Annotated in this window: 115 protein-coding genes, 2 tRNA genes and 1 pseudogene (1 of these 118 cut by a window edge); 57 read left to right on the top strand and 61 right to left on the bottom strand. The window is 71.3% G+C overall.

Going from position 1 to position 105688, the window contains the following annotated elements; all coding sequences use genetic code 11:
- Positions 1 to 494: 494 nt before the first annotated feature.
- The 7 genes from ACIBK9_RS01510 (at position 495) to ACIBK9_RS01480 (ending at position 4910) form a co-directional block, all read left to right on the top strand.
- Positions 495 to 568, top strand: a tRNA-Met gene (locus ACIBK9_RS01510).
- 71 nt (positions 569 to 639) lie between these two features.
- Complete coding sequence (rpmG, locus tag ACIBK9_RS01505) at positions 640 to 804, top strand: 50S ribosomal protein L33 (protein WP_019632658.1); 165 nt, start codon at positions 640 to 642, stop codon at positions 802 to 804.
- A gap of 198 nt (positions 805 to 1002) precedes the next feature.
- Positions 1003 to 1452 (top strand): MaoC family dehydratase N-terminal domain-containing protein, encoded by a 450-nt coding sequence (locus ACIBK9_RS01500; RefSeq protein WP_352320994.1) that lies wholly within the window; start codon positions 1003 to 1005, stop codon positions 1450 to 1452.
- Between the two features lies 1 nt (position 1453).
- Positions 1454 to 1882 (top strand): MaoC family dehydratase, encoded by a 429-nt coding sequence (locus tag ACIBK9_RS01495; RefSeq protein WP_352355751.1) that lies wholly within the window; start codon positions 1454 to 1456, stop codon positions 1880 to 1882.
- 150 nt (positions 1883 to 2032) lie between these two features.
- A complete protein-coding gene (locus ACIBK9_RS01490; RefSeq protein ID WP_397154327.1) occupies positions 2033 to 2887 on the top strand; it encodes a hypothetical protein in 855 nt (284 codons plus the stop codon).
- A 154-nt stretch (positions 2888 to 3041) separates the two neighbouring features.
- Positions 3042 to 4118, top strand: a complete 1077-nt coding sequence (locus tag ACIBK9_RS01485; RefSeq protein WP_397154325.1) for a UDP-N-acetylmuramate dehydrogenase — start codon at positions 3042 to 3044, stop codon at positions 4116 to 4118.
- 225 nt (positions 4119 to 4343) lie between these two features.
- Positions 4344 to 4910, top strand: coding sequence for a TMEM165/GDT1 family protein (locus ACIBK9_RS01480; RefSeq protein WP_352355745.1), 567 nt, complete (start codon positions 4344 to 4346; stop codon positions 4908 to 4910).
- On the opposite strand, the gene ACIBK9_RS01475 is transcribed toward ACIBK9_RS01480, so the two are convergent.
- Together ACIBK9_RS01475 and deoC are read right to left on the bottom strand one after the other, a co-directional pair.
- On the bottom strand, positions 4907 to 5572 hold the full coding sequence (locus ACIBK9_RS01475) for a hypothetical protein (protein ID WP_397154323.1): 666 nt from the start codon (positions 5570 to 5572) through the stop codon (positions 4907 to 4909). The two genes, ACIBK9_RS01480 and ACIBK9_RS01475, sit on opposite strands and share 4 nt — an antisense overlap.
- Positions 5573 to 5601: 29 nt before the next feature.
- Entirely contained in the window at positions 5602 to 6531 is a 930-nt protein-coding gene (gene deoC / locus ACIBK9_RS01470) for a deoxyribose-phosphate aldolase (RefSeq protein ID WP_352355741.1), read from the bottom strand.
- Positions 6532 to 6740: 209 nt separating this feature from the next.
- Here deoC and ACIBK9_RS01465 point away from each other — a divergent pair, with 209 nt between their 5' ends.
- From ACIBK9_RS01465 to ACIBK9_RS01450, 4 genes are all read left to right on the top strand, one after another.
- Complete coding sequence (locus tag ACIBK9_RS01465) at positions 6741 to 6887, top strand: hypothetical protein (RefSeq protein ID WP_358289730.1); 147 nt, start codon at positions 6741 to 6743, stop codon at positions 6885 to 6887.
- Between the two features lie 106 nt (positions 6888 to 6993).
- Entirely contained in the window at positions 6994 to 9849 is a 2856-nt protein-coding gene (locus ACIBK9_RS01460; RefSeq protein WP_397154320.1) for an ATP-binding protein, read from the top strand.
- Positions 9850 to 9933: 84 nt separating this feature from the next.
- Positions 9934 to 11352 carry an aldehyde dehydrogenase family protein gene (locus ACIBK9_RS01455; RefSeq protein WP_397154318.1) on the top strand — a complete coding sequence of 473 codons (1419 nt, stop codon included), beginning with the start codon at positions 9934 to 9936 and terminating at the stop codon, positions 11350 to 11352.
- 179 nt (positions 11353 to 11531) lie between these two features.
- Positions 11532 to 12377 carry an aldehyde dehydrogenase family protein gene (locus ACIBK9_RS01450; RefSeq protein WP_352355733.1) on the top strand — a complete coding sequence of 282 codons (846 nt, stop codon included), beginning with the start codon at positions 11532 to 11534 and terminating at the stop codon, positions 12375 to 12377.
- Positions 12378 to 12391: 14 nt separating this feature from the next.
- On the opposite strand, the gene ACIBK9_RS01445 is transcribed toward ACIBK9_RS01450, so the two are convergent.
- Genes ACIBK9_RS01445 through ACIBK9_RS01435 form a run of 3 tightly spaced genes read right to left on the bottom strand, consistent with a single transcriptional unit; the run spans position 12392 to position 14844 of the window.
- Positions 12392 to 13831: an amidase gene (locus ACIBK9_RS01445; protein WP_397154316.1), complete on the bottom strand. Its 1440-nt coding sequence runs from the start codon at positions 13829 to 13831 to the stop codon at positions 12392 to 12394.
- Positions 13832 to 13850: 19 nt separating this feature from the next.
- Positions 13851 to 14024, bottom strand: a complete 174-nt coding sequence (locus tag ACIBK9_RS01440) for a hypothetical protein (protein ID WP_352321015.1) — start codon at positions 14022 to 14024, stop codon at positions 13851 to 13853.
- Entirely contained in the window at positions 14017 to 14844 is an 828-nt protein-coding gene (locus tag ACIBK9_RS01435; RefSeq protein WP_358289681.1) for an SPFH domain-containing protein, read from the bottom strand. The genes ACIBK9_RS01440 and ACIBK9_RS01435 overlap by 8 nt, the downstream gene beginning before the upstream one ends.
- Before the next feature lie 57 nt (positions 14845 to 14901).
- Between ACIBK9_RS01435 and ACIBK9_RS01430 the strand changes: the two genes are divergently transcribed.
- Positions 14902 to 16080 carry a pyridoxal-phosphate dependent enzyme gene (locus tag ACIBK9_RS01430; protein ID WP_397154314.1) on the top strand — a complete coding sequence of 393 codons (1179 nt, stop codon included), beginning with the start codon at positions 14902 to 14904 and terminating at the stop codon, positions 16078 to 16080.
- A gap of 14 nt (positions 16081 to 16094) precedes the next feature.
- Here ACIBK9_RS01430 and ACIBK9_RS01425 read toward each other — a convergent pair whose 3' ends face one another.
- From ACIBK9_RS01425 to ACIBK9_RS01415, 3 genes are read right to left on the bottom strand one after another with little or no spacing between them, the layout of a single operon-like run.
- A complete protein-coding gene (locus ACIBK9_RS01425) occupies positions 16095 to 16784 on the bottom strand; it encodes a hypothetical protein (RefSeq protein ID WP_397154312.1) in 690 nt (229 codons plus the stop codon).
- Positions 16781 to 19168 (bottom strand): ATP-dependent helicase HrpB, encoded by a 2388-nt coding sequence (hrpB, locus tag ACIBK9_RS01420; RefSeq protein WP_397154310.1) that lies wholly within the window; start codon positions 19166 to 19168, stop codon positions 16781 to 16783. The genes ACIBK9_RS01425 and hrpB overlap by 4 nt, the downstream gene beginning before the upstream one ends.
- The gene (locus tag ACIBK9_RS01415) at positions 19155 to 19472 is read right to left on the bottom strand and encodes a helix-turn-helix transcriptional regulator (RefSeq protein WP_352321025.1); all 318 of its coding nucleotides are present in this window, start codon (positions 19470 to 19472) and stop codon (positions 19155 to 19157) included. Before ACIBK9_RS01415 ends, hrpB begins: the two co-directional genes overlap by 14 nt.
- Before the next feature lie 89 nt (positions 19473 to 19561).
- Between ACIBK9_RS01415 and ACIBK9_RS01410 the strand changes: the two genes are divergently transcribed.
- Positions 19562 to 20713 (top strand): MFS transporter, encoded by a 1152-nt coding sequence (locus tag ACIBK9_RS01410; RefSeq protein ID WP_397154308.1) that lies wholly within the window; start codon positions 19562 to 19564, stop codon positions 20711 to 20713.
- On the opposite strand, the gene ACIBK9_RS01405 is transcribed toward ACIBK9_RS01410, so the two are convergent.
- Entirely contained in the window at positions 20662 to 20970 is a 309-nt protein-coding gene (locus ACIBK9_RS01405; protein WP_397154306.1) for a hypothetical protein, read from the bottom strand. The two genes, ACIBK9_RS01410 and ACIBK9_RS01405, sit on opposite strands and share 52 nt — an antisense overlap.
- Here ACIBK9_RS01405 and ACIBK9_RS01400 point away from each other — a divergent pair.
- Together ACIBK9_RS01400 and ACIBK9_RS01395 are read left to right on the top strand one after the other, a co-directional pair.
- Positions 20948 to 21781, top strand: coding sequence for a hypothetical protein (locus tag ACIBK9_RS01400; RefSeq protein ID WP_397154304.1), 834 nt, complete (start codon positions 20948 to 20950; stop codon positions 21779 to 21781). The two genes, ACIBK9_RS01405 and ACIBK9_RS01400, sit on opposite strands and share 23 nt — an antisense overlap.
- Positions 21782 to 21861: 80 nt before the next feature.
- The gene (locus tag ACIBK9_RS01395; RefSeq protein WP_397154302.1) at positions 21862 to 22548 is read left to right on the top strand and encodes a hypothetical protein; all 687 of its coding nucleotides are present in this window, start codon (positions 21862 to 21864) and stop codon (positions 22546 to 22548) included.
- Here ACIBK9_RS01395 and ACIBK9_RS01390 read toward each other — a convergent pair.
- Together ACIBK9_RS01390 and ACIBK9_RS01385 are read right to left on the bottom strand one after the other, a co-directional pair.
- Complete coding sequence (locus ACIBK9_RS01390; RefSeq protein WP_397154300.1) at positions 22545 to 23369, bottom strand: undecaprenyl-diphosphate phosphatase; 825 nt, start codon at positions 23367 to 23369, stop codon at positions 22545 to 22547. The genes ACIBK9_RS01395 and ACIBK9_RS01390 overlap by 4 nt on opposite strands.
- 109 nt (positions 23370 to 23478) lie before the next feature.
- Positions 23479 to 24291, bottom strand: a complete 813-nt coding sequence (locus ACIBK9_RS01385) for an NAD(P)H-binding protein (RefSeq protein WP_397154298.1) — start codon at positions 24289 to 24291, stop codon at positions 23479 to 23481.
- A gap of 75 nt (positions 24292 to 24366) precedes the next feature.
- Here ACIBK9_RS01385 and ACIBK9_RS01380 point away from each other — a divergent pair, with 75 nt between their 5' ends.
- The 3 genes from ACIBK9_RS01380 to ACIBK9_RS01370 all read left to right on the top strand — a co-directional run bounded on the left by ACIBK9_RS01380 (position 24367) and on the right by ACIBK9_RS01370 (position 26044).
- Positions 24367 to 25287, top strand: a complete 921-nt coding sequence (locus ACIBK9_RS01380) for an AraC family transcriptional regulator (RefSeq protein ID WP_397154297.1) — start codon at positions 24367 to 24369, stop codon at positions 25285 to 25287.
- Complete coding sequence (locus tag ACIBK9_RS01375) at positions 25284 to 25793, top strand: HAD domain-containing protein (RefSeq protein ID WP_397154295.1); 510 nt, start codon at positions 25284 to 25286, stop codon at positions 25791 to 25793. Before ACIBK9_RS01380 ends, ACIBK9_RS01375 begins: the two co-directional genes overlap by 4 nt.
- A 62-nt stretch (positions 25794 to 25855) precedes the next feature.
- The gene (locus ACIBK9_RS01370; RefSeq protein WP_352325923.1) at positions 25856 to 26044 is read left to right on the top strand and encodes a PspC domain-containing protein; all 189 of its coding nucleotides are present in this window, start codon (positions 25856 to 25858) and stop codon (positions 26042 to 26044) included.
- Between the two features lie 21 nt (positions 26045 to 26065).
- Here the strand turns inward: ACIBK9_RS01370 and ACIBK9_RS01365 are convergent.
- Positions 26066 to 27418 (bottom strand): annotated as a pseudogene (locus ACIBK9_RS01365) (FAD-dependent monooxygenase); the annotation flags it as partial.
- A 67-nt stretch (positions 27419 to 27485) separates the two neighbouring features.
- Here ACIBK9_RS01365 and ACIBK9_RS01360 point away from each other — a divergent pair.
- Complete coding sequence (locus ACIBK9_RS01360; protein WP_397154292.1) at positions 27486 to 28034, top strand: TetR family transcriptional regulator; 549 nt, start codon at positions 27486 to 27488, stop codon at positions 28032 to 28034.
- Positions 28031 to 28666 (top strand): lipoyl(octanoyl) transferase LipB, encoded by a 636-nt coding sequence (lipB, locus tag ACIBK9_RS01355; RefSeq protein WP_352355707.1) that lies wholly within the window; start codon positions 28031 to 28033, stop codon positions 28664 to 28666. Before ACIBK9_RS01360 ends, lipB begins: the two co-directional genes overlap by 4 nt.
- A 4-nt stretch (positions 28667 to 28670) precedes the next feature.
- On the opposite strand, the gene ACIBK9_RS01350 is transcribed toward lipB, so the two are convergent.
- The 4 genes from ACIBK9_RS01350 to ACIBK9_RS01335 form a co-directional block, all read right to left on the bottom strand.
- Complete coding sequence (locus ACIBK9_RS01350; RefSeq protein ID WP_397154290.1) at positions 28671 to 29225, bottom strand: TetR/AcrR family transcriptional regulator; 555 nt, start codon at positions 29223 to 29225, stop codon at positions 28671 to 28673.
- Positions 29218 to 30054 (bottom strand): alpha/beta fold hydrolase, encoded by an 837-nt coding sequence (locus ACIBK9_RS01345; protein WP_397154288.1) that lies wholly within the window; start codon positions 30052 to 30054, stop codon positions 29218 to 29220. The genes ACIBK9_RS01350 and ACIBK9_RS01345 overlap by 8 nt, the downstream gene beginning before the upstream one ends.
- 117 nt (positions 30055 to 30171) lie before the next feature.
- Positions 30172 to 31701 (bottom strand): amino acid permease, encoded by a 1530-nt coding sequence (locus ACIBK9_RS01340; RefSeq protein ID WP_387679688.1) that lies wholly within the window; start codon positions 31699 to 31701, stop codon positions 30172 to 30174.
- A 97-nt stretch (positions 31702 to 31798) separates the two neighbouring features.
- Positions 31799 to 32713 carry a zinc-binding dehydrogenase gene (locus tag ACIBK9_RS01335; protein ID WP_397154285.1) on the bottom strand — a complete coding sequence of 305 codons (915 nt, stop codon included), beginning with the start codon at positions 32711 to 32713 and terminating at the stop codon, positions 31799 to 31801.
- A 92-nt stretch (positions 32714 to 32805) separates the two neighbouring features.
- Here ACIBK9_RS01335 and ACIBK9_RS01330 point away from each other — a divergent pair, with 92 nt between their 5' ends.
- Positions 32806 to 33360, top strand: coding sequence for a TetR/AcrR family transcriptional regulator (locus ACIBK9_RS01330; protein ID WP_387679880.1), 555 nt, complete (start codon positions 32806 to 32808; stop codon positions 33358 to 33360).
- Between the two features lie 86 nt (positions 33361 to 33446).
- On the opposite strand, the gene ACIBK9_RS01325 is transcribed toward ACIBK9_RS01330, so the two are convergent.
- Complete coding sequence (locus ACIBK9_RS01325; protein ID WP_397154283.1) at positions 33447 to 33992, bottom strand: type 1 glutamine amidotransferase domain-containing protein; 546 nt, start codon at positions 33990 to 33992, stop codon at positions 33447 to 33449.
- A 110-nt stretch (positions 33993 to 34102) separates the two neighbouring features.
- Between ACIBK9_RS01325 and ACIBK9_RS01320 the strand changes: the two genes are divergently transcribed.
- A complete protein-coding gene (locus ACIBK9_RS01320) occupies positions 34103 to 34363 on the top strand; it encodes a heavy-metal-associated domain-containing protein (protein WP_352325934.1) in 261 nt (86 codons plus the stop codon).
- Between the two features lie 4 nt (positions 34364 to 34367).
- On the opposite strand, the gene ACIBK9_RS01315 is transcribed toward ACIBK9_RS01320, so the two are convergent.
- Positions 34368 to 34718, bottom strand: coding sequence for a DUF2809 domain-containing protein (locus ACIBK9_RS01315; RefSeq protein WP_358289628.1), 351 nt, complete (start codon positions 34716 to 34718; stop codon positions 34368 to 34370).
- 146 nt (positions 34719 to 34864) lie between these two features.
- Here ACIBK9_RS01315 and ACIBK9_RS01310 point away from each other — a divergent pair, with 146 nt between their 5' ends.
- The 5 genes from ACIBK9_RS01310 to ACIBK9_RS01290 are packed head-to-tail and all read left to right on the top strand — an operon-like array spanning position 34865 to position 40593.
- Positions 34865 to 36685, top strand: coding sequence for an ABC transporter substrate-binding protein (locus ACIBK9_RS01310; protein WP_397154280.1), 1821 nt, complete (start codon positions 34865 to 34867; stop codon positions 36683 to 36685).
- Positions 36682 to 37737 (top strand): ABC transporter permease, encoded by a 1056-nt coding sequence (locus ACIBK9_RS01305; RefSeq protein ID WP_397154278.1) that lies wholly within the window; start codon positions 36682 to 36684, stop codon positions 37735 to 37737. The genes ACIBK9_RS01310 and ACIBK9_RS01305 overlap by 4 nt, the downstream gene beginning before the upstream one ends.
- Positions 37734 to 38615, top strand: a complete 882-nt coding sequence (locus tag ACIBK9_RS01300; RefSeq protein ID WP_397154276.1) for an ABC transporter permease — start codon at positions 37734 to 37736, stop codon at positions 38613 to 38615. Before ACIBK9_RS01305 ends, ACIBK9_RS01300 begins: the two co-directional genes overlap by 4 nt.
- On the top strand, positions 38612 to 39592 hold the full coding sequence (locus ACIBK9_RS01295; RefSeq protein ID WP_387679670.1) for an ABC transporter ATP-binding protein: 981 nt from the start codon (positions 38612 to 38614) through the stop codon (positions 39590 to 39592). Before ACIBK9_RS01300 ends, ACIBK9_RS01295 begins: the two co-directional genes overlap by 4 nt.
- Positions 39589 to 40593: an ABC transporter ATP-binding protein gene (locus ACIBK9_RS01290; protein ID WP_358289613.1), complete on the top strand. Its 1005-nt coding sequence runs from the start codon at positions 39589 to 39591 to the stop codon at positions 40591 to 40593. Before ACIBK9_RS01295 ends, ACIBK9_RS01290 begins: the two co-directional genes overlap by 4 nt.
- A gap of 1 nt (position 40594) precedes the next feature.
- Here the strand turns inward: ACIBK9_RS01290 and ACIBK9_RS01285 are convergent, their stop codons facing one another.
- Both ACIBK9_RS01285 and ACIBK9_RS01280 read right to left on the bottom strand, forming a co-directional pair.
- The gene (locus ACIBK9_RS01285; RefSeq protein WP_397154273.1) at positions 40595 to 41419 is read right to left on the bottom strand and encodes an NAD(P)H-binding protein; all 825 of its coding nucleotides are present in this window, start codon (positions 41417 to 41419) and stop codon (positions 40595 to 40597) included.
- A gap of 60 nt (positions 41420 to 41479) precedes the next feature.
- The gene (locus tag ACIBK9_RS01280; protein WP_397154271.1) at positions 41480 to 42655 is read right to left on the bottom strand and encodes an FAD-dependent monooxygenase; all 1176 of its coding nucleotides are present in this window, start codon (positions 42653 to 42655) and stop codon (positions 41480 to 41482) included.
- A 73-nt stretch (positions 42656 to 42728) separates the two neighbouring features.
- Here ACIBK9_RS01280 and ACIBK9_RS01275 point away from each other — a divergent pair, with 73 nt between their 5' ends.
- Positions 42729 to 43298, top strand: a complete 570-nt coding sequence (locus tag ACIBK9_RS01275; RefSeq protein ID WP_397154269.1) for a TetR/AcrR family transcriptional regulator — start codon at positions 42729 to 42731, stop codon at positions 43296 to 43298.
- A 13-nt stretch (positions 43299 to 43311) separates the two neighbouring features.
- On the opposite strand, the gene ACIBK9_RS01270 is transcribed toward ACIBK9_RS01275, so the two are convergent.
- From ACIBK9_RS01270 to ACIBK9_RS01250, 5 genes are all read right to left on the bottom strand, one after another.
- Positions 43312 to 43950 carry a maleylpyruvate isomerase N-terminal domain-containing protein gene (locus ACIBK9_RS01270; RefSeq protein ID WP_397154267.1) on the bottom strand — a complete coding sequence of 213 codons (639 nt, stop codon included), beginning with the start codon at positions 43948 to 43950 and terminating at the stop codon, positions 43312 to 43314.
- Between the two features lie 100 nt (positions 43951 to 44050).
- The gene (locus ACIBK9_RS01265) at positions 44051 to 44797 is read right to left on the bottom strand and encodes a nucleotidyltransferase domain-containing protein (RefSeq protein WP_397154265.1); all 747 of its coding nucleotides are present in this window, start codon (positions 44795 to 44797) and stop codon (positions 44051 to 44053) included.
- 54 nt (positions 44798 to 44851) lie between these two features.
- Positions 44852 to 45790 (bottom strand): ribose-phosphate diphosphokinase, encoded by a 939-nt coding sequence (locus tag ACIBK9_RS01260; RefSeq protein ID WP_387679652.1) that lies wholly within the window; start codon positions 45788 to 45790, stop codon positions 44852 to 44854.
- An 18-nt stretch (positions 45791 to 45808) separates the two neighbouring features.
- Entirely contained in the window at positions 45809 to 46267 is a 459-nt protein-coding gene (locus ACIBK9_RS01255; RefSeq protein ID WP_397154263.1) for a GNAT family N-acetyltransferase, read from the bottom strand.
- Positions 46264 to 46890, bottom strand: coding sequence for an HAD family hydrolase (locus ACIBK9_RS01250; protein WP_397154261.1), 627 nt, complete (start codon positions 46888 to 46890; stop codon positions 46264 to 46266). The genes ACIBK9_RS01255 and ACIBK9_RS01250 overlap by 4 nt, the downstream gene beginning before the upstream one ends.
- A 160-nt stretch (positions 46891 to 47050) precedes the next feature.
- On the opposite strand from ACIBK9_RS01250, the gene ACIBK9_RS01245 reads away from it, so the two are divergent.
- The gene (locus tag ACIBK9_RS01245) at positions 47051 to 48850 is read left to right on the top strand and encodes an alkyl sulfatase dimerization domain-containing protein (RefSeq protein ID WP_352355665.1); all 1800 of its coding nucleotides are present in this window, start codon (positions 47051 to 47053) and stop codon (positions 48848 to 48850) included.
- A 156-nt stretch (positions 48851 to 49006) separates the two neighbouring features.
- On the opposite strand, the gene ACIBK9_RS01240 is transcribed toward ACIBK9_RS01245, so the two are convergent.
- Positions 49007 to 49234 carry a hypothetical protein gene (locus ACIBK9_RS01240; protein WP_352327393.1) on the bottom strand — a complete coding sequence of 76 codons (228 nt, stop codon included), beginning with the start codon at positions 49232 to 49234 and terminating at the stop codon, positions 49007 to 49009.
- Between the two features lie 41 nt (positions 49235 to 49275).
- Positions 49276 to 50163 (bottom strand): maleylpyruvate isomerase N-terminal domain-containing protein, encoded by an 888-nt coding sequence (locus ACIBK9_RS01235; RefSeq protein WP_397154259.1) that lies wholly within the window; start codon positions 50161 to 50163, stop codon positions 49276 to 49278.
- 166 nt (positions 50164 to 50329) lie between these two features.
- Here ACIBK9_RS01235 and ACIBK9_RS01230 point away from each other — a divergent pair, with 166 nt between their 5' ends.
- The 4 genes from ACIBK9_RS01230 (at position 50330) to ACIBK9_RS01215 (ending at position 53523) form a co-directional block, all read left to right on the top strand.
- Positions 50330 to 51088 carry an NAD(P)H-binding protein gene (locus ACIBK9_RS01230; protein ID WP_397154257.1) on the top strand — a complete coding sequence of 253 codons (759 nt, stop codon included), beginning with the start codon at positions 50330 to 50332 and terminating at the stop codon, positions 51086 to 51088.
- A 132-nt stretch (positions 51089 to 51220) separates the two neighbouring features.
- A complete protein-coding gene (locus tag ACIBK9_RS01225) occupies positions 51221 to 52267 on the top strand; it encodes a trypsin-like serine peptidase (RefSeq protein ID WP_397154256.1) in 1047 nt (348 codons plus the stop codon).
- 70 nt (positions 52268 to 52337) lie between these two features.
- A complete protein-coding gene (locus tag ACIBK9_RS01220; protein ID WP_397154254.1) occupies positions 52338 to 52949 on the top strand; it encodes a hypothetical protein in 612 nt (203 codons plus the stop codon).
- A gap of 130 nt (positions 52950 to 53079) precedes the next feature.
- Positions 53080 to 53523, top strand: coding sequence for a diadenosine tetraphosphate hydrolase (locus ACIBK9_RS01215; RefSeq protein WP_397154252.1), 444 nt, complete (start codon positions 53080 to 53082; stop codon positions 53521 to 53523).
- A gap of 25 nt (positions 53524 to 53548) precedes the next feature.
- On the opposite strand, the gene ACIBK9_RS01210 is transcribed toward ACIBK9_RS01215, so the two are convergent.
- The 3 genes from ACIBK9_RS01210 to ACIBK9_RS01200 all read right to left on the bottom strand — a co-directional run bounded on the left by ACIBK9_RS01210 (position 53549) and on the right by ACIBK9_RS01200 (position 55377).
- Complete coding sequence (locus tag ACIBK9_RS01210) at positions 53549 to 54355, bottom strand: inositol monophosphatase family protein (RefSeq protein WP_397154250.1); 807 nt, start codon at positions 54353 to 54355, stop codon at positions 53549 to 53551.
- A gap of 10 nt (positions 54356 to 54365) precedes the next feature.
- Positions 54366 to 54701 carry a hypothetical protein gene (locus ACIBK9_RS01205; protein WP_397154249.1) on the bottom strand — a complete coding sequence of 112 codons (336 nt, stop codon included), beginning with the start codon at positions 54699 to 54701 and terminating at the stop codon, positions 54366 to 54368.
- Positions 54702 to 54873: 172 nt separating this feature from the next.
- A complete protein-coding gene (locus ACIBK9_RS01200; protein ID WP_397154247.1) occupies positions 54874 to 55377 on the bottom strand; it encodes a hypothetical protein in 504 nt (167 codons plus the stop codon).
- A 138-nt stretch (positions 55378 to 55515) separates the two neighbouring features.
- Between ACIBK9_RS01200 and ACIBK9_RS01195 the strand changes: the two genes are divergently transcribed.
- The 4 genes from ACIBK9_RS01195 (at position 55516) to ACIBK9_RS01180 (ending at position 58528) form a co-directional block, all read left to right on the top strand.
- Positions 55516 to 56190, top strand: coding sequence for a response regulator (locus ACIBK9_RS01195; RefSeq protein ID WP_397154246.1), 675 nt, complete (start codon positions 55516 to 55518; stop codon positions 56188 to 56190).
- Positions 56187 to 57569, top strand: coding sequence for an ATP-binding protein (locus tag ACIBK9_RS01190; protein ID WP_397154244.1), 1383 nt, complete (start codon positions 56187 to 56189; stop codon positions 57567 to 57569). Before ACIBK9_RS01195 ends, ACIBK9_RS01190 begins: the two co-directional genes overlap by 4 nt.
- A complete protein-coding gene (locus ACIBK9_RS01185; RefSeq protein ID WP_397154242.1) occupies positions 57566 to 58012 on the top strand; it encodes a hypothetical protein in 447 nt (148 codons plus the stop codon). The genes ACIBK9_RS01190 and ACIBK9_RS01185 overlap by 4 nt, the downstream gene beginning before the upstream one ends.
- 96 nt (positions 58013 to 58108) lie before the next feature.
- Positions 58109 to 58528 (top strand): EF-hand domain-containing protein, encoded by a 420-nt coding sequence (locus ACIBK9_RS01180; protein WP_397154241.1) that lies wholly within the window; start codon positions 58109 to 58111, stop codon positions 58526 to 58528.
- 2 nt (positions 58529 to 58530) lie between these two features.
- Here the strand turns inward: ACIBK9_RS01180 and alc are convergent, their stop codons facing one another.
- Genes alc through ACIBK9_RS01125 form a run of 11 tightly spaced genes read right to left on the bottom strand, consistent with a single transcriptional unit; the run spans position 58531 to position 70716 of the window.
- Positions 58531 to 59685: an allantoicase gene (alc, locus tag ACIBK9_RS01175; protein WP_397154239.1), complete on the bottom strand. Its 1155-nt coding sequence runs from the start codon at positions 59683 to 59685 to the stop codon at positions 58531 to 58533.
- A complete protein-coding gene (gene allB, locus ACIBK9_RS01170; RefSeq protein ID WP_397154237.1) occupies positions 59682 to 61022 on the bottom strand; it encodes an allantoinase AllB in 1341 nt (446 codons plus the stop codon). Before allB ends, alc begins: the two co-directional genes overlap by 4 nt.
- Positions 61022 to 61804, bottom strand: coding sequence for an aspartate/glutamate racemase family protein (locus ACIBK9_RS01165; RefSeq protein WP_397154236.1), 783 nt, complete (start codon positions 61802 to 61804; stop codon positions 61022 to 61024). Before ACIBK9_RS01165 ends, allB begins: the two co-directional genes overlap by 1 nt.
- A gap of 1 nt (position 61805) precedes the next feature.
- Positions 61806 to 63059, bottom strand: coding sequence for a DUF6986 family protein (locus ACIBK9_RS01160; RefSeq protein WP_397154234.1), 1254 nt, complete (start codon positions 63057 to 63059; stop codon positions 61806 to 61808).
- Positions 63056 to 64510: an amidohydrolase family protein gene (locus ACIBK9_RS01155; protein WP_397154232.1), complete on the bottom strand. Its 1455-nt coding sequence runs from the start codon at positions 64508 to 64510 to the stop codon at positions 63056 to 63058. Before ACIBK9_RS01155 ends, ACIBK9_RS01160 begins: the two co-directional genes overlap by 4 nt.
- Positions 64507 to 65292, bottom strand: a complete 786-nt coding sequence (locus ACIBK9_RS01150) for an ABC transporter ATP-binding protein (RefSeq protein ID WP_397154231.1) — start codon at positions 65290 to 65292, stop codon at positions 64507 to 64509. Before ACIBK9_RS01150 ends, ACIBK9_RS01155 begins: the two co-directional genes overlap by 4 nt.
- Before the next feature lie 16 nt (positions 65293 to 65308).
- The gene (locus ACIBK9_RS01145) at positions 65309 to 66238 is read right to left on the bottom strand and encodes an ABC transporter ATP-binding protein (protein ID WP_397154229.1); all 930 of its coding nucleotides are present in this window, start codon (positions 66236 to 66238) and stop codon (positions 65309 to 65311) included.
- The gene (locus ACIBK9_RS01140; RefSeq protein ID WP_387679601.1) at positions 66235 to 67035 is read right to left on the bottom strand and encodes an ABC transporter permease; all 801 of its coding nucleotides are present in this window, start codon (positions 67033 to 67035) and stop codon (positions 66235 to 66237) included. The genes ACIBK9_RS01145 and ACIBK9_RS01140 overlap by 4 nt, the downstream gene beginning before the upstream one ends.
- Positions 67032 to 67964, bottom strand: coding sequence for an ABC transporter permease (locus ACIBK9_RS01135; RefSeq protein ID WP_397154227.1), 933 nt, complete (start codon positions 67962 to 67964; stop codon positions 67032 to 67034). The genes ACIBK9_RS01140 and ACIBK9_RS01135 overlap by 4 nt, the downstream gene beginning before the upstream one ends.
- Positions 67961 to 69586 carry an ABC transporter substrate-binding protein gene (locus ACIBK9_RS01130; RefSeq protein WP_397154225.1) on the bottom strand — a complete coding sequence of 542 codons (1626 nt, stop codon included), beginning with the start codon at positions 69584 to 69586 and terminating at the stop codon, positions 67961 to 67963. The genes ACIBK9_RS01135 and ACIBK9_RS01130 overlap by 4 nt, the downstream gene beginning before the upstream one ends.
- Complete coding sequence (locus ACIBK9_RS01125) at positions 69586 to 70716, bottom strand: amidohydrolase family protein (RefSeq protein WP_397154224.1); 1131 nt, start codon at positions 70714 to 70716, stop codon at positions 69586 to 69588. The genes ACIBK9_RS01130 and ACIBK9_RS01125 overlap by 1 nt, the downstream gene beginning before the upstream one ends.
- A 76-nt stretch (positions 70717 to 70792) precedes the next feature.
- Here ACIBK9_RS01125 and ACIBK9_RS01120 point away from each other — a divergent pair, with 76 nt between their 5' ends.
- The 3 genes from ACIBK9_RS01120 (at position 70793) to ACIBK9_RS01110 (ending at position 72641) form a co-directional block, all read left to right on the top strand.
- Positions 70793 to 71461 (top strand): FadR/GntR family transcriptional regulator, encoded by a 669-nt coding sequence (locus ACIBK9_RS01120; RefSeq protein WP_397154222.1) that lies wholly within the window; start codon positions 70793 to 70795, stop codon positions 71459 to 71461.
- A gap of 209 nt (positions 71462 to 71670) precedes the next feature.
- The gene (locus tag ACIBK9_RS01115; protein ID WP_397154220.1) at positions 71671 to 72132 is read left to right on the top strand and encodes an NUDIX hydrolase; all 462 of its coding nucleotides are present in this window, start codon (positions 71671 to 71673) and stop codon (positions 72130 to 72132) included.
- 29 nt (positions 72133 to 72161) lie between these two features.
- On the top strand, positions 72162 to 72641 hold the full coding sequence (locus tag ACIBK9_RS01110) for a GNAT family N-acetyltransferase (protein WP_397154219.1): 480 nt from the start codon (positions 72162 to 72164) through the stop codon (positions 72639 to 72641).
- Positions 72642 to 72688: 47 nt separating this feature from the next.
- Here ACIBK9_RS01110 and ACIBK9_RS01105 read toward each other — a convergent pair whose 3' ends face one another.
- Positions 72689 to 73339, bottom strand: coding sequence for a histidine phosphatase family protein (locus tag ACIBK9_RS01105; protein ID WP_397154217.1), 651 nt, complete (start codon positions 73337 to 73339; stop codon positions 72689 to 72691).
- A 140-nt stretch (positions 73340 to 73479) separates the two neighbouring features.
- Between ACIBK9_RS01105 and pyrH the strand changes: the two genes are divergently transcribed.
- From pyrH to ACIBK9_RS01085, 4 genes are all read left to right on the top strand, one after another.
- A complete protein-coding gene (pyrH, locus tag ACIBK9_RS01100) occupies positions 73480 to 74193 on the top strand; it encodes a UMP kinase (RefSeq protein ID WP_358289523.1) in 714 nt (237 codons plus the stop codon).
- 85 nt (positions 74194 to 74278) lie between these two features.
- The gene (locus ACIBK9_RS01095) at positions 74279 to 74818 is read left to right on the top strand and encodes an SMI1/KNR4 family protein (protein ID WP_397154215.1); all 540 of its coding nucleotides are present in this window, start codon (positions 74279 to 74281) and stop codon (positions 74816 to 74818) included.
- A 71-nt stretch (positions 74819 to 74889) separates the two neighbouring features.
- Positions 74890 to 75096, top strand: a complete 207-nt coding sequence (locus ACIBK9_RS01090; protein WP_397154213.1) for a hypothetical protein — start codon at positions 74890 to 74892, stop codon at positions 75094 to 75096.
- Entirely contained in the window at positions 75093 to 75347 is a 255-nt protein-coding gene (locus ACIBK9_RS01085) for a hypothetical protein (protein ID WP_352323926.1), read from the top strand. The genes ACIBK9_RS01090 and ACIBK9_RS01085 overlap by 4 nt, the downstream gene beginning before the upstream one ends.
- Positions 75348 to 75695: 348 nt before the next feature.
- Here the strand turns inward: ACIBK9_RS01085 and ACIBK9_RS01080 are convergent, their stop codons facing one another.
- Both ACIBK9_RS01080 and ACIBK9_RS01075 read right to left on the bottom strand, forming a co-directional pair.
- Positions 75696 to 76079, bottom strand: coding sequence for a DUF5655 domain-containing protein (locus tag ACIBK9_RS01080; RefSeq protein WP_397154211.1), 384 nt, complete (start codon positions 76077 to 76079; stop codon positions 75696 to 75698).
- 106 nt (positions 76080 to 76185) lie between these two features.
- A complete protein-coding gene (locus tag ACIBK9_RS01075; protein WP_397154209.1) occupies positions 76186 to 76341 on the bottom strand; it encodes a hypothetical protein in 156 nt (51 codons plus the stop codon).
- A 537-nt stretch (positions 76342 to 76878) separates the two neighbouring features.
- Here ACIBK9_RS01075 and ACIBK9_RS01070 point away from each other — a divergent pair.
- Both ACIBK9_RS01070 and ACIBK9_RS01065 read left to right on the top strand, forming a co-directional pair.
- Complete coding sequence (locus tag ACIBK9_RS01070; protein ID WP_397154207.1) at positions 76879 to 77058, top strand: hypothetical protein; 180 nt, start codon at positions 76879 to 76881, stop codon at positions 77056 to 77058.
- A 546-nt stretch (positions 77059 to 77604) separates the two neighbouring features.
- A complete protein-coding gene (locus ACIBK9_RS01065) occupies positions 77605 to 78912 on the top strand; it encodes an MFS transporter (protein ID WP_397154205.1) in 1308 nt (435 codons plus the stop codon).
- Between the two features lie 694 nt (positions 78913 to 79606).
- Here the strand turns inward: ACIBK9_RS01065 and ACIBK9_RS01060 are convergent.
- A complete protein-coding gene (locus tag ACIBK9_RS01060; RefSeq protein WP_397154203.1) occupies positions 79607 to 80587 on the bottom strand; it encodes a CU044_5270 family protein in 981 nt (326 codons plus the stop codon).
- The gene (locus tag ACIBK9_RS01055; protein WP_387651495.1) at positions 80580 to 81170 is read right to left on the bottom strand and encodes an RNA polymerase sigma factor; all 591 of its coding nucleotides are present in this window, start codon (positions 81168 to 81170) and stop codon (positions 80580 to 80582) included. Before ACIBK9_RS01055 ends, ACIBK9_RS01060 begins: the two co-directional genes overlap by 8 nt.
- A gap of 794 nt (positions 81171 to 81964) precedes the next feature.
- Between ACIBK9_RS01055 and ACIBK9_RS01050 the strand changes: the two genes are divergently transcribed.
- On the top strand, positions 81965 to 82591 hold the full coding sequence (locus ACIBK9_RS01050; RefSeq protein WP_397154201.1) for a DUF6518 family protein: 627 nt from the start codon (positions 81965 to 81967) through the stop codon (positions 82589 to 82591).
- A gap of 642 nt (positions 82592 to 83233) precedes the next feature.
- Here the strand turns inward: ACIBK9_RS01050 and ACIBK9_RS01045 are convergent.
- The 4 genes from ACIBK9_RS01045 to ACIBK9_RS01030 form a co-directional block, all read right to left on the bottom strand.
- Positions 83234 to 83683 (bottom strand): hypothetical protein, encoded by a 450-nt coding sequence (locus ACIBK9_RS01045; RefSeq protein WP_397154199.1) that lies wholly within the window; start codon positions 83681 to 83683, stop codon positions 83234 to 83236.
- Between the two features lie 75 nt (positions 83684 to 83758).
- The gene (locus tag ACIBK9_RS01040; RefSeq protein ID WP_397154197.1) at positions 83759 to 84037 is read right to left on the bottom strand and encodes a hypothetical protein; all 279 of its coding nucleotides are present in this window, start codon (positions 84035 to 84037) and stop codon (positions 83759 to 83761) included.
- Positions 84038 to 84120: 83 nt separating this feature from the next.
- Positions 84121 to 84546 carry a hypothetical protein gene (locus tag ACIBK9_RS01035; RefSeq protein WP_397154195.1) on the bottom strand — a complete coding sequence of 142 codons (426 nt, stop codon included), beginning with the start codon at positions 84544 to 84546 and terminating at the stop codon, positions 84121 to 84123.
- A gap of 776 nt (positions 84547 to 85322) precedes the next feature.
- A tRNA-Gly gene (locus tag ACIBK9_RS01030) sits at positions 85323 to 85396 on the bottom strand.
- A 99-nt stretch (positions 85397 to 85495) separates the two neighbouring features.
- Between ACIBK9_RS01030 and dcd the strand changes: the two genes are divergently transcribed.
- From dcd to ACIBK9_RS01015, 3 genes are all read left to right on the top strand, one after another.
- On the top strand, positions 85496 to 86071 hold the full coding sequence (gene dcd, locus ACIBK9_RS01025; protein WP_358289490.1) for a dCTP deaminase: 576 nt from the start codon (positions 85496 to 85498) through the stop codon (positions 86069 to 86071).
- A 236-nt stretch (positions 86072 to 86307) separates the two neighbouring features.
- Positions 86308 to 86925 (top strand): DUF47 domain-containing protein, encoded by a 618-nt coding sequence (locus ACIBK9_RS01020; protein ID WP_106243913.1) that lies wholly within the window; start codon positions 86308 to 86310, stop codon positions 86923 to 86925.
- A gap of 5 nt (positions 86926 to 86930) precedes the next feature.
- Positions 86931 to 87935, top strand: a complete 1005-nt coding sequence (locus ACIBK9_RS01015) for an inorganic phosphate transporter (protein WP_358289487.1) — start codon at positions 86931 to 86933, stop codon at positions 87933 to 87935.
- Between the two features lie 46 nt (positions 87936 to 87981).
- Here ACIBK9_RS01015 and mshD read toward each other — a convergent pair whose 3' ends face one another.
- Positions 87982 to 88890, bottom strand: coding sequence for a mycothiol synthase (gene mshD, locus ACIBK9_RS01010; RefSeq protein WP_397154193.1), 909 nt, complete (start codon positions 88888 to 88890; stop codon positions 87982 to 87984).
- A 107-nt stretch (positions 88891 to 88997) separates the two neighbouring features.
- Between mshD and ACIBK9_RS01005 the strand changes: the two genes are divergently transcribed.
- Positions 88998 to 90806, top strand: a complete 1809-nt coding sequence (locus ACIBK9_RS01005) for a bifunctional metallophosphatase/5'-nucleotidase (RefSeq protein WP_397154191.1) — start codon at positions 88998 to 89000, stop codon at positions 90804 to 90806.
- A 101-nt stretch (positions 90807 to 90907) separates the two neighbouring features.
- On the opposite strand, the gene ACIBK9_RS01000 is transcribed toward ACIBK9_RS01005, so the two are convergent.
- Positions 90908 to 92248, bottom strand: coding sequence for a sensor histidine kinase (locus ACIBK9_RS01000; RefSeq protein WP_397154189.1), 1341 nt, complete (start codon positions 92246 to 92248; stop codon positions 90908 to 90910).
- A gap of 256 nt (positions 92249 to 92504) precedes the next feature.
- On the opposite strand from ACIBK9_RS01000, the gene ACIBK9_RS00995 reads away from it, so the two are divergent.
- Positions 92505 to 93389 (top strand): cytochrome c oxidase assembly protein, encoded by an 885-nt coding sequence (locus ACIBK9_RS00995; protein ID WP_397154187.1) that lies wholly within the window; start codon positions 92505 to 92507, stop codon positions 93387 to 93389.
- Between the two features lie 19 nt (positions 93390 to 93408).
- Here ACIBK9_RS00995 and ACIBK9_RS00990 read toward each other — a convergent pair whose 3' ends face one another.
- Positions 93409 to 94812 carry an MFS transporter gene (locus ACIBK9_RS00990; protein WP_397154185.1) on the bottom strand — a complete coding sequence of 468 codons (1404 nt, stop codon included), beginning with the start codon at positions 94810 to 94812 and terminating at the stop codon, positions 93409 to 93411.
- Between the two features lie 113 nt (positions 94813 to 94925).
- On the opposite strand from ACIBK9_RS00990, the gene ACIBK9_RS00985 reads away from it, so the two are divergent.
- Together ACIBK9_RS00985 and ACIBK9_RS00980 are read left to right on the top strand one after the other, a co-directional pair.
- Positions 94926 to 96320, top strand: coding sequence for a purine-cytosine permease family protein (locus ACIBK9_RS00985; RefSeq protein WP_397154183.1), 1395 nt, complete (start codon positions 94926 to 94928; stop codon positions 96318 to 96320).
- A gap of 77 nt (positions 96321 to 96397) precedes the next feature.
- On the top strand, positions 96398 to 96862 hold the full coding sequence (locus ACIBK9_RS00980) for a hypothetical protein (RefSeq protein ID WP_397154181.1): 465 nt from the start codon (positions 96398 to 96400) through the stop codon (positions 96860 to 96862).
- Positions 96863 to 96864: 2 nt separating this feature from the next.
- Here ACIBK9_RS00980 and ACIBK9_RS00975 read toward each other — a convergent pair whose 3' ends face one another.
- From ACIBK9_RS00975 to ACIBK9_RS00965, 3 genes are all read right to left on the bottom strand, one after another.
- Complete coding sequence (locus ACIBK9_RS00975; protein WP_387679515.1) at positions 96865 to 97146, bottom strand: hypothetical protein; 282 nt, start codon at positions 97144 to 97146, stop codon at positions 96865 to 96867.
- A gap of 35 nt (positions 97147 to 97181) precedes the next feature.
- On the bottom strand, positions 97182 to 97574 hold the full coding sequence (locus ACIBK9_RS00970; protein ID WP_352319836.1) for a CoA-binding protein: 393 nt from the start codon (positions 97572 to 97574) through the stop codon (positions 97182 to 97184).
- A 65-nt stretch (positions 97575 to 97639) separates the two neighbouring features.
- Positions 97640 to 98404, bottom strand: coding sequence for an SDR family oxidoreductase (locus ACIBK9_RS00965; RefSeq protein WP_397154179.1), 765 nt, complete (start codon positions 98402 to 98404; stop codon positions 97640 to 97642).
- Between the two features lie 78 nt (positions 98405 to 98482).
- Here ACIBK9_RS00965 and ACIBK9_RS00960 point away from each other — a divergent pair, with 78 nt between their 5' ends.
- The 3 genes from ACIBK9_RS00960 to ACIBK9_RS00950 all read left to right on the top strand — a co-directional run bounded on the left by ACIBK9_RS00960 (position 98483) and on the right by ACIBK9_RS00950 (position 101927).
- Complete coding sequence (locus ACIBK9_RS00960) at positions 98483 to 99319, top strand: helix-turn-helix transcriptional regulator (protein WP_387679509.1); 837 nt, start codon at positions 98483 to 98485, stop codon at positions 99317 to 99319.
- A gap of 44 nt (positions 99320 to 99363) precedes the next feature.
- Entirely contained in the window at positions 99364 to 100305 is a 942-nt protein-coding gene (locus ACIBK9_RS00955) for a DNA polymerase domain-containing protein (RefSeq protein WP_397154176.1), read from the top strand.
- Positions 100306 to 100427: 122 nt separating this feature from the next.
- On the top strand, positions 100428 to 101927 hold the full coding sequence (locus ACIBK9_RS00950; RefSeq protein WP_397154174.1) for a M28 family metallopeptidase: 1500 nt from the start codon (positions 100428 to 100430) through the stop codon (positions 101925 to 101927).
- 40 nt (positions 101928 to 101967) lie between these two features.
- On the opposite strand, the gene ACIBK9_RS00945 is transcribed toward ACIBK9_RS00950, so the two are convergent.
- The 5 genes in view from ACIBK9_RS00945 to rsgA are tightly spaced (at most 33 nt apart) and all read right to left on the bottom strand, a layout consistent with a single transcriptional unit that may run on beyond the window.
- On the bottom strand, positions 101968 to 102573 hold the full coding sequence (locus ACIBK9_RS00945; protein WP_397154172.1) for a hypothetical protein: 606 nt from the start codon (positions 102571 to 102573) through the stop codon (positions 101968 to 101970).
- Positions 102570 to 103334, bottom strand: coding sequence for a MerR family transcriptional regulator (locus tag ACIBK9_RS00940; RefSeq protein ID WP_397154170.1), 765 nt, complete (start codon positions 103332 to 103334; stop codon positions 102570 to 102572). Before ACIBK9_RS00940 ends, ACIBK9_RS00945 begins: the two co-directional genes overlap by 4 nt.
- 33 nt (positions 103335 to 103367) lie before the next feature.
- The gene (locus ACIBK9_RS00935) at positions 103368 to 104039 is read right to left on the bottom strand and encodes a 2OG-Fe(II) oxygenase (RefSeq protein ID WP_397154168.1); all 672 of its coding nucleotides are present in this window, start codon (positions 104037 to 104039) and stop codon (positions 103368 to 103370) included.
- Complete coding sequence (locus ACIBK9_RS00930) at positions 104036 to 104788, bottom strand: JmjC domain-containing protein (RefSeq protein WP_397154166.1); 753 nt, start codon at positions 104786 to 104788, stop codon at positions 104036 to 104038. Before ACIBK9_RS00930 ends, ACIBK9_RS00935 begins: the two co-directional genes overlap by 4 nt.
- On the bottom strand, positions 104781 to 105688 hold the 3' portion of the coding sequence (gene rsgA / locus ACIBK9_RS00925; protein ID WP_397154163.1) for a ribosome small subunit-dependent GTPase A. The gene runs 130 nt beyond the window's last position; the window shows 908 of its 1038 coding nt (coding positions 131-1038); the start codon falls outside the window, past its right edge; the stop codon is at positions 104781 to 104783. Before rsgA ends, ACIBK9_RS00930 begins: the two co-directional genes overlap by 8 nt.

The following is a 105688-nucleotide window of genomic DNA, read 5'->3' as shown; positions in this document are numbered from 1 at the left end:
GGCTGTCCGCCTCTGTCCGCTTCGCCACTGCGCTGGCTTCGGCTGCGCGACACCTCCGGGTGAGCGCAGGCGTCCGCTGCGGGCCCTCTCCGCCGCTGCGTCGGCGTCCGCCGCGGACACCCCTCCGTCTCCCACGCGGGTCGTCCCCGCGTGGAGGCGCGCCGCCGGCGTTCGCCGGGGGCACGCCCGTTTGCCGTACGGACGGGCGTCGCCGGCGGCCGCCGGGAGAGCCCTTCCGACCACCGCGTGGACGGGCGTCGCCGGGGTGTGTTCGTTGCCGCGTGCCTGGTCCGGAGGTTCGCGTCGGTAAAGGGGGGCTGCTAGTGTGGCGATGGCCTCCGCGGGTGATTCCCCAGGCGAGACCCAGGTGGCATGATCGGATTTCGGTTGTCGGAGGTTCCTGGGGCATACTGGTAGCACCCCACCCGATCAGGTGAGTTACTAATGTGCTCCCAGCTTCGGGTATCCTCTACGGGCCGGGAGTTTCCGGCCAAGGCGGAGTAGCTCAGTCAGGCAGAGCAAACGGCTCATAATCGTTGTGTCGCCGGTTCAAGTCCGGCCTCCGCTACTACCCAATCCCAGGTCGGTCGGCCTGGGTACGGGTGTGTCCATGTCCCGAACGTAGAAAGGCACTCCCAAGTGGCTGCCACCGACGTTAGGCCGAAGATCACGCTGGCCTGCCAGGAGTGCAAGCACCGCAACTACATCACGCGGAAGAACCGGCGCAACGACCCGGATCGGCTTGAGCTGAAGAAGTACTGCCCGAACTGCCGCTGCCACCGCGCGCACCGCGAAACCCGCTAGCGGTACTTCTGCCTCCATATCGCACAACCGGCGTCCCGGACGGGGCGCCGGTTTGTCGTGTTTTCACTGCTTTGAGGCGCCTTCTTAGGCGCTGACCCGGGTCCCGGCAAAAAGCACGCCATGAGCGGCGACAGCCGAACCTTGTTCTGTTACCGTCTGCCTCAGCAGCGCTCGTTGAAGACATACGAGGGAGCACTGATGGCCTTGAACCGTGACTTCGTGGGCAGGACCTATCCATCCGCCGCCCCGTACGAGGTCAGCCGGGTGAAGATCAAGGAATTCGCGGCGGCGATCGGCGACAACAACCCGGTCTACCGCGACAGGGAGGCCGCCAGGGCCGCCGGATACCCCGACGTGATCGCGCCGCCCACGTTCCCCATCGTGTTCAGCCTGCAGGCGGGCGGCGAGGCGCTGGTCGACCCCGAGCTGGGCCTGAACCTGGCGATGGTGGTCCACGGCGAGCAGCGGTTCGAGTACGTCAGGCCCGTCTGCGCGGGCGACGAGCTGGTCACCACCGCGACGATCACCGACATCAGGAGCGCTGGACGCAACGAGCTGCTGACGATCAGGAGCGACGTGACGACGGTCGCCGGAGAGCCGGTCTGCACGACCTACAACACGATCGTCGAGCGCGGAGGGGCGGGCTGAGATGGCGGCCACGGTGAGGTACGACGAGGTCGAGGTCGGGCAGGAGCTCCCGGTCGTGGGCTACAACGTCCGGCGGCTGAACCTCGTCATGTACGCCGGCGCCTCCGGCGACTTCAACCAGATCCACTGGAACGAGCGCTTCGCCCGGACGGTCGGGCTGCCCGACGTGATCGCGCACGGCATGTTCACGATGGCGCAGGCGGGCCGGTTCGTCACGGACTGGGCGGGCGATCCGGGCGCCGTGCTGGATTTCGGCGTGCGGTTCTCGTCGATGGTGATCGTGCCCGACGACGACCAGGGCGCGACGATCTCGGTGAGCGGGGTCGTCGAGGAGAAGCTGGAGGACAAGCGGGTGGTCGTCGGGCTGACGGCCAAGGCGGGCGACGCGAGGGTCCTGTCGAAGGCGCGTGCGGTGGTACAGCTCTCCTGATCCCGTGATATGTCGGGCGGGTCGCGGGTAGCCCGTGTTGTTATGAGTGAAGTTCCGCGACAGGTCTGGCCCACCGTCCGTTCCATCCCCGTGTCGTCCGTGACCGATGCCAAGCCTCCTGCTCACCTGCGTCCCGCGTCCCCTGAACAGGTGGGGGGCAGCAGCGGCACCGGACGGGACACCACGGGCGGTTCGGCCACCGGCGTCGGCACGGGCCGCGCCCGGCCCAGGGGCGCGGGCGCGCACGGGAACCCCGCCGCCGCGCTGGGCTTCTCCGGCGACCCCGGCCAGCACGGCGACCCCGACGACACGATGCTGCACGCCCAGCGCGTCTGGGACGGCACCCTCGCCACGAACCGCATGGACGACCTGGGCGTCAACACCGAACGCCAGCGGGTCGAGACCAAGGACGTGACGGTCTCGGCCGGGCTGCTCGTGGACGGCCGGCCCGGGGACGTGCTGGAGTGCGTCCAGTCGGTGATCGAGCACACGCGCGCCCGGATCCTGGCCCTCGACCTGGGGAACGTCGACGGCGCGGGAGACGTCCTGGACGAGCTGGCCCAACGGCACCCGGAGCGGATCGTGGTGTGGCACGTCGCCGAGACCTCGCGGGCGGCCGGGGGCACGGCGGGGTGGGGAGAAGGTCGTACCAAGCTGCTGCGGCTGGACGAGTCCGAGGTGCACGTGCTGATGGAGACCTCGCTCGCGCTGACGGGGGACGCCTTGACGCCGCTGGTGGCGGCCATCGTGGAAGGGGCGGTGGCGGCGGGGTGGCAGGCGGCCGAGGCCGAGGAGCCCGGCAGGGTGGGGGCGTTGCGCTGCGACCTGATGGCGGTGCGCAGGTCGGCGGCGCTGGGGGCCTTCCCCGAGGGCGCGGAGCGCGGCGAGGCGGCCGACCTGGAGTTCTCCCGCGCGCTGGAGGGCGGCCTGGTGGTGCCCGAGGGCCCCCTCCCGGTCCACCGCCTCGGCTCCCCCCACCACCACGACCAGCCCCTCCACAGCTGACCCCCGCCTCTGCCCCGTGGAGCCGATCGGCAGCGTCGGCGCGGGCGCGTGCACGGGCGGGCGGGTGGCGGTCCGGGCCGGAGGAGGCTGCTGAGCGTGAGTGGTGGTTCGGGGCGGTGTTGTGGGGGCTGGGGGGCTCATAAGCTTGGGGGCCATGGAGATGCTCGCGTCGCACACCACCCTGGGCCTGGGCGGCCCCGCCCGCGACTTCGCCGAGGCGGTCACGGCGGAGCAGCTGGTGTCCCTCGTCGCCGAGGCCGACATGAACGGGGTGCCGACCCTGGTGCTCGGCGGCGGCAGCAACGTGGTGATCGGTGACGAAGGCTTCGACGGCCTGGTCGTCAAGGTGGCCACCGAGGGAGTGACGGTCTCCAGGGACGGCGAGCAGGTGCTGCTCACGGTCGAGGCCGGCCAGGACTGGGATCGGCTGGTCGAGCGGGCCGTGGCCGAGGGGTGGTCCGGCATCGAGTGCATGTCCGGCATCCCGGGCCTGGTGGGCTCGACGCCGATCCAGAACGTCGGCGCGTACGGCCAGGAGGTGGCGCAGACCATCAGGTGCGTGCGGGCCTACGACCGGCTCACCCGGCAGGTGGTCGACCTGGAGGCGCGCCAGTGCGGGTTCTCCTACCGCGACAGCGCGTTCAAGCGGGACCTGTCGCGGCACGTGGTGCTCGCCGTGACGTACGCACTGGACGTGTCGGACATGTCCGGCCCGGTGGCCTACCAGGAGCTGGCCGGGCGGCTCGGCGTGGAGCTCGGCGACCGCGTGCCCCTCGGGCCGGCCCGTGAGGCCGTCCTGGGGCTGCGGCGGGGCAAGGGCATGGTCTTCGATCCGGCGGCCGACCCCGACAGCCGCAGCGCGGGCTCGTTCTTCACCAACCCGATCCTGACCGCCGAGGAGGCCGCCGAGCTGGCCGGACGCGCTCCCGGCCACCCCCGCTGGGACATGCCCGACGGCCGCGTCAAGGTGCCGGCCGCCTGGCTGATCGAGCAGGCGGGCTTCCCCAAGGGCTACGAGCGCGGCCCGGTGCGCATCTCCACCAAGCACACGCTGGCCCTCACCAACCCCGCGGGCGCCGCCTGCACGGCCGACCTGCTGGGGCTGGCCGTGGAGGTCCGCGACGGGGTGCGGGAGAAGTTCGGCGTGACGCTGGTCAACGAGCCGGTGCTGGTCGGCTGCACACTGACGGCCGAGCCGATGTCCGAGGCGGGGGAACAGCCGGCGGAATGACGGCTCTACGTGGGCTGTTATGGTGTGTTGGTAATTCCGAAGGGGAGTAGTCCCAATCGTGTGATCGACATACTGGCGCGTGATCGCGCCCGGTCACACGGGCCTTGACGGGCGGACGAGACCTTCGGCCTGGCAGTCATGGACAAAGACGCTGCCGGGCCGAAAGTCGTGCCCGAAGATCCCCCGGGTGCCTGCTTCCGGTCTGGTCGCGGGAAAGAGGACCGGTTGGAAGCGTTCTGGATCAGTCTCGCGGTCATTTTCGTGGCCGAACTCGGTGACAAGAGCCAGCTCATGGCGATGACGTTCGCCACCCGTTTCAAGCCCTGGCCCGTGCTCGCGGGCATCACCATCGCCACCACCGTCGTGCACCTGCTGAGCGTGGCCGTGGGCGGGCTGGTCGGGAAGGCGCTGCCGACGACGGCCATCTCGATCGTGGCCGGCATCGCCTTCCTCGGGTTCGCCCTGTGGACGTTGCGGGGCGACGAGCTGACCAAGGAGGAAGAGGACAAGGCCCGCAAGACGACCAGGAACGTCCTGGTCGCGGTGACCGTGGCGTTCTTCCTGAGCGAGCTGGGCGACAAGACGATGCTCGCCACGATCACCCTGGCCACGCAGCACGGCTGGGTCGGCACGTGGATCGGCTCGACCGTGGGCATGGTCGCCGCCGACGCCCTGGCCATCCTGGTGGGCCGCCTGCTCGGCAAGCACCTCCCCGAGAAGGTCATCCGGTACGGCGCCGCCGCCGCGTTCGCGGTGTTCGGCGTCATCCTGCTGGTCGAGGCGCTGATCTAGCGGCGCGGCAGCCGTTCGTGGACGTCGGCGAGCAGGCCGAGCACGGACTCGCGGCGCTCCCGGGCGAAGGCGGCCTCCACCGCCCGGGCCGCGGGCCCGTCGCCGAGCCAGGCCAGGACCTGGGCGTGGGCGGGGGCGTCGCGATCCCAGAAGGCGTTGGTCAGCCGCCGCCCGGACAGGCCGTCGGTGACGAAGTCGCGCAGGTGGGCGATCGCCGCCTCGCTCTCCAGCCCGGCCCAGGCGTCGAGGAAGGGCGCCAGGTCGACGCCGGTGGCGGCGACGGCGCACAACACCGTGCCGGCCGGCGGACGGGACGGATGGCGGCGCAGCGTGCCGAGCCACCACTCGTGCAGGAACGCGGTGACGGCCGCGCGTTCGCCGCCCGGCCAGCCGTGCCAGCCGGCGACGGCCAGCTTGCCGAGGACGATCTCCGGGTCGGGGTAGGAGAACGCGTCGGCCGCCGCGCATTCGAGCAGGCGCGGCAGGAAGTAGCGGAAGGCGGGGACGTCCCCCCACGTGGTGAGCGCCTTGGCCGCGTAACGGGCCAGCGAGCCCGCCTCGATCGCCGAGACCGGGCCGGACAGCAGGCACGCCTGCTCGCCCGGCTCGACGCAGTGGGGGCAGCCGGGCACGCTCGCGGGCCTCGCGACGGCTCCGAACACCTCGTAGAGCCGCCCGAGGGTCGTCGCCGTCAGTCGAGGGTGAAGTAGTCGGGGCCCGCGTAACGGCCGGTGGCGAGCTTCTGGCGCTGCATGAGCAGGTCGTTGAGCAGCGAGGACGCGCCCAGCCTGAACCAGTCGGGGGAGAGCCAGTCGTCGCCCGCCGTCTCGTTGACCAGCACCAGGTTCTTGATGGCGTCCTTGGTCGTGCGGATGCCGCCGGCCGGCTTCACGCCCACCTGGCGGCCGGTGGTGTCGCGGAAGTCGCGCACCGCCTCCAGCATGATCAGGGTCACCGGCAGCGTGGCCGCGGGGGACACCTTGCCGGTGGAGGTCTTGATGAAGTCGGCGCCCGCGATCATGGCCAGCCAGGACGCCCGGCGCACGTTGTCATAGGTCGCCAGCTCGCCCGTCTCCAGGATCACCTTCAGGTGCGCGGCGCCGCAGGCGGCCTTCACCGCGACGATCTCGTCGTGGACCTTCATGTAGTCGCCGGACAGGAACGCGCCGCGGTCGATCACCATGTCGATCTCGTCGGCGCCCGCGGCCACGGCCAGCGCCGTGTCGCTCACCTTGACCTCCAGCGAGGAGCGCCCGCTGGGGAACGCGGTGGCGACCGAGGCCACCTTGACCCCCGACCCGGCCACCGCCCGGACGGCCACCTCCACCATGTCGGGATAGACGCACACCGCCGCCACCTTGGGGGCGCCGCCGCCCGGGTGCACGGCCTTGGTGCACATGGCCCGCACCTTGCCCGCCGTGTCGGCGCCTTCGAGCGTCGTCAGGTCGACCATGGAGATGGCCAGGTCGATGGCCTGGGCCTTGGCCGTGGTCTTGATGGAACGGGTGCCGAGCATGGCCGCCCGCTGGTCGGCGCCCACCCGGTCGACTCCGGGAAGGCCGTGCAGGAAGGCGCGCAGCGTCGCGTGGGACGAGGCGACGTCCGCGAGCGAGGTAGTCACAGTTGACACCTTCACAGCATCGCCGACCAGGGCCACTACCTCCAAACCGGACGGACGGGAACGCCGCCTAAGGCGTGGCGGGCCCCGTCCTAGGTATGTCCGGCCCCGCGTACGCCCGCAGATAGGTCATCCACCCGATGTGGCGGGCCGGGCCTTAGGCCGAACATTGAAGATGTCAGGGAAAAGCAGCAAATGTTCAGGAGAACACGATGAACCCCGAACTCGAGTACGAGCTCATGAAGTCCCACGCCAGCGAGCTCCGGCGGGCCGCCGCCGAGCACCGCCGAGTACGCGAGGCCATGAAGGGAAACAAGGCCGAGCGTCGCTCGGTCTTCGGCAAGCTCCGTTCGTCATGACCGCCCCCAGAGAGCCCGGCCGCGTCATCAGTTGTGGCGGCCGGGCCTCTGAACCCCCTTGAAACCCCGTCGAAACTGATTGATAGGGCATGGCATGCTGAACGACATGCTGGGACGTTCGGTGAGTCCCGTCTTCGTCGGGCGGGCGGAGGAGCTCGCCGCTCTCGCAGAGAGCTTCGACGAGGCACGTAAGGGCACGGTGACGGCCGTGCTCATGGGCGGGGAGGCTGGGGTCGGCAAGAGCCGGCTCGTGCAGCGCTTCGCCGAGTCCTGCATGGCCGACGGCGCGCAGGTGCTGGTCGGCGGTTGTGTGGAGCTGTCGGCCGAGGGCCTTGCCTACGCGCCCTTCACCGCCGCGCTCAGGCAGCTCGTCAGGGAGCAGGGCCCCGCCGCGGTGGCCGCGCTGCTGCCCGAAGGCGCCCAGCGAGACCTGGCCAGGCTGCTGCCGGAGTTCGGCGAGCCCAGCGGCGACGGGGAGACGGAAACGGGCCGTGCCCGGCTCTTCGAGCAGTTTCTCACCCTTCTCGAACGCCTCGCGGACAGCCGCCCCACGGTCCTCGTCATCGAGGACATCCACTGGGCCGATCGCTCCAGCCGCGACCTGATCGCGTTCCTCAGCCGTAACCTGCACGCCCCGCAGGTGCTCATCGTCATGACCTACCGCTCCGACGACCTCCACCGGCAACATCCGCTCCGCCCCGTGCTGGCCGAGCTCGGCCGGGTGAACGGCGTCCACCGTCTCGACCTGCCCCGCCTGTCGCGCGACGAGGTGGCCGCGCAGATGGCCGGCATCCTCGGCTCCGCGCCGGAATATGTGAAGGTCCAGAAAGTCTACGAACGCAGCGAGGGCATCCCGCTGTTCGTGGAGGCGCTGCTCGACGGCGGCGAGGACTGCACGTTCCCCGAGTCCATGCAGGACCTCATCCTCAGCGCCGTCGAACGGCTGCCCGAGGACACCCAGCGCGTCCTGCGCATGGCCGCGGCCGGCGGCAACCGGGTCGGCCACGCGCTGCTGGCGGCCGTCAGCGGGCTGTCGGAGATCGAGCTGGAGGCGGCCCTGCGTCCCGCCATCGCCGGGAACGTGCTGCAGATCGCCGACAACCGCGCCTACGTCTTCCGGCACGCGCTGATCCAGGAGGCCGTGCACGAGGAGTTACTGCCGGGGGAGCACCAGCGCCTGCACTCCCGGTACGCCGAGGAGATCTCCAAGGACCGCTCGCTCGTCCCGCCCGGCCGCGCCGCCGTCGAGCTGGCCCACCACTGGTACGGCGCCCGCAACGACCTCTGGGCCCTGGTGTCGGCCTGGGAGGCCGCGCAGAAGTCGTTCAAGGCGTACGCCTACACCGAGGCCGTGCCGCTGCTGGAACGCGTGCTCATGCTCTGGGACCGGGTCCCCGACGCCGCCCGGCGCATCGGCGTCGACCACACCGCCGTGCTCGAACGCGCCTCCGAGGCCGCGAACGCCGGCGGCGAGGTGGACAAGGGCGTGAAGTTCGTCAAGGCCGCCCTCGCCGAGCTGGACGAGACCAAGGAGCCGGGCCGGGTGGCCCAGCTCATCGTGCGGCAGGCGTCGTTCAAGGCGTCGAAGGGCCAGATGGGCGTCATCGAGCTGCTCCGGCACGCCCTGCGGCTGGCGCCCGAACCGGGCCCGGTGCGCGCGGAGGTCGTCATGCCGCTGAGCAGGCAGCTCATGCTCCGCGGCCAGATCACCGAGGGCGAGGAGCTGATCCACGAGGGCCTCGACCTGGTCAGGCGGTCCGGCGACAAGTGCCTCGAAGGCGACCTGCTGATGAACCTGGCGCTCGGCCACTCGCTCAGAGGCGAGCTGGAGCAGGTCATCGCCGTCAACGAGCAGGCGATGGCACTCGGCAAGACCGAGAGCTCGGGCCGCATCATCATCAGGGCGATCGGCAACAACATCGACTCCCTCATCGACATGGGCCGCGCCGAGGAGGCCCTGCGCCTGTCGCAGGAGGGCTGGGAGTACGCCAAGAAGTACGGCAGGCTGCGCGGCAGCGGGCTGTTCATCCTCAACAACTGGGCCGAGGCGCTGGAGTCGCTCGGCCGCTGGGACGAGGCGCTCGACCTCGTGGACAGCGCGCTCAACTACGGGCCCGTCCTGCGCACCCAGTACGCGCTGCTGCGCGTCCGGGCCGACATCGGGCTGGCCAGGGGCGACCTGCAGCGCGTCGAGGGCATCCTGTCGGAGATCGGCGTGCTGAAGGACCGTCCCGAGGACTTCGTCCAGGACGTGATCAGCAACGCGCGGCTGCACATCGGCTGGCACCTGCTCAAGGGCGAGCCGTGGGCGGCGCTGGCCGTGGCCGAGCGGGCGTTGTCGCATCCGAGGCTGCCGAGCAAGGCCATGCTGGGCTGGCGGCTGCTCTCCCTGTTGCGCACGGTCTGCGACGCGGCGGAGGACCTCGAACCCGGCCGGACCGCCGCGGTACGGGCGCACGCCGCGGAAGTGGCGGCCGAACTGACGATCAGCGGGCCGGTGGCGGAGGCGTACCGGCTGTCCTACAGCGGCGACTTCGACGCCTCGGCGGCGGCGTGGGAGCGGCTGATGCGTCCGCACAACCAGGCCAAGGCGCTGCTGCGGGCGGCCGGCGTCGCGGCCAGGAGCGGTGACCGGGAGGGTGCGGCGTCCCGCCTCCGGCAGGCGCGTCCGCTCGCCGCCGCGCTGCGCGCCACCCCGCTCGCCGAGGAGATCGAGGCGCTGTCGCGGCGCGTGGGCGGCGGCCCGCAGGCCCAGGAGACGCCGTCGGAACTGCTGACGCCGCGTGAGCTGGAGGTGCTGCGCCTGGTGACCCAGGGACGCACCAACCGCGACATCGCCGCCGAACTGTTCATCTCGGCGAAAACCGTCAGTGTGCACGTCTCGAACATCCTGGCCAAGCTGGGTGTCACCACGCGCGGAGAGGCCGCCGCGGCGGCGCATCGGCTGTCACTCCTGTCCTAGGAGCTCCGGGCCCCTCTGAGCACTCGGACCGACCGTCTACGCTGGCAAGGTGATGTCCCTATACCTCACCCTGGCGTGACGGCGATGTTCGACTACGCACCCGCGCCAGAGTCGCGCGACATTGTCGATCTCAAGCCGTCGTACGGGTTGTTCATCAACGGTGAGTTCGTGGACGGCTCCGGCTCCCCCTTCAAGACGGTCAACCCGGCGACGGAGGAGAAGCTGGCGGAAGTCGCCTCGGCCTCCTCCGACGACGTCGACCGGGCCGTGCAGGCGGCGCGCAAGGCGTTCGGCGTGTGGAGCGCCCTGCCGGGCGCCGAGCGGGCCAAGTACCTGTTCCGCATCGCGCGCCTGATCCAGGAGCGGGCCCGCGAGCTGGCCGTCCTGGAGTCCCTCGACAACGGCAAGCCCATCCGCGAGTCGCGCGACGTCGACCTGCCGCTGGTCGCGGCCCACTTCTTCTACTACGCGGGCTGGGCCGACAAGCTGGCCTACGCCGGGTTCGGAACCAAGCCGCTCGGCGTGGCCGGGCAGGTCATCCCGTGGAACTTCCCGCTGCTCATGCTGGCCTGGAAGATCGCGCCCGCGCTGGCCTGCGGCAACACGGTGGTGCTCAAGCCCGCCGAGACGACCCCGCTGACCGCGCTGCTGTTCGCGGAGATCTGCCAGCAGGCCGAGCTGCCGCCCGGCGTGGTCAACATCGTGACCGGCGCGGGCGACACCGGCGCCGCCCTGGTGGCCCACCCCGACGTGAACAAGGTGGCCTTCACCGGCTCGACCGAGGTCGGCCGGATCATCGCCCGCGCGGTCGCGGGCACCGACAAGAAGCTCACGCTGGAGCTCGGCGGCAAGGCCGCGAACATCGTGTTCGAGGACGCCGCCGTCGACCAGGCGGTCGAGGGCATCGTCAACGGCATCTTCTTCAACCAGGGCCACGTCTGCTGCGCGGGCTCGCGGCTGCTGGTGCAGGAGTCCGTCCACGACGAGCTGCTGGAGTCGCTGAAGCGGCGGCTCGGCACGCTGCGGCTCGGCGACCCGCTCGACAAGAACACCGACATCGGCGCGATCAACTCGGCCGAGCAGCTCGCCAAGATCCGCGAGCTGTCCGAGGCCGGGGCCGACGAGGGCGCCGAGCGCTGGTCGCCCGCGTGCGAGCTGCCCGACCGGGGCTACTGGTTCCCGCCCACCCTGTTCACCGGGGTCGCCCAGTCCCACCGGATCGCCCGGGAGGAGATCTTCGGGCCGGTGCTGTCCGTGCTGACCTTCCGCACCCCGGCCGAGGCCGTGGAGAAGGCCAACAACACCCCGTACGGGCTGTCGGCCGGGGTCTGGACCGAGAAGGGCTCGCGCATCCTGTGGATGGCCGACCGGCTGCGGGCCGGGGTCGTCTGGGCCAACACCTTCAACAAGTTCGACCCCACCTCGCCGTTCGGCGGCTACAAGGAGTCGGGGTACGGCCGTGAGGGCGGGCTCGCCGGGCTGGAGGCCTACCTTGACGTGTGATCATCGCCGTGCCGGGCGGTCCGGGCGGCGTGCCCAGGCCACCCGCGGGCATGCCTTCGCCCGCGCCGGCCGGCCCGTACGCGTCGGCTGGTACGCCCACCGCTGCGGCGTCAGCAGGTGCGGCCAGGTGTTCGCCCCGGTCCAGACGTCGCAGGAGTCCACGTGGAGAGGTCGGGGCGATGAGTAGGTTGTCCGTCAGAAAGACCTACAAGCTGTACATCGGCGGGGCCTTCCCGCGCTCGGAGAGTGGGAGGTCCTATCCCGTGACCTCGCCCAAGGGCGACTTCCTCGCCAACGCCTCGCGCGCCTCGCGCAAGGACGCGCGCGACGCCGTGGTGGCCGCGCGCAAGGCGTTCCCCGGCTGGTCCGGCGCGACCCCCTACAACCGGGGGCAGATCCTCTACCGCGTCGCCGAGATGCTGGAGGGGCGGCGCGGGCAGTTCGCCGAGGAGCTGGGCCTGGGCAAGAAGGCCGCCCTTGAGTCGGTGGACGCGGCGGTCGACCGGCTGGTCTGGTACGCGGGCTGGTCCGACAAGATCACGGCGGTGCGCGGGTCGGCGAACCCGGTGGCGGGGCCGTACCTCAACCTGTCCTCGCCGGAGCCGACCGGGGTCGTGGCCGTGGTCGCGCCCGCCGATCCGCTGCTCGGGCTGGTGTCCGTGGTCGCGCCGGTGATCGTCACCGGCAACACGTGCGTCGTGGTGGCCTCCGAGCCCTCGCCGCTCGCCTCGATCACGCTGGCCGAGGTGCTGGCCACGTCCGACCTGCCGGGCGGGGTGGTCAACATCCTGACCGGCCAGCAGGCCGAGCTGGCGCCCTGGCTGGCCGCGCACATGGACGTCAACGCGCTCGACCTCACCGGGGTCGAGGACGCCGACCTGGCGCTGCGCTGCGAGCAGGAGGCGGCCGAGAACCTCAAGCGGGTGCTGCGTCCGGTGCGCGAGGACTGGACGGCCGATCCGGGGCTCGGGCGGATGACGCGGTTCCTGGAGACCAAGACCGTCTGGCACCCAGCGGGCGTCTAGAAGAAGCCGGGCCTCTAGGAGAAGCCGGGCGGGCGTAGCGGCGGGTGGGCCGCCTGGAGCTGGGCGGCCAGGGCCAGCAGGTGCGGCTCGCCGCCCGGCGGCGCCACGAGCTGCACGCCGATCGGCAGCGCGCTGGAGTGCGTGGCGACCGGCACGGCCATCGCGGGCCAGCCGCACAGGTTCCACGGGCCCGTGGTGGGCGCGTACCTGACGTTGGCCAGCAGGTTGGGCAGGAGGCCGCGCCCGCCCCAGCGGTCGGCGCGCGGCGGCAGGGCGGCGAGCGCCGGCGTGATCATCACGTCGGCGTCGCCGAACCAGGTGTCGGCGCCGTAGCCGCTCCAGCGTTCGCGGCCGCGCCGGCCGTCCAGGCCGATCCTGGTGAGCACGCGGCCGGCGCGGGCGAGCGCGCGGGTGCGGCGTTCCAGTCCGTGCGGATCGAGACCGTCCGCGGCGGCGGCGGCCCGGCCGAGCCAGGTGGCCACGGCGGCGGGGCCGAGCCAGGCGGGCAGGCGGTGCGGGTGCTCGACCACGGTGTGCCCGGCGTGCCGCAACGTCTCGGCGGCCGCGCGCACCGCCGCCTGGAACTCCCGGTCCACGGGCAGGCCCGGCGGCAGCGGCTGAGGGGCGTAGGCCACCCGCAGGTCGAACGGCTCCGGGCTGTCCTGCGGCGGTTGCGGCTCCCACACCTCGTCGTCGTCGGCCCAGACCGAGCGCAGCATGCGCGGCTTCGGCTCGACCCGGTGGCCGGTACGCCACGCCTCGGCCAGCGCCGGGTCGGCGGCCAGGACGGACAGCGCGAGCGACAGGTCGGCCGCGGTCGTGGCGAGGGGGCCGTTCTCGGTGAGGCCGTCCCAGTCGTCGGCGGGCGGCGGGACCAGGCCCGTTCCCGGCTTGACGGCCAGCACGCCGCAGCAGGCGCCCGGGATGCGCAGCGACCCCATGCCGTCGTTGCCGAGCGCGATCGGCACCATCCCGGCCGCCACCGCCGCCGCGCTGCCCGAGGACGAGCCGCCGGCGGTGCGGGCGAGGTTCCAGGGGTTGCGCACGACGCCGTACGGGCTGTCGCCGAAGCCGACCAGCCCCAGCTCCGGCAGGTTCGTCAGCCCGACGATCACCGCGCCCGCCGCGCGCAGCCGGGCCACGGCCGGATGGTCCTCCCGGGCGGGCGCGCCGGACGTGGCCGCCGAGCCGCCGCGGGTGGGCTCGCCGGCCACCTCCAGGTTGTCCTTGACCGCCACCGGCACCCCGGCGAGCGGCAGGTCGGCCAGGTCGCGGCGGTCGCCCACGGCCCGCGCCTCGTCCATCGCCTGCTTCCTGACTAGTCGGAAGGCGCCCACCCGGGAATCCCGCTCGGAGATGCGGTGAAGGTGCTGCTCCACGACGGTCGTGGCCGTGACGTCGCCGCGCCGGACGGCCGCCGCGATCTCGATGGCGGTCCTGCCTGCCCACAACATGTCTAGAGTGTGCAGGTTTTCACTCTTCCTTGCGAGAGCCCCTGCCGGGCTCCCGCCCGGCCTCCTTCAGCGCCAGCCGCAGCGCGAACTCGATCTGCGCGTTGATGCTGCGCAGGTCGTCGGCCGCCCACTTGGCGATGGCGTCGTAGACGGCCGGGTCGAGGCGGAGGAGGAGCTTCTTCCGCTCAGGCATACAGACTGCCGGCGTTCACCACCGGCTGGGTCGCCCGGTCGCCGCACAGGACGACCAGGAGGTTGGAGACCATCTGGGCCTTGCGCTCCTCGTCGAGCTCCACGACCCCCTCGGCGGCCAGCCGGTCGAGCGCGAGCTGGACCATGCCGACCGCGCCCTCGACGATCCTGGTGCGGGCGGCCACCACCTGGCTGGCCTGCTGGCGCACCAGCATGGCCTGGGCGATCTCCGGCGCGTAGGCCAGGTGGGTGATGCGGGCCTCCAGGATCTCGATCCCGGCGAGCTCGGTGCGCTCGCGCAGCTCGGCGGTCAGCTCGCCGGCGACCTCGGCGCCGTCGCGCAGGCTGGTGCGCTCGGGCTCGTGCGAGTCGTACGGGTGGGTGGTCGCGAGGTGGCGCACGGCGGCCTCGGACTGGATCGCGATGTACTCCTCGTAGTCGTCGACGGAGAAGGCGGCCTTGGCCGTGTCGGTGACCTTGTAGACCACCACCGCGGCGATCTCGACCGGGTTGCCGTCGGCGTCGTTGACCTTGAGCTTGGCGGTCTCGAAGTTGCGCACCCGGAGGCTGATGCGGCGCTTGGTGGTGAACGGCGTCACCCACTGCAGGCCCGCCACGTTGACCGTGCCGACGTAGCGGCCGAGGAACTGCACGACCTTGGCCTCGTTGGGGTTGACCACGGTGAAGCCGGAGGCCACGAGCGCGAAGAGCACGATCCAGGCTATGCCGAGCGTCTTGATCGAGACCAGCGCCGCGCCGCCCAGCAGGAGGAGGACAAGCAGGACGAGGAATCCGTTGACCCGGAAAGCACGACGTTCCATCGCGACTCCTTGCTATCGAAGTGATATCACCATGATAGCCATATAAACTCCATGCGCGTGAACGGATCCTCACTTGCCCTCCGCCAGCGCTCGCTGGGTGACCCTTCGATCGAGTTCCCGCTGTCCCCGCCGCTCACCAGGGGCTGCCCGCGCACCAGCACCGCCGAGATCGCCTATCCGGTCGAGGTCGTCTACGACTACGCGGGCGTCGACAAGGGGCTGTTCGACCAGGAGCCGGGGCCGGACATCGCGCGGTGGTCGCCGCTGCTGCCGTCCCTGGAGGCGCCGACGCTGGGGGAGGGCGGGACGCCGCTGCTGGAGTTCGACGGGATCTACGTCAAGGACGAGTCCCGGAACCCGACCTGGTCGCACAAGGACCGGCTGAACCGGGTGGCGGTCAGCGCGGCCCTGGCGGAGGGGGCGGCCGGGGTGGTGGTGGCCTCGTCCGGCAACCACGGCGCCTCGGCCGCCGCGTACGCCGCCCGCGCCGGGCTGCCGGCCATCGTGCTGGCCTCGGCGGACTCGCCGGCCGGCGTGCAGGCGTTCGTGCGGGCGTACGGGGCCAAGGTGTTCTCCGTGCCGGCGGAGGAGCGGTGGCCGCTGCTGCGGGAGGTCGTGGACCGGCTGGGCTACCACCCGGTCAGCAACCAGACCGTGACCCACACCGGCCACCCGTTCGGCCCGGAGGGCTACAAGACGATCGCGTACGAGCTGTTCCTCCAGCTCGGACGGGTGCCCGCGGCGGTCTTCGCGCCCACCGGGTACGCCGAGCTGCTGTTCGGGACGTGGAAGGGCTTCACCGAGCTGCGGCTGCTCGGCCTGGCCGGGGACGTGCCGCGGATGTTCTCCTGCGAGCCGGCCGCGGGCGGCCCCAACGCGCGGGCCCTGGCCGAGGGCTCACCCGCGGCGGTCGTCGAGCTGGGGGCCAGCCGGGCCTACGGGATCGCGGGGTCGGTCGGCGGCCACCGGGGCGTGCTGGCGGTGCGCGACAGCGGCGGCGAGGCGGTGCTCGTGACGGACGACGAGATGCGCGCCGCCCAGCGCGACCTGGCGCGGCAGGGCATATGGCAGGAGCTGTCGGGGGCGGCGGGCCTGGCGGGCTACCGGAAGCTGCGCCGGGACTTCGACGGGCCGGTGGTGTGCGTGGGCACGTCGAGCGGGTTCAAGGACATGGGGGTGGGCGAGGCGGCCCATCCGGTCCGCACCGGTTTGACGGTGGCCGACCTGACGGACTGATCGCGCCCGGTCTGTCAGGGCTTGAGCAGGATGCGGAGGGGGCCGAGGGTGGTGAAGCCGTGGGCGAGGGCGGCCGACGGGTCGCTCTCGTAGCCGACCAGCGGGCGGCCGGGGAACAGCTCGGCCGCCATCGCCACCGTGCCCTCCCAGGCGGCGGACTCGTCGCAGCCCGAGGCGAAGACGTTCGAGACGCCCGTCACCGTGCCGCTCGCGCTGAGCGCCGCGCCGCAGACCACGTCGGCCCCGATGCGGCCGCACACCAGCCGTACGTGCGGCTCGTCGAGCAGCGCGGGCGGGAACAGGCCGGGCGCGCCGCCGGAGAAGCACGCCTGCGCCCACTCCTCCAGCGCCCTGGGGTCGGCGGCCACCTCCCACACGATCGAGTCGCCGGTGGCCGCCCGGAGGGGACGCTCGGGCGCGCCGGGCGCGGGCCGGGCGATCCACTGGGCGGTGAACAGCACGTCGAAGCCCGGCAGGTCGAGCGTGCCGAAGCTGTCCTTGACCGAGGCGCCCGAACCCGCGTCGATGTAGCCGAGCACGTCGGCCGGCCCGGCGTCGGGGGAGAGCGTGACGGCGTCGGGGTACAGGACGGGCGTCCTGGCCGGGTTGGTCCAGGCGAGCGGCCCGAAGACGCCGGGACGGCCATGCGCCCGGCACATCGTGTCGCACCAGGCGGCGTTGTCGCGGACGGCTTCGTCGATCAAGGTCTGCTCCGGTTGACGCGGCGGGTCGGCGGCGCGGTGAGCGGATCCTCCGGCCATGGGTGCTTAGGGTAGCGGCCTCTCAGCTCGGCCCGTACGGACCGGTAGCCCTCGCGCCAGAACGAGGCCAGGTCCGCGGTCACCGCCACCGGACGGCCCGCCGGGGACAGCAGGTGGACCAGCAGGGGGACGCCGGCGATCCGCGGCGTCTCCTGCCAGCCGAACAGCTCCTGCAGCTTCACCGCCAGCACCGGCTGCTCGCCGGAGTAGTCGATCCTGATCTGCGAGCCGCTGGGCACCTCGACGCGTTCGGGGGCCACGTTCTCCAGGCGCTCGCTCCACGGGATCAGGCGGCGCAGGGCGGCGGCCACGTCGATGCGTTCGACGTCGGCACGGCGGCGGGCCCTGGACAGCTCCGGCTCCAGCCACTGGTCGGCCAGGGCGATCAGGTCGTCGGTGGCGGGCCACGGGGGGCCGATCGCGCGGTGGGCGAAGGTCAGGCGGTCCTTGAGGTCCTTCGCCTGTCTCGTCCAGGTCAGGAGGTCTTCGGTGCGCAGGCCGTGCAGGATGGCGGGGCGCACGTCGGCGTCCTTGAGCGGCGTGGCGGACAGCTCGATCGCGCCCAGGCGCTCGACCATGCGGGCCGACACGTCGCCGCGCCGCTCGCCCGGCGGCACCCGCCAAACGACCTCCTCCTCGACCGTGACGGGCAGGGCCAGCCGGGCGATCTCCTCGTCGATCACCACGGCCTGGCGCACCCGGGCCGAGGCCGAGCCCGTGGGCCGGTCGGCGACGGCGATCGCCAGCCACGGCGCGGTGGACAGCCTGGAGCCCTCGGCGAGCTGGGCCTGCGTGCCCGACGCCATGAGATAGCCGCCGCCGCGCCGCCGCGCCACCCGTTCCGGGAACGCCAGCGCCACCGCCATGCCGGCCAGCGCGTCGTCACTCACCTCTCGCCCGTCCGGCCCCTGGCCGGAGGCGCGGGCGAGGCGCCTGGTCTCCTGGCGCCAGCGGGCCGCGAAGCCGGTGCCGCCGCTGCGGGCCGCACGCCAGACCTCCGCGAGGTCGTCGCCCGCGTCCCTGGGCAGCTGCTCCGACAGCAGCGCCACCACCTCGGCGGCCCGCGGGCCGAGGTCGAGCAGGGCCCTGGCCAGGCGGGGATGCACGCCGGCGAGCGCCATGCGCCGCCCGCGACCGGTCACCCGGCCGGCCTCCAGCGCGCCCAGCGCCTCAAGGGTGCGGACGGCGGCCGCCATCGCGGCGGGCGGCGGCCGGTCGAGGAGGGCGAGGCCGACCGCGTCCGCGTCGCCCCAGCAGGCCGCCTGGAGGGCGAACCCGGTCAGGTCGGCCAGCGCGATCTCCGGCCGCGCGTGGTCGGCCAGGCGTTCGTGCTCGGCCGCCGTCCAGCAGCGGTACACGGCCCCGGGGGCCTCCCGCCCGGCGCGGCCGGCCCGCTGGTCGGCGGACGCCTTCGAGACCCTGACCGTGGTGAGCGAGCCGAGCCCCCTGGCGTGGTCGGTACGGGGTTCGCGGGCCAGCCCCGAGTCCACCACCACGCGGACGCCCGGCACCGTCAGGCTCGACTCGGCCACCGACGTGGCCAGCACGACCCGGCGGCCGGCCCCGGGCGACAGGACGGCGTCCTGGACGCGCGCCGGCGCCTGACCGTGCACCTGGAGCACGTCGAGGTCGCCCAGCATCCCGGCGACCCGGGCGATCTCCCCCACACCGGGCAGGAAGCACAGCACGTCGCCGTCGCGCTCGGCGTACGCCCGCCGGACGACCGAGGCCACGTGCGACAGCAGCGCCGGATCGACGCGCAGGCCGTGGGGCGGCGCGACCGGACGTTCCGGCGGCGCCCACACGGTCTCCACGGGATGGGCCGTCCCCGAGGCGGCCACCACGGGCCCGCCGATCAGCTGTGCCCAGGGGGCCGCGTCGGCGGTGGCCGAGGTGGCCAGCAGCCGCAGGTCGGGGCGGAGCGTCTCGCGCACGTCGAGCAGGAACGCGAGGGCGGTGTCGGCGTCGAGATGGCGTTCGTGGCACTCGTCGAGCACGACCGCGTCGACCCCGGCGAGCTCCTGGTCGCGCTGGAGCCGCTGGAGCAGCACGCCGGTGGTGACGACCTCGACCATGGGGTTGGCCCCGGTGTGCCGCTCGCCGCGGATCGTGTAGCTGACGCCCATGCGCCGGGCCGCCGCGCGTACGGCCAGCCGCCGGGGCTCGGCGACCAGCACCCGCAGCCCGGTTTCGGCCAGCGCCAGGGGCACGACCGTGGTCTTGCCCGTGCCGGGCGGCGCGGTGAGCACCGCCGTGCCGTGGCGCTCCAGCGTGGCGAGCAGCTCGGGGAGCGCGTCGTGGATCGGCAGCCGGTCAGGCGGGGGCATGCGAGGCCGACAACACGGAGTCGAGCAGGCCGGGGAAACGTTCGTCGAGGTCGCCGCGGCGCAGGCTGATGTACTTGAGCCGGCCCTCCTGCTTGGAGACGATCACGCCGGCCTCGCGCAGCGAGCGGTAGTGGTGGGACGCCGTCGACTTGTGGACGCCGAGATGGTCACCCGCGGCGGTGCACGTCATCTCGCCGAGAGTGGCCAGGCGGACCACGATCTCCAGCCGGACGGGGTCGGCGAGCGCACGCAGGACCTCGGTGAGCTGGATGTCCTCCTTCGCGGGGTGCGGTAGCAGGCGCATGGTGGCACCCTACCTCGCTCTGATTGTTTGACAACTATCCAACTGTAATGACAGTTTGATGCCCGTCCAACTAATTGGCTGGAGGTTCCATGAGTTCCCGGCTCTACCCCCTTGCTGCCGGAAATTTCGCCATCGGTACTGGCATGTTCGTCACCGCCGGGCTGCTCACCCCCATCTCCGCGGACCTCGGGATCTCCACGTCCGCCGCCGGGCAGCTCATGACCGTGTTCGCCCTGGCGTACGCGCTGCTGTCCCCGTTGCTGGCCGCGCTCACCGCCCGGCTGTCGCGCAAGCGGCTGCTGCTGCTGGCGCTGGCCGTGTTCGTCGCGGGCAACGTGCTGACCGCGTTGGCTCCGACGTACCCGCTGGTCATGGCCACGCGGGTGGTGGCCGCGGCCGGGGCGGCGATGTTCACCCCGACCGCCTCGGGCGTGGCCAACGCGCTGACCTCGCCCGAGCGGCGCGGGCGGGCGCTGGCGCTGGTGATGGGCGGGCTGAGCGTCTCCTCGGCCGTCGGCGTGCCGCTGGGCACCTGGCTGGGCTCGGTCTCGGGCTGGCGGGCCACGATGTGGCTGGTCGTCGGGCTGGGCGTGATCGGCTTCGCCGGGGTGGCGGCGCTCGTGCCGGACGTGCGGGTCGCCGTGTCGGGACGGCTCGGCGAGCGGTTCGCGCCGCTGGCCGACCGGCGGGTGCTGGTGGTGCTGGTCACCCAGCTGCTGATGTTCGGCGCCGGGTTCACCGCCTACACCTACATCGGGTCGCTGTTCGACCTGCCGCTGCCGGCCGTGTTGTGGGCGTGGGGGCTCGGCGGCATCGTGGGCAACCAGCTCGGCGGGCGCCTCACCGACGCCTACGGGCCGCGCCGGATGGTGCTGATCGGCCTGGCCGCCTCCACGGTCTTCCTGGCCCTGATCCCCGTCGCGAACCTGGCCATGCCGATCGCGCTGGTCTGGGCGCTGCTGTGGGGCGCGCTCGGCTGGCTGGTCGCGCCGGCCCAGCAGTTCAGGACGGTGGCCGCGGTGCCGGACAACGTGCCCATCGGGCTCGGCCTGCTGTCGTCCGCCCAGTACGTCGGCCTGTTCGCGGCCGGCATCGCGGGCGGCGTGGCCCTGGACGCCTACGGCAGGGCCGGGGTGGTCGTGCTGGCCACCGGGCTCGGCGTGGCGGCGCTGCTGTTCACCCTGGCGACCTACCCCCGGGCGGCGGCGATGTCGTCGAGCGAGAGCGTGCCCGTCAGGTAACGCTGGACGTTGGGCGCGGTCAGGGCCGCGACCTGGCCGGCGGGCAGCGAGGCCAGCGGGTCGAGCCTCAGCATGTAGCGGATCATGGCCAGGCCGAGCAGCTGCGAGGCCGCCAGCAGCGCGCGGACCTCGGGATGGGCGCCGGGCAGCCGGCGGGCGATCGGGGCGAGCAGCTCCCGGCCCAGCAGCTCCTTCAGCAGCGCGGCCGTCGCCGTCGTCGCGCCCGCCGGGCAGGTGCGGCAGCTCCAGAGCGGCATCGACGAGCGGCGGCCGGGGGCGTTCACGCTGAGCCCGTACGGGTCGGCCGAGGCCGCGCGGGCCGCGCTGCTGGAGCGGGAGGTGGACGCCGTGCTCGTCCCGGGGGAGGGCAGGCTGGTGGTGGCGAGCGCGGGCGGCCACACCGGCGCCACGGTGATCACCGCCGCCTTCCAGGGGGCCGCGCAGGCGCAGGGCCGCACCCTGAAGGTCGAGGACGCCGTCCCGCTGCCGCCCGGTGACGCCGGCGGCATCTCCGGCATGTTCTACGTGCTCAGCGTGCTCCTGCCGGGGATCGCGCTGGCCGTGCTGCTCGCCCGGGTCGCGCCGGGCCTGGGCGCGACGGCGCGGACGGGCGTCCTGGCCGCGGGCGCGCTGGTGACGGGCACGGCCGTCGCGTGGCTGGCCGACGTGGTGTTCGGCGCGCTGCCGGGCCGCTTCGGCCCGCTGGTGGCGGTCTCGGCGGGCATCGCGCTGGCGGTCGGCCTGGTGGTCGCCGGGCTGGTCAAGGTCATCGGCACGCCGGGGGTCGGGGTGGCGGCGCTGCTGTTCGTCCCGATCGGGCTCCCGGCCAGCGGCGGGCCGCTCGGCGCCCGTTACATCCCCGAGTGGTACGCCGCCGTCGGCCGCATCCTGCCCGTGGGCCCGGCCGCCGAGGCGGTGCGCAACACGGTGTTCTTCGGCGGGGCCGCCCTGTGGACGCCGGTCGGGGTGCTGGCCCTGTGGGCGCTGCTCGGCCTGGTCCTGCTCGCCCTGCCCGGCCGCCGGGCGCAGCCGGCCCCCGCCGCCCCGCGCACGCCGGTGGCCGTCTGATCTTCTCCGCCTCGGAGGTGACCTGCGGTCGCCCCGCAGGCGGACGACGGGTGGCGGCGGCGGCACGTACCGTCGCCGCCATGTTCAGGAACCAGGTGACCTTCCGCCGCGTCGCGGCGGGCACGTTGCTCATCGCGGCCCCGCTCCTGCAGTTCGTGGCCGTCGTCATCGACCCCGGCACGTGGGGCGACTCCCGCGAGGCGGTCAGCTACGGCGACAACCCCGCGCTGGCCCAGGCCGAGTCGGCGCTCTACCACTGGAGCTGGATGCTCATGGGCCTGGCGGCCATCGCCCTGGTGCACCTCACCAGGCGCAAGGCCACCGTGCTCGGCCACATCGCCGGGGCGGCGACGGCCATCGGCTACATCTCGACGTCGGCCCTGCTGATGATCGACCCCGTCGAGTGGTGGCTGGGCCGGCACAACCCGCCGGAGCAGGCGCAGAAGATCCTCGACGAGATGCTGAACCTGCCCGGCGTGATCTTCGGCTTCCAGATGCCGTGGATGTTCTTCGCCGTGCTGGGCCTGCCGCTGCTGGTCGTCGCCGTGTGGCGGGCCGGGTTCGTCGGCTGGTGGGTGCCGCTGCTGGTCTTCGTCGGGTACGTCGTCTCCTTCCCCATCGAGTACGGCCCCGTGACCGTGCTGTTCTGGGCCCTGCCCGTCGCCGGCCTCGGCTGGACCGGCCTGAAGGTGCTGCGCATGGGCGACGAGGCGTGGGCGGCCTACTACCCCTCGCCCGCCGTCGACCGGACGGCCGTGTCGGCCTAGGCCGGGATCCAGCCCAGGGTGACCGCCAGGATGACGAAGAAGCCGAGCAGGATGCGGTAGATCACGAACGCGGTGAACCGGTGGGTGCTGATGTACTTCAGGAACCAGGCCACCGCCGCGTAGCCGACGGCGAACGAGATCAGCGTCGCCAGGATGGTGGGCCCCCACGCGGGGGCCTGCCCCTCGCCGATGTCCTTCAGCTCGAACGCGCCGGAGGCCAGCACGGCGGGGATGGCCAGCAGGAACGAGTATTTGGCGGCGTCCTCGCGGCGGTAGTCGAGCAGCAGGCCGGCCGTGATCGTGCCGCCCGAGCGGGAGACGCCCGGGATGAGGGCCAGCGCCTGCGCGAAGCCGTAGACGATGGCGTGGGTGAAGCTGAGGTGCTTCTCCAGCGTGAGCTTGTTGCGCGCGGTGCGGTCGGCGAACCACAGGATGCAGCCGAAGACGATCAGCGTCGTGCCCACCAGCCGCAGGTCGCGGAAGACGGTCTCGATCTGGTCCTTGAACACCAGGCCGAGCACGCCGATCGGGAGCGTGCCGACGATGACGTACCAGCCCATGCGGGCCGCCCAGTGGCCGCGCAGCTCCCGGTCGAACAGCGAGCGGACCCAGGTGGAGATGATCTCCCACAGTTCCTTGCGGAAGTAGATGAGCACCGCGGCCTCGGTGCCGAGCTGGATGACCGCCGTGAAGGCCGCCCCCGGGTCCTGCCAGCCGAAGAAGGCCGAGACCACACGGATGTGGGCGCTGGAGGAGATCGGCAGGAACTCCGTGAGCCCCTGGATGAGCCCCAGCACCACCGCTTCGAGCCAGCCGATCACGACTACACCTTCCGGTTACGGGAGTGACCAGGGTGAGGTTAGCGGAAACGGGGGCCGCGCAGTTGCCCGCCCAGCAGGTTGAGCGGGCCGGGGGAGAGCCGGCCCGTCCTCAGCGTCCGGCCCACGCCGTGGCGTTCGCCCTGGCGTAGTCGGCGAAGTCGCGGGCCGGACGGCCCAGCGCCTCCCGGACGCCGTCCGTCACGTGGGCGTTGCGGCCGTCGAGCACCTCGGTGAACAGCCCGGTCAGGCCCTCGGCCTCCTCCTTCGGCACGCCCGCCGCCACGGCCCCGGCCACGTACTCCTCAGGCGTGACCTCGATGGAGGTGATCGTGCGGCCTGTGGCCTTCGACAGCTCGGCCGCCGCGTCGGCGAACGTCAGCAGCCTCGGGCCGGTGAGCTCGTACAGGCGGCCCGCGTGGCCGTCCTGGGTGAGGGCGGCCACGGCCACGTCGGCGATGTCGTCGGCGTCCACGAACGGCTCGGGCACGTCGGCCACCGGGATCGCCAGCACGCCGTCGAGGACCTGGTCGAGCAGGAAGCCCTCGCTGAAGTTCTGCATGAACCAGCCGCAGCGCACGATCGTCCAGTCGAGGCCGGACTCCCGCACGGTCCGCTCGCTCGCCTCGGCGCCCGGCTCGCCCCGGCCCGACAGCAGCACCAGCCGCCGCACCCCGGCGTCCGCGGCGAGCCGGGTGAGCTCCAGGACATCCTCGTACGCGCCCGGCAACGCCAGGTCGGGGTAGTAGGCCACGTACACGGACTCGACGCCGTCGAGCGCGGCGGACCAGGTGGAGCGGTCCGCCCAGTCGAAGGACGGCGTGGCCGAGCGGGAGCCGATCCGCACGGGAAGGCCGAGAGAGGTGAGCCGGTCAGCGACACGGCGGCCGGTCTTGCCGGTTCCGCCCAGAACCAAAATCGTCATGCATCCAGTAAGCCGTCATACCCATAAGACTCTCCATGGTTGAGAAGCGCGTTGCCATATGCGATCGTCTAGCCCATGGATCAGCTCGCGGCATTGCTCGACGGACCGAGAGCGCGGAGCGCCTTCCTGCTCCGGTCCATCCTCGACCCGCCGTGGTCGATGCGCATCCAGGACGAGGCCCCGCTCACCCTGGTGGCCCTGGTGTCCGGTGAGGCGTGGGTGCTGCCGGACAAGGGCGAGCCGGCCCGCCTCGAACCCGGGCAGGTGGCCATCGTGCGGGGGCCGGAGCCGTACGTGGTGGCCGACGCCCCCGGCACCGCGCCGCAGATCGTCATCCACCCCGGCCAGCGCTGCACCACCCTCGACGGCGAGTCGCTGTACCAGTCGATGGACCTCGGCGTGCGCACCTGGGGCAACGACCCGGCGGGCGGCACCGTGCTGATCACCGGCACGTACACGCTGGAGGGCGAGGTCAGCAGGCGCCTGCTCGACGCGCTGCCCCAGCTCCTCGTGCAGCCCGGCGGGCCGGTCATCGCGCTGCTCGGCGCCGAGATCGTCAAGGACGACCCGGGTCAGTCCGCGGTGCTCGACCGGCTGCTCGACCTGCTGCTGATCGCCGTGCTGCGGTCGTGGTTCGCCACACACGAGGCGCCCGCCTGGTACCGCGCGATGGGCGACCCGATCGTGGGCAGGGCGATGCGGATGTTGCACAACAACCCCGCCCACCCCTGGACGGTCGCCGCCCTCGCCACCGAGGTGGGGGTCTCCAGGGCGGCGCTGGCCAGGCGGTTCACCGACCTGGTGGGGGAGCCGCCGATGTCCTTCCTCACCGACTGGCGGCTCGCGCTCGCCGCCGACCTGCTGCGCGAGCCCGACGCCACGATCGGCTCGGTGGCCAGGAAGGTCGGCTACGGCAGCCCGTTCGCGCTCAGCGCGGCCTTCAAGCGCGTACGCGGCGTCAGCCCCCAGGAGCACCGGGCCGGAGCGGCGAGGTGAAGCCCCTGCTGCTGCTCGACGTCGACGGCGTGCTCAACCCGATGGGCCGCCCGACGCCCGACTTCCGGCGCTACCGCTGCACGATCGGCACCGAGGTCTACACCGTGCACCTCAACCCCCGCCACGGCCGCCGGCTGCTCGACCTGGCCCTGACCACGGGCGCCGAGCTGGTCTGGGCCACCACCTGGGAGCAGCACGCCAACGAGTGGATCTCTCCCAGGATCGGCCTGCCCAGGCTCCCGGTCATCGCCATGGGCCCCGAGCGGACCCGTACCGAGCACGGCGAGATGTTCAAGACGCCGCACGTCGCCGCGTACGCCGGGCGGCGGCCGTTCGTGTGGTTCGACGACCAGGTGTGGGCGCAGGACGAGCAGTACCTCAGGGTCGATCAGGGTCTGGAGAATTTCCTGTTGATCCACGTCGATCCCAGACATGGACTGACCAGGGAACATCTGGGCATGGCTCATGAGTGGCTGACCCTTACAGGGTTTTCTCAGGGTCCCTAGCGGGATATCGGCGGCACTGCTGTCCGTTTTACCGGTAGGTCATCACGACACGGAGGAACAGCATGTACCGCTCAAGGGAGCACAGGATTCTGGCCGGCGTCTGCGGCGGGCTCGCCGACAAGATGGGCCTGCCCCCGACCCTCGTCCGCATCCTCTGGCTGCTGCTGTCGCTCATCCCCGGGCCGCTCTGGGTGGTCTACGTCGCCATGTGGATCCTCGTCCCGGAGGAGCCGAGGGGCTACTCCCACTGACGCGTCCGCCGGCTCGCCGAACCACCGCGTGAGCGCCGCCTCGGCGGGCTCCGCGCAGGGTTCGGCCCAGGCCACGTAACCGTCGGGCCGCACCAGCAGCCCGCGGTCGCCGGGCGCCACGTCCACCCGATCGGCCCAGCGCGCCCCCGCGGCGAGCAGGGCCGGGTCGGAGGTGACGAGCAGCCCGCGCCCGTCGTCGAGTCGCAGGCCCTCGGGCATGAAGGCGCCGACCAGCGGGTTCGGGCCCGTCGCGTACCGCACCGACACCGCGCTCACGTCCTCGGCCAGCATCCTGTTGGCCTCGGGGACGGTCATGAGCTGGGCGAACAGGTCGCGCAGCCGGGTCGTCCCGGCGTCCGGCGCGGCCAGCTCGACCTGTTGCAGGGTGTTGGCCAGCACGGCGGCGGCCACCGGGTGCCGTTCGGCGTGGTAGCTGTCGAGCAGCCCGGCCGGGGCCGTCCCACGCACCGCCAGGGCCAGTTTCCAGCCCAGGTTGACGGCGTCCTGGAGGCCGGTGTTCATCCCCTGGCCGCCGAACGGCATGTGCACGTGGGCCGCGTCGCCGGCCAGGAACACCCGGCCGGCCCGGTAGCGCTCGGTCTGCCTGGCCGCGTCGGAGAAGCGGGACAGCCAGGTCGCCCCGGTGATCTCGGGGGCGGCGTCGCCGAGGTGCCGGCGCACGCTGGCCGCGAACTCCTCGATCGTCACGGGCGCGTCCCTGTCCGGGTGCACCCGGCCGTGGTCGACGGTCAGGATCCTGGTCGTGCCGTCGGGCCGGACGAACGGCCACTGGAACAGGCCGTGGCCGGTGCGCACCCAGCCGGTCGGCGTGCCGCCGGTCACCGTGACGTCGCCGACGTAGGCGGCCAGGGTGGCGGGGGTGCCGGGGAAGGCGACCCCGGCCAGCTTGCGCACCGTGCTCCGGCCGCCGTCGCAGCCGACGAGCCAGCCCGCCCGGTACGCCGTGCCGTCGCCGGTCTCGACCGTCACGCCCGACCCGTCCTGCCTCAGGCCGGTCACCGCCCGGCCCCGGACGATCTCCGCGCCCAGTTCCAGCGCCCGCGCCTCCAGGATCTCCTCCACCCGCGACTGCGGGACCAGCAGCCCGTACGGGTGCGGGGTCCGCGTGGCCGTCAGGTCGAGCACCCGCATGCCGGCGAAGTGCTGCAGGTCCAGGCGGGGCGCGTCGCCGAGCCGGTCGAGCAGCCCGCGCATGGCGAAGGTGTCGACCGAGCGGGGGTGCAGGTTGAGCGCCCTGGACAGGCCGGTGGGGGCGGCGAGCCGTTCGAGCACGAGGGTGCGCACGCCGCGCAGGCGCAGCTCGCAGGCCAGCATCAGCCCGACCGGCCCGGCCCCGGCGATGACGACGTCCATCCACATCTCCTTATCGACGATAAGTGCTTATCAGTGATAAAGCCTTATCTTTGATAAGTTGTCAAGCGTGGAACGGCGGACGGCGGTACGCGCGGCCCTGCGGCTGCTCAACGAGGTGGGCATCGACGGGCTGACCACCCGCAGGCTGGCCGACGAGCTGGGCGTGAAGCAGCCGGCCCTCTACTGGCACTTCAAGAACAAGCAGGAGCTGCTCGACGAGATGGCCGAGGAGATGCTCGCCGACACGCTGGAGCGTCTCGACGTGCCCGAACCGGGTCAGGAATGGGACAACTGGCTCATGTCCCGCGGCCGGGCGATCCGCGGCACGCTGCTGTCGTACCGGGACGGCGCGCTCGTGCACGCCGGGTCCCGGCCCACGCCGCGCCGGCTGGCCGAGCTCCCGGCGCTCATCAGGCCGCTGACCGAGGCGGGTTTCACCGGCGAGCAGGCGGTCAGGGCGCTGATCGCGGTCGGCAGGTTCGCCCTCGGCTCGGCGATCGACGAGCGCGGCCCCGCCGTGCCGCTCGACGCGCGGCCGCTGGAGGACCCCGACGGCGACTTCGAGTTCGGGCTGCGTGCGCTGGTGTCCGGGATGCGTCTTATCCTCGAAGGATGAGGGCAAGGCCGCTGACACTTCTGCAGGACGATCTGGTCGACTACGACACGGCGATGGAGCGCATGACCGACCTCGTCGGGCAGCGCCAGCGCGACGAACGGCCGGACACGCTCTGGCTGCTCAGCCACCCGCCCGTCTACACCGTCGGCCGGCGCACCCCCGCCGAGCACCTGCCCGACCCCGCGCGCGGCATCCCCGTGCTGGAGACCGGGCGCGGCGGGCAGCTCACCTACCACGGCCCCGGCCAGCTCGTGGGCTATCTCATCGTCAAGCTCGGCGAGGACGAGGGAATCGTCGACTACGTGCGGGAGGTGGAGCTGCGCCTGGTCGAGGCGCTGGGCAAGCTCGGCCTGCCCGCCGAGCGGCGTGACACCCCGCCGGGCTCGGAGCTGCTGACCGGCGTCTGGACGTCCGCGACCGGCCGCAAGATCATCTCGATCGGCATGCGCCAGAGCAGAGGCGTCACCAGCCACGGGTTCGCGCTCAACGTCGACGGCGACCTCACGCCCTGGAACTGGGCGGTGGCCTGCGGCATGCCCGACGTGGACATGACCTCGCTCAAGCGCGAGCTGGGCGACATCACCATGCAGGACGTGCGGCCCGCCGTGGCCGCCGCCTTCGAGGCGTCCTGACCGCTCAGCGGGGCGTGGTCAGCCCGGCCACGACCATGTGCTTGAGCAGGTCGTAGCTCTCGTCGAGCCGCTCGGGCAGGCCGAACCCGCCCGACGCCTCCAGCACCGCGAACCCGTGCGCCGTCGCGCGCAGGCAGCGGGCCGCGTGGATCGCGTCGGAGCCTTCCAGCCCGTAGCCGCGCAGCGCCGCGAGCATGATGCCCATCAGGCGCTCGCCCGACGCCCGCATGCCGGGGTGCGGCTGCTGGATGACCATCGCGTAGCGGTGCGGGTGGCGGGTGACGTAGGCGCGCCAGGCGTCCATGAGCGCGCCGACGGCCTCGTCGCGGGAACGGCCCAGCACCGCCTGGGCCAGTTCGTCGGTGATCTCGTCGGTGATCCGCACCGACAGCAGCTCGCGCAGCTCGGCCAGGTTGCGCACGTGCTTGTACAACGACGGCGTCGCGACCCCGGCGCGGGCCGCCAGCGCCGAGAGCGTCAGGGCCTCGGGCCCGTTCTCGTCCACCAGGCACACCGCCAGGTCGACGACCGTGTCCCGGGACAACGCCGCCCTAGGCATGCACGCGCCCCTTGACGAACGCCAGCACCTCGGCGGCCACCTGGGCCGGGAACTGGGCGTGCGGGTAGTGGCCCGCGCCCTCGATCATGGCGATCCGGCCGCGCCCGGCGGGCATGGCGGCCACGACGCCCTCCGCCTCGGCGCGCGGGTCGGCCCAGTCGGGGTCGAGCGTGCCCATCACGACCAGGACGTCGCGGGTCAGGTCGGGAAGCCGCGCGCCGGCGTCGGTGGGGGGCACCTGGCCCATCTTGGAGACCACGGCCATCCGGCCGGGCCGGCGCAGGTCGGCTTCGAGCGCCGCGATGTGCTCCGCGTGGTCGGCGGGCTTGACGCCCGGCATGGCGTGGTCGAGGTACTTCTTCCACAGGCCGATGCTGCGCAGGAGCGCCGCGCCGAGCAGCAGCATGGCCCCCTTGCGATGGCGGGCGTTGCGCAGCAGGCCGCCGCCGTCGATCTTCTGCACCCGGGTGAACGGGCCGATCTCCACCACGGCGCTGACCAGCTCGGGCGCCTGCGCGGCGGCGATCGTGACGGCCCCGCCCGCGAACGAGTGGCCCACCAGGACCGCCGGGCCGCCCAGGTGGCGGACCAGCGCGAGCAGGTCGCCCGCGACGTCGGTGCGGGTGTAGGAGGGCCAGTCGCGGCTGGACTCGCCATGGCCGCGCAGGTCGGTGGTCGCCACCCGGAAACCCGCCGCCACCAGCTCGGGCACCAGGAACCTGAACGACTGCCGCCCGACGCCCATGCCGTGCGCCAGCACCATCAGCGGCCCTTCGCCGGTCACCTCGTAGGCGAGCTGTCCACCCTCGACCGCCAGGAACTCCGTCATGTCCAACCCCTCTCGGCTAACTCTTATAGCCCTAAAGCTAAAGCCTTTAGCCAGGCGGTGTCAAGCAGCAAAAAGGGGCGGGCACGGCCGGATCGGCCGTGCCCGCCCACAGGGTGCTCAGGAGATCGGCACCTCGTCGATCGTGCGGCGCGGGCCGGTGAACCAGTGCTTGGCCGACAGGCTCCACCACAACCAGATGCCGATCAGCACGACGCCGACCGCGATCGGCGCGTAGTTGACCGACGTCCAGGTGAAGTCCTTGTTGCCCGGGACGCCGGCCGGAGAGAACGGCATGACGAAGTAGATCGACACGATGACGATCTCGACGCAGGCGATCCAGCCCAGCACCCGGTACTTGCGGCCGAGCGTCCACGGGCCGGGACGGAAGGCATCGCCCATGCGCAGGCGCAGCCAGATCGGGATGAGGAACGCCAGGTAGAGGCCGATGACCGCGATCGACACGACGGCGTAGAAGGCGACCGGGGTCGTCGAGCCGGCCGGGGCGTACAGGGCGGGCAGGGTGATCAGGGCGGCGATGAGGCAGCCGGCCAGGATCGCGTTGACCGGGGTGCGGTTGCGGTCCACTTTCGACCACAGCCGCCAGCCGGGCACCGCGCCGTCGCGCGAGAACGCGTACGTCATGCGCGACATCGAGGTCACGCAGCTCATCCCGCAGAAGAACTGGCCGATCGTGGAGATCGCGAAGATCGCGGTGGCCAGCGGGGAGGAGAGCGCGGTCTCGAAGATGGCGCCGACGAAGCCGGACTGCTTGTTGATCTCGTCCACGTTGGTCGCGGCGAACAGGAACGCCAGCAGCAGGATCCAGCCGCCGATCGCCGAGTAGAAGATCGACTGCCACAGGCCGCGGGCGGCCGTCCTGGCCGCGCCCTGCGTCTCCTCCGACACGTGGGCGCAGGCGTCGAACCCGGTGATCGTGTACTGGGTGAGCAGGAAGCCGAGCGGCAGCACGTACAGCCAGAAGGGCACGCCGCCGTCGCCGTCGCCGAAGCCGGAGTTGTTGATCGTGCCGCCGAACACGAAGCCGAGCGACTGGTGCTCGGACGGCGCGAACACCAGGATCGCCACGATGACGACCGCGCCCGCGACGTGCCACCACACGCTGATGTTCTGCAGCAGCGAGATGAGCCGGTGGCTGAAGATGTTGATGAGCGCGTGCAGGATGAGGATGATCACGAACAGCAGGAACGCCTGGGGGAGCGTCCCCTCCCACGCGCCGCCGGTCAGGCGGCTGATCGTGATGTTGAGGAACGTGGCGCAGCCGTAGTCGACCGACGCGGTGACCGCGATGAGGCCGATCAGGTTGAGCCAGCCGGTGAACCAGCCGTGGATCGGCTTGCCCATGGTGGCGGCCCACCAGTAGATGCCGCCCGCCGTCGGGAACGCCGAGACCAGCTCCGACATGCAGAAACCGATGATCAGGATGAACGCGGAGATCAGCGGCCAGCCCCACGAGATGGCGATGGGGCCGCCGTTGTTCCAGGCCTGCCCGAAGGTCGTGAAGCAGCCGGCGAGGATCGAGATGATGGAGAAGGAGATCGCGAAGTTGGAGAAGCCGCTCCAGGTCCGGGCCAGCTCCTGCTTGTAGCCGAGCTCGGCGAGTCGCCTGGAATCCTCTTCGAGTGACATGAGGTCTCCCTGGGGGGCGCGGAGGACGCTCTGTTTGGTCTAGGTCTAGACCATTTCTTCCCGAGGAACAAGGCGTGACAGACGAGTTTCGATGTGGTCAGGAGAGACCGTGTCCCGCCGGGCCGATGTCGAGCACGACCTTGCCCGTGGCCGTGCGGTCGAGCTGGGCCGCGGCGGCCTCGTCCAGGCGGTCCCAGGGCACGCGGCGGCCGATCTCGACGGTCAGGTCGCCCGCGGCCACGAGGCCGAGCAGGAAGGCCAGGTCGGGGCCGGGGGAGCTGACGTCGCCGAACGAGTTCATCGAGCGGGCGGGGCCGAGGGAGAAGGTGGAGCCGGGCGGGAAGACGGCCGGCTGCCCGCCGGCCCAGCCGACGCTCTGGAGGTTGCCGCCCGGCTTGAGCAGGCCCCAGGCGGTCACCAGGGTCGGGCCGCCGACCAGCTCGATCACGACGTCCACGGGGGCCACGCCGTCCAGGGCGGTCACGACGTCCACGTCCGGGCCGAGGGCCTTGGCGCGGGCGGGGGAGCTCACCGAGGCGACGACGTGGGCCCCGGCCAGCCTGGCGAGCCGCACGGCCAGCGTCCCGACCGAGCCGGACGCCCCCGTCACGAGCACGCGCGATCCGAGGGAGACGCCGGCGGCGCGTAGTGAGCGCAGGGCGGACAGGCCGGACATCGGCAGGGCGGCGGCCACCGTCAGGTCCACCCCGTCGGGCACCACGGCGAGCGAGCCGGTGTCGAACGCCGCCCGCTCCGCCCACGCCCCGGCCCCGAACGCCGCCACCCGCGCGCCCTCGGCCGGGCCCGTGCCGTCGGCGGCGGGCCGCAGCACCACCCCGGCGGCGTCGTAGCCGAGCACGACGCCCTCCGGCAGGCGGTCCATGTGCCGCAGCTCGCTGAAGTTGACCGACGTCCGCCGCACCTCGACGATTGCCTGCCCGGCCCCCGGAACGGGCTCGGGGACGTCGGCGAGCCGTCCCACGGCCCCGGGGCCGACCACCAGTGCGCGCATACGAGATCCTCCCGCCATCATGCGGACCGGCGGTCCGCTTCGTTGCCGGGATACTATGGGGACCGACAGTCCGCTTGCAAGGAGGGGCCTTGGTGCGATCAGACGCGACCCGCAACCGGGAGGCGATCCTGCGGGCCGCCGAAGAGCTCCTGGACGCCCACGGCGCCGAGCACATCTCGCTCGACCGGGTGGCCGCGGCGGCCGGGGTGGGCAAGGGCACGGTGTTCCGCCGCTTCGGCAGCAGGACCGGCCTGTTCCAGGAGCTGCTGGCCGAGCGCGCCGCCGCCCTGGCCGAGGCCATCGAGACGCCCGGCTCGCCGCTCGGGCCGGGGGCGCCGCCGCGGGAGCGGCTGCTCGCGTTCCTGGACGAGCTGGCCGGGCTGGCCGAGCGCAACCTGGCGCTGTTCGCCGCGCACGAACGGGCCTGCGCGGCCGACAAATACCGCGACCCCACCTATCTGCGGTGGCACGCCCACGTGACGGGGCTGGTCGCGGCGGCGGCGCCGGGGCTCGACGCCGAGTTCGCCGCCCACACGTTGCTGGCCTCCTTCGACGCCGACCTCGCCCGGCACGTGATGGCCGAGGGCGGCGCCGACCGGCTCAGGGCCTCGGTGCGCGGCGTCGCCGAGGCCCTCCTGCGCGCCTGACCCCACCAAGGGGCCGAGGCGGCCTCGGGCCGGGCTCGGGCCGGGCCGACGCGGCCGCGGGCCCGGCCTCGGGCCGTTTTGCCGGGCTAGGCCGAGAAGGCGTCCGTGGCGGCCTGGCAGAAGGCCTTGAGGTCGTCCGGTTTGCGGCTGGTGACCAGGGTGTTCGGGCCGTCCGTGCAGACCACGACCTCCTGGTCCTTCCAGGTCGCGCCGGCGTTGCGCAGGTCGGTCTGCAGGCTCGGCCAGGACGTGAGCGTACGCCCGCGCACGACGTCCGCCTCGACCAGCGTCCAGGGGGCGTGGCAGATGGCGGCCACCGGCTTGCCGGCGTCGAAGAAGGCGCGCGCGAACCGGACCGCCTGCGGCACCGTGCGCAGGAAGTCGGGGTTGGCGACGCCCCCGGGGAGCAGCAGGGCGTCGAAGTCGCCGGGGTCGGCGTCGTCCACCGTGGCGTCCACGGTGAAGGTGTCGGCCTTGTCCAGATGGTTGAACGCCTGGATCTTCCCGGAGGACGTGGAGACCAGCTTGGGCGTGCCGCCCGCCTGCTTGACCGCCTTCCACGGCTCGGTGAGCTCCACCTGCTCGACCCCTTCGGGAGCGACCAGGAACGCGATGGTCTTGCCGTTCGACATGACTGTCCCTTCGTTTTCGCCTCCCCTATCCGGACACCGGGGAAGTATGCACTCCCTACCCTGGGGGGGTATATAGTGGGCCGCGAAGCCTAGAGAAGAGGAGTTCGGGCATGGTGATCACCGCGTACCAGGTCGAGGGCATGACCTGTGGCCACTGCGTCAGCTCGGTGCGGGCCGAGGTCGGCAAGGTCGACGGGGTCCAGGCCGTCGAGGTCGACCTCGCGGCCAAGGAGATGGTCGTGACCAGCAGCGCGCCGATCGACCAGGCCGTCATCGAGTCGGCCGTCGTCGAGGCCGGCTACGAGCTGGGCGGCGGCCGCGAGCTGCTGCCGCAGGCCGGGTCGTGCTGCGGCTCGGGCGGCTGCCACTGACCCCTCAGGGGGATCGGCGCCGGGCCCACAGGGTGTGCGCGGCGCACGCGGCGGCCGCGCCGACGGCGTACCAGAGCAGGTCGGGCGGGTTGAAGGTGCTGCCCAGCAGCGGCCGCAGGACTGCCGGGATCTCACCGAGCTGGGCGAACTCGATCGCCCAGCTCAGCCCGCCCGACACCATAGCGGCGACCCACGGCCGCACCCGCGGCAGCGCCAGCACGACGAGCGCGTAGATCAGTACGGTGTAGAGCGCGTCACCCGCGTATTTGGGCACGGGCCCGTCCCACAACACCCGGACGCCGAGCCCGGCCACGACGGTCGCGACGGCGGCGAGGAGAACGGGCAGGCGGGGCACCCGATCACGGTAGTGCCAAGCCTACTGAAAATTTACACCGCAAAAGGAAACGAGAATGAAACAATTTTCCGCGACTCGTTGACACGCGGTCTCCGTATGGTGTGCCTTCATCTACACAGGAATCCCCCGCCTGAAGGTGAGGCATCATGAGGAAATGGTTCGCACGCCTGGCTGTGCTGGGCGTCGCGCTGTTAGTGGCCGGCCAAGGCGCCACGGCGGCCCAGGCCCAGGAACCTGCGGCGGGGAAGAAGATCCTACGCGTCGGCGCCACCCAGGCGATGGACTCCATGAACCCGTTCCTGGCGGTCCGGCTGGTCTCCACCGCGATCCAGCGCACGATGTACGGCTTCCTCACCGTCCCTGACTCCAAGACGCTCCAGCCCAGCCCCGATCTCGCCGAGTCGTGGACGACGTCCGACGACGGGCTCACCTGGACGTTCAAGATCCGTAACACCAAGTGGTCCGACGGCCAGCCGGTCACGGCCGAGGACGCCGCCTGGACGTTCAACAAGATGATGACGGACGAGGCGGCCAAGACGGCCAACGGCCCCGCCGTGGAGAACTTCGAGAGCGTCACCGCCAACGGCCAGGACCTGGTCATCAAGACCAAGGCCCCGCAGGCGTCCATGCTGGAGAACCCGGTCCCGATCATGCCCAAGCATGTGTGGGAGAAGGTCACCGACATGGCCAACTACGACGCGGAGACGTACCCGACCGTGGGCAGCGGCCCGTTCATCGCGGTCGAGCAGAAGAAGGACCAGTACGTCAAGCTGCAGGCCAACCCCAACTACTGGCGGGGCAAGCCGAAGATCGACGAGCTCCAGTTCATCTTCTATGACAACCCGCAGGCCGCCATCGCCGGGCTCAAGAAGGGCGACATCGACCTGCTCGGCCGCATGACGCCGCCGGAGTTCCAGGCCATCGAGAACGACCCGAACATCGAGGCGTGGAACACCCAGGGCCGCCGGGCCGCGTACCTGCAGATCAACCACGGCGCCACGACCACCGACAACAAGCCCATCGGCGACGGCCACCCGGCGCTGAAGGACCCGAAGGTGCGCCAGGCGCTGCACTTCGCCATCGACAAGCAGAAGCTGGTCGACGAGGTCCAGAGCGGCCTGGCCAAGCCCGCCGACGGCTCGATCATCCCGCCCATGTACAAGGACTTCTTCTGGGAGGCCACGGGCGAGAAGAAGGTCACCTTCGACGTGGCCAAGGCGAACAAGATCCTCGACGACGCCGGCTACAAGAAGGGCGCCGACGGCGTCCGGACGATGCCCGACGGCAAGCGCAAGCTGGAGTTCCGCTTCAGCATCCACACCGACACGCCGATCGAGGACAAGCTCGCCGAGTACCTGACCGGCTTCTGGAAGGAGATCGGCATCACGCTGACCACCCAGAAGCTCGACTCCAGCAAGTTCACCGAGGAGACCGGCGTCACGGCGCTGTTCGACATCGCGATCAGCGGCTGGTCGGTCAACCCCGACCCCGAGGAGATCCTGGCCACCCACCTGTGCAGCCGCAGGCCGGCGCCGGGTGGCGAGGGCGGCGGCACCGAGTCGTTCTACTGCGACCCGACCTTCGAGAAGCTCTACCAGGAGCAGCTCAAGGAGCTCGACCGGCCCAAGCGCGCCGAGCTCATCAAGCAGATGGAGGAGCGGCTCTACACCGACGCCCCGGTCATCGCGATCTACTACCCCAACGACCTTGAGGGGTACCGCAAGGACCGGATCACCAGCATCACCCCGATCCCCGAGGACAAGGGCCTGCTGTACGGCGGCAGCGGCTACTGGCCGTTCTACACGGCCGACGTCAAGGCGTCCGCGGCGGGCGGCTCCGGCGCGGGCGGCGACTCCGGCTCCAACACCGGTCTCATCGTCGGTGTGGTCGGCGGCGTGGTGGTCATCGGCCTCGTGGCCTTCTTCCTGACCAGGCGGCGCAAGAGCGTCGCGGACGAGCGCGAATGACCACACCGCTCGAAGCAGCAGAGCCCGCCGCCGTCCAGGCGGCGGGCCCTGGTGAGGACAGCCCCGCCCGCCGCGGCACGCTGAGGTACGCGTTGTCGAAGGTCGGCGGGGCGCTGTTCAGCATCGCCGCGGTGATCGTCGGGACGTTCTTCGTCTTCCGCCTGCTGCCCGGCGATCCGGTGCGGAACCTGGCGCAGGGCCGCAACATGACCCCGGCGCAGCTCGACATGGAACGTCACCGGCTCGGTCTCGACAAGCCGGTGATCGACCAGTTCTTCGACTTCGTCGGCAAGACGCTCAGGCTCGACCTGGGCACGTCGTACGAGTACAAGCGGCCGGTGCTCGACCTCATCGGCGAGCGCATCGGCCCGACGCTGCTGCTGGCCGGGACCGGTCTGGTCATCGCGGTCAGCCTGGGCATCTGGCAGGGCACCAGGGCCGGATGGCGGCGGGGGAGCCGGTTCGACCGCTTCTCCACCGGTCTGTCGCTGGTGTTGTGGTCGGTGCCGACGTTCTGGCTCGGCCTGCTGCTGATGATGGTGCTGGGCGTGGGCATCGGCCCGATCCCCGGCATCCTGCCCTTCCGCGGCATCGAGAGCGTCGACGCGCCCGACGGGTTCGCCTACGTGCTCGACGTGGCCTCGCACATGGTGCTGCCGTGCCTGACCCTGGTGGCGGTGATCTACGCCCAGTACCTGCTGGTCATGCGGTCGTCGTTGCTGGAGGAGGTCAGCCAGGACTACGTCACGGTGGCCCGCGCCAAGGGCCTGCGCGACGACGAGGTACGCCGCCGCCACGCGGTGCCCAACGCCCTGCTGCCCACGGTGACGCTGGTCTTCATGCGCATCGGCTTCGTGGTCGGCGGCGCGGTCACCGTGGAGACGATCTACACCTGGCCGGGCCTCGGGCAACTGTTCTACCGGGCGGTCCGGGTCCCCGACTTCACGCTCATGCAGGGCACGTTCATGCTCATCACCGTGGCCGTGATCCTCATGAACACGCTGGCCGACCTGCTCTACCACGTTCTCGACCCGAGGGTGAGGTCGGCATGACGAGTGTCGCTGCCACGCGCAGGCGGCAGGCGCTGACCAACTTCTGGACCGACTTCCGCAGGCATCGCGCCGGGGTGGCCGGGATGGTCGTCCTGCTGGTGGCCGTGGTGCTCGCGCTGGTCGCGCCGCTGTTCATCGACGAGGGCGTGACGAGCGTCATCGACGCGCCGGGCGAGAAGTTCCAAGCCCCTGGCCTGGACTTCCCCTTCGGCACCGACGAGTCGGGCCGGTCGATCCTGCTGATGATCTGGTGGGGCTCGCGCGCCTCGCTGCTCATCGGCTTCCTCGCCGCCCTGCTCAGCATCGTGATCGGCATGGTCATCGGCATCGCCGCCGGGCACTTCGGCGGCTGGCTCGGCGGCGCGCTGATGCGGGTCACCGACTGGTTCCTGGTGCTGCCCTCGCTGGTGACCGCGCTGGTGCTGGCGGCCATCCTCGGCGGCAGCACGTTCACCATCATCATGGCGATCGGGGTCACCACCTGGCCGTCCACCGCCCGGCTGATCAGGGCGCAGACCTTCGCCGTCGAGGCCCGGCCCTACATCGAACGCTCCAAGGCGCTCGGCGGCGGCCACTGGCACATCACCACCCGGCACGTGCTGCCCAACGTGGCGCCGCTGCTGCTGGCCAGCACGACGCTGGAGGTGGCCAGCGCGATCGTCACCGAGTCCACGCTGGCCTTCCTCGGCGCCAGCGCGAACAAGACGTCGTGGGGCACCATGCTGCGCGGCTCCTACGACTACGGCGCGGCCAACGAGGGCGCGTGGTGGTACATCATCCTCCCCGGTCTGGCCATCCTCGTGGTCGTCATGGCGTTCACCCTCGTCGGACGGGCGCTGGAGGCCGTGCTGAACCCAAGGCTCAGGAGGGCGGCATGAGTCTCCTCGAACTGGACGACCTGTCGGTGACCTACCGCATCGCGTCGGGCGAGGTGCCCGCGGTGCGCGGCGTGTCGCTGACCCTCGACCCCGGAGCGGCGCTCGGAGTCGCCGGCGAGTCGGGATCCGGCAAGTCGACGCTGGCCATGGCGCTGCTCAGGCTCCTGCCCAAGAGCACGCGCGTCGGCGGCCGGATCCTGCTCGACGGCGACGACGTCCTCACCATGAAGTGGGGACGCATGCGGGCCGTGCGCTGGGCCGAGGCCTCGATCGTGTTCCAGGGCGCGCAGCACGGCCTCAACCCCGTGCGCCGGATCGGCGAGCAGATCGCCGAACCGCTGCTCGTGCACGGCCTGGCCAAGCCGGACGGCGCCCGCAAGCGCGTCGGCGAGCTGCTCGAACAGGTCGGCCTGCCCGCCTGGCGGGCCCGCAGCTACCCGCACGAGCTGTCCGGCGGACAGCGGCAGCGCGTGATGATCGCGATGGCGCTGGCCTGCTCGCCCCGCCTGATCATCGCCGACGAGCCCACCACCGCGCTCGACGTGATGGTCCAGGCGCAGGTCCTGACGCTGATCAAGGAGCTGATCGCCGAGCACGGCATCTCCCTGATCATGATCTCGCACGACCTGTCGGTCCTGGCCGACGTCTGCGACCAGCTCGCGGTCATGTACGCCGGCCGGGTGGTCGAGCACGGCCCGTCCCGCGAGGTGTTCCACGACGCCCGCCACCCCTACAGCCGGGCGCTGGCGGCCGCGTTCCCCACCGTGGGCGACCCGGTCTCGCGGCTGGCCCCCAAGGGGCTCGGCGGCGACCCGCCGGACCCGATGCAGCTCCCGACCGGCTGCGCGTTCCACCCGCGCTGCCCGGTCGCGCTGGACGAATGCGCGGGCCTCGACGTCGAGCTGTGGCCCGCCGGTCCCCGCCACGCCGCGGCCTGCGTGCACGTACGCTCCAAGGAGGAGGTCGAGGCTTCATGACCGAGACGCAGACCGCGGCCGAGACCGTCTCGACGGGCAAGGGCGCGCTGCTGGAGGCCCGTGACCTGCACGTCGCGTTCTCCTCGCGGGGCCGCAGCGCCCGCGCCGTCGACGGCGTCAACCTGGCGATCGGCCAGGGCGAGATCGTGGCCCTGGTCGGCGAGTCGGGCTGCGGCAAGACCACGCTGGCCCGCACGCTGCTCGGCCTCGAACGCCCCACGTCCGGCGAGGTCCGCTACGACGGCAACGCGCTGAACTACGGCTCCAAGGCGCTCCGGTCCTACCGCCGCCAGGTCCAGCTCGTCCTGCAGGACCCGATGGGCTCGCTCAACCCCCGCCAGACCGTCTACGAGGCGGTCGCCGAGGGGCCGCGCATCCACGGCCTGCCCGACGAGGAGGAGATCGTGGCCTCGGCCCTGTCCAGGGCCGGGCTGCGACCGCCCGAGCGGTTCTTCCTGCGCTACCCGCACGAGCTGTCCGGCGGACAGCGGCAGCGCGTCGTGATCGCCGGCGCGCTCGCCCTCGACCCGAAGGTGCTGATCGCCGACGAGCCCGTGGCCTCGCTCGACGCCTCCGTGCGCGGCGAGATCCTGGCGCTGATGCTCAAGCTCAAGACCGACCTCGGCCTGTCGGCCCTGGTCGTCACCCATGACCTCGGCCTGGCCTGGAACATCGCCGACCGGGTCGCGGTCATGTACCTGGGGCGGATCGTCGAGTCGGGGCCGGTGGAGCAGGTGCTGACGGCGCCGCGGCATCCGTACACGCAGGCGCTGATGTCGGTGTTGCCGGAGTCGCCCGAGCGGATCGTGCTGTCCGGCGAGCCGCCGGACCCGACCAGGGTGCCGGGTGGCTGCCGGTTCCATCCCCGCTGCCACGTGCTGGCCTCCGGCCGCGCGGCGGAGGCGGGCGTGGACGCGGCCTGCCGGTCGCAGGCGCTGAGCATCCTGCCCGCGGTCCCCGACGCCCAGGCCGCCTGCCACTACGCGGCGGTCACCGGGTAGCTCACCCGCGGAACGCGTCGGCGTGCTCGCGCGCCCACTCGGCGAAGTCACGCGCGTCCCGGCCGGTGATCTCCCGGACGGTCGGGACGACCGTGTAGCCGACCTCCGGCGTGTTGCCCAGCGCGCCGACCAGGAACTCGATGGTCTGCTCGCCCATGCCGTCGGCGCGCCACTTGGCCCGCGCCTCGTCCACGGTGAGCTCGACGAAGCCGACGTCCCTGCCGACGGCCTCGGCCAGGACGGCGACCTTCTCCCGCAGGGTGATCGCGCGGGGGCCGGTCAGCACGTACGTCCGGCCGCCGTGGCCGCCCTCGGTCAGGACCTTCGCGGCCACCGCGGCGATGTCGCGCTCGTGCACCAGGGCGCTCAGCCGGTCGCCGAACGGCTCCTTGATGACGCCTTCCGTCCTGATCGTGTGCGCCCACCACTGGAGCGTGTTGGCCATGAACTCGACCGGGTGGAGCAGCGTCCACTCCAGGTCGGTGGCGGCGAGCGCCTGCTCCAGCTCGCCGTCCTCGCGGCCGCCGAGCACGGTGACCCGGCGCACGCCCGCCTTGACGGCCAGCTCGGCGAGCCCGGCGCCGTCGGGCAGCGGGGCGTAGTCGTCGCCGGCGAAGTTGATGAAGTGCGCCCCGGTGACGCCCTCGAAGGCGGCGGCCAGGGTGGCCGGCTCGGCGAGATCGCCGCCGACGACCTCGACGCCCTCGGGAAGGGCGGCCTTGGCGGGGTTCCTGGTCAGTGCGCGGACCTTCTGGCCGGCCTGGAGGAGCTCCTCGACGACGAGGCGGCCGACGGTCCCGGTGGCACCGGTGACGAGGATGGTCATGTGAACCCCACTTCTTTCGGAACGGAACGTTCTGCTCTTACTGTAGCAGAACGGAACGCTTCATTCCGAGTAGTTCTTGAGCCGGATCGCCACGGCCGCCCGGTGGATCGCCCCGGCGATCCGCTCGACGACCTTCTCCTTGCCCGGCAGGTACGGCAGCAGCCTGAGCATCCTGAGCTGGAACCACAGCGCCAGCCGTGAGCCCATCACCATGCCCCTGACGTTCACCGGGCCCAGCTCCTGGTTGACCCGGACGAACTCCCGCATCTCCCGCTCGTAGCCCGCCGCGCCGCCGCCCCCGGCCAGCTCGCCCGCCAGCACGTACGCGCCCACGATCGCCAGGCTCGTGCCCTGTCCGGAGGCCGGCGAGGCGCAGTAGGCGGCGTCCCCGAGCAGCACGACCCGGCCCTTCGACCAGCTGTCCATGTGCACCTGGCTGACCGAGTCGAAGTAGAAGTCGTCGGCGTCGCGCACCGCGCCGAGCAGCGCCGGCACCTCCCACTCGACCCCCGCCATGGCCTCGGCCAGCAGGTCCTTCTGGCGGGCGGTGTCGCGGTGGTCGTAGGACAGCGGCTGGGAGGCCCACATGAACAGCGCCTTGGCGGCGTCGTCCTGGCGGGTGCTGTAGACGTTGGCGGTGCGGCCGGGGGCGGCGTGCACGGCCTCCTCGCGGTCCAGGCCCAGGGTGTTGGGCACGGTGGAGATCGAGACGTAGTAGCCCAGGTCGCGGACGAACTGAGCGTCCTGTCCGAACACGATCCTGCGGATGTTGGAGCGCATGCCGTCCGCGCCGACGATCAGGTCGAACCGGCGGGGCGCGGCATGCTCGAAGGTGACCAGGCCGTCGTCGGAGACGGCGGTGACGGAGTCGCCGAAGAGGTATTCGGCGTCGTCGCGGGTGAGGTCGTACAGGAGCTCGTTGAGGTCGCCGCGCATGATCTCGACGTCGTCGCCCGCGCGCCCGCCGAACAGGTCGGCGTCCATGGTGGCCACCCGGCGGCCCTTGCGGTCGTAGTGGGTGGCGACGCGCATGCCGGTGCTGCGGGCGGTGACCGCGTCCAGCAGGCCCATGCGCTCGATCACGTCGAGGGCGGCGCCGCGGATGTCGACCTTGTAGCCGCCGGTGCGGACGGCCGGAGCGCGCTCCACGACGGTGACGGTGCAGCCGTGGCGGCGCAGCCAGTAGGCCAGCGAGGTGCCGGCGATGCTCGCGCCGGAGATCAGGACGTTCTTCATGCCGAGAACAGTACATGCGTCTCAGACGCTTGTCTAGGACGATGTTTTCAGACGTTCGTGTTAACGTCTGGGCATGGGAAACAGGGAAGACCTGCTGGCCGGGGCGAAGCGTTGCCTGATCGAGAAGGGCTACTCGCGTACCACCGCGCGCGACATCGCGACCGCGTCGGGCGTGAGCCTCGCGGGCATCGGCTACCACTTCAAGTCCAAGGACGCGCTGATGAACGAGGCGCTGTTCGAGGTGATGCAGGAATGGGGCGACGACCTGGCGCGGACGCTCGTCGCCGACGCCGAGGAGGGCGCCTCACCGCTGGAGCGCTTCGAGGCGGCGTGGGACCGGGTGGTGGAGTCGTTCGACCGGCTGCGGCCGCTCTGGATCACCCAGCTTGAGCTGCTCGGGCAGATCGATCACGTGCCGGAGCTGCGCGAGCAGCTCGTCCCGGCGATCAAGGGCGCGCGGCTGGGGCTCGCCGAGCTGTTCCAGGACGTGCGGGCGGAGACGGACCCCGAACGGGCCCGGCTGGTGGGCTCGCTCTACCAGGCCATGCTGACGGGGTTCCTGGCGCAGTGGCTGCTCGACCCGGACAGCGCGTTGTCCGGGCGCGAGGTGGCCGAGGCCCTGCGCCTGGTGGTCGGGGCGTGAAACGGGCTGGGGGCTAGAAGGCGCTTATCGTGGCGGGGGCGCGTTCGGCCCTGCTGAGGGTGCGGATGACGGCGGTCGCGCCGTGCCGGTGCACCGCCAGGCGGGCCAGCAGCTCCACGACCGGCTCGTTGATCGACGGCGGCAGCTCCGGCGTCTCGACGCCCACGCTGGCGGCCAGGTCGTCGGAGTGCACGACCAGCTCCATCACCCTGGTGAGCAGGAAGTCGTCGAGCCGCAGCGACCAGCCGGCCCACGGCAGCCGCACGACCCGGTCCGCCGGCTCGGCGGGCAGCTCGGCCAGCAGCCGGTCCAGCAGCGCCTGCGTGCGCTCGACGAGCGCGGCGTGCCCGTCCGCGGCGGCCGCCTGGCCGCCCACCCGGACGCTGACGTTGCTCTCGTGGTCGAGGCCGGCCTGCACCCACGGCGACCTCGTGTAGTGCTCGATGAGCGGGATCGGCGCCCCGGGCTGCTCGCCGGAGTCGAGCACGTCGATGACCCGGACGATCTGGTGGGCCAGGTGCCCGGCCAGGCCCGCGACGCTGAACTCGGTCAGCGCGCTGGGCTTGTCCCACGCCGCCCGGACGGCCGGGTCACGCAGCAGCGACATCGCCGACGCCGCGGCCACCAGATAGGACTGCCTGATCTCCCCCATATGCCGCCCTTTCCCCGGTTCAGGTGGTAACTCGGGGCCAAGACTATCCCTCGGCGATCCGCGGAGGGCCGCCGTCCTGCCCACTGAGACGGGGGCGGGCTCAGCTCTCGCCGGGGCCCTCCGCCAGCACCTTCCCGATGGCCGACCGGACGAAGGCGCGGGTCAGCCTGCCCCTTCTGAAGCGGCTCAGCACCGGGCGCGGCGTGCCGTACCGGCGGGCGCGCACGTCGGCCAGGACGGCCTCCGGCGCGCCCATCCCGGCCAGCACGTCCAGGGCCTCCCGCTTGGTGATCAACCGGCCCTCCCGCAGCGTGACCGAGGCCCTGGCGACGGTCAGCAGGCCGAGGTCCACCCAGACGTCCCGCAGCCAGCGCCGCCGCCCTCGGGTCTTGTCCAGCCAGAACTCGCGCAGGTCCGTACGGACGAAGTCGGCCAGCACGGCGTCGGAGACGGCCGGCAGGAGTTCGGCGGGCGGCGGCCCGTGCAGCACGAGCGGGGCCGTGTGCAGCTCGCGGCGGGTCACCGCCGTCACCGGACGGCGGAAGATCTCCTCGTGGGCCCACGTCACGTGCTCGACCCGCGGGTCCGCCAGCTCCTCCAGCGGCAGGTAGGAGCAGTGGAGGAGGTCGGCGAGCGGCAGGCCGAGCCCGCGGTGCAGCCCCTTGATCCGGCGCCACTGCTCCATCGTGACCGGTGTCTCGACCACCGCGATCAGGTCGAGGTCGCTGCGCCCCGGCTGGTAGTCGCCGGCGCCCAGCGAGCCGTGCGCCCACAGTGACACCAGGGGCACGATCTCGCCCACGCCGTCTCGGAACCGCCGGAGCAGGACGTCTGTGGCCGCATGCATGATGTCCACTATGATCCATTCCCGGCCGTCCCGGAAGATCACCGGGGCGGGCCGTCAGGACGTGCTGAACAGAGCGCTCACCGACTCGCCGTCGTGGATCCGGCGCATGGCCTCGGCCAGTGCCGGCGCGATCGACAACACGGTCAGCTTGTCACTCGGCTTGGGCGGCGGCACGGTGTTCGTGCAGACGATCTCCATGACCTCGGGGAACGCGCTCAGCCGCTCGATCGCCCCGCCCGCGAACAGCCCGTGCGTGCACGCCACCCGGACGGAGTTGACGCCCTGCTCACGCAGCCGGCCCAGCAGCTCGATGACCGTGCTGCCCTTGGCGATCTCGTCGTCCAGGATGATCACGTCCTTGCCGGCGACCTCGCCGATGACCGAGCTGATCACCACGCGGTCGTCGGCGAAGCGCTGCTTGGCGCCCATCGCGACGCCCGTGCCGAGCAGCCGGGCGAAGTGCGCCGCCTCCTTGGCGTTGCCCAGGTCGGGGGAGACGACGACGGCGTTCGACAGGTCGTGGCGGCGGAAGTGCGCGGCCAGCTCGCGCAGCGCGTGCAGGTGGTCGACCGGCACGCTGAAGAAGCCGTGCACCTGCGGCGAGTGCAGCGTCATGGCCAGCACCCGGTTCGCGCCCGCGGCCACCATCAGGTCGGCGACCAGGCGCGCGCCGATGGAGATGCGTGGCGCGTCCTTTTTGTCTGATCTGGCGTAGGCGTAATGCGGCAGCACCACGGTCGTCCTGGCCGCGGACGCGCCGCGCGCCGCGTCGATCATGAGCAGCAGCTCGACCAGGTTCTCCTGCGTCGGCGGCACCAGGGGCTGGATGAGGAACACGTCGCGCTCGCGGCAGTTGGCCTGGAGCTGCACCTCAAGCGCGTCGTTGGCGAAGCGGGCGACCTTGACGGGGTGGAGCGGGGTTCCGAGATGGGAGCAGATCTCCTCGGCCAGCTCGGGGTGGGCGCTGCCACTGAAAACCGTGATGTCTCGCACGATTCCCAAAGGATAGCCTCACGGGCTCACGTAGTGGTGGAGCAGGGCGGGTTCGCCCGCGGCGTTGAGCCATCGAGCGCGGGTGCTGCCGACGCGGCGCCAGCCCAGCCGCTCGTAGAGCGCGACGGCCGCCCGGCCCTCGTCGGAGACCTCCAGGACGACGGGCGTTCCTGCGGCCTTCCGCACGGTGTCCAGCAGCACGGGAGCCAGCCCGCGGCCCCGGGCGGCGGGCACCACGAAGAGCCGGGTGACCTGCGGGCCCTCGTCGGTGCCGGCCAGGCCCACGTGGCCGAGCACCTGGCCCTCCTCGACCGCCACCCAGGCGCGCAGGAGGTCGCCCGGAGTCAGCCAGCCCTGCGGGTCGGCCGGCCAGTCGACGGGGTAGCGGTCGGCGGCGTGCACCAGGGCCAGGGCGTCGGCGCAGGCGTCCAGGTCGGCCGGCGTCCGCAGGCGGACGCCCATGCCGCCGGTCGTCACGTCAGCGCCTCGACCGTGAGCGCGTCGAGGTCGGGCAGGACCTGCCAGGCGAGAGCGAGGGCGTCGTCGTCGGGCGGGTAGCCGGGATGCGGCACGGCGATCACCCGCATGCCGGCCGCGTGCGCCGAACGCAGCCCGTTGCTGGAGTCCTCGACCGCCACGCAGTCCTTCGGGTAGATCTCCAGCCGCCGGGCGGCCTCCAGATAGCCGTCGGGGGCGGGCTTGCCGCGCGCGACCTCCTCCGTGGAGACCGTCGTCACGAAGTACTCGCGCAGCTCGGACGCGTCCAGCACCACGTCGATCAGCCGCCGCGGCGACGAGCTGGCCAGGCCGAGGGTGAAGTGCCCGGCCAGCCGGCGCACGGCCTCGCGGGCGCCCGGCAGCAGCGGCACGCCGTCCTGGTAGCGCTCGGCCATCTGGTCGACCACGCCCTCGGCGATCTCGTCGGGCGTCAGGCGCACCCCCAGCTCGTGCAGGTAGGCCGCCCACTCGCCGGTGCTCATGCCCATCAGCCTGGACTGCGTGTCGGGCTGCCAGGTGCCGCCGTGGTCGGCGACGAAGGCGCGCCGCACCTGCTCCCAGACGGGTTCGGAGTCGACGAGCACGCCGTCGAGGTCGAACACGCACGCTTCCATGACCACCCCCGATGAGATCAGCCTGGAACCACCCAATCACACCGTCCGAGTCGCTACGCCGCCGCTCCCTGTCCTTATTGCCCGAGTTTCATGCTATTGGGGCTGGTTGTTGAGCTACGAGCGTCCATTCAGGGGCATGCGAGCAGACATGGCAGACCTTCCATTTCATGACACGGGCGACTTCGAGGACGCCGATCGCGGCTTCATCGCGAAGTTGACCCCCGCCGTGGTCAAGTCGAGAAGCGGCGAGGTCGTCTGGGACAACGACTCCTACGCCTTTCTCAACGCCGAATGCCCCGAAACCGCTCATCCCAGCCTGTGGCGGCAGAGCCAGCTCTGCGCCAAACAGGGCCTGTACGAGGTCGCCGACGGCATCTACCAGGTACGCGGCCTGGACCTGTCGAACATGACCCTGGTCGAGGGCGACGTCGGCGTCATCGTCATCGACCCGCTGGTCTCCACCGAGTGCGCCGCCGCCGCGCTCGCGCTCTACCGCCGCCACCGCGGCGACCGGCCGGTCACCGGCGTCGTCTACACCCACAGCCACGTCGACCACTTCGGCGGCGTGCGCGGCGTCACCGACGGCAACGTGCCGATCCTGGCCCCCGCCGGCTTCATGGACCACGCGGTCTCCGAGAACGTCTACGCCGGCCCCGCCATGAACCGCCGCGCCGGCTACATGTTCGGCCTGGCCCTGCCGCACGCCCCGGACGGCCAGATCGGCTGCGGTCTCGGCATGACGTCCTCGACCGGCACCACGTCCCTCATCCCGCCCACCGTGGACGTCAGCCGCACCGGCCAGGAGGAGATCGTGGACGGGGTGCGGATCGTCTTCCAGCTCACCCCCGGCACCGAGGCCCCCGCCGAGATGAACTTCCTCTTCCCCGACCGCGACGCCCTGTGCCTGGCCGAGAACGCCACCCACAACCTGCACAACATCCTCACGCTGCGCGGCGCCCAGGTGCGCGACGCCCGCGTCTGGGCCCGCTATCTGTCGGAGACCCTCACGCTGCTCGCCGACCGGGCCGAGGTCGCCTTCGCCTCCCACCACTGGCCGACCTGGGGAAAGAGCAACATCGTCCGGTTCCTCCAGGAACAGCGAGACCTGTACGCCTACCTGCACGACCAGACCCTGCGCCTGCTCAACAAGGGACTGACCGGCGCCGAGATCGCCGAGCAGATGCGGGTGCCGCCCGCGCTGGAACAGGTCTGGCACACCCACGGCTACTACGGCTCGGTCAGCCACAACGTCAAGGCCGTCTACCAGCGCTACCTCGGCTGGTACGACGGCAACCCCGCCCACCTGTGGGAGCACCCGCCCAGGGAGAGCGCGATCCGGTACGTCGAGTGCATGGGCGGCGGCGCGGCCGTCGTGGCCTTCGCCCGCCGCTACATCGAGGAGAACGACCTGCGCTTCGCCGTCCAGCTGCTCAACCACGCCGTCTTCGCCGACGAGGGCAACAAGGCGGCCAGGGACCTGCTGGCCGAGGTCTACACCCGGCTCGGCCAGGGCGCGGAGAACGGGACGTGGCGCAACTCGTACCTGACGGGGGCCATGGAGCTGACCGACGGCATCGCCCCCACCCGCGTCACCACCACCTCGCCCGACCTGCTCGCGGCCCTGACCGTGGAGCAGATCTTCGACTCCCTCGCCATCCGCGTGGACGGCCCCAAGGCCTGGCACGAGAGCCTGTCGATCGACTGGCACCTGACGGACCTGGGGGAGCTGTACCGCACCACGCTGTCCAACGGCGTGCTCGTCCAGCGGCTGAACCCGCCGGAGGAGCCCGTGGACCTCACGCTCCGCCTCACCAGGGCCCAGCTGCTCGGCCTGCTGGCCGGCAAGGGCGTGGAGGGGGTGGAGCGGGAGGGCGACATCACGGCGCTGCAGCGGCTGGTCGCGGTGCTCGACTCACCGGCCCGCGACTTCGCCATCGTCACCCCCTGAGCCGCCGACTCCACTCCGCGACTCCACTCCGCGCGCCATCGACCCACGAGCGTCTGTCCCCGTGAGTCACTGAACCCCGGCGCCCTCAGCCGGGCACGCCGCGCGTCGGTCCCGCCCATGCGGCCCTCGGGGCACACGGGCGTCGCGGACCGGCTCTCAGAGTTTGTACAGCTTGTTGAACGGCGTCGTGATCCGTTCCTGCCGGGATCCGAAGTCGACCAGTACGGCGACGTCGTCCTCCACACCGATGACGACACCGAGGCCGAATCGGTCGTGGCTCACCCGGTCGTGCATGTCGAACTGCTCCGCGGGTGGCGCCGGAGGCGGCGGTTTGAAGGGACTTGTGGGCAGGTGACGACGAGAATCGCCGCTGGCTCGCTTCATCTCCTCCAGTATGCGCCCACCGGGTGAATACTTTGTGGCGTTCACACCTGTATGGACTCGGCGCGTGAGCGCGGGACCGTCGTCGTGGGCAGCCGTACGAACCGCAGGAAGGCCGGCAGCAGCCACGGACGCCGCCCCCAGACCGCCACTTTGCCCGTGAGCGCGGCCCGCGTCCTGGACATCCGGCCGAACAGCAACAGGTTCAGCGCCGCCGGGTCGAACCGCACGTGCGCGTCCACCTGCGGCCCCACTTCGGCCACCGACACCCGCCCGTTCTCGAGCGCCAGCGCCGCCGGCGCGGTGTGCGCGGAGTGGAACCCGACGGTGATCCGGCGGGGCGGGGCGGGCGTCCCGGTGTCCATCAGGCGTCCGTAGTCGTTCCTGATCATCCCGATGAGGAACAGGTCGAAGAACAGCCCGGCGTCCCGCGCGGGCACCGACCAGGGGGTACGGGTCGCGCGGGCGATGTCCCAGCCGTGCAGCAGCAGCTCGTTCAGCAGGTGGGCCAGCACGCCCGCGACGGGCACCCGCGCGTCGCCCAGCCACGGGACCGGCGTCGCCGGATCGGCCTCCGCGCCGGCGCGCAGGATCTCCCGGACGTCGCCGCGCAGCCGCTCGGCCAGGGCGACCGGGTCCCGCTCGGGGAAGTGCTCGAACGCCAGCTCGTTCAGGGCGCTCACCGTGTCGACGTTCGCGCCGAGTATCGGCTCGGCGAGCTCCGGGAAGGGCGTGGTCACGTCGCCGCGCACCACGCAGGTGTAGAGCGAGGCGATCGCGGTGACGTGGGCCGCGGTCTCGGCGACGGTCCACTCCCTGGTCGCCATGGCGTGGGGATCGACGATGGAGACCAGCTTCGCGAACCGGTCGGTGGCCGCCTTGAGCGAGCCGCGCACCGACGCCCATTTGCCGTACGTGATGAGCTCGTCCATGTTCTCTCCAGAGGTCCACGATCACGCTAACCCGGGTGACCTGGGCGGTCTTCTCCGGAAATGCTCCTCTGGGGCCGTCGTGGGACCGTCCCGGGCGAAAAGCGGTGGCGTCGCAGGACGCGGTGGCAGTTCACTTTCAGCACCCATCCTGATCAGAGGGAGCCTCATGATCGTTATCTCGGCGGCGTCGGGCGCGCTCGGCCGTCTCGTCATCGACCGGCTGCGCACCAGGGCGGACGTCGTCGCCGCCGTGCGCGATCCCGCCCGCGCGCCCGAGGGCGTCCCGGTGCGGCGGGGCGACTACGACGATCCGGCGAGTCTGCGCACGGCGTTCGAGGGCGCCGCCCGCCTGCTCCTGATCTCCTCGCCGGAGCTCGACCCCGGCCGCCGGATCGGCCACCACCTGGCCGCCCTCGCGGCCGCCGCGGACGTGGGCGTCGGCGCCGTCGTCTACACCAGCTTCCTGGACGCCGACACTGTCGCCACCGGCATGACCGAGGCCCACCACGCCACCGAGCAGGCCCTCCTGCGCAGCGGCCTGCCGTGCACGATCCTGCGCCACCCGTTCTACAGCGACGCGTTCGTCCCCCGGGTCTCGGGCGGTGAGCTGACCGGGAGCGGCGGAGGGCGCGGCCTGAACACCGCGTTCCGGTCCGACCTGGCCGAGGCGGCGGCCAACGTGCTGACCGGCGACGGCCACGAGGGCCGCGCCTACGACTTCACCGGGCCGCTGTGGACCCACCCGGAGGTGGCGCGGGCGCTGGGCGTGCCCTACCGCGAGGTCCCCGACGCCGCCCCCGGCCCGATGGCCTGGCTGAACGCCCGGATCCGCGCCGGCGCCCTGGAGAGACAGACCCCCGACCTGGAGAACATCCTCGGCCACCCCGCCCGCACGATGCTCTCCCACCTCCACGCCACCCTCTGACCGCAGCGGTCGTGTTGACAACCGGCTGTTAAAAGTGTTGATCATCTTGAGTTCGGCGGGGTAGCGTCAGCCCTCGGCGGCGATCGTATGTTCGAAAAGCCGTTACCCCCCGAGCAGAGTGGAGAGGGCCAGATGAAGACAACGCTGGGCGTGTTGGCCACCGGCCTCCTGGTTTCCGGCCTCATGGCCGCGCCCGCCGCCGGATCGGTCGCCACGGCGAGCTACCCGTTGACGGTCACGCAGACGTCCGCTGTCGAGGTGGCCGCGTTCTGGCTGGGCAACGGCGGCGCCAACCTGGCGAACGCCACCCCCTACGCCGTCCAGACCGACATCGACAAGGTCATCCTCAGCGGTTCGGCCGTTGCCGACGGCAAGCCCGGCACCGTCCCGCCCGTGCTCCCGCCCGACGGCGCGGGAAGCGCCGGCAAGGGGCCCGTCAGCTCGGGCAAGGTGTTCTTCGTCGGCGCCGACGGCCTGCCGCACTGGTGCACCGGCACCGCCGTGCAGTCGCAGTACCGCAACGTCGTGGCCACCGCCGGCCACTGCGCCTACGAACAGCAGTACGGCGGGGGGCTCGGCAAGTGGGTCTTCGTCCCCGGATACTCCGCCGGCGCCGCTCCGTCCGGCCTCTACGTCGGAAAGCAGCTCTTCACCCACTACGACTTCCCCGCGTACGGCGACTACGACCGCGACTACGCCTTCGTCACCGTCTACAACGGCGTCACCTCCTCTCCCACGGGCGAGCTGACCGACACCGGCAGGCTGGTCGACCAGGTCGGCGGACAGGGCCTGGCCTGGAACCAGCCGCTCGACTCCTCGGTGGACGTCTTCGGCTTCCCGGCCGGCGTCCACCCGGACGGCTCCCACCCGCAGCCGGGCGACACCCTGGAAACCTTCTCGGGACGCACGTCCGCCGCCCAGGCGCCCAGCCTGAAGGCCGAGGAACTCGCCGCCGTCGATTCCCCGTTCCCCGGTGAGGGCTCCCTCGGCTCCTCCTGGCTGCTGCGCTACGACAAGACCGGGCGCGTGGGCCACCTCAACGCGATCACCATCAGCGTCGCCGACACCGACGGCGACCTGCGCTACGACAAGAGCTTCTCGCCGTACTTCGACGGCGAACTGCGCGAGGTCTACTCCGACGCGGTCACCCAGTGGAGCGGCTCCATCATCCTGCCGTAGGAGAAACGCCCGGGCCCTGCCGATCCGCGGGGCCCGGTGGCGGCGAAAGCGGGCTGCGGGATACTGCGATGTGCATCCTGAAGAGCAAGCCCACGAGCTGGCGAGCCGCGTCCACGTGGCTCTGCGGGACGGCGGCCTCGACGCCCGGACCGTCCTCGAACTGGCCTCCCTGCTGGAGGAATGGGGCCTGAGCACTGCGACCACGCGGGAGCTCCTGGAGTCCTCCGCTGCCCGGCTGAACGGTGCCGACCTGGCCCATCTGGGGGAGGGCCTTCTCAACGACATCGACTTCCGGCCGGGCTTCACCCTCGATCCCCAGCTGTGGGCGACGCTGGAGCAGGCGCTGAAGATCGTGGAACGCGACGTCCGAGCAGGCGGGATCACCGGCCCGCTGCGCCTGATCACCGACCCGTCGCGCGGCCGTCACGACGCGCAGGTGGAGTTCGAGGGTTCCTACCACGGCAACGGGATCCCGCCGGAAGCGGGCAGCGACGCACAGACAGCGCTGCTGTCTCTCGCCGAGGCGGTCCAGGAGACCGTCATGGAACTCACCTGGACGGTGTGGCCCGTCTGTCCCGTGCACGATCGTGGGCTGCACGTCGGAGGGCCGGACCGCGGGCCGGTCTGGTGGTGCGCCGTCGATGGAGGGCATGTCGTCGCCCTGGTCGGCGAACTGTCCTGAGTACGACGGGCCGGGGACGCCGTCCTGCTCGCCGGTGAGTTGCGGGGGCTTGTGTGTAGGGTCGGGGGCCGTGGGTGGTGACTGGCGGGGGGACAGGGTCGGCAGTGCGTTGGCGGGCCGGAACCCCACGGTGCTCAGGCGGCTGGACGCCGGCTTCGCCGTGATCGGTGACACGCAGTTCCTGCCGGGATACTCGGTTCTCCTGACGGACGAGCCCGGCGTGCAGCGGCTGTCCGACCTGCCCCGGGCCAGGCGGATGGCCTTCCTGTCGGACATGGAGCTGCTCGGCGAGGCGGTCGAGCGGGCCTGCGGCGCGCTGGACCCGGCGTTCCGGCGGGTCAACCTGGAGATCCTCGGCAACACCGACCCGTTCCTGCACGCTCACGTCTGGCCGCGGTACGACTGGGAACCGGAGCACCTGGCCAGCCGGCCGGTGTGGCTGTATCCGCCCGACAGCTGGACCGACCGGCGATTCGCCCTCGGCCCGCGGCACGACCCGGTGCGTGCGGAGATCGACCGGCGACTCGGTGTGCTGTACGCGGCCCACGGGGCTCAGGGCAGCGCCGGCGGCTGAAGCGGGGCCCCGGGACCGGCCAGACCTATTCCGAGGCGTGCGGAAGGGCGGCGGTGAGGAGCTTCAGGAGCTCGGGGGCCAGGGCGGGGCTCGTCGCGATGGTCGCCCGGGAGGCCATGTCGTGGGGGCTGCCGTCGAGGTCGACCACCAGGGCTCCGGCCTCGCGGGCGATGACGACGCCCGCCGCGGTGTCCCACGGGTTGTTGCTGAGCATGACGCTCGCGTCGACCTTGCCGTCGGCCACCCACACGAGGTCGATCGCCGCTGAGCCGAGCATCCTGACGCGCTGGACTCGCGCGGCCAGTTCCTGGGTCAGGGCGAAGCGGGGACGGTTGCGTTCCGCCGCGTCCGCGCCCACCGCGTAGTCGCCCAGGGCGACGACGGCGTCCTGAAGTTCCGCGGCGCCGCTGACCTGGACGGGCGAGCCGTTGGCCGTCGCGCCGGCGCCTTGGGCGGCCGAGTAGCGGACGCCGAGGAACGGCAGGCCGACGACGCCGAGCAGCGGCACGTCCCCGTCGACCAGGCCCAGGGAGACCCCGCACAGCGGGATGCCGTGCAGGAAGTTGGCCGTGCCGTCCACGGGGTCGAGCACCCAGGTCAGGCCCTGGCCCGGCCGGCTCGCGCCCTCCTCCTCGCCGAGGAAGCCCAGCTCGGGCGTCTCCTTCGAGAGGAACTCGCGTACGGCGTGCTCGACGGCGTAATCGACCTCGGTGGCCATGTCGCGGTCGCCCTTGGCGGTGACGACGCCGGGCGCCCGGGTCGTGATGATCTCGCCGGCGATCGACGCGGCCCGCTCGGCGACGGGCAGCAGCGTCCGGACGTCGATGGTCATGCGGGCCGTCCTAGGGCAGTTCGGGACGCGTCAGGGCCTTGGCGAACGGCTCTCCGGTGGCCCGCGCGTGCGCCATCCGCGCGCGGGCCGCGCCGAGCGTGCGCGGCCGGTAGCCGGGCCCGCCGCAACAACTCTTGTGGAAGCCGACGCCCGCGTGCAGCAGCAGCGACAGCACCCGCCAGGCCGCGGTGTCGCGCCGCCGGGGAGCCGCGAAGGCGGAGCCCACGTGGATCAGCGGCTCGCCGCACCGCGGGCACGACCGGCCCCGGTCGCCGGGCAGCGGGTAGGGCTGCTTGTACGAGGCCCGGCACGGCAGGCAGACGAACGACGTCTTCGCATGACCCATGCGCCCAGCCTAGCCCCCGTGACCGGCCGGACGCCGGGCCCGGCCGGGTCGTGAACGGCCGGCCGCGGCTCCTGACGCCGGGAGCCGCGACCGGCCGGAGTCCCGCCGACCCTCCCCCCATCCAGCAGAGCGACCGCAGAGGGAAGGGCATGGCCCGGCGGGGGTGCGGGGGCTAGTTCTCCTCGTACGGGGCGGGCGGCCGGAGCAGGTCGCAGCCCTCGAAGACCTGCTTCTCGGCGGCCGAGCCGGGCTTGACCTGCTCGAACCCGGCCGGCATCTCCTCACCCTTGGTGACGGGCTGCCAGACGCCGCCCTTGCGCAGACACTGCGCCCACGCGGCGAACTTGGCGTCCTCCTCCGGCGTGGCCGGTTCGGAGCCGCCGAGCAGCGCCGAGTCCCACTCCTTGCACGCCTTCATGGCGGCGTCGAGCTTGGCCTGGGTGACCTTGGTGACGGCGCTGGTGTCGAGGTCCTGCCCCTTGACCGGGTCCGGGATGTCGATCCCGTTCTCCCGCATGCATCCGGCGAACTTCACCGCGGTCTCGTGCCAGGTCGGTTTGCCGGAGTCGGGCGCGGGGCTGGACGAGCTGGCGAGGCTCTGCGTCCCGCACGCCGCGCTCAGGGCGAGGACGGGCAGGGCGGCCAGGACGGCGAGACGCCGCTTGCTGATCAACACGGTTTCCTCCAATGGAATCGGCTGGCGGTCAACACCGTGGCCCGCCGTTGTGAGGAGGCCGTCCGCTCCATGTCATGAACGTGTAATAGCTTCCGAAGGCGCACAAACCGGCACGCCAGGCCGCCGATACTGGAACGCATGGCCCGTGTCTTGCTGATCGAGGACGATCCCCACGTCAGGGACGCTCTGACGCTCGCCCTCAAGGGCCGGGACCACGAGGTGCGATCGGCGGCGTCCGGGGAGGAGGGGCTGGACCGGCTGGCCCGCTTCGCCCCCGACGTGGTGGTGCTCGACCTCATGCTGCCCGGCATCGACGGGTTCGAGGTGTGCCGTCGCATCCGTGCGACCACGTCCACCTCGATCGTGATGCTGAGCGCGCGGGGCGACGACTTCGACGTGGTCGGCGGGCTGGAGGCGGGCGCGGACGACTACGTGGTCAAGCCGGTGCGCCCGCAGGTCCTGGAGGCCCGGATCAGGGCGGTGCTGCGCCGTACGGACGGTGTGCCCTCGCCCGTGGAGAGGTACGGCGGGTTGTGCGTGGACCGCTCCTCCCTCACCGTGAGCAGGAACGGCCGGCAGGTCGCGCTGCCGCCGATGGAGTTGCGGCTGCTGCTGCACCTGTCGGCCACACCGGGCCAGGTCTTCAACAGGCAGCAGTTGCTGGAGTCGGTGTGGGAGCACGACTACCTGGGCGACTCGCGGCTGGTGGACGCCTGCGTGCAGCGGCTGCGGTCCAAGATCGAGGAGGTGCCCGCCGAGCCGAGGTACGTGCAGACCGTGCGCGGATTCGGCTACCGCTTCGGGCCGGTATGAACTGGCTGCGGGGGTTGCGGGTCCGGCTGGTGATCACGTTCGTGCTGGTGGGCGGGCTGAGCGCGGTGGGGGCCGCGGGGCTGACGTACTACAAGGCGCGCACCAACCTGCTGGCCGGGGCGCAGGACCGGTCGCTGAAGGACTTCAGGAACCGGGTGCTGCTGCTGTCCCGCGACGTGGCGCTGCCCGCCGGCGACGAGGAACTGGCCCTGCTGGCCGAGGGCCTGGAGATCGGCGACCGCAAGGTCTACGTCGTCAGGGACGGCGCCGTGCCGGGCGACGCCCGCGTCACCGCCGAGCTGCGCGCGACCGTCCTGCGATGGCCGGAGCTGGCCTGGCAGCGGGTGCAGCGCGACGGCGTGCCGTACCTCGTGGCCGGCAGCAGGGTCATGCTCCGCGCCGGCGGCACGCCGTCGGGGATCAGCGTCTACCTCGTCGAGTCGCTCGGGCAGGCCGCCTCCGACGAGACGGCCGTGCTGCGCGCCGCGCAGGCGGCGGCCGTGCCCGTCGTGCTGCTGGCGGTGCTGGCCGGGCTGCTGGCCGCGCGCGGCGTCCTGCGGCCGGTCGCCGACCTGGACCGGGCGGCCCGGCAGCTGGGCGAGGGACGGCTGGAGACCCGCCTGCCCGTCCACGGCGGCGACGAGCTGGCCCGGCTGGCCGGACGCTTCAACGAGACGGCCGCCGCGCTGGAACGTTCGGTCGGCGAGCTGCGCGAGATGGAGGCCAGGTCACGGCGGTTCGTCGCGGACGTCTCCCACGAGCTGCGCACGCCGCTGGCCGCCGCCACCGCCGTCACCGACGTCCTCGAAGCGGGCGCCGCCCGGCTGGACGCCGACGCCGGAACCGCCGCCAGGCTGATCACCGCCGAGGTCGCCCGGCTCAGCGCGCTCGTCGACGACCTGATGGAGATCTCCCGCTTCGACGCCGGAGCCGCCGCGCTCAACCTCAACGACGTGGACGTCGGCGCCGCCGTCGCGGCCTGCCTGCGGTCCCGCGGCTGGAGTTCCGACGTCATCGCGGACCTGCCGTCCCCGGACGTCCGGGTTCCCCTCGACCCGCGCCGCCTGGACGTCATCGTCGCCAACCTCGTCGGCAACGCGCTGCGGCACGGCGCGCCGCCCGTCGCCGTCCGGGTGCGCGCCACCGGCCGGGCGGTCGCCGTCGAGGTCTCCGACCAGGGGCCCGGCCTGCCCGCCGACGTGCTCCCGCACGTCTTCGAGCGCTTCTACAAGGCCGACGTCGCGCGCGCCCGCTCCGAAGGCAGCGGCCTCGGCCTGGCCATCGCCCGCGAGAACGCCCTGCTGCACGGCGGCGACCTCACCGTCGCCCCCGGTCCTGGCGCCGTCTTCACCCTCACCCTGCCGAGGAACCGTCCGTGAGAGCCTGGCCGCTCGCCCTGATCCTGACCGCCTGCACGGCCTGCGGAGTCGGCCCCACCGACGTGATCCGCGCCGGAGAGGCGCCCCGCGGCTTCGTCCAGGGCACCACCCTGTACTTCGTGCGGCATGGCCGGCTCGGGCCCGTCACCCGCCCCGAGGGCCCGCTGCCGGCCGCCGAAACCGTCGTGCTGCTGACCGGCGGCCCCACCGCGCAGGAACGCGAGCGCGCCTTCGTCACCAGCCTGCCGAAGAGCCTGGCCGTCCGGGTGACCGGCGACGCGTTCGTCCTGGGGGCCTCGACATCCCGGCTGCCGCGGATGGCGACCGGGCAGCTCGTCTGCACGATCGCCGCCGCCACCGCCGCCGAGCGCGGCGTGGAGGTGGACGACGTACGGGTGACCGTGCCGGGCAAGGGGCAGGCCCGCTGCGCCGACTTCACCTGACCTCCACACTACGTAACGGATTAGTCACTCAAACGACTATGGTCACGAAAAGTGATCACTCGACAGCATTGAGTCTCCCGAAGAGTGGAGGCAGATGTGGCCAGCGAGTTCCAGCGCAAGAAGGTCGGCGGAGTCTTCCGGGCGATGGACGTCGACGGCGACGGCCGGCTGACCCAGGCCGACTTCCAGGCGCTCGCCCACCGCTGGTCGGCCCTCGCCGGGCCGGCCGGCCCGGAGCGGCTGACCTCCGTCATGACCGGCTGGTGGCCGGTGCTCAGGGCCGCCTCGGGCGGCGACGCCGGCGTCTCCCTCGACCAGGTGCTCAGCGTGGTCGACGTGCTCGGCGCCATGACCGACGCGGTCACCGGCACCGCCGACGCGATGTTCGAGGCCATCGACCTCAACGGCGACGGCCATCTCTCGCGCGAGGAGTTCCGCCTCCACTGGACCGAGTTCTGGGCCGGCGACGACCCGGACGCCCCCGGCTCGTACGTGTTCGGCGCGCCTCCCGAATGACCTCAAGGCCGGAAAGGCGGCCCCGCCGGCAGGAGCAGCGCCGGGGGCAGCACGTCGCCGTCGGCGAACGGCCGGCGGCCGACGAGCTCCTCGGCGGTCCGGCCGGGCACGCCGGCCCCGCGGAGCACCTCGACGGCGTGCCCGGCCGGCAGCAGGTCGAGCCAGCGCAACATGGCCGCGCGGTGGGCGTCGGCGTCCAGCTCGCCGTGCACCCTGAGCCGGGCCAGGCCGCCGTCGGGGAAGACGTCCAGGCGGACGTGCGTCACGGGCGCGGCCGACACCGGGCGCAGGAAGTGCCGGGTGTCCGGCTGCAACCGGGTCTTCGGGATCAGCTCGAACCACTCCGCGTCCAGACCGTCCACGTCTGAATGGCCCGCGTCGGTTCCGCTCAGCGAGGCCCAGCCGGCCGCGTTGCCGACGAAGTACGACGTGTCGATCTCCACCCGGCGCACCCGCCCGCGGCCCGCCAGCCGGACCGTCACGTGGTCGTTGCCGCCGTCGCGGCGGCGGGCGTTCTCCCAGCCGTCGCCCATGATCCGGGCCCGGCCGGGCAGCAGCAGCTGCACCGGCGAGGAGTAGAACGTGTCGGAGCAGGCCACCACGTTGCCGCCGTGCTCCAGCGCGGCCAGGTCGATCGTGCCGTCCAGCAGGCGCGGGTCGGGCACCGGCTCGCCGTGCACCCGGAACCGGGCCACCCCGCCGTCGGGGTAGATGCTCAGCCGCACGTGCGTCCAGCGCCGCCGGTCCGCGACCTCGAACGCGTTCTCGGCGTCGCCCCTGATCGCGCTCTTCCCGACGATCGTCTCCCAGTTCGCCCGCTCCAGCTCGGCCGGTGACGGCGCGCCCTCGACGCCGGCCGCCTCCACCGAGGCGTACGGCGGGTAGTTGCCCTTGAACCAGGCGGTGTCGATCACCACCCCGCGCACCACGCCGGGCACGCCGAGCCGGACGATCGCGTAGTCGTTCCCCGGCTCGCGCCGGCGACGGGTCTCCCAGCCGTCGTACACCTTGCCCTTGTGGCCGAAGTCCTCCGTCGAGAACGCGGCGGGGCCGGGCTTGATCAGGTTCTCCCGCTCGGCGAACAGCTCGTCGTTGGCGTGCACGACACTGCCGGCCAGCGCGCGCGAGGCCAGGTCCGGGAAGTGGGTGAAGGTCATGCTTCTCCTCGGGTGAGCAGCCGGCCCCGCGGCGGGCCGTCGATGTCGATGCGTTCGCCGCGCAGCCAGCTTCCGCGAACCACGCCGGCGAGCGTGCGGCCGTGGTAGGGCGTCACGGGGTTGCGGTGGTGCAGCCGGTCCTTGTCGGCCACGAACAGCTCGTCGGGCGCGAACACGCAGAAGTCGGCCTGGTGGCCCGGCGCGATCCGGCCCTTGCCGGACAGCCCCGCCACCTGCGCGGGGCGGCCGGCCATCCAGCGCGCCACGTCGGTCAGCGGGTGGCCGCGGCGCCTGGCCTCGGTCCACACCGCGGACAGGCCGAGCTGCAGCGACGCGATGCCGCCCCAGGCGAGGCCGAAGTCGCCGGTGTCGAGCCGCTTGAGCTCCGGCGTGCACGGCGAGTGGTCGGAGACGACGCAGTCGATCGTGCCGTCGGCGAGCCCCCGCCAGAGCGACTCGCGGTTGGCCGCCTCGCGGATCGGCGGGCAGCACTTGAACAAGGTGGCCCCCTCGGCGATCTCCTCGGCGCTGAACGTCAGATAGTGCGGGCAGGTCTCCACGGTGATCCGCACACCGTCGTCCCGGGCCGAGCGGATCATCGGCAGCGCGTCCGAGCTGGACAGGTGCAGAATGTGTACCCGGCAGCCGGTCCGGCGGGCCAGCTCGATGACGCGGGCGACCGCGAGGTTCTCCGCGCCGCGCGGGCGGGAGCGCAGGAAGTCGCGGTAGCTCGCGCCGCGCGCGGGCGGCGCGTGCTCGATCACCTGCGGGTCCTCGGCGTGGACGATCATCAGCGCGTCGAACGACCGCAGCTCGCGGAGCGCGTCCGCCAGCTCGGCCGGCTCCAGGGGAGGGAACTCCGGCACGCCCGAGTGCAGCAGGAAGCTCTTGAACCCGAACACGCCCGCGTCGTGCAGCCCGCGCAGCTCGCGCAGGTTGCCCGGCACCGCGCCGCCCCAGAAGCCGACGTCCACGTGCGCCTGCCCGCGGGCGGTCGCCCGCTTCACCCGCAGCGCCGCCGCGTCGGTGGTGGGCGGGACGCTGTTCAGCGGCATGTCGACGATCGTCGTGACGCCGCCGGCCGCGGCCGCCCGGGTGGCGCTCGCGAACCCCTCCCACTCGGTCCGTCCGGGGTCGTTCACGTGCACGTGGCTGTCCACCAGGCCGGGCAGCAGCACCTCGTCGTCGCCGAGCCGGACGACCTCGGCGGCCGCCAGGTCGGCCTCCAGCGGTTCGACCGCGACGATCGTCCCGTCCCGCACGCCGATGCTGCGTGCCACCTCTCCCGCGTCGGTGACCACGCGACGGGCCCGGAACAGCAGGTCCAGCCGGGCCATCAGGCGACACCTCCATGGCTGCGCCGTCCCGCGCGGACCGGCCCGGCGACGGCCGCGGCCCCGCCGGTGATCGGCCACCCGGTCACGGTCTTGGGGCGCGGCGTCCCGTACGTGCGCACCTTGCTCGTGGTGAGGCCGAGCCGGACGAGCCCCTCGGCGAGCGCGACCGCCGCGGCCACGCCGTCGACCACGGGCACCCCGGTGGCCGCGGTGATCTTCCGGTCGAGTCCCGCCATGCCACCGCATCCCAGGCAGATCACCTCGGCCCGGTCGCCGGTGACGGCCTCCCGGGCCTGGGCGACGATCGCCTCGACGGCCCGGCCGGGATCCTCCTCCAGCTCCAGGACCGACAGCCCGCTGGCCCTGATCGACGCGCACCGGCCGGCCAGCCCGGCGAGCCGCAGCCGGTCCTCGATCTGCGGCACGGCGCGGTCCAGCGTGGTGACCACCGAGTACGTACGCCCGATCAGCATCGCGACCTGCGCGGCCGCCTCGGTGATGTCCACCACGGGGACGTCGAGCAGCTCCTGCAACCCCTCGCGGCCGTGCTCGCCGTACCCGGCCTGGATCACCGCGTCGTACGGCTCGTCGTAGCGGACGACCCGGTCCATCACGGCGACCGCCGCGAGGTAGCTCTCGAAGTTCCCCTCCACCGACTCCGGCCCGAACGACGGGGTGAGGGCGACGATCTCGACCCCCGGCGAGGCGTGCGCCGCCGCCTGGGCGCGGATCGTGTCGGTCATCGACCGGGTGGTGTTCACGTTCACGATCAGGATGCGCACGTCAGCCACCCGCCCCGGCGCGCATGGCGCGCAGCTCGGACGGCGTGACCCCGGCCAGGGCGCCCAGCTCGGCCGCGCCGATCGCGCCGCAGTCGAGGCCCCGGGCGAGGAACCCGGCCATCGCGCGGACGGTCGCCGGCTCGTCCAGGAAGCCGGACGTCCGGCGTTCGCGATAGCCGCGCAGCCGGGCGGCGGCGGCCGGCAGCCCCTCCCTGAAGAAGGAGTGGACGGCGGCGTACCGGCTCGGAAGCTGCCCGGGATGCAGGTCCCAGCCCTGGTAGAGGCCGCCCTCCAGGGCGCGCAGGACCAGGCGCGCGTGCAGCCGCCAGGCGGCGCGGACGGCGTCGCCGTCGCCCACCGGCAGCACGTTGCTCGACCCGTCGCAGACGCGTACGCCGGTGCCGGCGGCGGCGACCTGCATCACCGCCTTGGCATGGTCGGCGACCGGATGCTCCGCGCTCTGGTACGCCGCCGACACCCCGAGCGCCGCCGAGTAGTCGTAGGTGCCGTAGTGCAGGCCCGCGCAGCGCCCGGCCGCGGCGCGGATCATCGACGGCAGCGGCGAGACGCCGTCCGCGCCGAGTATCGCCTGCGGCGTCTCCACCTGGAGCTCGAACCGCAGGCTCCCGCCCGCCAGCCCGTACGCCGCCTCCAGCCGTCCGGCGGCCAGCGCCATCGCCTCCACCTGCTCGACCGAGGTCACCTTCGGCAGCGTGACGACGAAGCCGCCGGGCGGCGGTCCGAGGGTCTCCAGGAAGATCGCCAGGGTGCGCAGGCCGCGCCGCCGGGTCGGCGCCTCGAAGCTCTTGAACCGGATCCCGCAGAACGGCGAGCCGGCGCCGGCGGCGGTGGCCTCGGCCAGGGCCTTCGCGGCGGTCCTGGCGGCGGCGTCCTCGTCGGCGTCCGGGCGGTGGCCGTAGCCGTCCTCGAAGTCGATCCTGAGGTCTTCGACCGGTTCGCGGGCCAGCTTGGCCCGGACCTGGTCGTACACCTCCGCCGCCGTGCGCGGCGGCAGGCCGAGCGCGTCGGCGAACTCCGTGGCGGTGCGGCCGTGCTCGGCCAGCGCCGCCAGCGCCCGCCGGCCCCACGCCGGTACTGTGTCCGCCGTGTAGCGGTCGGCCGGCACGTACACCGTGTGCACCGGCTGCCGGGTGGCCGGCTCGCCGGGGTAGGCCGTGCGCAGCCGCTCGTCCGCGGCGGCGAGCCGGACGTCGAGCTCGGCGGCGAGCCCGGACAGGAAGGTCGCGTCGGTCATGAGCCGTCCTCGACGACGCGGAAGGACGCCGGGAACAGCAGCGCCGGGTCGCGGCGCAGGTGGTCGCGCTCGGAGTAGGCGGCCTTCATCGTCTCGAAGTAGCTCTGCGCGCGCAGCCGCATCGACTCCTCGTCCACGCCGGGAATCGTCCGGTCGCGCATCACCGGCCGGCCGTCGATCACCACGGTGGACACGTCGGCGCCCGTGCAGTTCATCAGCATCGTCCTGATCGGGTCGTCGACCGGGCCGGTGCGCGGGCCGGAGAGGTCCACGACGACCAGGTCGGCCTTGGCGCCGGGGGCGAGCCTGCCCAGGTCGTCCCGGCCCAGCGCGCGGGCGCCGCCAAGGGTGGCGGCCCGGTAGTAGTCGGCGGCCGAGCCCGCGTCCAGCCGTCCGGTGACGAGTTTGGCCAGGTTGTTGCCGTAGTCCATGTTGCGGATCATGTCGGGCGGGAAGGAGTCGGTGCCCAGCGACACCGTCACGCCGGCCGCCCGGTAACGGTCGAAGTCGCGCAGCGCGTCGCCGTACCTGACGAAGGTGAGGGGGCAGTGCACGATCCCCGCCAGCGCCGCGAGCCGGTCCGGCGATCCCTCGAACGGCGTGCCGGGATCGCCGAGGTACAGGGCGTGCGGCACGAGCAGCCGCGGGCCGAGCAGGCCCACCTCGGCCAGCACGTCCAGGGGGTGCCGGTCGTACCATTCGCGCAGCAGCCGCAGCTCCGTCAGCCCCTGCATGCAGTGCAGGCGCACCAGGCAGTCGAGTTCCTCCGCGGCCTGGGCGGTGGCGCGCAGCAGGTCGAGGGTGACGGTCTCGATGCGGCACGGCAGCAGCGCACCCCGGATCCGGCCGTCGTGGGCGCCGTCGACGTCCCGGACGAAGCGGACGGCGTCGGCGAGCCCCCGCTCACCGAGTCCGGGCTCCCAGTGCACGTCCCGGCCGCCGTCGGCGCGCAGCACCGGCACGCCCGAACGGTAGGACGGCCCCAGGTACATGCGCAGGCCGAGCCGCCCGGCGATCTCCACGACGCCGGCCAGCTCCTCGTACGACTCCGCCCACGCGCTGTGCGTCTCGGCGGCGATCGGCATCGCGGTGGTGATGCCGTTGCGGATGAGCTGGGTGAGCGCGTACTCCCGCATGAAGAGCGTGTCCTCCGGCGGGAAGACGGCCCGGCGCCGGTTGACGGCGTAGTCGTGCGACCAGTTCAGCCCGCTGGAGTCGGCGTGCCAGGTGTCGAGGACGGCGTGGTCGATGTCGGCCAGCGCGTCCAGGTCGATGAAGCCGGGCCCGACGATCGCCTCACCCGCGTCGATCACCTCCTCGACCGGCCCTTCGTAGGAACGGCCGACGTGGACGATCCGGTCGCCGTCGTAGACGACGCACGCGTCGCGGTGGATGACGTGGTCCTCGCCGTCGAAGCCGATGACGAACGACGCCCTGATCAGCGTGCTCACTGTGTGTTCCTCCGGGTCGGCTTCCATCCGGGCCTGGGCACGGCGGCCAGCAGGGCGCGGGTGTACTCCTCCTGCGGCTCGCGCAGCAGGGTGCGGGTGGCGCCGCGTTCCACGACGCGGCCGTGCCGCATCACCACGGCCGTGTCGCTGATCTGGTTCACCACGGCCAGGTCGTGGGAGATGAAGACGTAGCTGATCGAGCGCCGCTCGCGGATGTCGGCGAGCAGGTTGAGTATCTGCGCCTGGATCGACACGTCGAGCGCGGCGACCGCCTCGTCCAGCACCAGCACCCGCGGCTCCACCGCCAGGGCGCGGGCGATGGCCACGCGCTGGCGCTGCCCGCCGGACAGCTGCCTGGGCAGCATCGCCGCGTGCCGTTCGGCCAGGCCCACCGATTCGAGCAGGTCCAGCGCCTTCTTCCGGCGCTCGGCGGAGGTGAGCGGGAAGTGCAGGGCAAGGCTGGTCTCGACGACGTCGCCGACCCGCTGCAGCTTGTCCAGCGACGAATAGGGGTCCTGGAAGACGATCTGGATCTCCCGTGCCCGCCTGCGCCGCTCCGTCGCCGAGACCCGGCCCGCCGCCCGCGGACGCCCGCAGACGCTGATCGTGCCGCTGGTGGGCGTCTCCAGGCCGAGCAGCATGCGGGCGACGGTGGTCTTCCCCGACCCGGACTCGCCCACGACGGCCAGCGACTCGCCCTCGGCCACGGTGAAGGAGACCTCGTCCACCGCGGTGGCCGGGCCGTACACCTTCCGCAGCCGCTGCGCTTCGATCACGCTCATGCCGCTTCCTCCGCTCTCATGCCGTCTCCTCCGCTCTCAGGCAGGCGACGCCGCGGACGGACGGCGGCCGGCTCTCCCGGCAGCGCGGCTCGGCCAGCTCGCAGCGTGGCGCGAACGCGCAGCCGTCCTCGGCCTCGAAGGCCGCCACGGGCCGTCCGGGGATCACCGGCAGCCGGTGCGCGGCCTCCTCAAGGCTCGGCCGCGACCTCATGAGGCCGCGGGTGTAGGGGTGGCGCGGCTCGCCGTCGAGGTCCTCCACGATGCGGCCCGCGTACATCACCGCCAGCCGGTCGCAGGTCGCGGCGGCCAGCTCCAGGTCGTGGGTGATCAGCAGCATGGCCATGCCGCGCTCGCGGCGCAGCTCGTCCAGGATGGCCATGACCTCGGACTGGGTGGTCACGTCGAGCGCGGTGGTCGGCTCGTCGGCCAGCACCAGGTCGGGCTCGACGGCCAGGACGGAGGCGATCATCACCCGTTGCAGCAGGCCGCCGGACAGCTCGTGCGGGTGCTGGCGCAGGCGCCGCTCGCCGTCGGCGATGCCGACCTCCTTGAGGAGCTGGACGGCCCGCGCCGACGCCTGCCGCACCGGCATCCGCAGGTTGTGCACCATGGCCTCGGTGAGGAAGTCGCCGACGCTGCGGACGGGGTTGATGTGCGCCCGCGGATCCTGGAAGACCATCGCGATCCGCCTGGCCCGCAGCAGCCGCAGCGCCCGGCCCGAGGGCACGTCGGCGCCGTCGAAGACGATCCTGCCGGTCACGCGGGCGCCCGGCGGGGTCAGGCCGATGACCGCGCGGGCGGTCATCGACTTGCCCGAACCGGACTCCCCGACCAGCCCGACGGCCTCTCCCGCGCCGATGGTCAGGTCGACGTGCTCGACCAGCGTCCGCCAGCCTCGTTCGTACGGCACGGCCAGACCGAAGCCCTCCAACGTCAACAGGCTCACGACTGCCTCCCCAGGCGATCGCCCAACAGGTTCACCGCGGCCACCACCAGCGCGATCAGCAGGCCGGCGCTCAGCGCCTCCAGCGGCTGGCCGCGCATGGCGCTGTCCAGGCCGCTCTTGACCATCAGCCCCCAGTCGGCGGTGGGCGGCTGCACGCCCAGCCCGAGGAAGGAGACGGCCGCGACGTCGATCACCGCGAAGCCGAGCGCCGAGACCGACTGCGCGACGATGATCGGCCGCAGATTCGGCAGCAGGTGGCGCAGGCAGATGGCGGTCGCCGACCGGCCCTGCACCCAGGCGGCGGCCACGTACGGCAGGCTGCGCTCCCGCAGCGCCGCGCTGCGCACCACCCGGGCCACGTACGGCGTGTACGCGACCGCCAGGCCGATCACCACGCCGGGCACGCCGGGACCGAGCACGGCCACGGTGACCAGCGCGAAGACGATGCCCGGCACGGAGAACAGCACGTCCAGCAGGCGGGAGACGACCGCGTCCACCTTGCCGCCCGCCCAGGCGGCGACGATCGCCAGCGTGGTCCCGGCGGCGCTCGCGACGCAGATCACCAGCACCGGGGCGAGCAACGTGGTCCGCGCGCCGTACATCAGCCGGGACAACACGTCCCTGCCCAGGACGTCTCCGCCCAGCGGATGCGCGACGGAGGCGCCGCCCAGCGCGTTGAACAGGTCGGGCTGGTCGGGGTCGTAGGGCGCGAGCAGCGGCGCGAGCAGGGTGATCGCCACGACGACGGCCAGCAGGACGGCGGCGGCCACGCCCAGCCCGCCCAGGCGGCGGGTCACTGCCGCGACAGGCGCGGGTCGAGAGCGGAGTAGCACAGGTCCACCACCAGATTGATCAGGACGAAGGCGGTGACCAGCACGAGCACCACCGCCTGGACGATCGCGAAGTCGCGTTGCAGGATCGCGCGGACGAACAACGAGCCCAGACCGTCCAGGGCGAAGATGCTCTCCACCACGACCGAGCCCGCGATCAGCCCGGCGACGTTCAGGCCGACCACGGTCACCACCGGGATGGCCGCGTTGCGCAGCACGTGCCTGCGGACGATGTGCCCCTCGGCCAGGCCGCGGCTGCGGGCGGTCTCCACGTGCTCGCGGCCCAGCTCCTCCGACACCGAGGCCCGCGTGATGCGGGCGAGGAAGGCGGCGCTGGCCAGGCTGAGCGTGATCGCCGGCAGCGTGAGGTGGTGGATCCGGTCGCCGAACCCGTCGCCGGGCCCGAAGACCGGGAACCAGCCGAGTCCCAGCGCGAAGACGATGACGAGGATCACCCCGACCACGAACGGCGGCGTGGCCAGGAACACCGAGGAGACCAGGCCGACCAGCCCGTCGGCCCGGCCGCCGCGCAGCGCCGCCAGCAGGCCCATCGCCACGCCCCCGGCCACGATCAGCAGCGTCGCGTAGACCACCAGGAAGACGGTCGTCGTCGCCCGGGACGCCATCAGCGCGGAGACGTCCTGCCGGTAGACCAGGGAGGCGCCGAAGTCGCCCGTCACCGCGTCGCGCAGCCAGGCGGCGTAGCGCAGCAGGAACGGATCGTCCAGGTGGTACTGCGCGCGGATGGCCGCGACCTGCTCGGGGGTGCCGCTGCGGTTGCCGAGCAGGAACGCCATGGGCCCGCCGGGCACCAGGTAGAGCAGGCCGTACACCAGGAAGGAGGCGACCAGCAGGACCACGATCAGCCCCGCCAGCCGTTTCGCCAGGAACCTCATGCCGCGCCGAGCCCCGCGGCCCACGGGTAGTACAGGTAGGGGAAGGAGGCGACCGCTCCGGTCACCCGCTTGTTCATGTAGAGGATCACCGGCAGGTTGTTCAGCGGCATCCACGGCACGTCGGTGGTGACCTTCTGCTGGATCGCCGTCACCAGCCCCGCCCGCTCCGCCTCGTCGTAGGCGGCCCGCGCCTTGGCGATGTCGGCGTTCACGGCCGCGTAGTCGTTGAAGTTGGTACGGCCGCCCGCCAGGAAGACGGTGTAGATGTCGAGCGGGTCCGGCACGTTGCCGTACCAGGTGGAGAAGAAGGCGTCGATGCCCTCGCGGGCCTTGGGGTCGCTGTAGAGGTTCCCGTACTGCTCGACGGGGATCACCTTGATCTCGATCTTCAGGCCGAGCGCCTCGCCGGTCGCCTTGATCAGGTTGGCGGTCTGCTCGTGGACGGCCGAGCTGCCCTGGATCCCGATGGTGATCGTCTGGGTGGGGGAGCCGGCCTCGGTGAGCAGCTGCTTGGCCTTGGCCAGGTCGGGCGTCTCCGGCGGGATCGCGTCGTGGGCCTTCTGGAAGGCGTCCCGCTGGTATCCCCAGTACTCGGCGCCGGCGAGGGTGCGCTGCGGCATCGCCGTCCCCTGGAAGACCACCTTGGAGATGGCCGCCCGGTCCAGTGCCAGCGACAGCGCCTGGCGGACCTTCGGGTCGGCGTACGGGCCGGACTTGGCGGCGCCGAGCAGCGTCCAGAAGGTCAGCGACTTGCCGAGCGTGACCGAGCCGGTCGGCGACTGCTGGAGCTGGCCGAGCCCCGCCGGCGGCAGGTAGAAGTACTGCCCGTCCACCTCGCCGGAGCGCAGCGCGTTGATGGCGGTGGTCTCGTCGGCGATGAACCGGAAGACCAGTTCCTTGGTCTTCGGCCGCAGCGCGGGGTCCCAGTAGGCGTCGTTGCGGGTGATCGTCAGCGCGTCGCCGGACTGCCAGCTCCCGTACTTGTACGGGCCGGTGCACATCACCCCGCCGGTCGGCGAGCCCAGGTCCTTCTTGCCGGCGTACTCGGCCGACACGATCGCGCCGGCCGCGGTGGCCATCGCCTGGTTGAACAGCACGTCGGGCTGCTTCAACGTGACGGTGACCTGCATCGGCCCGGTCGCCTTGATCGACTGCACCGTGTGGAAGTAGTCGCCCCACCAGGTGCCGAGCGCGGGGTCGAGGTGGCGGTTGAGGCTGGCCGCGACGTCCTCGGCGGTCAGCGGCGTGCCGTCCCAGAACTTCACGCCGTCCCGGATCGTGTAGACCCACGTGGTCGGGGTGGGGTTGTCGGCCTTCTCGGCCAGGCCGGGCTGGATGCCGAACTCGGGGGTCAGCCGCAGCAGGCTCTCGCACATGTTGGCCAGCACGGTGTTCTCGGCGTAGTTGAACGACCTGATCGGGTCGACCGTCTGCGGCTCGTACGGCAGGTTCCACGTCACCTTGTCCAGTTCCCCGGTGGCCGGGGCGGTGACGGTCTTGAGCTCCAGCTTGGGCGCCTCGCCCGAGCCCTGCTGCTGTTGTTGCGGTGCTGCGGCCTGCTGGCCGCATCCGGCCAGGGCCACCGCTAGTGCGGCGGCCACCGGTAGGGCTCGACGGATCATCAGGAGGACCTTTCGCGAACGCGTCCGTTGCGGACGACGAACTGGGGGATGGGCTTGTCCACGACCGCCTGGGCCATGGACTCGGCGCGTACCAGGAGGAAGTCGGCGGGATCTCCGGGCTGGAGCCGGGCCTGCTCCAGGCCCAGCAGGGCGGCGCCCCCGTGCGCCGCGATCTCGTAGCACCTGGCCAGCTCCTCGTCGGTGCGGGCGTCGGTGCGGTAGGCGAGCAGGTGGGCGCGGTTGATCATGTCGCCGTCGCCGAACGGCGTCCACGGATCCCGCACCCCGTCGGATCCGAGGCCGACCAGCACCCCGGCCTCGACCAGCGGCCCGACCGGCAGCACCGGGTCGGCGCCGAGCGCGCAGGTGGTCAGCGAGACCTTCGCCTCGGCCAGCGTCTCGGCGAGGTCCGCGCGGTCGGCCAGGCAGAAGGCGTGGCTGACCGTGGTCGGCACGCCGCTGGACCTCGCCCTGCGGGCGATCTCCAGCACCTGCGCGACCCCTTCGTCGCCGCTGTCGTGCAGGTGGATGTCGAGCGGGACGGTGTGCCGCTCGGCCAGGCCGTACAGCAGGTCGAGGTGGCCGTGCAGGTCGCCGTCGATGCCTACGGGGTCGAGCCCGCCGAGGATGTCCGCGCCCTCCTTGAGCGACTGCTCCATCAGCTCCGCCGTGCCCGGCCGCGACAGCAGCCCGAGCTGGGGGAAGGCGACGATCTGCACGTCCAGCAGGCCGGCGCGGGCCTGAGCGGCCTCCCGTACGCCGTGCACGTTGCTCAGCCCGTACACCGGGGCGACGTCCACGTGCGCCCGCCAGGCCCGGGTGCCGCGGGCGATCGCGTGGTCCATGAGCGCCAGGGCCCGCGTGGCGACCGGGGCGGTCATCTCCGCCCGCGCCGCGACGTCGCCCTCGATCAGGTCGCGCAGCGTCCCGGCCGGGGTGCGGCTCACCCAGGGCTGGCCCCAGGTGGTCTTGTCGGGATGGACGTGCGCGTCCACCGGGGCGGGCAGGGCGAGCAGTCCGCCCGCCGCCACCACCTGGCAGCCTTCCGCCCGGCGTTCCAGCGGGACGACGCGACCGTCTTCGATCAGGACATCGTGGGGGCGTACATCGGTGAACAGAATCTGAGCCATACCGGCTGATCCCCTTAACCCGAGGGCGACAGTGGCATAGAATTATCAGACATCAGATGATTAGAGAAGAGGACAAATGCGGCACGTGGGCCGGACCTCCCTCGTCGACTCCGCCATCCGGGAGCTCCGCCAGGAGATCACCAGCGGCGTCTGGCCGGTCGGGGCCAAGATCCCTACGGAGAGCCGGCTGGCCGAGGCGCTGGGCGTGAGCAGGCTGTCGGTGCGCGAGGCCGTACGCGTGCTCGTCCACGCCGGGCTGCTCACCACGCGTCAGGGCGACGGCACGTACGTCACCGCGACCGACGAGAGCGAGGTGGCGTTCAAGCGCCGCCTCGACCGCGCGGCCACCATGGACATCATCGACGTACGACGCGGCCTGGACCTCGTGGCGGCCCGCCTGGCCGCCGAACGCCGCAAGCCGGCCGACCTCGACGACCTGAGGAAGGCCCTGGCCCGGCGCACCGCCGCCCACCAGGCCGCCGACCTCGACGCGTTCGCCGACGCCGACGTGGAGTTCCACCTGTCCATCGCCGCGGCCTCGCACAACCCCGTGCTGCTGGACCTGTACCGCGGCATGAGCGAGGCGGTGCGCGAGACGGTCCGCCGCGACCACTGCATGGAACGCGCCGTGCTCGGCTCCGACTCCACCCACGAGGACCTGTACGAGGCGATCGAGTCCGGCGACGCGGCCGGCGCGGCGACGATCGCGCTCACCATCCTCAACGACCAGGAACGCGACCTCTGACGCCCTCTGTGCTTCCCGTCCATGAGCGGAACCGGGTGTACGTGGCGGACTGCGGCGTGATCTACCTCCTTACGAGGAGGGCTACGATGCGCCCGGTGTGCCGGAGGACTCCATCGGGCTCGTCCAAGTGGAGGCGGCAGGGGTGGTCTGCCTGCATATCGCCGCTGGTGATCGAGGCCCGTGCGACGCCGGATCGTATGATCCGTCTCATGCCGATCCCCCGAGCGGTCGCCGTGGTCGTCGACGGCGCCCGGGTCCTGGTCATCAAGCGGTACTTCCGGCGCGGCCCCGGCGTCGCCTGCGGCATCTGCACCGCCAAGGGCCGGCAGGGGCAGCCGTGTCCCGGGCACCACTACGCGCTTCTCCCGGGAGGCCACGTGGAGGACGGCGAGTCGCCGGAGAGCGCCGCGGTCCGCGAGCTCCACGAGGAGACGACTCTCATCGCGACGATCGACCGGTTGCTCTTCACCGGCTCGCACGGCGGCCGGCCCGCCTCCTACTTCCTCATGCGGGACGTGATCGGCGTCCCGTCGCTCTCCGGTGACGAAGCCGTGGACCACGGGCCGGACAACACCTTCGAGCTCGTCTGGGCGAGCGCCGCCGAGTTCGGGCAGCTCGACCTCTACCCCGCCGACGTGCATGAGCCACTCACCCAACTGCTCCACAGCTGACCCCGCGTCCGGAACCCTAGGGTGCTCCCATGAACAAGTCCCTACGATTGGCGCCCATCACCCCTGCCAACGTCGAGATGGCCCTCGCGGTGAATGTCCGTCCCGACCAGGAGCGGTTCGTCTCGCCGGTGGCGAAGTCCCTCGCGGAGGCCTACGTGCAGCCGCAGGTGGCCTGGCCGCGCCTCATCCTGGACGGTGACCGTCCCGTCGGGTTCCTCATGGCCTTTCTCGACATCGACTGGAACGGCAAGGGCGTCGACTTCCGGTCGGGCCTGTGGCGGCTCAACGTGGCGGCGGAGGCGCAGGGGCAGGGCGTCGGACGATTCGCCGTCAGCGCTGTGGCCGCCGAGGTCAGGCGTCGCGGCGGCGCGCAGATGTACGTCACGTGGGAGCCGGGGGAAGGCGGCCCCGAGGACTTCTACCGGAAACTCGGCTTCCAGCTCACGGGCGAGGAGAGCGGCGGCGAGAAGGTCGGCGTACTGGACCTGGCCGTACCGGACATGAACTGACAGAGCCCCGGCGGCGCGCCGCCCGGCCTCAGCCTCCGGCACGGCGATCACCCCGGAGCCGTGGCGCCTCCCCCAGGGGCTGGGGTGTCGTTGGAGCGCACGAGCGTCCACCTGGGTGGCGGCCACTGTGTCGGCTCCTCGTCGGTGACCCATTCCGTCACCGAGGCCGGGGACACCTTGAGGTCGAAGGACCGGTAGACCGGCAGCAGCCCGAGGGCGTTGAAGGAGATCTCGACCGTCTCGGCGTGGCCGACCACGACGACGGTCTCGCCGCGGTGGCGGTGGGCGAGGTCGGTGATGGTGCGGCTGGTGCGGGTCACCATCTCGGCCCAGGTCTCGTTGCCCTGCTGCCACGGACGGTAGATGCCGCCGCCTTCGACGTCGAGGCGCCGGAACTCCGCGTGGGTGAGCCCGTCCGCCTCTGGCGGTGTGTGCCACGTGCAGAGCCCGCAGTCCTGTGACGAGGGCAGGCCGGCGGCCGTCGCGATCGCGGCGGCCGTCTGCACGGCGCGCGGCAGGGGCGAGGAGTAGATCGCCGTCGTGTCGTCGCCGATTTCCGTGATGATCTGCCGCCCGAGCTGTGCTGCTTGCTGTTGTCCGGTGTCGGTGAGGCCGCGGCATCCCTTCGGGCCGCCTATCACGCCGTCCTGCTTGTGCAGGGAGTCCCCGTGGCGTACGAAGAACATCCGGGTTCGCATGCTGTGGATCATGCCCAACGGGGCGGCCGTCGAGGCGCCTGCAGCCGGGATGCTTCTGGCGAGGGTGCGCCTCGTATCCTTGATCAGGTCGCCGAGGGCGCGGCCGTGAAGGGAACGGGATGAGTCGTTACTCACGGGTCGTGGTGAAGCTGAGCGGCGAGGCACTCGCGGGCGACGCCGGTTGGGGAACCGATCCGGCCAGCCTCGCTCAGCTGGCGGATGAGATCCTCTCCGTCAGCACGTTGGGCGTCGAGGTCGCGGTGGTCATCGGCGGCGGCAACTACTTCCGCGGCCGGATGGCCGACGGCTGGGGGATAGGCCGCGCCGAAGCCGACAACATCGGCATGCTCGGCACGGTGATGAACGCGCTGATGTTGCGTGGAGTGCTCACCGCGCGTTCGCAGACCGATGTGCGGGTGATGACGGCTGTGCCGATGCAGAGTGTCGCCGAGCCCTTCATCCGGCTGCGCGCCGACCGGCACCTTCGCCGCGGGCTGATCGTCCTGCTCGCCGGTGGCATCGGCCAGCCGTACGTCACGACGGACTATCCGGCTGTCCAGCGGGCTCTGGAGCTCGAAGCCGACGCGCTGCTGGTCGCCAAACGCGGCGTCGACGGGGTCTACGACAGCGACCCGAACGTGAACCCGGACGCCAAGCGGTACACCAACCTCACCTATCGAGAAGCCCTGGCGGCCGGGGTGAGGGTGATGGACGAGAGCGCCTTCGTGCTCGCCAATGAGCAAGGGCTGCTCATGCACGTGTTCGACGTGGCGGCGACGGGCGTGATGAAGGCGATCTGCCAAGGGGAAGACGTGGGAACGAGGATCACCCGGGATCCGGATTCCTCCAGGTAGCCATCTCGGGCGGGCATGAACGAGCAGGTGGCGGCTGAGATCGCAGAAGAGTGATCTGTCGTGGGCAGCTGACAGGATCACCGTCGTGACGGACAACGATGATCTCCTTCGGCGTGTGTCGGCGAAGGCGAGCGCGACCACGGAGCACCTGCCTCCTCCCGCGACGGCGGAGGAGGTGGCCCAGGCCGAACGCGTCCTGGGATTTCGACTCCCTCCGGTGCTCACTCGCCTCTACCGCGAGGTGGCCAACGGCGGCTTCGGCCCCGACTACCAGCTCCTCCCGCTCGCGGGAGAAGGACGTACCGTCGTGCGCGAATACCGCGAGGTCCGGGAGACCTCAGGGCCCGGCACGGACGCGCACTGGCCGGCGGACGTGCTGCCCATCCTGGACTGGGGGTGCGGCATGTACGCCGCCGTGGACTGCCGCAGCCCCGAGGCCGCCGTACTGCTCTTCGAACCGAACGGGATCGGCGACGACTGGCACCACGCCTGGTATGTCGACTCGGAGCGCCTGACCGATTGGCTGGAGACCTGGCTCTCGGAAACGGGCTGGTACGAAGAAGACGCCGACGAAGACGGCGAAATGCGGACATGGGAGTCGGCTGAGCGGCGGCTGGCCGACTGAGGCGCCCTTCCCGAAACCGGGATGCAACAGCGAGAGGGCTCTGGCCTGGAGACTAAAGCGGTTGCGCAGCGGTGAACCGGCGGCACATCATCTGGAACGTGGCCGCCCTGCCTGACCCCCTGCCCGTGTTCTTCGACTGCGGCTGTCCGGACATCTACTACTGCCCGCGAGTCGGCGAGGTCGAGTGCCCCCGGCACGGCGGCTTCGCTGCTTGCTGCGACGCGCTTGAGCAGCACATCCCGGTTCGTGCCGCCATCAGCCATCAGGAGGCTCAGTGACAGAGGAAAGGGAAGTCCCCGTCGGCCAGGCCCTGAACGGCCTCGACGTCTACCCGCTTCCCGAAGGATGGACCGCTCTGGGCGCGATAGTCCTCGTGAAGTGCCTCGACGAGGAAGGCCATTCCTCATGGGCCTTCCGAACCACGGACGGGCTGAGCGACGAGGAACTCCTCGGCGCCCTGACCGTCCGAACCGACCTCCTCCGCCGCAAACTGTACGAGGCCTACACGGGTGACGAGGACGACGAATAAGACCAGACGCTTTGTCGGCGACGACTGAAACGCCACAGGGACGGAAACGTGGAGCGGGTGACGGGAATCCAACCCGCACCGGCAGCTTGGCAACCGCATTGATGACGGCCGGGACAAGGAGGCGCTGTGGGTTCGGTACATACGCCAGACGCGTCCGCGACCTTCCTCACAGGAGACGCTTGTGCGCGCTGAGGTGCGCAGTCGGCTGCTACCACCCGATCGGCTTCAATGCGACCTACTCGTACCTTGCCACGGCAGGAAACCTCCGACGTGATGAGCCGGCTCTGATCCGAGCGCACGACGGTGAGCTGACGACCAGGGACCTCACAGCTCGTGTCGGGGCTGGCCTTATCGTGAAGCGCCCAGGTGTTCGCCCTGACCCACTCCGTACGCCTCGCGGAGCCAGCCGGCGAATTCCTCATCAAGCTCAGCGAGATCAGAGACTCGGAAGGAATGAACGTACAGCCGCTTCGTGTACGGAGCCACGCTGGTGATGCGAGCGTCGTCGCTGATCGTGCGCTGGATGTCGAAATAGCCTCGGAGCCCTCGCGCGTCCGGCTTTGCTCCGGCGAAACCACGACGTGTTCCCTTGACGGTGATCATGCTCTTGGACACCGCGTACGTGAAGGGGCCGCACGCCTCGACCAACCTGACGAATTCGCGGTACAGGGCCACCGATGTGTCGGGTTTGCCGTCAAGGTGATCGTCGATCGTCCAGGTCTCATGGTTCATGGAGCGAGAAAGTAGCAGGCGGTGGCGACGGTTTTCGGGCTGCGAACCCGTACGGACTCCCCTGCCTGACGCTCCTACGTGCAAGAGCGCGTTGCGCGAAGTCTCGTCACGAGCCGTGCTTGTCGGAGGACAAGGCCAGGCAGGCGGCGCCGGCCGAGTTCAGGACGTTGACCCACCCAGGATGGTCGAGGTAGGCGCTGTCCGGAGCGGTAGGGCCGAGGTGATCGAGTACCTGCAAGAGGGCGCCGACCACCGTCTGCACGAGGTCGGCTTCTCGTTGGTCAATGAAGAGATGGGGGATCAGTGCTCGTGCGGGATGGTGAGCCGAGTAAGTTCGGTGTCGCTGTGGCTGCCTATGGGGCCTGTCGGAGGAGACGGGACCTGACCAGTGACGACCGCTCTGCCAACGGGTACGCATCGGGCACGGCTACTGCTCCGCCCGAACTCGGCGGTGACGGCTGCAAGGCCCTCCGTCATTGGTTGCCGTGAGGCAGAGTTGGCCGTCCTCAGTTGGCTCGCCGCAAGCCACCGTTCCATCGTGCGTCGGACAGAACCCCCTGATGTCGGGGGCTCCTCGGCAGGGGCGTCCCTTGGCCGTCGGGACTGGGCACGTCCCTCGGAGCGCCGCCATCACCTCGTGACCAGGTATCCGTACGGTGCTGGATGACACGTAGCCTCTGCTGAAGAGCCTGACCCCGTCTCTACGACGTGTCTTAGTCTTGACTGAGACTAATCCGATCCCATCTGACACCACAGCCGTCTCGGGCCGGTGCCAGCGCAGCCAAACGGCAATGGCTCCATGCTCGACCTCCGCCCGAAGCTTGACGAGGGACCACTGCTTGTTCGCCCGGTCGATCTCGATCACGATGTCCCCGCCCAACGGGCGCCGAAGAACTACGTCAAGGAAACCTTGCCGCTCGGGATTGTCGGGGTGCGTGGCGGCGGCGGGCACTTCCAACTCGGCGTCCCAGCCTCGTGATAAGCCCCACGACACCACGTGGCGCGTCAACTGACTTGTAACATGCGACGCCGGCCAGTCCTCGAAGTACAGATCCCTCAAGTGGCATGTAAGGGCAGCTGCCGCCCAAGCCGCGTTGCCGACTGGCCATCGGGGATGCATTTGCGACCTTCTGTAGGCACTCAAGTCAAGCATGTTCATTTGACCATGTTGCGGCCTAAGTCGCACCCCGCCCACCTGGGTAACCCGTCTGCCGTCGACCCGCCCGAGGGGGAAGCGGGCCAGGTCGATCGCCCTGGTGGCTCCCATGAAGTTCTGCGAGGCAACGTGGCACGTCGCTGATCTGACTGACCGCCGAACTCTTTTCACGAGCTCCGCTTCGGGCGCGCAAGAGCGCATGGCCCGCCCGCGATATTCGGTAGACAGCGTCATGCCTGATGAGTATCTTCTCCGGGTCTCGCCTCGGGTCGCGCCTGTTCGAAGGCTGAACCGCAGCGGCAGCCCTGCCTCACCCGGAGACGGCGCCGCAGGCCCGGAGTCACACCCCCGACCCAAGGAAGATGACCCGTGACCGACATCGTCCCGCTGCGCAGGAACGTGCGTTTCCAATTGCTGTGGATCGGCAGCGCGGTGTCTGAATTGGGGTCAGAGCTCACCAGACTGGCCATGCCGCTGCTGGTGCTCGCGCTCACCGGTTCCCCGGGATTGGCGGGCGTCGTTGCCGGAGTCCGCACCGTAGCCTTCCTTCTGGTTCAGATACCCGCCGGCGTCTGGGTGGATCGGTGGGACCGTCGCCGTACGCTGATATCCGCCCAGGGTCTTCAGGCTGTCGTCTCAGCGGTATTGGCAGCACTGGTCCTCACCGACCAGGTGCAGGTATGGCATTTCGTCACGCTGGCGGTACTCGACGCGCTGTGCGCCGCGTTCATCGAGCCGGTCCTGGGCACGGCCGTTCGCGGGATCGTCCCCACGAGCCAACTTCACAGCGCCTACGCTCAAGAGGAGTCCCGCACCCATGCCGCCGGGCTGGCCGGTCCTCCGCTTGGTGGCCTGCTCTACGGCCTGGGGCGTGCGGTGCCCTTCGTCGTCGACACCATCACCTTCCTTGCCGCCACGATCTTCTACGCTCTGGCGAAGGTGCCGCGCCGCCCGGCGAACGAGTCGCGGACCTCCACACGAGAGGACGGCGAGGAGCAGCCCCCGATCCGGGGTGGCATGCGCCGGGAGGCGGTTGAGGCCATCACTTGGCTGTGGCGCCGGCGGGGCCTGAGGGAGGTCACTGCGGCGGTGATGGTCCTCAACCTGCTGGGCGGGGCGTTCCTGATCCCGCTGATCGTGCTTGTCGGCGAGCGCGGTGGCAGTGCGCTCACCACCGGCACAGTCCTGGCCGGCCTTGGCATCGGCGGACTGGCCGGGGCGCTGCTGTCGGGACGCATCGGAAAGCTCCTCCCGCCCGGCAAACTGCTGTTGGTCGTCCTGACGGTCTTCGGCGCCGCGCTGGCGGCCACGGCGCTGCCATGGGGAGCGTGGTGGCCAATGGTTCCCTTGGTGTTCATCACCCTGTCCACACCCTCGCTGAACGTGGTGTTGAACGTCGTGATCGCACGGATGGTGCCCGAAGAGATGCTCGGCCGGATGGGCGCGATCCTGAGCATGGGCAGCATGGCGCTCAAACCCTTCGGCCCGGTCCTCGGCGGAGCACTGGCCGCGGCACTGGGCGGCGCGGCGGCGCTCGTCATCCTGGGCGGTCTAATCGGCATGACCGCCGCCATAGCCGCGCTCAGCCGAGAGTTGCGCGGCTTCACCGGGGAAGTCACCCCAGCCGGACACGACGCCGTAGGGCCGGGCGCACATGCTGGGCAGGTGCCTGAATAGGCGCTGAAGACGCTCGAATGCCGGCCTCGTCATTCCCTGTCCAGAGAACGATCCCGCCGGGGAGCAACTGCCCTGCCGCATCGCGATGTCGTGGACCAGAACCCCAAGGAAGATCAAAGCCCAGGCGCCGACTCGATCGGCCTACCTGGGCTTCCTCATGGGGCGGGTGACGGGAATCGAACGCGCGCTGTCAGCATGGGAAGAACGCTGACCTGGGCGGATGCCGGTCCAATCCCCGTGACTCCCCGGTGATCGCCGACGGTACGGGCACGCAACGGGCACGCACCTTCTGATCCGTAGGTTCCCGAACGATATCCAAGGCCATTCGGGATCGTTCGCCCCGCTGTTCAGGTTCGTTCGGCTCGGTTCATGATCGTCCGCCCCGGTGGCTCTCTACGTGGCTCCCGCAACAAGCGGATGAAGGTGGAGCGGAACTCTGGCTGTGCGATGCTTCGTGGCCTGCGGTGGAACACACATGCGATCGGACCGAGCCGCTTCATGCTCTCAAATCCTGTACGCCAGTAGCTTTGATCATCAGCCTGGGAGCCCGCGACGACGCTGGTCACGACGCCATTACGCCAAGCCCGGCGCCTCTGTGCATGCCGTCCACCGTCCTGGCTCATGCGGCCGCGCACGACGAACAGGCCCCGATCCGGCCCTCATCCCTGCGTGCTTCCCACCCACGGGCGAGCGCTCAGCCCCGCTGACCGGGACGTTCCACGATCATCGACGTCAGCAAGGCCGTGCTCCACACCGCTCCCTTGCGGGTGGCGGGCTCGCTGCTGCCAGGCATGAACGCATCGCGCAGCCAGACCGTCCGAGTTCCCAGGTAGCGATAGGTGGCCGGATCCAGGATCTCGTACTGGCGGAAGGGCCGCGCATCGCCGGGGCGCTCCAGCCAGACGCCCAGCCCACTGCGATTGGCGGCGTCGCTCACGCCCTGCTCGATCCGGACGCCGGGAATGAGCGCCAGAGCGCGGAACATGGCCGCCTCCAGCCGTGGTGGCATCGTGCCGTACCTGCTCAGGTAGAGCATGATCACGCGATAAGCGCGGGCGTCGGCGGGTTCGACGCTCTTGGGCACCCCCTCCTCGCGGGCTCCCTCGATCCAGTGACGATCACCTGTGATCTCGACCAGCAGCTTCCTCGGGTCAGTGGGCAGCTTGCGCAGCTTGGCGTCGTACTGCTGCGGCGACAGGTCGTCATCGCCGGGATCCAGCGGGTCGTGTTCCTTACCGACGGTGAGCTGGCCGTCCTCGCCGAAGGAGGCGGCCTGCCTGCCGTCATAGCGCAGCCATTCTTCCTGGGTCTTGGTCGTCTCTGAGTTCGGCTGCTTGTCCAGAGTCTTGGTGTAGTGCCACTGCGTCGGCAGCGGCACCTGGGCGCTCCTACGCCTGCTCGCCACATCGGCGGCGCGGACCAGCACCACGCTGGAGTCGAGCCGAACGACTGAGGGGGTAGCCGCCGGCCCCTGAGCAGGCGGTTGCGGCCATAGGGTGGCCACGGCGACCGAGGCGGCGGCCCCCAGCGCCCCGATCGCAAGCAGCCGGCGCCCCACTGATCGCCTGCGACCCCGTATCCGCTTCAGCAGCCGCCGGCGCTCCGAGATGATCCACTCATGGCCGGGCTCGGGGACCTTGGCGCGCCACTCGTGCAACGATCGCAGGTCATCCATCGAAAGACTCCTCTCGGGTCATCGCGGGGTCGGATCCGCCGAGTGCCTGGCGTGTCCTCGTCCTGGCTCGGTTCAGGCGGGATCTGACAGTGCCGATCGGGATATCCAGTGCACGGGCCACGTCCTGATATGACATGTCGGCCCAGGCCACGAGTAACAGCACCTCCCGATCACCGGGTGACAGCTTTGCCAGCGCAGCCGCCAGACCGGCCTGCTGTGCGGCGACCCGGTCATCGACACGCTCGGCGTAGGGCTCGACGATCTCGTCGATGCCGCTGCGGACCAGCGCCCGGTAGAACCGAACCTCCACACGTCTGTGTCGGCTGATGAGCCGAGCGGTGATGCCGTACAGCCAAGGCCGTGCGTCAGGATGGCTCATGTCATAGCGGCCACGGCGCCGAAAAGCGGTCAGAAAGGCGTCGGAGACGATGTCGTCGGCAAGAGAGGGGCCCAGCCGCCGGGCAACGTAACGCCGTAGTGCGGGCGCGTGCCTGTCGAACAGGTCGGCGAAGGACTCCGGGTCGTGCTCCGACCGCCGTATCAGCTCGGCGTCGACAGCCCTGTCGGATTCGTCATCGGTCACATGGTGCTCCAATCCCTGAGCGGTGGTTCAGCAGCTTTCGCCCGAGGGGGCGGCACGAGTTCGTGTCAGGGGATGTGATCTGCGTCACGCAGCGATCAGATCGCGACGCGACCCGCGACATCTGATCGGAAGGTTCCCAAAGGATGTCCAGAGCCGTTCAGGCCAGTTCGCCCCGCAGGTCGTGACCGAGTCGCCTGTTCAGATCAATCCAACTCGGTCCGGAGCCGTACGGCCCGTTGGCTCCCAAAATCGGAGTGCCGACGATTTACAGGGCGTCACTCGTCCTGCTGTCCAACAATCTCTGACCTGCGGTGCAGACCCTCGCGTACACATGGAGACCTACGCCGAGCAGTCCGACGACGGGCACGTCTTCGTCGGCCCCGAGGGGGCCAAGCTCAGCGGCTTTCACTTCCAAGACCTTCGTCACACCGGGAACACCCTCGGAACCGAACCCGAGCTGTCAGCTTGGGAATGGGCTACTGATCTTGCCGTCCTGAGCTGGGGAAATGGGGAGGCAGGTCAAGGCTGGTCGAGTGGCCGGGAGTCCCTGCGACTCACCGTTGATCACCGTCCGTTCTGGCATGCATCTGGCATGCAGTGATCGCGACCACTTCCCCAATGGCGCGATCAACAGCACCGCTAAGGGGTGGTTGCCTGTGAGTACATCGTGCTGGTTTGTCAGTGAGGGATCTTGCGGTGACGACGTGATCATCAACTAGGCACAGCATGTATGGCTTGCATATAGAGTTGCGACCCGCCGGTGTCCAGCGAGGGAAGACAGGGGGATCTTCCTGATGAGCAGCCGCTTCGGGCCGATCGCAAAGCTCAGCGTCTGGTGCGCATCCGCACTGCTGGCAGGCCTGGGATTCGGTGTTGTCACCAATCTTGCCCAGGGCTGGCTTCCAGGCGCCTGGAACCAGGTCGCCAACTCCGGTGCTGTCTGGTGTGTCCCGGCGTTCGTCGCCGGCGCCCTGCTTGCCGGTTGGGCGTCAGCGCGGTCAGCCGCCGTCGCCGGCCTGTGTGCCTCGATCGGCCTGGTCGTTGGGTACTACGGGTACGCGGAGTTCGGCCGGGACGGCATGGGCAGCCTCACCTATCCGCTGGTGTGGCTTGTGATGGCGGTCATCAGCGGCCCGTTGTTCGGCGTGGCGGGGCTGTGGTGGCGGAACGGACGCACCATCCGTAACCGTGTCATCGGGCTCGCCGCGCTGGGAGGTGTCTTCGGGATGGAAGGCATCCTCTATGCCTTCGTCCTGCATTACGCCCCGCAGGCATGGGTCTGTCTGGCCGTCCTGGTCCTTGCACCGCTGGTGATGGCACGTCGGCAGAGAGAGCGGATGCCGACTTTGCTGACGGCCCTGGCCCTCGCGCCACTGGCGTACTTGGTCGTCGGATTCCCACTTCAGTACGTGACGACATGAGGTGGATCGCAGACCGCAGGCACAGTGGGGCCCGTCTCCTGGCCGATCACGCGCTTCACTTGGCTAGGGGTTCTGAGAGGGATCCGTCAACGGCTGTCCGGCAGGATCGACACATGACCGTGGAGAACCGCAGGCGTTGGAACCACAACATCCATTACCCCCCGCATCCTGCGCGCGATCCCTGATGGTCCTCAGCGCGCCCTCGACGTAGGTTGCGGCGAGGGCATGCTCGCCCGCGCACTGAGACGGACCGTGCCGAGCGTTGTCCGCCGAGATGTTGCCTGGTTCCCAGTATCGCCGTCGCCTTCTGTTGCGCTACAGCATCATCTGGCGCAAGCCGCAGGACTGAGCAAGTTCGGCTGACAGCTCTAGAAATGATCAAGGTCCGGGTCGGGATTCACTCCGTGACCTGGGGCATGTGGAGCGGGTGACGGGGACCGAACCCGCGCTGTCAGCTTGGGAACCATCTACTGATCTTGCTGTGCTGAGAAAACGGGGGTGCAGGCCAGAGTGGGTCGAGCAGCCGTGAGTTTCCGTGAGTGACCGCGGCTCCCTGTCTGTGACGTGACCCTGTCTGTTCTGGCACGGATCTGGCACGCGATCAAAGTCGTGATCTTTCCTTGTCCCCGAAACCAGGGCCCATCATTCGGTCGGTGGCCTCGGCCAATCCACGGCCGGGCACGCCGCTGCTCCTGATGCGAGGCAGTGGTGGAGCTCGCGAGCGTCGAGCCATGCCTGGTGAGCGGCGTAGATCCTGCGCAGTCCGTCGTGCTCCTCACTTAATGCCAGAAAGTCATCCAGGCATTGCAGCAGCGTCTCGACGGCGCGGGCGTCAGTGTCGGCATCCATGTCGCGCGCGCTCTTCGTGCCTTCCGGCTCGGTCAGACGCAGAACGAGGCTCCACCAGACCAGATTGTCCCCACACCCGACACGGGTCACCAGCCATTCCCGGAAGCCGGTGAGCAGGGTGCCCGCGTTTCCCTGATCACAGCCTGCGACAAACGCAACGACGCTGGTGAAATCCGCCCGAGGCAGAAACATGAGTGGCCGCTTACGGAGCGCGGAGAACAGTTCCCGGTAGCTCCCGATCACCAACCCGCTTCACCGCCTGTGTGTCTGTCTTCCTGCTTGCCGATCCTGCCCTGGCGGGCCTGTGGTGCGATTTGACTACGCCCGCCGACGAATGAAGGCCATTGGAACGCAGGTCAATGTGCTGATGGCCATCAGCGCTAAGCAGGGTAGAGCGTCGATTCGAATGTTCATCTCCGGCTGGTAGGTACTCATGTACCACTCGTCCAACGCAGCCAGGAACCAGGCGGCTACCGGCCACAGGAGATAGTGGGCGTGCCGCTGCGTGCGTCGAAACGCCAAGAACAAGGCGACGAAGATGACTCCACCCAGCGTTAGGGGGATTGTCTGATACAGCATTCCGATCAGGTGGTCCACGTGAAGACCTCAGTACGTAGGGTGTGAAGCTCCGCCACTATAGATTTGTTGCGGCCCGCGCGCACCTTCCCCGCCTGACGCTCCTATGTGCAAGGGCGTTGCGCGGAGTTTCGTCTTGAGCCGTGCTTGTCGGAGGACAAGGCGAGGTAGGCGGCGCCAGCCGAGTTCAGGACGTTGGTCCATTCAGGATGGTCGAGATACGCGTTGTCCGGAGCGGTTGGGCCGAGATCATCGAGTACGTGCAAGAGGGCGTCGACCACCGTCTGCACGAGGTCGGCTTCTCGTTGATCGAAGAAGAGATGGGGGATCAGGGCTCGTGCGCCGTGTTGGTCGATGGAGGTGTCGTCGATGAGCCAGTGCACGGCAGCGGTGAGGTCCGGCCGTCCTTTCCCGGATCGCCCGTGTTGGTCCTGGTAGTCGCGGTCACTCAGGGCTCGTAGTGATTCGAGCACGTCCTTGCGTCGCTCTGGCCACTGCACGGGCTGTTGGCCCGGATGTTCTTCCTCCACGGACGCCAAGCTACTTGGGGGCCTGTAGATGTCGCGTTGCCCAGGCGCTCCACCCATTGCCGTACTTGGGCGTTCTCCTCTTCGAGTCGTTTCTTGCTGCCGAACAGGCCGCCGTTCCTTCGTTCGGCCAGCTGCGGTGTGTCTGGAGGCCCTGCGGGCATCTCCTCAGTAACCCCAGTACTCCCAGCCGGCGGGAGCTGGTGGCCATGACGGATCCGGCTGCCACCCCTGCGGCGGCTTCCATCCGCTGGGTGGAACCGGTCATCCAGGAGGAGAGCTGAACCGGTACTCGGGCGAAGGCCCTCCTCAGATGTACGCGACGGCCATGCACAGGTGAGATGGCCGTGGGCGGCATCCGGGTTGCAGGATGCAAGCATTCGTGCGCGTTTTTCCGATCAGGGTGTAGCTTCCGTGGGTCCTGATCGGGTGCGTCGGAGTCCCGGCTCGGCGACCCTCTGCTTGGCGCGCCTGACTGGTCACTGCGCAGTCAGGCCACCATCGCGGACTAAAAGCATTGATCGACCAGGCATTGCGACGGAGCATGCCGGGCACATCGTCAACCTCTGAGCAAGCTCGTGGAGGAGGCGAAGACGCAGGCCGCGCGGCGGGGAGTTCGAGGGGCGGTAGCCCCTCGCCATCTGGCGAAGCCTCAGGAAGGCAGGCCGAGCGAAGCGAGGCCGGTCAGGGGCGGGCATCGGCAGGCCCACCGGGTAACCATGCAACGGGTGGGTGGCGTCTGCTCGGGGAGCCCTCAAAGAGGTGGAGTGCTGAGGAGTTGGAGCGGGTGACGGGAATCGAACCCGCGCTGTCAGCTTGGGAAGCTGATGTTCTGCCATTGAACTACACCCGCACGAACCGAAGTACGCGTCCCCACTGTAGCGGAAACTTGCCCCCCAACAGCAAACCCAACGCCCCACCTTTTCCGGCCGGGACGGTAAGTTGGCTCACCGTGTTGCTATCTGACCGTGACATCCTTGCTGAGATCGACTCCGGCCGGCTCGCCCTAGACCCCTTCCACCAGGACATGATCCAGCCGTCCAGCATCGACGTACGGCTCGACCGCTACTTCCGTGTCTTCGAGAACCACAAGTACCCCCATATCGACCCCTCCGTGGAGCAGCCGGATCTCACGCGGATGGTCGAGCCGGCCGGTGACGAGCCGTTCATCCTGCATCCGGGGGAGTTCGTGCTGGCCTCCACCTATGAGGTGATCACGCTTCCCGACGACCTGGCCTCGCGGCTGGAGGGGAAGAGCTCGCTCGGACGGCTGGGCCTGCTGACGCACTCCACCGCCGGGTTCATCGATCCCGGGTTCAGCGGGCACGTCACGCTTGAGCTGTCCAACGTGGCGACCTTGCCCATCAAGCTGTGGCCGGGGATGAAGATCGGGCAGTTGTGCGTGTTCCGGCTCAGCTCGCCCGCCGAGCACCCGTACGGATCGGCCAAGTACGAGTCCCGGTATCAGGGGCAGCGGGGCCCGACTCCGTCCCGGTCGTTCAGGAACTTCCACCGGACGAAGATTTGAGTGAACAACAGGTGAACATTTAGGGAACGTCGCGGAAGGATGAGCCCTCCGCGCACCCCACAACAGGCCACGTCACCGGCCGGATTTCCCTGCAAAAAGCGGCCAAACTACTCCGGACGCCGGTGTCGCACAACATACGCAGGGTAGCCAGAAGGCGAAGGAGACATGAAGTTCGCATTTCGCCTGGTAACCCGTACCCTCTTCCACGGACCATCCCCGCACATCTGGAGAACGACGTGCGCCTGCGTCTCACGCCACGTGAGGACAGCTACTACGACCTGTTCGCCGACTCCGCGAACAACCTGGTCACGGCATCCCGTCTGCTGGTCGAGATCATCAGTGACGGATCGGACAGGGAAGCCCTGGCCGAGAAGATGCGCGCCTGCGAGCACGCCGGTGACGAACGCACCCATGCGATCATGAACCGGCTCAACGAGAGCTTCATCACTCCGTTCGACCGTGAGGACATCTACCGCCTCGCCTCCAACCTCGACGATGTGATGGACGCGATGGAGGCCGCCTCCGACCTCATCGTCCTCTACCAGATCGACCATCTCCCCAAAGACGTGGTCCGGCAGGTCGAGGTCCTGGAACGCGCCGCCGAGCTGACCGCCGAGGCGATGCCCCGGCTGCGTTCCATGAAGAACCTCAACGAGTACTGGATCGAGGTCAACCGCCTGGAGAACCAGGGTGACCAGGTCTACCGCAGGCTGCTGGCCAAGCTGTTCAGCGGCGAGTACGACGCGCTCACCGTCATGAAGATGAAGGAGGTCGTCGACGCCCTGGAGGAGGCCGCCGACGCCTTCGAGCACGTGGCCAACACCGTCGAGTCGATCGCGGTCAAGGAAAGCTAGGCCCAGTGGACCTCACGCTCGCCCTCGTCATCGGCGTGGTCGTCATCTCCCTGGCCTTCGACTACACCAACGGGTTCCACGACGCGGCGAACGCCATCGCGACCTCCGTCTCGACCCGGGCGCTCACCCCCAGGGCCGCGCTGTTCATGGCCGCGGCGATGAACTTCATCGGCGCCCACCTGGGCACTCAGGTGGCGCAGACCGTCGGAAAAGGGATCATCGACGCTCCCAACGGTCCGCACGGCCTGGTCGTCGTGGCCGCGGCGCTCATCGGCGCGATCGTCTGGAACCTGATCACCTGGTACTTCGGGCTGCCCTCCTCCTCCAGTCACGCGCTCATCGGCGGCCTGGTGGGCTCCGCGCTGGCCTCGGCCAGCGTGGTGCACTGGGACGGCGTCGTCGAGAAGGTCGTCATCCCGATGATCCTGTCGCCGCTGATCGGGTTCAGCCTTGCCGCGCTGATCATGATCGCAATTTACTGGATCTTCCGCAACAGCCAGCCGGGCAGGACCAACCGCGGCTTCCGCTACGCGCAGACCGTCTCGGCCGCCGCCATGGCGCTCGGGCACGGCCTGCAGGACGCGCAGAAGACGATGGGCGTCATCTTCCTGGCGCTCACGGTCGGCGGGTACGCCAGCCCCGGCGAGGGGATCCCGCAGTGGGTCATCCTGAGCGCCGCCGGTGCGATCTCGCTCGGCACGTACGCCGGCGGGTGGCGCATCATGCGCACGCTCGGCCGGCGGATCATCGCGCTCGACCCGCCCCAGGGGTTCGCCGCCGAGTCGGCCGCGGCCACCGTCCTGTACGGAGCCGCGATCGGGTTCGGCGCGCCGATCTCCACCACCCACACCATCACCACGGCGATCATGGGCGTCGGCGCGACCAAGCGGCTGAGCGCCGTGCGGTGGGGCGTGGCCGGCAACATCGTGACCGCCTGGGTGCTCACCATCCCGGCGGCGGCCCTCGTGGCGGCGCTGGCCTACGGCGTCCTCCACCTGATGGTGGAGTAGGGCCCGACGGTGGAGCAGGGCGTGACGTGGAGTGGGGCGCCGGGGGCTATCCGCCGGCGTACATCACGTCCACGTCCCAGCGGGCGAAGCCCAGGGACTCGTACAGCCTGATCGCGGCCGTGTTGGCCTCGTCCACGTAGAGCATCGCGTGGGCGAGGCCGCGCGAGCGCAGGTGGGTCAGTCCGGCCAGGGTGAGCGCCCGGCCCAGGCCGGTGCCCTGCTGGGAGGGGTCGACGCCCACGACGTAGACCTCGCCGAGCGGCTCGTGGCCGTGCTCGGACGAGCCATGGATCTTGGTCCAGTGGAAGCCGGCGAGCCGGTCGCCGCGGACGGCCAGGAAGAAGCCCTCGGGGTCGAACCAGGGCTCGCGCTCGCGCCGGTGCAGGTCGTCGAGCGTCCAGGCGCCCTGCTCGGGGTGGTGGGCGAAGGCGGCGGCGTTCACCTTGAGCCACGCCTCCTCGTCCTGGCCCGGGACGAACGTGCGCAGCTCCACACCTTCCGGAAGCGTGTAGGGCGGCAGCGGGGCGAACAGCGAGCGGCGCATCTGCCACAGCGAGCGCACCCGGTCGAAGCCGAACGACGCGGCCAGCGCCCCGGCGCCGGCGTGGTCGCCGTGCGCCCACAGCCGCACCCTGCCGCCGGTCAGCTCCAGCACGGCCCGCAGCAGCCGCGTCCCGTGGCCTTGTCGCCGGTAGGCGGGATGGATGACCAGCTCCGCGCTCGACCCCTCGACCTCGTCGGTCGGGTCGACGTGCGCGTAGCCCGCGGGCGCGCCGTCGTCGGCGTGCAGCAGCAATGAGCGGGCACGGGGGTCGCCGCCGTACCGGAGATGGAGCATCACGTGCTCGTTGAGCGGGCGGACCCCGTCCGTCTCGGTCGCCGCCTCGACGATGCGGAGAACCTGGGAGACCTCGTCGTCGTCGAGCCGTTCGCAGATCTTCACATGTGCACCCACATAAGGAACTCTAGGCGTACCAATGGCGAACAATGCCATGGGCTGCCCCGGTCAATCGTTACCTTTGCGACATTCGTTGCATAGGGAGACGTCGTAACGTCCCTCTCATGACGTCACGCACCCTCCTCCGGCTGTGCACGGCCGGCGCCGCCACCGCGGCCGGGATCGCCCTGGCCATGGCGCCCGCGGTCGCCGCGACCAGCGGCTCGGCCGATCGCGGAACCGGCAACGGCGGGCCGACCGTCCCGGTCCGCCTGCTGAGCATCAACGACCTGCACGGCAACCTCGAACCGCCGTCGGGCTCCTCCAGCCGCATCCTCGACCCGGACGGCCCCCTCGTCGACGCCGACGGCTCGCTGACCGGGCTGCCCGGCGGCAAGTACTCGATCGCCGGCGGCGCGTCGTACCTGGCGACGTACGTCAAGCAGGCGCGTACCGAGAACACGCTGCTCGTGGCGGCGGGCGACCTGATCGGCGCGTCCCCGCTCATCTCGGCCGCCTACCACGACGAGCCCACCCTGGAGGTGCTCGGCTCACTCGGCCTCAACGCCACCGCCGCCGGCAACCACGAGTTCGACGAGGGGTACGCCGAGCTGCAGCGCCTCATGAACGGCGGCTGCCACCCGGTGGACGGCTGCTCGCCCGCCGGCCAGTGGAAGGGCACGGACTTCGACTTCCTCGCCGCCAACGTCCTCAAGGAGGGCTCCGGCCAGTACGCCCTGCCGCCGTTCTACGTCAAGAAGATCAACGGCGTGCAGGTGGGCTTCATCGGCCTGGTGACGGCGACCACGCCGACCATCGTCACCGCCGAGGGCATCAAGGGCCTGCAGTTCACCGAGGAGGTCGCCGCGGCGAACCGGGCCTCGGCCTACCTGGCGCGCAGGGGCGTCAAGGCGCAGGTCGTCCTGATGCACGAGGGCGACTCGACCACCCCGAACCAGAGCCCGGACGCGTGCTCGGCGAACACCGCCAACGCCGGCTCGCGCATCGCCAGGGAGCTGAACCCGCAGATCGACCTGGTCATCAGCGGCCACTCGCACCAGGCCTACATCTGCAAGACCAAGGACCCGGCGGGCCAGGACCGCTACTACACGCAGGGCTCGTCGTTCGGCCGCGTGCTGACCCAGATCGACCTGCGGGTCGACAAGCGCACCCAGGACGTGGTCCGCTCCTCGGTCACCGCGGACAACAAGGTCGTCGCCCGTACGGTCACCCCGGACCCGCAGGTCGAGGCGCAGGTCCAGACGTGGCGGACGCGCAGCGCCGAAGTGGCCAACCGCAAGATCGGCTCGATCACCGGCGACATCACCAACGTCGTCACCAACACCTCGGCCGCGACCACCAGGCCGGAGACGCCGCTCGGCGACCTCATCGCCGACTCCCAGCTGGAGGCGGCCAAGCCGGCGGGCGCCGAGATCGCGCTGATGAACCCGGGCGGCATCCGCACCTCGCTGACGTACGCGCAGTCGGGGGCCGAGGGCGACGGCGTCGTCACCTACGGCGAGGCGTTCGCCGTCCAGCCGTTCAGCAACATCGTGCAGGTGCGCACGTACACGGGCGCGCAGCTCAAGGCGCTGCTGGAGCAGCAGGTCTGGACGCCCAACCCGGCGACGGGCGCGATCAGCCACCGGCTGCTCCAGGTGTCGTCGTCGCTGACCTACACCTTCGACACCACCAAGCCGGTGGGGTCGCGCGTGTCGGACGTCAAGCTCAACGGCGCCCCCGTCACGGACACGCAGTCGATCAAGATCGCCGCGAACAACTTCCTGATGGGCGGCGGTGACGGCTTCTCGGTGTTCACGCAGAGCACGGACACGTGGAGCGGACCGGTCGACCTCGACGCGTTCACGGCGTACCTGACCGCGCACTCGCCGATCAGCCCGTCGGCGGCCGACCGCATCACGATGATCAAGTGATCTCAGGGCCGGAGGTCCCGCCGTGCGGGCCCTCCGGCTCTTCCGGACAGAGCGCGACGGCGTGCGTCCGGACGCCAGGACCCGGTGCGGTGAGCCGGACGTCAGGACCGGTGCGGTGAGTCGGCGGGGCGTTCCTGTTCGCGGTACAGCGGCAGGCAGGCCACCAGACGGGCGCCCGGCTCGTGGTCGACGACCTTGAGCGTGCCGCCGTGCGAGGCGCAGATCTCGCGGGACAGCGCCAGGCCGAGCCCGCTGCCGCCCTTCTCCTTCCGGCGGGCGTCCTCCAGCCGGGTGAAGCGTTCGAAGACGCGCTCGCGGTCGGCGGGCGGGATGCCGTCGCCGTCGTCGGTGACCGAGACGTAGACGTGGTCGCCCTCCACCCACACCTTGAGGTCGATCCGGTGCGCGGCGTGCCGGGTGGCGTTGTCCAGCAGGTTCGTCAGCAGCCGGTCGAGCTGGACGGGCGAGCCGAGGACGGGCGCGTGGGCGCACATGTCCACGACGATGGGGATCTTGCCGCCCGCGCGGCGGCGTACCTGCTCCTCGGCCAGGCGGCACATGTCGACGACGCGGCGGTCGGGGATGGCGCCGGCGTCCAGGCGGGCCAGCAGGAGCAGCTCGTCGATGATGCCGGTGAGGCGTTCGGCGGCGGCCAGGGCGCGGGCGCCGGTGGCGGGCCAGTCGGTCTCGTCGGGGTAGGCGTTGGCGACCTCCAGCTGGGTGCGCAGGGCGGAGATGGGGCTGCGCAGCTCGTGGGAGGCGTCGGCGACGAAGCGGCGCTGGGTCTCGGCCGAGCGTTCGAGACGGTCGAGGGTGTGGTTGGTGGTGGCGGCCAGGTCGGTGATCTCGTCACCGGTCTCGGGGACGGGCACGCGCCGGCTCAGGTCGCGGCCGGTGATCTCGGCCAGCTCGGCGCGGATGCGCTCGACCGGGCGCAGCGCGGAGGCGACCACGACCCAGGTGATGCCGGCGACGATCACCAGGGCGATGGGCGTGCCGAGGAACACCACCGCGTTCAGCCAGGACAGCGCCCGGTTGACGTCGCTGAGGGAGGAGGCGCCGTACACCGTGACGAGCCGGCCGTCGGGGGTGCGCACCTTCATCGCCATGATCAGGTACTGGGCCTCCTTCTCGTCCCGGAGGCCGGTGAGCGTGCTCTCGGCGCTGTAGAGGGTCTCCGGCTTGTCCACCCGCATGCCGGACAGCCGCTGGCCGTGGTGCAGGCCGGGGCTGGTGGCCAGCACGCGTCCGTCGGCGTCGATCACCTGCAGGAGCTGCACCCGGGCCGGGGCCTCCAGCGTCGCGGGCAGCTGCCCGGCGCGGGCCTCGCTGGCCACCCTGCGGACGGCCAGCTCCACCCGGGTCTCCACCAGCCCGTGCAGGTTGTCCGGCCCGAGGGTGAGGGCGAGCGTGCCCGTGACAGCCAGGACCACTGCCGCCACCAATGTCGCGAGCGTGGTCAGGCGCCCGCGGATCGAGCGGGGAAAGAGCCTTTTCGCCATCCCCTGAGACCTACCCATGGAGACCCGAACGGGGAAAACCCCGGATCGAGATTCGGCAAGCGGCCCGCAAAGAGGGGTGTCCCGCCGGGCCGGCCCGGCGTCCCGCTCGAATAGTGGATCACGTGGGAGGCGCCACGGGCAGGCCGCCGGTCCTCGCCGGGCGGCTGCCGCGACACATGGGCGAGGTGATCGATCTGTGCCGCATGCTCACCACCTGAGCGGGTTCTGGGCCGCGCCGGCGCTCGTCGTGCTGGTGACGTACGTGGTGCTGGCCGGGCGGACGGCGTGGAGCCGGTGGCGTACCGCGAGCTTCGCCGGTGGCTGCGCGCTGGTGACCGTGGCGCTCACCGACCCCGTCGCCGCGCTGGCCGCGACCGACTTCCGCGGCCACGTGCTGCAGCACCTGCTGATCGGCATTCCGGCGCCCCTGTTCCTGGCCCTCGGCGCGCCGGTGACGCTGCTGCTGCGCTCGCTGCCGGTCGCGCAGGCCCGCCGCCTGACCCTGTCGCTCCGCGGGCCTGCCGTCCGCCTGCCGGCCAACCCGTGGACCGCGCTGGCGCTCGGCGCCGGCGGCATGGCGGCCCTGTCCTGCACGCCCCTGTACGGGCTCGTCCCCGCGCCGCCGGTGCACGCGTACCTCCTGCTGACCGGTTACCTGTTCGCCTGGGTCGTCGCCGGGCCCGACCCCGCGCCGCGCCGCCCGCCGGTGCCGGTGCGGCTGGCCGTGGTCGGGGTGGCGGTCGCCGTGCACGCGGGCCTGTCCCAGGTGATGTACGCCGGATGGCTGGACCTGCCGGTGCCGTCCGACCAGCTCAGGGGCGCGGCGGAGATCATGTTCTACGGCGGGGGCGCCGCGGAGCTGCTGCTCGCCCTGGCCCTGGCGGCGTCCTGGCGGGTCCGGCGCACTCCCGAGCACGCCGGCGTCGAGCTGCTCGCCCCCGGGCTGACCGTCCGGGTGCCGGGGGAGCCCGAGCCCGTCCGGCGGATCCGCGTCCCCGACCGCGAGCCGGCGAGGACGCGCGGCCCGCTCACCCCCGCCGAGTACGGCGACGAGGACGATCCGGACCCCGCCGACCTGTAACCGCCCGGCAGCAGCCCGGTCAGTGGGCGGCGCGGGAGCGGAAGAGGTCGTAGAGGGCGGCGGCCAGCGCCATGACCACGAACCCCAGCACCACCCACAGGCCGTGCCGGAAGGCCGTCGGCCAGCCCTGCGGCAGCGAGCCGAAGAACGCCGAGCCCGCCGCCGCGATGCCGATCGCCGACCCGAGCCGCTGCCCGGTCTGCAGCACCCCGGCGGCGCTGCCGCCACCGGCGGGCGGCACCTCCGACAACGTGATCGCCTGGTTGGGCGAGATCACCAGGCCGCTGCCGATGCCCGCGACCAGCAGCGGGAGCGCGGTCGCCGCGCCCACGCCGGCCCCCGGCACCAGCAGCGTCGCCACCATGGTCGCCAGCAGGCCCGCGATCACCGTCCCGAGCCCCACCGCGACCAGCTTCCTGCCCGCCCGGCCCACGAGCCTGCCGCCGACCACCGACGACCCGGCCGACCCCAGCGCGAACGGCGTGATCGACAACCCGGCCAGCAGCGCGCTGTAGCCCTCGCCGCTCTGCAGGTACAGGGTGAAGGCGAAGAAGATCCCGGTGAACCCGGCGAAGTAGAACAGGGCGATGGCCGACCCGAGGCTGTAGGACCGCCTGGCGAACAGCGACAGGTCCACCAGCGGCTCCCTGGGGTACAGCCGTTCCCAGAGCACGAACCCGGCCAGCACGAGTAGCGCGGCCGGCACGAGCAGCCACTTGGCCTCGCCCTTCCACTGGTGCTGCTGGATGAACGGCAGCAGCAGCGTCGCCACGCCCACGCCGAGCAGCAGCACGCCGACCGGGTCCATGCTCTCCCGCCGCCCGGTGCGCACCGGCCCGGGGGCGGGCTCGGGCAGCCACTTCCAGGCCAGCGGCAGCAGCGCGATCCCGATGGGCAGGTTCACCAGGAACACCCATCGCCAGCCCTGCGCGGCCCCGAACCCGGTGACCAGCGCGCCGCCGATCAACGGCCCGGCGGCGGTGGACACGCCGATGGTCGCGCCGAGCGCGCCGAAGGCCCGGCCGCGTTCGTGGCCCAGGAACATCTGCTGGATCAGGCCGGACACCTGCGGGTTCAGCATCCCGGCCGCCATGCCCTGCACGAGCCGGGCCGCGATCAGCACCGGCATGCTCCAGGCGAAGCCGCAGGCCGCGCTGGCCGCCGTGAACAGCACCACGCCCCACATGAACAGCGTCCTGCGGCTCCTGGCGTCGCCCATCCGCCCGGCCGGGACCAGCAGCAGGCCGAACGTGAGCGCGTAGCCGGACAGCGTCCACTGCAGGCCGTCGTCCGAGGCGTGCAGGCCCGCGCGGATGGAGGGCAGGGCGACGTTGACGATGCTCACGTCCAGGCCCGACATGAACGCCGCGACCAGGCACACGCCCAGCGCCCGCCTGCGCGTGTCGGAACCGGGTGCCTGCATCGCGACCTCTCTGCGGAACAGCGGCAGCGATCATGATTCCCCCCAGGGTGGGAAATATCGTCCTAGGCGGACAATGATTTCTTTGCCGGCCCCCCGCGAAGGAGCAAGTGATCATGGACACGATGGCCGTGGAGCGGAACGGCATCAACGCCGTCCCCGACAGCGAGCGGCGGGGAAGACCGTCCGACCTGTTCTGGCCCTGGGCGGGGGCGAACCTGTCCCTGTTCGGGGTGGCGTTCGGCGTGTACGTCGTCGGGCTCGGCCTCGGCGTCGTCCCCGCCGTCGTGACCGGCGCGGTCGGGTACGCGTTGTCGTTCCTGCTGGTCGGCCTGGTCGCCGTCGCGGGCAGCCGGTCCGGCGTGCCGACGATGACGCTGGGCCGGGCGCCCTTCGGGTACCAGGGCAACAAGCTGCCCGCGGCGTTGTCGTACGTGTCGAACGTGGGCTGGGAGATCGTGCTCGTCACGCTCTCCGCGCAGAGCGGGGCCGCCATCCTGCGCCGCGTGGCGCCCGGGATCCCCGAGACGACCGCCACCGCCGGCTGCTTCGCCGTCGCGGCGCTGGTCGTGATCGCCGTCGGCGTGTACGGCCACGCCATGATCATGGTCGTCCAGCGTTACCTGACGTACGCGTTCGTCGTGCTGACCGTCGTCTACCTGATCCTCATGCTGCCCAGGCTGGGCGGCTCGCTGGAGACGACGGCGGGCCCCGGCGGCTGGGTGGGCGGCGTCATCCTCTCCATGACCCTGCTCGGCCTGGGCTGGGTCAACTGCGGCGCCGACTACTCCCGTTACCTGCCCGCCGGCTCCCGGCCCAGGTCGGTGGCCCTGTGGACGACGCTGGGCGGCGCGCTGCCGCCGATGGTGCTGCTGGTGTTCGGCGTGCTGCTGGCCGGCGGCGACCCGAAGCTGGCCGAGGCGGCGGGCGGCGACCCGGTGGGCGCGCTGGCGGCGGCGCTGCCGACCTGGTTCCTGCTGCCGTACCTGCTGACCGCGATCGGCGGCTTCCTGGCCGGGGCGATCATGGACATCTACTCGTCGGGGTTGTCGATGCTGGCCCTCGGCGTGCCGGTCAGACGGCACCTGGCGGTGCTGATCGACGGGCTCCTCATGGTGCTCGGCGGCTACTACCTGCTGTTCGTCTCCGACAACTTCTTCGGCACCTTCCAGGCGTTCCTGGCGATCATCGGCGTGGTGATGGCCGCCTGGGTGGCGATCTTCCTGGTGGACATGTGGCGGCTGCGGGACGGCGGCCGCGCCTACGACGAGCGCCTGCTGCGTCCCGGCGCGCCCGCACTCAACCCGGCCGGGCTGGTCTCCCTGGTGGTGGCCTCGGTCGTGGGCGTCGGCCTGATCACGTCCGCGGACGAGCACATCGCGGCGGTCGTCGGGTTCCTGATGAGCGACGAGCTGCGGAACAGCACGTTCGGGGCGGCCAACATCGGCGTGGTCATCGCGCTGCTGCTGGCCGGGGTGTTGTACTTCGTGCTCACCCTGCGCCGGCGCTGACCTTCTCAGCACCGGGGAGCTTCCGTTACTGTTGGTGAACAGTTATGGACTTTCCGTGGATGTCTTCCGTATTGCGGTTGCTCAGGTGGTCCGTCCACGGCGCCTTCTGGGCGTCGCTGGCGAGCGCGGTGGTGGCCGTGCTGGGCGAGGAGCGGTCCGCCGAGGCCGCCGGGGGCGTGCTGCTCGGGCTGCTCTACGGCCTGGGTCAGGCGATCCAGGGCGGCCCGCCGCGGCCGATGCTCGGGCGGGTGTGGCTGGGGCTGGTGACCGCGTGCTGGGCCGTGCTCGCGGTGGCGGCGGCGCCGTTCGTGTGGGCGGCGTTCCCGCTGGTGTTCGCCTACCTGCGGCTGCTGCCGCTGTGGGCGGCGACGTTCGGCGTCACGGTGCTGACGTCGGCGGCGATCACGGCGGCGGGCTGGCACGCGGGCGAGCTGTCGGCGGCGCTCGTCGTGGGGCCCGCCGCGGGCACGGCGGTGGTGACCCTGCTGGCGCTGGCCTACCAGGAGCTCTGTGCCGGAAGCGCCCGGCCGCCGGCCGGATGAGGTCAGTTCGGCTCGGGCCGGCGCCAGGTCTCGAACGGCGCGGGGGAGCTCATGCGCTCCTTGAACTCGCGCGCCCTGGTCAGGCAGTCGGGGCAGACGGGCTCGGGCACCGACCGGGCCAGGGCCTCCGGGGCCGGCTCACGCTGGGTGCCGAGCACCGTCCGGTCCGGAGGCAGGCCGGTCTCCGGGTCGATGGTGATCATGGTGACGTTCGCGGTGGTGTAGGGGAACGTGCGCTTGCACGCGAAGCACGTGCCGATCGTGGTGATGTGGTCGTCTTCCATGGATCCGCCCTCCCTCACCGCACCGTACCTCGCGATCAGGGATTGCGGCGCAACGCCCATTCCACCGCGGGGCAGCGGTCCATGACGACGTCGAGCCCGGCGTCGAGGGCGCGCTGGGCGGCCGCCTCGTCGATCACGCCGATGGGCAGCCACACCGCCTTCGCGCCGGCCGCGATGGCCTCGTCCACGACCTGGCCGGCGAACTCCGAACGCCGGTAGACCGCCACCACGTCGGGCTTGACCGGCACCTCGGCCAGCGACGTGTACCCCGGCTCGCCCAGGACCGGCCGGCCCGCCGGATGGACCGGGATGATCTTCTTGCCCCGCGCCTGGATGCGCTGGGCCTGGTCGTAGGCCGTGCGCTGCGGGTCGTCGCCGAGCCCCACGAACACCCACGTCCCGGCCTCGTGCAGCAGCTGCCTGATCACGCGCTGATCCGCGAAACGATCGTCCATGCAGGCGTCAACACGCCGGACGCGCGCGGGCTTCCCGCCTACGCCTGGGCGGTCGGCAGCACGACCACCTGGCGCAGGTTGACGTGCCGGGCCCGGCTGACCGTGTAGCCGATGAGGTCGGCGATCTCGTCGGCGGTCAGCGGGGTGAACGCCTCGAACATCCCGGCGAGCTGCGCGCCCAGCTCGGCGTTGTCGATGTGGTCGCCGAGCTCGGTCGCGGTCAGGCCGGGTTCGAGGTTGGTCACGCGCACGCCCCGCGGGCCGAACTCCGGGCGCAGCGAGGCCGACAGGTGGGTCAGCGCGGCCTTGGTCGCGCCGTAGACCGCGTAGTTGGGGAACGTGACGTGCGCGCCGATCGAGGAGATGTTCACCAGGTCGGCCGTCCGTCCGGCGTCGGCGGCGGCCAGCAGGTCGGCGGCGAAGGCTCCTGTGACGCGGAGCACGCCGGCGACGTTGGTGTCCAGCATGCGCGTCCACTCGTCGAGGCGGCCGTCCTGGACGGGGTTGGGCAGCATCACGCCGGCCGCGTTGACGACCAGGTCGGCCCGGCCCAGCCCGGTGTGGACGACCTCCACGGCGGCGGCCACGCTCGCGTCGTCGGTGACGTCCACGGTGACGGGCAGCGCGGTGCCGCCGTCGGCGTCGATCTTGGCGGCCAGCTCGGCCAGCCGGTCGGCGCGGCGGGCGAGCAGGGCCACCTTGGCGCCGTTGGCGGCCAGCAGGCGGGCCGTGGCCTCGCCCATGCCGCTGGCGGCTCCGGTCACGACGGCGATGCGGCCCGAGAGGTTCTCGTAGTTCGTCATGCCTCTCACCCTGGCCGAGCCGCACGGACTTACCCAGCGCACGGCTTTTCCTGGTAACGGCGGTACTACCCTGAAGCGGTGGAAGGTGATTTGGGGCAGTTTCTCCGTTCTCGTCGGGCCCGGATCCATCCGGCGGACGCCGGGCTGCCCACGTCGGGGCGGCGGCGGGTCAGCGGCCTGCGGCGCGAGGAGGTCGCGCTGCTCGCCGGCGTGAGCGTCGACTACTACATCCGCCTGGAGCAGGAACGCGTCCAGAACGTCTCCGACGCCGTGCTCGACGCCGTCGCCCGGGTCCTGCGCATGGACGACACCGAACGCGCCCACCTGCGCGACCTGCTCCGGCCGGCCAGGCACGTCAGCCGGCCCGTCCTGCGGCCCGGACTGAGCAGGCTGCTCGACCTGGCCGACGGCATGCCCGCGTTCGTCCTCGGGCCCCGGATGGACGTGCTGGCCTGGAACGCGCTGGCCGACCGCGTCAGCGGCTTCGCCGGCGTCCCGGACGGCCGGCGCAACCAGCTCCTCCAGGTGTTCCTGGCGCCGCACACGCGCACCCTCTACCCCGACTGGGCCGAGGTGGCCGCCGACACGGTCGCGTACCTGCGGCTGTACGCCGGGCGCCACCCGGAGGACCCGCTGCTGGCCGAGCTGGTCGCCGAGCTGTCGGCCGACCCCGACTTCGTCCGCCTGTGGGCCGAGCACGGGGTCGCCGAGAAGACGTACGGGACCAAGCGCCTGCGCCACCCCGAGCTGGGCGAGCTGGAGTTCGGGTACGAGACCCTGGCCGTGCCGGGCCAGCCCGACCTGGCGATCGTCATGTACACGGCCGACCCGGACTCCGGCACCGGCCGCGTGGTCGCCCGGCTGCGGGAGGAGATCGGCTCCTCGCGGGAACTCGCCCGGTCCGGCCGTGGTTGAGCCGTGGTTGACCCGGGCGCGGGCCAGTGGGCATCGTGGGGCGGGTGACCGCCGATGACGTCGCCCTGACCAACCTCGACCAGCCGCTGTTCGACGGGTCCGGCGCCACCAAGCGCGACCTGGTCGACTACCTCGACGCGGTCGCCGACCGCATCGTCCCGGCGCTGCGCGGGCGCGCGCTGTCGGTGCTGCGGGTACGGCCGGGCCAGGAACCCTTCATGCAGAAGAACCTGCCCAAATACGCCCCTTCCTGGATCAGGACGGTCAGTGTGTGGGCCGAGGCGTCCCGCAGGCAGGTGTCGTACGCGCTGTGCGACGACCGGCGCACCCTGCTCTGGTTCGCCAACCAGCGGGCCGTCGAGTACCACCCGGCGCTGTTCCTGGACGGCCGGCCCACGCACATGATCCTCGACCTCGACCCGCCCGAGGGCGACGACTCCTTCCCGCTCGCCGTACGGGCCGCCCACCTCGTCCGCCAGGCGCTCGGCGACGCCGGGCTGGCGGGCGCGGTCAAGACGAGCGGGGCCAAGGGCGTGCACGTGTTCGTCCCCGTCCCGCCGGGCACCGCCATGGACGACCTGGCCGCGGCCACCCGGGCCCTGGCCGCCCGCGCCGAGCGGCTCGACCCGGCGCTGGCCACGACGGCCTTCATCAGGGAGGACCGCGCGGGCAAGGTGTTCATCGACTCCACCAGGGCCGGCGGCGCGACGGTCGTGTCGGCCTACAGCCCGCGGGTGCGGCCGGGCGTGCCGGTCTCGTTCCCCGTCCCCTGGGACGAGCTCGACCAGGTCGTGCCCGCCGACTTCACCATCCACAACGCGGCCGGGCTGCTCGGCGGGCGCGACCCATGGGCCGAGCTCATGCCGGAGCCGCGCGAGCTGCCCGCCGACCTGGTCGCGGAGGGGCACACCATCCCGGTGGCCCGCGTCCAGGCGATGCACGAGGGCAAGCGTCGCGCCCGCGCCCGGCGTGCCGAGTCATCGTAGTGTCCGGATATTGACGCATTGGCGTAGGCCGGTAGACCTTCTCAGGGCTGCTTCGACGGGCTACCTTGCGAATCATTGCGGCTCGGGGGATTTCTCCGCATCTCACTCCTAGGGGAGCCTGCATGCGCAGAATCATCATCGCTTTGGTCGCCGCTCTCGCCTTACCCGTCGCCATGGCGGTCCCGGCGAGCGCGGGCCCGCTCGACGACGTCTTCGCCAAGCTGCTGGTGAAGCAGGTCAAGGGCGAGAACGTGAAGAAGCACCTGGAAGCACTCCAATCCATCGCCAACGCCAACGGCGGCACCCGCGCCGCCGGCACGCCCGGCTACAACGCCTCCCGCGACTACGTGGCGGGCAAGCTGCGCAAGGCCGGTTACAAGGTCACGTTCCAGCCGATCAACTTCGTCGAGAGCTGGACCGAGAACAGTCCGCCCACGCTCAACCGGACCGCGCCGGACGCCAAGTCGTACGTGCCGAACGAGGACTTCTACTCCTTCCAGCCGTCACCCGCCGGGGACGTGACCGCGCAGGTCCAGGGCGTGGACCTGACCCTGCCCCCGACCCCGACGCCCACCTCGACCAGCGGCTGCGAGGAGTCGGACTTCGCCGGGTTCGTCGCCGGGCGCATCGCGCTCATCCAGCGCGGCACCTGCGCGTTCGCCCAGAAGATCCGCAACGCGGGCCGGGCCGGCGCGTCCGGGATCATCGTGTTCAACGAGGGCCAGCCGGGCCGGACCGACGCGTTCCCGCTGGACATCGGCGAGTGGCGGGCCAACGTGCCCATGGTCTTCGCCGACTTCGCCGTCGGCAACGAGCTGGCCGCCGGCTCGCCGACCGTGCGGCTCAAGGTCGACGCCAACCTCGTCCTGGGCACCAACGACAACGTGATCGCCGAGTCCCGGTTCGGCGACCCGCGCAACGTCGTCATGGTCGGCGGGCACCTCGACAGCGTGACCGTCGGCCCCGGCATCAACGACAACGGCTCGGGCAGCGCGACCATCCTCGAAGTGGCCGAGGAGATGGCGCTCTTCCCGGTCAAGAACAAGGTGCGCTTCGCGTTCTGGGCCGCCGAGGAGATCGGCCTGCTCGGTTCCGACCAGTACGTCGAGAAGCTGTCCCAGGCCCAGCGCGACCGGATCAGGGTCTACCTGAACTTCGACATGGTCGCCTCGCCCAACTACGCGTACAAGCTGTACGACGGCGACGACTCCGACGGCCAGGGCTCGCCGGCCGGTCCGCCCGGATCGGCGCAGATCGAGCGGCAGCTCGCCGACTTCTACGCCTCCCGCCACCTGCCCACCGTGGGCACCGACTTCGACGGACGCTCCGACTACGGGCCGTTCATCGCGGTCGGCATCCCCGCGGGCGGCATCTTCACCGGCGCCGAGGGCATCAAGACGGCGGAGGAGGCCGCGCTGTTCGGCGGCGTCGCGGGCCAGCCCTACGACTCCTGCTACCACCAGGCGTGCGACACGATCGCCAACATCAACGCGACCGCGCTGGACGTGGACGCCGACGCGGTGGCCGACTCCACGGCCAGGTTCGCCTTCAACCTGAACGGCATCCCGCCGCGGACCGCGGCCGCCGCGAAGACCGCGCTCACTTCGCAGTCGGCACGCTGAGCAGACGATTCCGGGCGGGGCGCCGCCCGCCCGGGATCCCTCAGCGTGCACGGCTCGGGGAGCGCAGGGCGGCGACCGCGGCGGCGGGGTCGTCGGCGAAGAAGCGGATCGAGGTGACCTCGGCCCGCCCGCCGAGCGGCCGCACCGCGACGACCGGCCCGGTCAGCTCCACCGTCACGTTCGTCCTGGACGCGACCGCGACACCCAGCCGGCCGCCGTCCACGCCGATCAGCCCCGCCTCGTTGTAGTTCTGGACGGTCCGGACGGAGGCGATGAGGTCGCGCGGCACGCGCAGGTCGAAGTAGGCGGCGTACCGGACGCGCAGCTCGTCCTCGGTGACCACGTGCGGCCTGGTGACGGAGGCGGCGGCCATGAAGACCACGAACAGCAGGCTGTACAGGTCGCCGACCAGCACCGGCACGCGGATCGCCGCCGGCACGTCGTTCACCACCAGCAGCAGGTCCACGACCGCCGTCTCGACGACCATCGCGAACATGAACAGGCCCAGGGTGAACGCCTGCTCCTTGGCGTACGACACGGCGATCGCCCCCGCCGGGACGCCGTGCCGCCGCCGGGCCGCCCACAGGGCCACGCTGGTCAGCCCCGCCAGCTCGAACCTGAGGACCGCGCGCACCACGCCCATCATCCCGCCCCCTCCTTCGATCCGGTCTCCGTGAGTTCCGTGAACAGCAGCCGGAGCACCTCCGCCTGCGCGGGCGACAACTCCCCGAGCATCGTCTCCATCCAGGACAGGTCGGCCCCCGGGCCGGAGGGCACCATCCCGGCCAGCTCGTCCGGTATGTGGGCGGCCATGTCCGCGGCGAGCGGCCCGATCCGCTCGTCCCCGGCCTGCGCGTCCGCCAGCTCGTCGAGCCGCCGGTACAGCTCGTGCCCGGCGGCGAGCGCGCCCGGCTCGGTCATCGGGCGCATCAGCTCGGCCAGGCCCGCCTGGCCCTCCTCGTCGGACAACATGGTGGCCAGGGTCAGCAGCTCGTGGTCGAACGCCCCGAAGGCCGACCCGCCGCCGCCCAGGTCACGCAGCACGGCCGCCGCGTCGGGGGACATCATCGACTCCGGGCTCAGACCGGGTTGCGCGAGCAACGCCGCCAGCCGGGCCCGCCGCGCCGCGATGGCCTCCTGCTGCCTGGCCAGGTCGGCGTCCAGCTCCTGCAACGCCTCCCGGAAGTCCACGCCCCGGTCGTCGGCCAGCGCGTCCCGCAACTCCTCCAGCGACAACCCGAGCCCGGCCAGATGCCGCACCCGCGCCAGCCGTACGGCGTCGCGCAGCCGGTACTCCCGGTAGCCGTTGGGAAGCCGTTCAGGCTCGGGCAGGATTCCCAGGTGGTGGTAGTAGCGCACGGTACGGGTGGAAACCCCGACCAGCGCGGCCAACTCGCCGATCCGCATGCCCTCATTGAACAGTTTGACGTCGCGTCAAGGTCAAGCCGGTGGGGTTCCGGCTCTCTGGCTGCTCGGAAGGGGCTTCGAGGGTCTGTACTGATCCTTGGGAGCCAGAAAGCCGGTGATCGAGCGCCTGAGGTGGTCGCCCGCGCCCGCCTCCACCGGCCTGACCCGGTGGAACGTCCCGGCCGCCATCACCACGAGCCGGTTCGGTCGCGGCGCGATCGCCGTGGCGGGAAGCGGCGCGTCCATCAGGTCCCTGGCCACGTCGAAATGCACGCACGGCACATCGTCCACCGGGCAGTCGAACAGCTCCAGCTCGCCGCCCCACGTCGCCCGCCACTCGCCCGAGAGGTACAACGTGAACGCCGCTCCGCGTCCACGCCCGTCGTCGTGCCAGCCCAGGCCGCTGCCACGGCCGTAGCGCCAGAATCTGAAATGCTCGCCGTCGGCGAGATCGAGGCCCAAGGCTTCGAGCCCCTTCCTGACGGCCGACCGCATCGCCGCGCCGTGCTCGTCGCCGACCGGCACCGACGCGAACGAGGCGTCGGCGTGGAACGCCACCCCGTCGAAGACCGGGTCGATCGAGCTGAACGTGGGCCGGTAGGTGACCGCCCGCTCCGCCTTCGCCCAGGCGTCGAAGGCTTCCAGGGGCAACGCGTCGTCGATCACGGCGTAGCGCCGCCCGACCGCGGTCGTCACGTCACTCATCCCTGCTCCTCCCGCAGCCGCGTGGCGGCCTGCCGTACCCGTCTGGTGATCTCGCGCCAGGTGTCGTCGCCGGAACGGGTCAGCGCGGCCTCGACCGTGCCGATGTTCGAGGCGTTGACGAAGTTTCCTGTGATGGAGACGGTGTCTCCGGTGTTCATGACCTCGTGCGCCCACCCTCCGGGGACGAACAGCAGGTCACCGGGATGCTGGGTGCAGGTGTACTCGACGTCGCCGACGTCGGGCAGCGTCTCCGCCACGGCCTGGCTCAGCAGGCCGGCTCGCACGGAACGGCGCGGCGACATGACGCGCCACTCCTTCGCGCCGCTCAGCAGCGCGTTCCAGGCCGAGCTGCCCATCGTGTCCAGATGCAGCGGTGTGCCGGTCCCCGAGGGGCCGACGAAGATCCACGTCCAGGCGGGGCGCACCGGTTCCGGCAGCCAGTCGAACCACGAGGCGAACGCCTCGGGCAGCTCGCCGACCAGCTCGTCGCGGCGGTCGTGGACGTTCCAGCACAGATACCACGGGTCGAACTCGCCGCTGTTCAGCGCGAGCGCCTCGGCGAGAGTCATCGTCCGTCGCTCGCCGGTGCGCGTGGCGCCCACCTCCTGGTCACCGAAGCGGGCGAGAAGGCCGCCGTCGCGGACCGTCCGCGCCAGCGGCCAGTCCAGCGCCGCCCGCCTGATGATCAGCGGTTCCCGCCCTCCGGCCACCGCGCGCTCCGTGAGGGGACGGGTGAGTGTCTCAGCCACGCTGACGCCTCCTGATTCCCTTGGACACTGCCTTCCACTTCGCCTTCTCGGCCGCCCGCGCGATCGGATCGTGCTTGCGCTCTTCGTGCGCGAGCTGCCGCTGGATGGCGTCCCACGCGTCCAGGCGGCGTCGCGGCAACTGCCCGGTCTCGACCGCCTGCCGTACGGCGCAGCCGGGCTCGTGCTCGTGACCGCAGTCGGCGAACCGGCACTTTCCGGCCAGCTCGGCGATCTCGGTGAAGACGTCGGTGATCGCCTCCTGACGCGCCGACAGGGTCAGCGCCCGGATGCCGGGCAGGTCGATCAGGACGCCGCCGCCCGTCACGAAGTGCAGCCGACGCGTCGTCGTGGTGTGGCGGCCTTCTCCGTCGCGCCCGACGGCGGCGACCCGTTCGCGGTGGCCGCCGAGGACGTTCAGCAGCGACGTCTTGCCCACGCCGCTCGCGCCGAGCAGCGTCGAGGTCGTCCCCGGGCCCATGAGTTCGCGCAGCCGTGCGACGCCCTCGCCGGTGACCGCGCTGGTGGCCACGACCTCGACCCCCGGCACCAGGGAGGCCGTCTGCTCGACGGTCCCCGGCACGTCCCGGCAGGCGTCGCACTTGGTGAGGGCCAGGACCGGAACGGCCCCGCTGTCCCAGGCCATGACGGTCAGCCGCTCGGCCATCTTCTGATTCAGCCCGCGATCGACCGGCACCGTCACCACGACGGTGTCGAGGTTCGCGGCGAGGACCTGCCGGCCCCGCCCGCCCGGGCTGGGGCGCGACAGCGCGGTGCGGCGCGGCAGCACCTCCATGACCTCGACGCCCCGCATCGTGATCCAGTCGCCGGCGACGGGGGTGACATCGAGCGTGCCTGCGAGCTTGACGCCTGTGTGACGGACCCAGCCGGCCGCCTCGCCGG

This window comes from Nonomuraea sp. NPDC050227 (assembly GCF_044459705.1).
Classification (GTDB): Bacteria; Actinomycetota; Actinomycetes; order Streptosporangiales; family Streptosporangiaceae; genus Nonomuraea.
Note: the sequence above shows the minus strand (reverse complement) of the source record. Positions and strands in the feature narration are given on the sequence as shown.

Coding starts and splice junctions, on each gene's coding strand:
- ACIBK9_RS01500 (WP_352320994.1), top strand. CDS start 1,003: ATGGCCTTGAACCGTGACTTCGTGGGCAGGACCTATCCATCCGCCGCC.
- ACIBK9_RS01495 (WP_352355751.1), top strand. CDS start 1,454: ATGGCGGCCACGGTGAGGTACGACGAGGTCGAGGTCGGGCAGGAGCTC.
- ACIBK9_RS01485 (WP_397154325.1), top strand. CDS start 3,042: ATGGAGATGCTCGCGTCGCACACCACCCTGGGCCTGGGCGGCCCCGCC.
- ACIBK9_RS01465 (WP_358289730.1), top strand. CDS start 6,741: ATGAACCCCGAACTCGAGTACGAGCTCATGAAGTCCCACGCCAGCGAG.
- ACIBK9_RS01460 (WP_397154320.1), top strand. CDS start 6,994: ATGCTGGGACGTTCGGTGAGTCCCGTCTTCGTCGGGCGGGCGGAGGAG.
- ACIBK9_RS01455 (WP_397154318.1), top strand. CDS start 9,934: ATGTTCGACTACGCACCCGCGCCAGAGTCGCGCGACATTGTCGATCTC.
- ACIBK9_RS01450 (WP_352355733.1), top strand. CDS start 11,532: ATGAGTAGGTTGTCCGTCAGAAAGACCTACAAGCTGTACATCGGCGGG.
- ACIBK9_RS01445 (WP_397154316.1), bottom strand. CDS start 13,831: ATGTTGTGGGCAGGCAGGACCGCCATCGAGATCGCGGCGGCCGTCCGG.
- ACIBK9_RS01440 (WP_352321015.1), bottom strand. CDS start 14,024: ATGCCTGAGCGGAAGAAGCTCCTCCTCCGCCTCGACCCGGCCGTCTAC.
- ACIBK9_RS01435 (WP_358289681.1), bottom strand. CDS start 14,844: ATGGAACGTCGTGCTTTCCGGGTCAACGGATTCCTCGTCCTGCTTGTC.
- hrpB (WP_397154310.1), bottom strand. CDS start 19,168: ATGCCCCCGCCTGACCGGCTGCCGATCCACGACGCGCTCCCCGAGCTG.
- ACIBK9_RS01415 (WP_352321025.1), bottom strand. CDS start 19,472: ATGCGCCTGCTACCGCACCCCGCGAAGGAGGACATCCAGCTCACCGAG.
- ACIBK9_RS01410 (WP_397154308.1), top strand. CDS start 19,562: ATGAGTTCCCGGCTCTACCCCCTTGCTGCCGGAAATTTCGCCATCGGT.
- ACIBK9_RS01405 (WP_397154306.1), bottom strand. CDS start 20,970: ATGCCGCTCTGGAGCTGCCGCACCTGCCCGGCGGGCGCGACGACGGCG.
- ACIBK9_RS01395 (WP_397154302.1), top strand. CDS start 21,862: ATGTTCAGGAACCAGGTGACCTTCCGCCGCGTCGCGGCGGGCACGTTG.
- ACIBK9_RS01385 (WP_397154298.1), bottom strand. CDS start 24,291: ATGACGATTTTGGTTCTGGGCGGAACCGGCAAGACCGGCCGCCGTGTC.
- ACIBK9_RS01380 (WP_397154297.1), top strand. CDS start 24,367: ATGGATCAGCTCGCGGCATTGCTCGACGGACCGAGAGCGCGGAGCGCC.
- ACIBK9_RS01370 (WP_352325923.1), top strand. CDS start 25,856: ATGTACCGCTCAAGGGAGCACAGGATTCTGGCCGGCGTCTGCGGCGGG.
- lipB (WP_352355707.1), top strand. CDS start 28,031: ATGAGGGCAAGGCCGCTGACACTTCTGCAGGACGATCTGGTCGACTAC.
- ACIBK9_RS01350 (WP_397154290.1), bottom strand. CDS start 29,225: ATGCCTAGGGCGGCGTTGTCCCGGGACACGGTCGTCGACCTGGCGGTG.
- ACIBK9_RS01345 (WP_397154288.1), bottom strand. CDS start 30,054: ATGACGGAGTTCCTGGCGGTCGAGGGTGGACAGCTCGCCTACGAGGTG.
- ACIBK9_RS01340 (WP_387679688.1), bottom strand. CDS start 31,701: ATGTCACTCGAAGAGGATTCCAGGCGACTCGCCGAGCTCGGCTACAAG.
- ACIBK9_RS01335 (WP_397154285.1), bottom strand. CDS start 32,713: ATGCGCGCACTGGTGGTCGGCCCCGGGGCCGTGGGACGGCTCGCCGAC.
- ACIBK9_RS01325 (WP_397154283.1), bottom strand. CDS start 33,992: ATGTCGAACGGCAAGACCATCGCGTTCCTGGTCGCTCCCGAAGGGGTC.
- ACIBK9_RS01320 (WP_352325934.1), top strand. CDS start 34,103: ATGGTGATCACCGCGTACCAGGTCGAGGGCATGACCTGTGGCCACTGC.
- ACIBK9_RS01310 (WP_397154280.1), top strand. CDS start 34,865: ATGAGGAAATGGTTCGCACGCCTGGCTGTGCTGGGCGTCGCGCTGTTA.
- ACIBK9_RS01305 (WP_397154278.1), top strand. CDS start 36,682: ATGACCACACCGCTCGAAGCAGCAGAGCCCGCCGCCGTCCAGGCGGCG.
- ACIBK9_RS01300 (WP_397154276.1), top strand. CDS start 37,734: ATGACGAGTGTCGCTGCCACGCGCAGGCGGCAGGCGCTGACCAACTTC.
- ACIBK9_RS01295 (WP_387679670.1), top strand. CDS start 38,612: ATGAGTCTCCTCGAACTGGACGACCTGTCGGTGACCTACCGCATCGCG.
- ACIBK9_RS01290 (WP_358289613.1), top strand. CDS start 39,589: ATGACCGAGACGCAGACCGCGGCCGAGACCGTCTCGACGGGCAAGGGC.
- ACIBK9_RS01285 (WP_397154273.1), bottom strand. CDS start 41,419: ATGACCATCCTCGTCACCGGTGCCACCGGGACCGTCGGCCGCCTCGTC.
- ACIBK9_RS01280 (WP_397154271.1), bottom strand. CDS start 42,655: ATGAAGAACGTCCTGATCTCCGGCGCGAGCATCGCCGGCACCTCGCTG.
- ACIBK9_RS01275 (WP_397154269.1), top strand. CDS start 42,729: ATGGGAAACAGGGAAGACCTGCTGGCCGGGGCGAAGCGTTGCCTGATC.
- ACIBK9_RS01270 (WP_397154267.1), bottom strand. CDS start 43,950: ATGGGGGAGATCAGGCAGTCCTATCTGGTGGCCGCGGCGTCGGCGATG.
- ACIBK9_RS01265 (WP_397154265.1), bottom strand. CDS start 44,797: ATGCATGCGGCCACAGACGTCCTGCTCCGGCGGTTCCGAGACGGCGTG.
- ACIBK9_RS01245 (WP_352355665.1), top strand. CDS start 47,051: ATGGCAGACCTTCCATTTCATGACACGGGCGACTTCGAGGACGCCGAT.
- ACIBK9_RS01240 (WP_352327393.1), bottom strand. CDS start 49,234: ATGAAGCGAGCCAGCGGCGATTCTCGTCGTCACCTGCCCACAAGTCCC.
- ACIBK9_RS01235 (WP_397154259.1), bottom strand. CDS start 50,163: ATGGACGAGCTCATCACGTACGGCAAATGGGCGTCGGTGCGCGGCTCG.
- ACIBK9_RS01230 (WP_397154257.1), top strand. CDS start 50,330: ATGATCGTTATCTCGGCGGCGTCGGGCGCGCTCGGCCGTCTCGTCATC.
- ACIBK9_RS01225 (WP_397154256.1), top strand. CDS start 51,221: ATGAAGACAACGCTGGGCGTGTTGGCCACCGGCCTCCTGGTTTCCGGC.
- ACIBK9_RS01210 (WP_397154250.1), bottom strand. CDS start 54,355: ATGACCATCGACGTCCGGACGCTGCTGCCCGTCGCCGAGCGGGCCGCG.
- ACIBK9_RS01205 (WP_397154249.1), bottom strand. CDS start 54,701: ATGGGTCATGCGAAGACGTCGTTCGTCTGCCTGCCGTGCCGGGCCTCG.
- ACIBK9_RS01195 (WP_397154246.1), top strand. CDS start 55,516: ATGGCCCGTGTCTTGCTGATCGAGGACGATCCCCACGTCAGGGACGCT.
- ACIBK9_RS01190 (WP_397154244.1), top strand. CDS start 56,187: ATGAACTGGCTGCGGGGGTTGCGGGTCCGGCTGGTGATCACGTTCGTG.
- alc (WP_397154239.1), bottom strand. CDS start 59,685: ATGACCTTCACCCACTTCCCGGACCTGGCCTCGCGCGCGCTGGCCGGC.
- allB (WP_397154237.1), bottom strand. CDS start 61,022: ATGGCCCGGCTGGACCTGCTGTTCCGGGCCCGTCGCGTGGTCACCGAC.
- ACIBK9_RS01160 (WP_397154234.1), bottom strand. CDS start 63,059: ATGACCGACGCGACCTTCCTGTCCGGGCTCGCCGCCGAGCTCGACGTC.
- ACIBK9_RS01150 (WP_397154231.1), bottom strand. CDS start 65,292: ATGAGCGTGATCGAAGCGCAGCGGCTGCGGAAGGTGTACGGCCCGGCC.
- ACIBK9_RS01135 (WP_397154227.1), bottom strand. CDS start 67,964: ATGAGGTTCCTGGCGAAACGGCTGGCGGGGCTGATCGTGGTCCTGCTG.
- ACIBK9_RS01130 (WP_397154225.1), bottom strand. CDS start 69,586: ATGATCCGTCGAGCCCTACCGGTGGCCGCCGCACTAGCGGTGGCCCTG.
- ACIBK9_RS01125 (WP_397154224.1), bottom strand. CDS start 70,716: ATGGCTCAGATTCTGTTCACCGATGTACGCCCCCACGATGTCCTGATC.
- ACIBK9_RS01120 (WP_397154222.1), top strand. CDS start 70,793: ATGCGGCACGTGGGCCGGACCTCCCTCGTCGACTCCGCCATCCGGGAG.
- ACIBK9_RS01115 (WP_397154220.1), top strand. CDS start 71,671: ATGCCGATCCCCCGAGCGGTCGCCGTGGTCGTCGACGGCGCCCGGGTC.
- ACIBK9_RS01110 (WP_397154219.1), top strand. CDS start 72,162: ATGAACAAGTCCCTACGATTGGCGCCCATCACCCCTGCCAACGTCGAG.
- ACIBK9_RS01105 (WP_397154217.1), bottom strand. CDS start 73,339: ATGCGAACCCGGATGTTCTTCGTACGCCACGGGGACTCCCTGCACAAG.
- ACIBK9_RS01080 (WP_397154211.1), bottom strand. CDS start 76,079: ATGAACCATGAGACCTGGACGATCGACGATCACCTTGACGGCAAACCC.
- ACIBK9_RS01070 (WP_397154207.1), top strand. CDS start 76,879: ATGCTCGACCTCCGCCCGAAGCTTGACGAGGGACCACTGCTTGTTCGC.
- ACIBK9_RS01060 (WP_397154203.1), bottom strand. CDS start 80,587: ATGGATGACCTGCGATCGTTGCACGAGTGGCGCGCCAAGGTCCCCGAG.
- ACIBK9_RS01050 (WP_397154201.1), top strand. CDS start 81,965: ATGAGCAGCCGCTTCGGGCCGATCGCAAAGCTCAGCGTCTGGTGCGCA.
- ACIBK9_RS01005 (WP_397154191.1), top strand. CDS start 88,998: ATGACGTCACGCACCCTCCTCCGGCTGTGCACGGCCGGCGCCGCCACC.
- ACIBK9_RS00990 (WP_397154185.1), bottom strand. CDS start 94,812: ATGCAGGCACCCGGTTCCGACACGCGCAGGCGGGCGCTGGGCGTGTGC.
- ACIBK9_RS00985 (WP_397154183.1), top strand. CDS start 94,926: ATGGACACGATGGCCGTGGAGCGGAACGGCATCAACGCCGTCCCCGAC.
- ACIBK9_RS00975 (WP_387679515.1), bottom strand. CDS start 97,146: ATGGAAGACGACCACATCACCACGATCGGCACGTGCTTCGCGTGCAAG.
- ACIBK9_RS00965 (WP_397154179.1), bottom strand. CDS start 98,404: ATGACGAACTACGAGAACCTCTCGGGCCGCATCGCCGTCGTGACCGGA.
- ACIBK9_RS00950 (WP_397154174.1), top strand. CDS start 100,428: ATGCGCAGAATCATCATCGCTTTGGTCGCCGCTCTCGCCTTACCCGTC.
- ACIBK9_RS00945 (WP_397154172.1), bottom strand. CDS start 102,573: ATGATGGGCGTGGTGCGCGCGGTCCTCAGGTTCGAGCTGGCGGGGCTG.
- ACIBK9_RS00940 (WP_397154170.1), bottom strand. CDS start 103,334: ATGCGGATCGGCGAGTTGGCCGCGCTGGTCGGGGTTTCCACCCGTACC.
- ACIBK9_RS00935 (WP_397154168.1), bottom strand. CDS start 104,039: ATGAGTGACGTGACGACCGCGGTCGGGCGGCGCTACGCCGTGATCGAC.